This window comes from Caballeronia sp. LZ028 (assembly GCF_031451415.1).
Taxonomy (GTDB): domain Bacteria; phylum Pseudomonadota; class Gammaproteobacteria; order Burkholderiales; family Burkholderiaceae; genus Caballeronia; species Caballeronia zhejiangensis.
This window is the reverse complement of the sequence record NZ_JARUXN010000002.1, coordinates 473836-589178: the sequence shown is the minus strand read 5'-3', so window position 1 is coordinate 589178 and position 115343 is coordinate 473836. Positions and strand designations below refer to the sequence as shown.

Here is a 115343-nt window from a genome sequence, read left to right as displayed (position 1 = left end):
GCGTGCCGTACGGCGCGAAGACCGAACCGGTCGATGAATTCGACTTCGAGGAAGACACCGGTTCCGCGGATCACACGAAATACACGTGGGCGAATTCCGCTTATGCGATGGCGGTGAACATCAACCGGTCGTTCAAGTTGTATAGCTGGTGCTCGCGGATTCGCGGCGTGGAATCGGGCGGCGCGGTCGAAGGTTTGCCGGTGCACAGTTTTCCGACCGACGACGGCGGCGTCGATATGAAATGCCCGACCGAGATCGCCATTTCAGACCGGCGTGAGGCGGAACTGGCGAAGAACGGTTTCATGCCGCTGATTCATCGCAAGAACTCGGATTTCGCGGCGTTCATCGGCGCGCAGTCGCTGCAAAAGCCGTTCGAGTATGAAGATCCGGACGCGACCGCGAATGCCGCGCTTGCCGCGCGGTTGCCGTATCTCTTTGCTTGCAACCGCTTTGCGCATTATCTGAAGTGCATCGTGCGCGACAAGATCGGCACGTTCAAGGAACGCTCGGATATGGAGATCTGGCTCAACAAGTGGATCACGCAGTACGTCGATGGCGATCCGGCGAATTCGTCCGAGCACACGAAGGCGCAAAAGCCGCTCGCGGCCGCGGAGGTCAAAGTGCAGGAAGTGCCGGGCGCGCCGGGGTATTACACGTCGCAGTTCTTTTTGCGGCCGCATTATCAGTTGGAAGGGCTGACGGTGTCGCTCAGGCTGGTTTCGAGGTTGCCTTCGGCGAAGCAGGCGGCTTGATGCGTGGTTGGTTGGATGATGCCCGCGATGGTTACGTCGCGGGCATTTGCATCACCGTCACCTGCGAAGCATCCCCCACCCAAACCGCGCTGGCACTAAAGTTATCGTGCCCCGGCCGCGCGGTCCCACGCAGATGCGCCACCATCAGATCCAGCCACGCTTGAGGCGTCCGAGCGCGCCCGATCGCATCGATCATCACCGACTCGTCGAGATACTCCCAAAACCCATCGGTGCAAAGCAGAAAGGCGTCGCCCTCCGCGATGAGAAACGGCTCATCCGACGCCGCGATCGACAGATCATCCGCCGTTCCGAGCGCCGAAAACAGCACGTTACGGCGCGGATGCGTTCGCACGTCGCGGCTCTCCAGCAGATTCGCATCGATCATGCTCTGCACGAGACTGTGATCCTGCGTTTGCACAACCGTCGCGCCGCGCCGGAAGCAGTAAAGCCGCGTGTCGCCGCAATGCGCCCACGCCGCGATGCCCGTGCTTTCGTCGATGCCGAGCAGCACCGCCGTCGAACGCATCTGCGAAAGATCGCGGTCGTGCTCCTGCGCATCGATGATCGCGTCGTTCGCGCGCAGCAGCACACGCAACAGGTTCGGCCCGGTCAGCGCGACGCCCGCCGATGCCACGCGCGTCAATTCCGCGAGCACGGTATCGACCGCGATGCGCGATGCCGCATCGCCGCCGCCGTGACCGCCCGCGCCGTCCGCGACCACGCTCGCAAAGAGCGCCGCATGCCGCCACGTCGCCAGCGCGTCCTCGTTGCGCGACCGGCCGCCCACATCGCTCACGCTCGCGGTTTGCAATTGCATGTCGTGTCTCTCGTTACCGGCGTTGTTTAAGCTCGTCGATCTGCGCCTCGTAGGCGGCGACGAACGCTCGGCCGAACAGCGTATGGAAATCTTCGGTGGCTTCGCGCGAAAGCTGGCCGTACATCTCGATGAAAAGATCCCAGCAGCGCGCGCGGCGATTCAATCCCGGCAGCACGCCGTCGAGCAGCGAGCGCCCGGACAGCCGCGCCTCGATGCGCTGCGGCTCGAAGCGCTCGAACACGCCGTCGAGCGCCGCGCGCATCCCCGCGACCATGCCGACCTGATGCGCCCGCAGATCGGCGTACGCATCGTCGAGGGCGGCGGCGGGCGGCATGAAGCCGCGCATCTGCGGATTGAGCAGATGCATGAGCGCGGCCTCCACGTTCGGCGAAAACTTGAGCGGATTGTTGTCCGACGCTTCGATCATCGTCGCGCCCGTTCGCATCTCGCGCTTGAGCGCGGCGCGCGCGGCGAGCAGTTCGAGCGTGCCGCGCGCCGCTTCGCGCAGCAGCTCGCCGAGAAGCTGCATCAGCGCGGGCGTCAGCGCATCGATACGCACGCCGTGCGTGTTCAGCCCGCGCAGGAAGGCATCGACGAGCGCGCGATCGTCGGCGAGCTCCGCTTTCGATGCAACCGCTGACGGCGTCGGCGCCGATCGCGGACGCGGCGGCGTGAACGCGCTGTGCAGTTCCGATCCGGCGTCCGGCCGCGTCGCGGGCGTCCCGGCGGGGCGCGCCGCGGCCGTCAGGCTGGCGAACGGATCGGCATCGTGCGCGGTGTTGGGCTGCGCAAGCGGTTCGACGAGCGGATCGGTGATCGACGCTCCGTCGGACGACGCGCCCGGCGCGAGGTCGAACAACTCGTCGATCGAGCGTTTGCCCGCCGGATCGTCGAAGCCGAAGTCGAAGTGTTCGGCAGCTTTCGGCTTCGGCGTGTGGAGGTTGGCGTCGAAATCGCCAGGCGCCGACGAACCCGCGTCGAACAATCCCGCGAACGGATCGTCCGATGGCGCGTTGGCCGTGACCGTATCGTCATCGACGCCGATATCCGCGCGCAGCTGATAGCCGCCGATCTGCACTTCGTCGCCGTGCGCGAGCGCGACTTCCTGGCCCGGATCGAGCGGCGCGCCGTTGACGAGCGCCGGATTGCTGCCGCGGTCGATCAGCAGAAAGCGCCCGTCGCGCCACTCGATCTGCACATGCAGACGCGAGACCGTGCGCTCGGCGTCATCGAGCACGAGCCGGTTCGTGACCGCACGCCCGACCGTGCCGCCGTCGGCATCGAAGGTCGCCGAGAGCGGCACGCGCGGCGGCTGTCCGTTGTGAAGCGTCACCGTGAGCGTGAGCATGGTTCACTCGAACGCGTAGACGAAGTCGCCCGCGCTCGCCGAGAGCCGGATGTGCGCCAGCGCGCCGCCTTCGGTGAGACGCGTCAGATATTCCGTCGAGATGCGCGGCAGGACGGTGTTCGTGAGCAGCGCGTCGATCACGCGGCCGCCCGATTCGGCTTCCGTGCAGCGCGAAACGATGAGCCGCACGGCGTCCTCGTCGTACTCGAACGGAATGCCGTGATTGTCCGCGACGCGCCGCCGGATGCGTTCGAGCTGAAGCCGCACGATGTCGGCCATCATCGCGTCGGAAAGCGGGTAGTAGGGCACCGTGACGAGCCGGCCGAGCAGCGCGGCGGGAAACACGTCGAGCAGCGGGCCGCGCAACGCGCGCGCGAGTTCCTCCGGCGCGACCGCGCGCGCGGGATCGCGGCACATCGACATGATGACTTCCGAGCCGACGTTCGACGTCAGCAGGATGATCGTGTTCTTGAAGTCGATGTAACGCCCTTCGCCGTCTTCCATCCAGCCCTTGTCAAAAACCTGGAAGAAGATTTCGTGGACGTCGGGATGCGCCTTCTCCACTTCGTCGAGCAGCACGACGCTGTACGGACGGCGGCGCACCGCTTCGGTCAGGATGCCGCCCTCGCCGTAACCCACATAGCCGGGCGGCGCGCCCTTCAGCGTCGAAACCGTATGCGCTTCCTGAAACTCGCTCATGTTGATGACGATGACGTTCTGCTCGCCGCCGTAGAGCGTTTCGGCGAGCGCGAGCGCCGTTTCCGTCTTGCCGACGCCCGACGTGCCCGCGAGCAGGAACACGCCGATCGGCTTGTCGGGATTGTCGAGCCGCGCGCGCGAAGTCTGGATGCGCTTCGCGATCATCTCGAGCGCGTGGCGCTGGCCGATCACGCGGCGATCGAGCGCATCGGCGAGATTGAGCACGGCGGCCAGCTCGTTCTTCAGCATTTTGCCGACCGGAATGCCGGTCCAATCGGCGACGACGCCCGCGATCACGCCCGCGTCGACGCTCGGCAGAATCAGCGGCGCATCGGCCTGCAATTCGGCGAGACGCGATTTGAGCGACGCGAGGCGCGCGAGCTGGTCATCGCGTGAAGCGGCGTCGGCGGCTTCGCGCAACGTCGCGCGCAACGCAAGCAGTTCGTCGACGACGCGCTTTTCCTCGTTCCAGCGCGCTTCGAGCCCGCCGAGCGCATCGCGTTCGCGTGCGAGCATCGCGGCGACATCGGCTGCGCGCGTGCCGACATCGACGCCCGCATTCGCCTCCCGCGCGACGATCTGCGCCTCGACTTCGAGCGCCTCGATACGGCGTTGGCAGTCGTCGACGAGCGGCGGCGTCGCGTGCTGGCTGACGGCGACGCGCGCACACGCCGTGTCGATGAGCGACACGGCCTTGTCGGGCAACTGCCGCGCCGGAATATAGCGATGCGACAGCCGCACGGCCGCCTCGATCGCCTCGTCGAGCAACTGCACGCGATGATGCCCTTCGAGCACCGCCGCGACGCCGCGCAGCATCCGCACGGCCTTGTCCTCGTCCGGCTCCTGAACCTGCACGACCTGAAAGCGCCGCGTGAGCGCGGGATCTTTCTCGATGTGCCGCTTGTATTCGGCCCACGTCGTGGCCCCGATCGTGCGCAGATCGCCGCGCGCGAGCGCCGGTTTCAGCAGATTGGCGGCATCGCCGGTGCCGGCCGCGCCGCCCGCGCCGACGAGCGTATGCACTTCGTCGATGAAGAGAATCACCGGCTTCGGACTCGCCTGCACATCCTCGACGACCTGACGCAGACGCTGCTCGAACTCGCCCTTCATGCTCGCGCCCGCCTGCAAAAGCCCGAGATCGAGCGACAGCAGCGCGACCTCGCGCAAGGGCGGCGGCACGTCACCGCGCGCGAGCCGCTGCGCGAAGCCTTCGACCACGGCGGTCTTGCCGACGCCCGCTTCGCCCGTCAGCAGCGGATTGTTCTGCCGCCGCCGCATGAGAATATCGACGAGCTGGCGAATCTCGTCGTCGCGGCCCGTAACGGGGTCGAGCTGGCCGCGGCGCGCCTTGTCGGTGAGATCGGTCGCGTATTTGCGCAGCGCTTCCTGCTGGCCCATGGCGGCGGGCGCGGCTTGCGCATCGGCCGCGTCCGGCTGCGGCTCGGCTTCGCTTTCCTCGACCGAATCCGCGACGATGCGCGCGAAATTGTCCGACAGGTCTTCCGGCTTGATGCGCTCGAATTGCCGCGATATGCCGACGAGCACGCTGCGCAGCCGCTGCGTCTTCAGCATGCCGACGAGCACATGCCCGGTCCGCACTTTGTTCGCGCCGAACAGCAGCGTGCCGTAGACCCAGCCGCGCTCGATCGCATCGCCGATGTGCTCGGAGATGTCGGAGATCGACGTCGCGCCGCGCGGCAGGCGATCGAGCGACGCCGTCAGCTCGCGCGCAAGGGCGGCGGCGTCCACGCCGTAATGCGCGACGATGCGCTGCCAGTCGGAGTTCGGCGTCTCCAGAATCTGCATGATCCAGTGCGCCAGCTCGACATACGGATTGCCGCGCATCTTGCAGTAGACCGTCGCGCTTTCGACGGTCTTGTAGCCGAGCCTGTCGAGCTTGCCGAACAGCGCGACACGACTGATTTCCGCCATCGCCGGACTCCTTTTTTTACGATGCGCGCGGATCGAAGGCGCGCCTCCATCCGATAAGACGGCGCAGCGGCGGCTTTTTTTCAACGTGTCCGCCGTTCAGGCGAGATGCGCGTCGGCGTCGAGCGCGAGATCGGCGCAATCGGCGCGGCGCGCGGCGAGACCGAGCCACGCCGAATAGCCGAGCCGTCCGTAGCGGCCGAGCTGCGCGGTCGGCACGTCGTCGGCGGCGAGGACGAGTTGCGCGTCCCATGCAAGCTCGCCGTTCAGATGCCGGCGCACCACGGCGACGAGCGTCGGCAGCGCGGCGCCGCCCGGCAGCAGCGACTCGAACTGCGCGAGCGACAGCGGCCCGATCGCGAGGCGAAACGCGTGCTGCCGATCCCACACCGCGCGTCCCAGCACCGCGCCGCGTCCGAGTTGGGCGAAGCCCGCTGGATCGCCGGGACCGTGCATCGCCCGATGCCGCAACGCAGTGCGCTCGTCGCGTTGCAGCGTCATCCAGTGCCCGCGATACGGCTCCACGCGCACCGGCACGCGCAAGAGCGCGCTCGCGATCGCTTCGAGCACGTCGGCGGGACGCGTCTGCATGTTGGCGAGGCCCGCGAAATGCAGCTTCGCGTGATCGGAGACGGCGTCGCGATTGCGGCTGGCTTCATCCGCGAGTCCGATCAGCGCGCCCGCATAGAAGGCGAAGCGGTCGTGGCCGGGACGATCCAGCCACGCTACCGGCCGTCCCTGCGCCCACGCGCGATAGAACAGCAGCAGGAATCGATGCAGCAGCGTATCGAGCAGGTGCGCGAAAGCCGTGTCGCCGCGATGCAGCGCGCGCTCGCGGGCGAAGTCCGTCAGATGCAGCGGCAGCGGGCCGTTCGGTCCGAGATAACCGAAGAAGCGCTGTTCGAGGCGCGGCGCGCGGGCGTTCTCATCGCGTGTGAGCGCGGCGAGCGGCGCGGGCGCGAACGAAAGCGATACGTCCTGCGCGAGACGCAGCGGCTCGTCGGCGGGACGCGCGCCGCAGCCGAGACGCGGCAAGTGCGGCGTCAGTGCCTCGACGTGCCGCATCAGGCGATAGAAATCGTGCCGATGCGGCTCGGCGGCGACTGCATCGAAGAGATCGACGAGTGCGCGCGCAGGCTCGGGCAGCGCCGCCGCGCTCAGAAGATCGCTCTCGTCCCGCATCGCGGTGCCAGGCGCAGGATTTCGCCGCGCGCGCTCGTGCGCAAAGCGGTCTGCACGAACGCGTTGATCGACACGTAGCGCGCGAAAAAGCGGTCCAGCACGCAGCCGAAGAGCCACGCGCTGCCGCCCTGAAAGGCGAGATCGTCGACGAGCACGTCGATCATGAGGCCGCGACCGAACGCGATCGGACCGGGCATCGGCAGACGGCGCACGACGCCGCGCGCATCCACGGCGGCGACGCCCGCGACCTGGCTTCGCCCCGCCTGGTCGGCGTCCGCGACATGCAGCATCAACAGCGCGCGCAACGCGGCGGCGGCTTCGCGCGGCCCGTTCGACACCGACAGGTAATGCAGCGACAATTGATCGATGAGCCGCCAGCTCCGCGCCGCGTCGAGATTCGCGGGCGCGGGCCGCGACGGGCCGCTCACACAGCGCACGCGGCTCACGGGCGCGGCGATGTCGAGCGAGAAATCGTCGCCGGTGGCGCTGCGCGGCATCATCAAAGGCAGATCGCGATTGGTGCAGAGCGTCGCGAACGACAGTTGCCGCAGCGAGCCGCGATACGGCGCGGCGTTGGGGTCGACGATCGATACATACGTCTCGCTGCCCACGTATTCCGTGCGCGCGCCGCTCTTGCGCCGTCCGGCGGGCACGATGCGCGGCTCGCGCTCGGTCGTGAAGTACGCGGCGTCGCCGGGGCGGTCCGCGAGAAAGTCCGCGTAGAACGGATGGAATGTCTGCTCCGCATCGTCGTTCGCGCCGTAGCCCGAGACGGCAGTGACGGAATGCACTTCGAAGTCGAGCGGATGCGTGCGGTCCGGCACGACATGAAAGCGCGCGGCGGCTTCGGTCACGAGCGCGCGATCCGCGTGCTTCGCGAAGAGATTGATCGCGGGCACGCAATCGAGCAACACGTTGTCCTTGGTGACGATGCGTTCGAGCGACGCATCGCCGTTCGCGAGCAGAAACGTCAGTTCGATTTCGCGCGATGCGAACGACGGCAGCACATCGGCGAACCCGGCGAGGCGCGCGAATCGAAACCGCTCGGGCAGCGCGAAATACTCATGCAGCAGCCGATAACCCTGAAACGCGTTCGGCGTGACGGGCAGGAGCGCTTCGCGATCGCCGAAACCGGCGGGCGCGACGGCATCGGCGGGCAACGCGGCAAGCGCGCGGCTCGGGCGCTCGGGCGTCGATACGACGACGGCGAGCGTCCCCGACATCACGAGTTCGTACAGGCGATACGCGGTTTCGTCGCCGCCCGCGAAATGCAGGTTCAGCGCATCGAGACGCAATACGTCGAAGGACAGGCCTTCGGGCGTCGCGAGGCGGATGCGCAGCGCGCCCTTCACGCGCGGCGCGAGCGTCTGCGTCGCGGGAATCGCGGCGAGCGGCAGGTCCTGCATCTGCGCGACATAGCGCGCGTCCGTCAGCTCGATCGGCCAGAGCGTGAGATCGGCGCCGGTACGGAATTCGCACGGCGTCATGTGCGCGCTCGCGGCATGCCGGGCGATGAGCGCGGTGCCGCGCGGCACGGTGAAGCCATCGGCGAGATTCGGATTCGCGAGATCGGGCGCGAGACGGGCGATCAGCATCGAAGGCGTCGGGCAGGCGGCCTGCGGCAGCACGACATGCGCGAGTTGCTGCGTGAAGCGCGGAAACTCCTCTTCGATCTTCAGTTGCACGCGCGCCGCGAGAAACGCCGTGCCTTCGAGCAGACGCTCGACATAGGGATCGGCCACGTCGATGCCGCTCATGCCGAGGCGCGCGGCGATCTTCGGAAACTGCTGCGCGAACTCCGCGCCCATCTCCCGCAGATGCGCGAGCTCGGTGTTGTAGTGACGCAGAAGTCGCGGGTCCATGTGCGTGGTCGTCGTGGTCAGCGCGGGAGTTCCATCACCGTGATGCCGCCTTCTTCCAGATCGATCTGCGTGCGCAGCGCGAATTCCAGCGGCACGGGCTGCGCCCAGAGCAGGCCGCGAATCACGAGCGCGATCTGGTTGTGCATGTCGAGCACGGAACGGTCGAGCACCGGCTCGATTTCGAGCGTCGAGGGATCGATGCGCGGCTCGAAGCGCTCGATCGCCTGGCGAATCGCCTGTTCGAGCAATACCGTGTCGATGGTCGATGCGAATCGCCCCGACAAACACGGCAAGCCGTAATTGAGCACCGACGCGAACGCGTGCGGAAAGTCGTCCTCGACGATCGCGCCGCCCAGATTCGTCGTGTTGAAGAGCCACGACACGTCGCGCAGCACGGCCGCGCGCAGCCCGCGATGCGACATGAAGCGCTCGCCGGGCGGATCGGCGCGCGTGGCGGGATCGTCGTCGATCAGGCGGTCGAGCAGCGTGGGCTGCAGACGGTCGGCGGCGCTGGGCTCGTTCATCGCGCGGTCCTTGCGCTCAACTCACGCGCCGCGTCGATACATCGAGCGCGAAGGTCACTTCCGCGCCGCGGCTGCCGGTCGCGGTCTGCGGCGCGCAGGTCATCGTCAGTTGTTGCGCCGACAGTTCGAAGACCTCGCAGGGCCGCGCAAGGCGCACGCTCGTGTAGATCTGATAGTTGCGGATGTACGCCTGCTCCAGCTTCATCGACAGATATTCGATCTGCACGCCGTGGTCCGTGCCCGCCGCCTTGAAGCACTTCACATGCGCAACCGCGAGCAGTTCGGCCTGCGCGCACAGCTTCGCGAGGACGGGCGAGGCCGAGTCCACCGACTTGATGACGCAAAGCGCCGTGACGCGCATGTCGTTGGCATTGAGCGCGGCGGCGTGCGGCGCGGCGTCGTAGCCTTGCGCCCAGCGCCAGCCGTGGATCTGCATCGGCGTGTCCCAGTCGCCGCGCTTGGCCGCTTCGCCCTTGACGGGCGTGTTGCTGCGCTTGGGGACGACGTGCAGGAACATGTCGTCCGATTCCGTGAGCGCGAGCAGATCGAACTGGCGCAGGGCGTCGAGCGTGAGGTGGCTGTCGGGGCGCGTATCGCTGGGTTGCATCGTGCTCATCCGGTGGACGGCGGTCTGAACACAAGACGGCGCACATCGCGCGATTTTGAAGTTCAAAAATGCGCGGTGCGTTTCGTTTTACCAGTGGATTGCACGCGCGGCGCGCAACGAAAGCCGATCACGACGGAGGATCACATGGCTACGACCGACTGTTATCTCAAGATCGATGGAATCGACGGCGAGTCGAAGCACAAGGGGGCGGAAGGGCAGATCGAAGTGCTGAGTTTCAACTGGGGCGTGACGAACGCGAGCAACCCGATGACGGGCAGCGGCAGCGGCATCGGCAAGGCGTGCCCCGGCGTGTTCCAGTTCGTGCATCAGTACGACAAGTCCGCGCCCACGCTCAAGAAGAACTGCGCGAGCGGCAAGCACATGGCGAACGCGAAACTCACCGTCAGCAAGGCGGGCGAAGGGCAGAAGGAATTTCTCACCGTCACGATGAAACAGGTCACGGTGACGAAGGTCTCGCTGATCTGCGTGCCGAATGGCCATCCGGAGCAGACGGTCGATCTGAGCTACGCGGACATCGAGTTCGAATACAAGCCGCAGGACGACAAGGGCGCGCTCGGCGGCGCCGTGAAGTTCGGCTGGGACGTGCGCAGCACCGAAGTGCGTTGATCCGTCAGGCGCTTCCCGCGCGGTCGGCCCGCGAGCGTGCTCGCTGACGCGCCAGCGGTCCGAGCAGATGGCTGATTTCGGCGACCGACAGAACCTGATCGGGGCTATCGAAATTCAGGGCGTTCATCGGCATTTGCGGCGCTTCGGCCTGCGCGGGATGTTGCACGATGCTCATTCCGCCCGCCGCCTTGATCGCCTGCAAGCCCCGCGTTCCGTCGCCGCCGCCGCCCGTCAGTACGACGCCCACGACGCGTCCGTGAAAGCACGCCGCCGCCGATTCGAAGAGCGGATCGGCCGCCGGGCGCACGTGATGGACCTTGGGACCGTCGTCGAGCGCGAGATGGCCGTCAGCCGATACCACGAGATGACGGCCCGGCGGCGCGAGATAAATGCGTCCGGGCTCGATGCTTTGTCCGTGACGCCCGTATTCCACGGTGAGCGACGTATGCCGCTGGATGCACTCGCCCAAAAGACGCGGCCCTGTCATTCCCGAATGGAGCACGATCAGAAGCGAGCCTTCATAGTCGGGATCGAGCGCACTCACGAGCCGGCATAGCGCCTTGAACCCGCCCTGCGAAGCTGCAACGACTGCAATGTCGCGTCGCACCGTCATGCTTGTCCTTGATTGTCTCTGAAGTTTTCTCCGTGGACCTAGCAAAGAAGATGCCGCGCGCCCGGATGAACGGCGACGGGCGCGCCTGTTTCAACGAACGCCGGCTTCTTCCAGCAGCCATTCCTTGAACGCGATCACGGGCGCATGGGCCGCGCTTTCCGGCCGATGCACGAGGTAGTACGCCAACTCGCAACTCTGGACGATATCGAACGGCTTGACGAGGCGGCCTTCGGCCAGATCGCGTTCGACGAGCGTCGTGCGTCCGAGCGCCACGCCGTAACCGGAAATCGCGGTTTGCAGGCCCATCGCAGAATCGTTGAGCTGCAGTCCGCGGTCGGTATCGATGCGGTAGCGGCAGCCGGCATGCAGCAGCCACGAACGCCACGTCGGGAAGAGACCGGCGCCGGTCATCGACGTATCGTGGATGAGCGGATGATGTTGCAAATCGGACGGCGCTCTGAGCGCGTGCTCGCCTTCCATCAGCGCCGGGCTGCATACCGGAAAAAATTCGTCGCGCAGCAGGAACGTAGAGACGAGGCCCGCCCATGCTCCCGCGCCGTAGCGTATGCCGACGTCGATCCGTTCGGCGGTGAAGTCGGTGAGGCGGCCGCTCGTGTCGATCCGCAGGTCGTAGTAAGGATGTCTTCGCTGAAAGCGTTCGACGCGCCAGAGCAGCCAGCGATCCGCGAAAGCCGGCGGCACGGTCAGCGTAAAGACGATGCGCGACTTGCTGGCCTTCAGCCGTTCGACGGCACTCGACAGCAGATCGAAGCCGCCTTGCAGATCCGGCAGCGCAGCGCGGGCAGCGTCGGTCAATGTGAGACGCGACGGTCCCGATGCCGATCGATGGAACAACTCGATATCCAGATAGCTTTCGAGTCCGCGAATCAGTTGGCCGACCGCGGCCGGCGTGACGTTCAACTCGTCCGCCGCCGCAGCGTAGCTCAGATGCCGCGCGACCGCCTCGAAGGCTCGCAGTGCGTTCAGATTGCTGGGCGCTCGCATGTTTCGTCATTCAGCCGTGGGATCTCGTGAATGTACAGAATCATGGTGACGCGTGCATCCGCCATCGAAGGCGATGCGTCAGAGCTGCGTCAGTCCGCCATCCACGACGACTTCGGTGCCGGTCACGAACGATGCATCTTCGCTCGCGAGAAAAAGGGCGGCACGCGCGACTTCCTGTGCTTCGCCGAAACGCTTGAGCGGCACGGCGGCTTCGATGGCCGCGCCCGCATCGGCGAGTTCCTTGTCCGACAAGCCCAGTTTCGTGTGAAACGGCGTGGCGATCGGGCCGGGGCTCACCGCATTGATGCGAATGCCACGCGGCGCGAGTTCGGCGCCGGCGGTGCGAACGAGCGAACGCAGCGCGGCTTTCGTCGCGGAAAGAATGGACAGTCCCGGCGTGCCGGTTTCATTCAGGAACGAAGTCGTGACGACGATTGCGCCGCCCTTCGGCAGATGCGGCGCCGCCTTCTGGATCGTGAAGAACACGCCGTTGAAGTTGAGCGAGAATTGCGCTTCGATCTGTTCGGGCGTCACGGCTTCGAGCGGCGCGGCCTGGCCGGCTCCGGCGTTGGCGAACACGATGTCGATACGGCCGTGGCTCTCCACGATATCGACGATCGCGCGATCGATCTGCGCCGGATCGCGCGAATCGACTTTGAGCGCGATCGCCGAATCGCCGAGAATCCGCGCTGCTTCGTCGAGCCGGCTTTGCGTCGTGCCGGTGACGATGACCGTCGCGCCTTCCTCCTGAAACAGCTTGGCCGCTTCCAGTCCGATTCCCGACGTGCCGCCCGTGATGATCGCGACTTTGTTCTTCAGTTTCATGGCTTGCTCCTTCGATCGATGTTTGAGGTCAGGGGCGTTCGCTTGATTGCGCTGCCCGGTGACTCAACTATCGGCGAGAGGCCCGACACCGGCAAACGAGAAGATCTGCCAACGCGGAGAAGAAAAACTTTTCGGGTGTTGGAGAGGCGCAAGCGATCCTGATGCGCGCGGATCGCGTGGGGCGCAGCGGGCCGATAGGCCAGCCGAGTTCGATTCTCAGGCCGCGGCGTCCGAGCGCGCTCACGTATGCCAGCGCCCGTGAATGCGTCAACGAAAGCAGATTCGCGCGCTCATGCCTCGATGCCGAGCGGCGCGAGCACCTTGCGCATGCGCTCGATCGCGAGCGCCGGATCGCGCAGCAGACGCGCTTGATCCGCGAGCCGGAACACATCCGCCAGATAGGCGGGCGGGCGCATGCCGTGATGTCCGCCCGGCATGAAGAAGTGATCCTGAAAGCCGTTCAGATACGCGAGAAAGACCACGCCCGTCTTGTAGTACTGCGTCGGTGCGCGAAAAATGTGGCGCGACAGCGGGACCGTCGGCGACAGCAACGCATGAAAGGTGTCGAGATCGTCGTTTGCGAGTGCGGCGAGCGCCTGCGACGCCGCTGGCGCGATCGCATCGAAAATGCCGAGCAGCGCGTGCGAAAAGCCGTGCTCGTCGCCGGCGATGAGACTCGGATAGTTGAAGTCATCGCCCGTGTACATCTTCACCGATGACGGCAGGCTCCGGCGAAACGCGATTTCCTTCGCGTCGTCGAGCAGCGAGATCTTGATGCCGTCCACCTTCCCGACGTTCTCGCCGATCACGTCGAGGCACACGCGCGCCGCGCCTCGATGATCGTCCGCGCCCCAGTAGCCTTCGAGCTCGGGATCGAACATCTCGCCGAGCCAGTGAAGGATCACCGGCTGATCGCACATCGCGAGCACCTCCCGATAGACGCGCCGGTAATCGTCCGGCGTGCGCGCGACTTTTGCGAGCGCGCGGCTCGCCATCAGAATGACGCGGCCGCCCACGCGTTGCACGGCTTCGAGTTGCTGCCCGTAGGCGCGGATGACTGCATCGCACGTCGAGATATCGCGCGGCGCGACATGATCCGTGCCGCAACCGGACGCGATGCGCGCGCCGGGAATGTCGCGCGTGCCCGCGATCGTGCGCGTGATCAGTTCGAGCGCGCTCTGCCACGGCAAGCCCATGCCGCGTTGCGCGGTATCCATCGCTTCGGCGATACCCAAGCCTTGCTGCAACAGATAGCGCCGATAGTCGAGCGTGCGCGCCCAGTCGATGGCGGGCGTGCCGTTCAGTTCGCCCGCGCGCAACGGATCCGCGACGACGTGCGCCGCCGAATACGCGATGCGGTTGAAGGGCGCGGCGGGCGTGCGTACGTCGAGCGGCACGCCTTGCAGACGATATGTCTCGAGTGTGCCGGATGCGGTCGGGAGCGTGATGGTCGAGTTCATGTCGGATCAGTATTTGGTGACGAGCAGGCCGCCGTCGACACGGATGGCCTGGCCAACGCTGTAGGGCAATCCGCCGGTGGCGAGCGTGCGCACGGCGACGGCCACTTCCTGCGGCGTGCCCCAGCGATTGATGGCGGTGAGACCTTGCTCCATTTGCTGGTCGTAGCGTTCCTTCGACGGCGCGGTCATCTCGGTCGCGATGAGTCCCGGCTGCACTTCATACACGCCGATGCCGTGCGGCGCGAGCCGCAGCGCGAACAACGTGTTCGCCATCGAAAGCCCGGCCTTCGATACGCAGTATTCGCCGCGCAACGGCGACGCCGCGACTGCATTCGACGACGTGATCGTGATGACGCTCGGATGCGCCGCGACGCTCGCGCGCGTTCGAGCCAGCATGTGCTTCGCGAACGTCTGCATGAGAAAGAACGTGCCGCGCGTATTGACCGTCATGCAGCGGTCGAAACTTTCCGGCGTGACGTCGAGCAGATCGCCGCGCGACATGACCGAGACGCCCGCGTTGTTCACGAGGCAGTCGATCGTGCTTTCGAGCCGCGCTTCGATATCGAGCAGCATCGGGCGATGGCTGTCGATATCGGCGAGATCGTTGATGACGGCGATGGCGCGCGCGCCGCTTGCCTCGACATCGCGCACGGCCTGATCGAGTTCATCGGATGCGGCGATATCGGTGAGGGCGATATCGAAGCCCGCGCATCCGAGTTCGATGGCGATCGCGCGTCCGATGCCGCGCCGGCTGCCCGTCACGACCGCAATGGGCCGCGCGCTCACAGCGATGCTCCGTTCGCGACGAGATCGCGCGCGATGATCGTGCGCTGAATCTGATTGGTGCCTTCGTAGATCTGCGTGATCTTCGCGTCGCGATACAGCCGCTCCACTTCATAGCCGCGAATGTAGCCGCTGCCGCCGAATATCTGCACGGCGTTCGCGCTGTGCTTGACGGCGGTGTCGCCCGCGAAGCATTTCGCCATCGAACAGGCGATGCTGGCGCGGTCGCCCGTATCGAGACGCTCGGCCGCGTCGTGCACGAGCAGGCGCGCGGCCTGAATGTCTTTCGCCATGTCGGCGAGCATCCACTGCACGCCCTGAAATTCGGCGATATGGCTGCCGAACTGCTTGCGCGTCTGCGCATAGTCGAGCGCGGCTTCGAGCCCCGCCTGCGCGATGCCGACCGCCAGCGCCGCGATGCCGACACGGCCCTTGTCGAGCACGCTCATCATGATGTGAAAGCCGCGTCCTTCTTCGCCGAGCAATGCATCGTGACGCAGCTTCACGCGATCGAAATGCAGCTCGCCCACTTGCGACGCGCGCTGGCCCATCTTGTGTTCCTTCGGTCCCTTCGACACGCCTTCGAGATCGCAATCGACGATGAAGATGCTCATGCCGCGCTTGCCCGCGGCGGGATTCGTGCGCGCGAGCACGAACGCGACATCCGCGACGGGCGCGTTGTGAATCCACAGCTTCGCGCCGTTCAGCTCCCAGCCGTCGGCGGTGCGCGTGGCCGTGGTGCGAATGCCGGAGACGTCGGTGCCCGCATCGGATTCGGTGATGCAGTACGCGGGCCGCAGCGCCGCGCGCAACAACGGCTCCATGTACTGCGCGCGCTGCGCCTCGGTGCCGTGCACGCTCAGCAACGTGCCGACGAGTTCGAGCAGGCCGCATTGATCCGCCACCGACGAATAGCCGCGCGACAGTTCTTCCATGACGAGCGCGTACGCGGCGGCATCGAGACCCGCGCCGCCGAATGCTTCCGGCACCGTGATGCCGAAAAGCCCGAGCTCGCCCATCTGCCGATAAACCTCCGCCGGAAAGCGCTCTTCGCGGTCGAGTTCTTCCGCCAGCGGACGGATGACTTCCTGCGCGAAGCGGCGCGTCGTGTCGCGAATCTGTTGATGTGTTTCCGAGAGTTTCATGCCGTCTCCGATCGATATGAAAAGGCCCGCAATTTGCATTCGGCCGACCCGTTCAGATAAACCCGAGCGCCTCGCAGAAGACCTTGAATTACGTGGTTTTGTGTGCCGGCATTCGCAGCAAGTAACCATCTGGTGGGTTATTTAAGACCAACGAAACGCCGCTGTCAACGTGTTTCGCGGCCGATGAAAACGGAGGATGACTTGAGCAGGTGGATGCAGGCCGCCGACGCGGTGCTCGCGCAACTTGAGGCGCGTTTCCTTGGCGACCGGGCACTCGCGCGCTCTGACGATCGTTCGTGCGCTCGGCATCGGCGATGGCAAGGGCAGCGGGCTAGGCCGCCTGGCTCACGAGGGAAGGGTCAGGCGTGTGAGCGGCTTCTCGCGGCCGCATAAGCGGCGCGAACGTATTCGCTATTTGCGGATGGTCCGCAGCACCGTGTCGATGTTGAAGGCGAGGCGCGCATCGAGCGCTTCCTTGTCCATGAAGTCGAAGTCGAAGATCAGCCCGCTCGTAAAACGGTTGGTCAGATAGTAGTAGCTGATGCCGGCCATCGTGATGTGCAGTTGCCGCGGATCGATGCCGCTGCGAAATGCGCCCGATGCGACGCCGCGATCGAGGATGCGCTGCAGCATCGACGTGAAGTTCTGATGGAGTTCCATGAAGCGCGCGGACTTCTTCACGTGACGAGCCTTGTGAAGATTTTCGTTGCTGACGAGGTTCAGGAATTCCGGATGACGAAGGTAGTGGTTCCAGGTATGCGTGACGAGGGCGGCGATCGCATCCTCGGGTGACAGATGATCGAGATCGAGTTTTTGCTCGGCGGAACGGATGTCGGCGTAGACATCCTCCAGCACCTCGAGGAACAGGTTCTCCTTACTGCCGAAGTAGTGATAGATCATCCGCTTGTTGGACTTCGCGCGGGCCGCAATGGCTTCGACGCGAGCGCCATCGAGACCGAGTTTCGCGAACTCCTTCTTCGCCGCTTCGAGAATGCGGGCGCGTGTGACTTCGGGATCGCGCTGTCTGGGTTGGCGAGTGGCGGTAGCCTTCGTGGCTTTGGCGGATTTCGCGGCCGCTTTTTCTGGCGTGGTCGCAATGGTCATGGGGTTCTCATGCACAGAAGTCCGGGAGCCGGCCAATGCCGGCGGTCTGGCGACGACTATAAACCAAAACGTTCGTCTTAAGAGAGTAACCGGGTAGTGCATGGAATGAGGCAGACAGGGTGACGACGAGTGAATCGAAAGCAGCCCTGAAGCTCCCGCGCGAGGCGATATGCACCGCGATGTATATCGACGGCAGGCATCACGCGAACGCGGAGTGCGAATTCATCGCGCGCAAGCGTTCAGGCCATGGCGTGCCGGTGGCGGCGACGGCGCGCCCGCGGCCGCACGTCGATGGGCCATGCTCTCCAACGTCAAACTTCGCTGCGCTTCAGAAGATAATCGAGACCGCCTGCGCGAAACCATCGATAGCCATACGGCTCCAGCACGACCGTATGCTGTCCCTTCGCATCGCCCTGACTATGATCGTCGGATAACAGATTGACCGGCACGTCGTTCTCTCCAGCGCCGAGGCCGACCCGAAACTTCACGGTGCACGCCGCGGCGCTGAAGTTATGCAGGCAGACCACCGAGTTGTTTCGCCAGTCGTAACGCAGCGCAAGCACGTCGTCGCGCGATGCCTTCAGAATCGCGAAGTCGCCCCAGCTTATCTCGGGCACTTCCTTGCGCATCCGGATCATTCTCTCCATCCAGTTCAGCAGCGAGTCCGGATCGCGGCGCTGGCTCGCGACGTTCACACGTTCGTAGCCGTAGGGTCCGCCAGAAATCACCGGGCAAACGGGACGCGCGTGCTTCGTGAAACCGGCATGCGGCTCCGTCGACCATTGCATCGGCGTTCGCACGCTTTCGCGCTCGGGCAGGCGCAGGTCGTCGCCCATGCCGATCTCATCGCCGTAGCGCACGACGGGCGTGCCCGGCAGCGTCAGCATCAGGCTGTACGCAAGCTCGAGCCGATGACGATCTCCGTCGAGCATCGGTGCAAGACGACGGCGAATGCCGCGCTTGTACAGTTGCATGTCCGGCTCCGGGGCGAACGCCGCGAACACGGCTTCGCGCTGCGCGGGCGATAGACGGCCAAGATCGAGTTCATCGTGGTTTCGCAGGAATACGCCCCACTGCGCGGTTGCGGCGCGCGATTTCGTCGCGTCGAGCGCGTTCTTCAGAGGCGTGGCGTCGGCGCACGCGAGCGCATGAAACGCGTTCTGATTGACCTGGAAGTTGAACATCATCTGCAATCGCTCGCCCGCGTCGCCGAAGTATTTCATGTCGGTGTCGGGCAGCACGTTCGCCTCCGCGAGAATGATCGCGTCGCCCTGACGCCATTGCAGGAACTCGCGAAACATACGCAGCATGTCGTACTGTTCAACGGGCCGCCTCACCTGTGCGCCCTTGGCGGCGATGACGAACGGGACCGCATCCATGCGAAAGCCCGAAACGCCGAGCTGAATCCAGAAGCCCATGATCTTCAGCAACTCCGCCTGCACGAACGGATTGGATGTATCGAGGTCGGGCTGAAACTCGTAGAAGCGGTGGAAGTACCACATGGCCGCTTCCTTGTCGTAAGTCCACGTCGTCTTTTGCACGCCGGGGAAGACCACGCCGTCCTTCGCGTTGGCCGGCCGCTTCTTCGACCAGACGTACCAGTCGCGATATTTCGAATCGGGATCGCGCCGCGCCTCACGGAACCACGGATGCTGATCCGACGTGTGATTCACGACGAGATCGATCATCACGCGCAACCCGCGTTGACGGCACGCGTGCGTGAACTCCGCGAAGTCGCCGAGCGAGCCGTATCGCGGATCGACGGTGTAGTAATCGCTGATGTCATAGCCGTTGTCGCGGCCAGGCGACGGCTGGAACGGCATCAGCCAGATGGTGGTGATGCCGAGCCCCTGAAGATAGTCGAGCCGCCGCAGCAAGCCCTGAAAGTCGCCGACGCCATCGCCGTTCGCGTCCATGAACGTGCCGACGGACAGGCAATAGATGATCGCGTTCTTGTACCAGAGGTCGTTGACCATACCGATCGCGTGAAGTCGATGAAGGGCGAACCGGGACGGTGCGCCCCTGCATTGCTTATTGCATATGCTTATTGCTTCTTCGCGGCATCGACCTTCGCTTCGGCCGCTTTCTTGTTCGCGTCGTTCTGGGCTTCGACCTTGTTTTCATCGGCCTTGGCCTGCGCTACGTTCGCATCGTGGGCGGCGTCCTGCTTCTTCCTGTCGGCCTTGGCCTGGGCATCGTGCATCTTCTTGTTGGCCTTGCTCTGCGCGTTGGCCGCGTCGTTTCGCGCGCCCGATGCCTCCGCAGCCGTGGTCGCCTTCGCGCCCTTGGCGGCCTTCTTGTCGGCATCGGCCTGAGCGGAAGCCTTGTCTTCGTCCGCCGATGCCTGCGCCTTGGCCGCATCGCTCCGAGCTTCGGCCTTCTTCTTGTTCGCCGTCGCCTGCTCCTCCATCTTTTCGCTGTTTGCCTTCATTTGAGCCTTTTGCGCGTCCGAGGCATCTGCGGCGACTGCCGCGTGCTGAAACGCCGTCGTGGCGAGGAGTGTGGACGCGATAACAGCGATGAGCTTTTTCATGATCGATATCTCCTGTACATCTGTTTTTGAATGACTGCTCCCGACGCGGCGGGCTAACGGCATCGCCGATCAATGAAGTTCGCTTCAGAGTTCCGGGGGCACGTTGCGATACGTTGCGTCGTCCCGCTCGAAGCGTTGCCAATAGGGCGGCCGGCTGTAGTACCGGTGAATCGAGTCGGCCCACGAGCGATCTGCCATCGATGGCCACGCATCCTTGTCGAAGCCGGGCGCGCTCTTCACTTGTTCCGTGGTCGCTGAAATCCGAAAGCACTTGTTGTTGGTATCCAGCGTCAAGGCGCTCCATGGAATCGCGAGCAGCTTGTCGCCGATCCCAAGGAAGCCGCCGCTCGAAAGGACCGCATACGCGATGCGTCCGGATGTGACGTCTAGCATGATCTCCTTGATCCTGCCGACATCGTCTCCATCGGAACTCAGTACGTTGTTTCCATCCAGCGTGCTCGCGGCCATGACGTCGGGGCCAGGACCATCCGCGGTCTCGGCGCCTTTCCCGACAATGTTCATCTGGCTTGTATCGACTGACATGATTTGTCTCCCAATGAGCCGACGTTCGACATCGGCATGACGTTATCGACGCAAAGAACGTTCCGCATATTGGGAGATTACTTTTGTACGACCGTCGGATGTTTTGCGACTGGATGCTTCTCAGTTCGCCGCGGGACGGACCGTTGCAGTCAGTGTTCCAGTCAGCGTGCCGTCACGCGAATGAGCCTTGCTGCCGGACCTTGATTGATGGGCGCGTCTGCGCGATCAGCGGCGACGCGCCACTTCGGGAACGTGCCGGAGCTGTCGACTTGCCACGCATCACCCGCTTCATCGACGTAGATCGCGCTCGCGCGTCCCTTGGCAGCCGATGTCCTGCGCGCACGCGGCGCATCGCGTTCGAATGACCGGCTGCCCAGCTCGTTGAAGACCGTCGCAAGCGGGCGGTCTGCCTGACCCGACTCGCTGAGCGGAGCGGCGAGCGGTCCTGCGGGCGCGCGCAGCACTGCTTCGGCAGGCTTGCGACCAGCGAGGATCGCGGAGAGCAGCGCCGACGGACCAGTCCAGGCCGATGCTTCGGAAACCTTATCGTCTGCACGCTTCGCGGATGCCGCACCCGGTGAATCGAGCGTGAGCGGCTCGCTCGCGTTGTCGATCTGCACGACGAGGATGACGTGCCAGTCGTCCGGCGTGTTCCTGTAGCGCGGCGCGAGCGACACGAGACGCATGCGCGCGATGTCGAAGCCCGCGTCGCGCAGCAGCAGATATTTGGCGACGGCGAAATCCTTGCACACGCCGCTTTCGATGAAGAACCGCGCCGGCGCGTAGTAGCTGCCATCGGTTCCGTCGCGGTAGCGGATCTCGTTGACGAGCGCGTCGGCGAGCAGCGCGGCGGAGCGATCGCCGGTCTTTGCGCGCGCGGCCTTGACCTGCGCGACGAGCCGAGTCCATCCGGCGGGTTCGCGCATCTGATGGATGCGCAGCGCTTCGCGCAGGCGCTGCACGCGGCCGATCGCATCCGATGATGGCTCGAGCTTGCTGTCGGCAAGGGGCAAGAGAAAGATCAGGTCGCCGACCTGCGCGAGTTCCGGGCGCATCTTGCGGTTGGCTTCCCACCATGTGCCGGTGCGCAGGCGCTCGATGCCGGCTTTGAGCGCGTGAGGCGTGGCCGTATCGTCAGGAACCGCGACATGCGCGCCGGATGCGGCTACGTTCGCTGCGCCCGCGACGACGGGCAAAAGCAGCGCGGCTGCCAGCGAGCACTGGAGAAAGCAGACAAGCAGTCGGGCGAGTGGCATGGGCGGACTCCTGACAACCGTACCGCGCGCCAATGCGCCCGGTGACTGGAAGCCGCTCATGCTGTTCGTATCGATGGCAACGCGGGCTTTGAACCGACATTGCATGCGACGTGCCAATTTTCAGTGGCACGCCAGATCGTTGATTAGACGAGACATTGCGATCGTGAACGGGAATGCCGCAAGTCCGCGGTGATGGCCGCCGACCAACTGTCGCGCGATATCTGTTGCCGTCCCGCGGACATTCCGGCGCGCGCGCATAGACGTGGCGGCCAATCTGGCCCCGTCATCCATTCACGATAATTAATCCAAACCAAAATTTTTAATAACTTTCCCTTATATTTTTTCTCGCGCACGATGCTCACACTGTCCACTCTCGATACCACTTGGAGGAAAGCGCGGACGTAGCAGGAAACGACGGCACACCTCGATCGCGTGCCCGTCGAGCGAAATCGTTGCCTCAATACACGCGCCACTCGCGCGCGTCAATCGGCTTTCCCCCTGCACGCCCGTCTCGCAAACAAACCTGACGCATCGGCTTTTCAGCACGACATCAAGCGCCGAACGAGCGCAATGACACATAACGGAGACAGACATGGTGAGCGCAGATACGACGGTGGCCGGGCAGTCGCACGGGCGTCGTCAGAACAGGTGGGTGCAGTTGGTCATCGGCATCGTCTGCATGGGGCTGGTCGCCAATTTCCAGTATGCGTGGACGTTGTTCGTCATGCCGATGGACGCAAAGCACCATTGGGGGCAAGCGGCGATTCAAACCGCCTTCACGATCTTCATCGTGACCGAAACGTGGCTCGTGCCTGTCGAAGGCTGGCTCGTCGATAAATTCGGACCGCGCCCGGTGGTGATGGGCGGCGCGATCTTCGCTGCGATCGGCTGGATCATCGACGCCCATGCCACCACGCTCATGCATCTGTACATCGCCGCAGTCGTTGCGGGCATCGGTGCCGGCTGCGTGTACGGTACATGCGTCGGCACGGCGCTCAAGTGGTTCCCGGACAAACGCGGTCTCGCGGCCGGCCTGACCGCGGCGGGCTTCGGCGCGGGCGCGGCCGTCACGGTGATTCCGATCTCGAACATGATCCAGAGCTCAGGCTACGAGCATGCGTTCATGTTCTTCGGCATTCTGCAAGGCGCCGTCATATTCGTGCTTGCACTGTTGCTCGTGCGGCCGAATCCGCCGAAAGGCATCGTGCCGGCCAAGCGCATCGTGGCGACCAAGATCGACTACACGACCGGACAGATGGTGCGAGCGCCCATCTTCTGGGTGCTCTATGCGATGTTCGTCGCGGTGGCGGCGGGCGGTGTGATCGCCACTGCGCAATTCGGGCCGATCGCCAAGGAATACGGCTTCGCAAGTTTGCCAGTGAGTCTGTTCGGCGCGACCTTGCCGCTGCTCGCGATGACCTTGTCCATCGACAATCTGTGCAACGGCTTCACGCGCCCGCTATGCGGTTTCATCTCGGACAAGATCGGTCGCGAAAACACCATGTTCATCATCTTCCTGGGCGAAGGCGTCGCGCTGCTGGGGTTGATGCAGTTCGGGCAGAACCCCTACATGTTCATGCTGTTCGCGGCGCTGACCTTCCTGTGTTGGGGCGAGATATTCTCGATCTTCCCGGCGACCTGCGCGGACACCTTCGGCAGCAAGTACGCCGCCGCCAATGCAGGAACGCTATACACGGCCAAGGGCACGGCTTCGATGATGGTGCCGCTCGCGTCGGTGCTCGCGTCGCTCGGTTCCTGGAACGCCGTGTTCATCGCTACCGCGATCACGTCGATCGCGGCGGGCGTGTGCGCGAAGTTCGTACTCGCGCCAATGCGTCGCCGATGGATAGAGAACACGGTCACGCAGGCTTCGCCGCAGTCCTATATCGACTTGCCCTTCCAGACCGACTGGACGGACGCGCCGAGCAAGTCGTCGACGCGATGAATCCCGCCTGCTGATACCGAAGCGACGCGTTTCAAGCGCACGCTGTCGCGCGTCATCCGCAAGAGCTGCGCATTCGATTTGAAAAAAGAAAGGCCGCGTGACAGATGTCCGCGGCCTTTCTTTCTTTAGCGGTGCCGCGCCTGATCTGATGATCGTCAGCGCCTTGACACCGAAACATCTCATCTAAGGGTTCATCCCGATCCCGAACAGCAAACTAAGCTTTGACAAATTCTGTATCTAATATCTAGTATATCACCAACATAACCGGCCCTCTGGGGGAGACAAATGGCAGACGTACTCGAGGCAAGAACACAGGAAGCCGCCGAAGTTCAGGCGCCGCAATTGACCGACGGTTTCCATCTCGTCATCGACGCGTTGAAGCTGAACGACATCGATACGATCTTCGGCCTCGTCGGGATTCCCATCACCGACCTCGCGCGACTCGCTCAGGCCGAAGGCATGCGTTTCATCGGCTTTCGCCATGAGCAGCATGCGGGCAACGCAGCCGCGATCGCGGGCTACATGACGCAGAAGCCGGGCATCTGCCTGACGGTGTCGGCACCGGGCTTCCTGAACGGACTCACGGCGCTCGCCAACGCGACCACCAATTGCTTCCCGATGATCCTGATCAGCGGTTCGAGCGAGCGTGAAATCGTCGATCTGCAGCAGGGCGATTACGAAGAGATGGATCAGCTGAACGCGGCGAAGCCGTATGCGAAGGCCGCCTATCGCGTGCTGCATGCGGAGGACATCGGCATCGGCATCGCGCGTGCGATCCGCGCGGCCGTGTCGGGCCGTCCGGGCGGCGTGTATCTCGATCTGCCCGCCAAGCTGCTGTCGCAGACGATGGACGCGCTCAAGGGCCAGCAATCGCTCATCAAGGTGGTCGATGCCGCGCCGCGTCAGTTGCCGTCGCCGGATTCGGTGAAGCGCGCGCTCGACGTCATCAAGGGTGCGAAGCGTCCGCTGATTCTGCTGGGCAAGGGCGCAGCGTATGCGCAGGCCGACGCGCAGATTCGAGAACTGGTGGAGAAGAGCGGCATCCCGTATCTGCCGATGTCGATGGCCAAGGGCCTGCTGCCGGACACGCATGCGCAATCGGCGTCGGCTGCGCGGTCGTTCGTGCTGCAGGAAGCGGACTGCGTCGTGCTGATCGGCGCGCGTCTGAACTGGCTGCTCGCGCATGGCAAGGGCAAGACGTGGGGCTCGGCGCCGAAGAAGTTCGTGCAGATCGATATCTCGCCGACCGAAATCGACAGCAATGTCGCGATCGCCGCACCGCTGATCGGCGACATCGGCTCGTGCGTGGCGGCGCTCGTCGAGGGCATCGGCGCGGATTTCCCGAAGCCGTCCGTCGAATGGACGGGCGCGATCAACGAGCGCAAGAACAAGAACCTGGAGAAGATGGCCGCGACGCTCGCGAAGAATCCGTCGCCGATGAACTTCCACAGCGCGCTGCGCGCCATTCGCGACGTGTTGAAGACGCGCCCGGACATCAACGTCGTCAACGAAGGCGCGAATACGCTCGACTATGCGCGCAGCATCATCGACATGTACGAGCCGCGCAAGCGCTTCGATTCCGGAACGTGGGGAATCATGGGCATCGGCATGGGCTTCTCGATCGGCGCCGCGGTGACGAGCGGCAAGCAGGTCGTCGCGATCGAAGGCGATAGCGCGTTCGGCTTCAGCGGCATGGAACTCGAAACCATCTGCCGATACGACTTGCCCGTCTGCACCATCGTGTTCAACAACAACGGCGTGTATCGCGGCACCGATGTGAATCCGACCGGCGGCAAGGACGTCGCGCCGACCGTGTTCGTGAAGAACGCACGCTACGACAAGATGATCGAGGCATTCGGCGGCATCGGCTACAACGCGACGACGCCCGAAGAGCTCACGCATGCGCTCGAAGAAGCGATCAAGTCGGGCAAGCCGACGCTCATCAACGCAGTGATCGACGAAACGGCCGGCACGGAGAGCGGTCGCCTGACGAATCTGAACCCGCAAAGCGCGGCATCGAAAAAGTAACCAAGACTAGCCACCCAGGAGAAATTCGTGAGCAAGAAACCACTCGAAGGCATCAAGATCATCGACTTCACGCACGTTCAGGCGGGTCCCGCATGCACGCAGATGCTGGCCTGGTTCGGCGCCGATGTCATCAAGGTCGAGCGTCCCGGTTCCGGCGACGTCACGCGTAACCAGCTGCGCGACATTCCGGATGCGGATGCGCTGTACTTCACGATGCTCAACAGCAACAAGCGCTCGTTGACGCTCGATACGAAGCAGCCCGAAGGCAAGGAAGTGCTCACGAAGCTCATCAAGGAATCGGACGTGCTGGTCGAGAATTTCGGGCCGGGCGCGCTGGACCGGATGGGCTTCTCCTGGGAGAACATCAGCAAGCTGAATCCGAAGATGATCGTGGCGTCCGTCAAGGGCTTCAGCGACGGCCATCACTACGACGATCTGAAGGTCTACGAAAACGTCGCGCAATGCGCGGGCGGCGCGGCATCGACGACGGGCTTTTGGGACGGCCCGCCGACCATCAGCGCGGCGGCGCTCGGCGACAGCAACACCGGGATGCACCTCGCGATCGGCATTCTCACGGCGATCATCGGCCGCCAGCAAACGGGCAAGGGACAGAAAGTCGCCGTGTCGATGCAGGACAGCGTGCTCAATCTGTGCCGCGTGAAGCTGCGCGATCAGCAGCGTCTCGATCGCGTCGGCTATCTCGAGGAATATCCGCAGTATCCGCACGGCACGTTCAGCGACGTCGTGCCGCGCGGCGGCAATGCGGGCGGCGGCGGTCAGCCGGGCTGGGTGCTCAAGTGCAAGGGCTGGGAAACCGATCCGAACGCCTACATCTACTTCACGATTCAGGGGCACGCATGGGCGCCGATCTGCCGCGCAATCGGCAAGGAGCAATGGATCGAGGACCCGGACTACATGACGGCCGAAGCGCGCCAGCCGCATATTTTCGATATCTTCGGCAAGATCGAAGAATGGCTCGCCGACAAGACCAAGTTCGAAGCGGTCGATATCCTGCGCAAGTTCGATATTCCGTGCGCGCCGGTGCTGACGATGAAGGAACTCGCGAACGATCCGTCGTTGCGTGCGAGCGGTTCCATCGTCGAGGTCGATCACAAGGTGCGCGGCAAATATCTCACGGTCGGCAGCCCGATCAAGTTCTCGGACCTGAAGCCGGAGATCACGGGCTCGCCGCTGCTGGGCGAACATACCGAAGAAGTGCTGCTCGAACTCGGCTATAGCAAGGAGCAGGTAGCGCAAATGAAGGAAGCGCGAGCTGTCTGACGCGCTTGAAAAGGTAACCGCTGCCGTCCACGAAAGCCCAAGACGGCAGCGGCCCTTCAGAAATCAGTCTCGATCGATACCCAAGCATGGACGACACAATGACCCCCACGATCGACTACGAACAACTCGTCAATGCGATCGGCGATGCCGTGATCGTTTCGGATGCGAGCGGCGCGATTACGCTATGGAATCCGGCGGCGCAACGCATGTTCGGCTTCACCCAGAGCGAAGCTTTGGGGCAGTCGCTCGATCTGATCATTCCGGAGCGCCTGCGCGGTCGTCATTGGGACGGCTATCACAAGACGATGGCGACCGGCGAGACGCGCTATGGGCACGATCTGCTCAAGGTTCCCGCCGTCGATAAGGCCGGACGCGCGATGTCGATAGCGTTCACCGTCGCGCTGCTGCATTCGCCGCAAGGCGAGCTGACCGGTATCGTCGCGATCATCCGCGATGAAACGGCGCGGTTTCAGGAAGAGCGTGCGCTCCGCAAGCGTATCGCCGAACTGGAGGCGAAAGTCGACGCCTGATGATTCAGCGATTCAAAGTATAAAAAGCACCATAGAGATAACGGCTCGCGTCCGCGCAACAAAAGGCGCATGAACGCAGCTCAAGGACGAAGCGGCCACCCATCCCACCGGCCGCTTCGCTCGATGCCCGTATACGCGGCTGACCGACCAGACACTGACCATTATTCGTATCTCGCGCCAGCTTTCTCGCTGATGCGAGGTTCGGCATGCTCGCCAGCCGAATGCAGGCGCGCGCCACTGAAGAATTGAAACCGTCGATTGGGAATTTAGTCATGCCAATGATGATTGCTGTGCCACGGGAACGCTTTCCCGGGGAGCGTCGCGTCGCGTTGACGCCGGAAGTAGTCGGGCATCTGCTGAAGCTCGGATTTGAAGTGAGCGTCGAGGCCGGCGCGGGCGAGCTTGCCGCATTCTCCGACGATGCCTATCGCGCTGCGGGTGCGCGAATCGTGGAGAATGCGCCGTCGCTCTATGCGGACGCGGATATCGTCGTGAAAGTGCGTGCGCCTTCCATTGCGCCCGTGGGCGATGAAGTCGAGTTGCTGCGCGAAGGATCGACGCTCATCAGTTTCATCTGGCCGGCGCAGAACGAAGCGTTGTTGACGCGCCTCTCTGCGCGCAACGTCACCGTGCTCGCGATGGACTGCGTGCCGCGCATCTCGCGCGCTCAAAAGCTCGATGCTTTGAGTTCGATGGCCAACATGGCGGGCTATCGCGCGGTCATCGAAGCGGCGCACCAGTTCGGCCGCGGCTTCATGGGACAGATCACGGCGGCGGGCAAGATCGCGCCCGCGAAAGTGATGGTGATCGGCGCGGGCGTCGCGGGACTGGCGGCGATCGGCGCGGCGCGCAGTCTCGGCGCGATCGTCCGTGCTTTCGATACGCGGCCCGAAGTGCGGCAGCAGGTGGAAAGCATGGGCGCCGAGTTTCTCGAACTGGACTACGTCGAGGACGGCAGCGGCAGCGGCGGCTACGCGAAAGAGATGAGCGCCGAATTCATCGCGGCTGAAATGGCGCTGTTCGCCGCGCAGGCAAAAGACGTCGACGTCATCGTGACGACCGCGCTGATTCCGGGCAAGCCCGCGCCGAAACTGATCACCGCCGACATGGTGCGCAGCATGCGCCAAGGCAGCGTGATCGTCGACATGGCGGCGGAGCAGGGCGGCAACTGCGAGCTGACGCGGCCGGGCGAGGCGGCATCGATCGAAGGCGTCACGATCGTCGGCTATACGGATCTGCCATCGCGCATGGCAACGCAATCGAGCCAGTTGTACGGCACCAATCTGCGGCATCTTCTGACCGATCTGACGCCGCAGAAGAACGGCGAAATCACGCTCGATACCGATGACGAAGTGATGCGCGGCGTCACCGTCGTGCTGCGCGGCGAGGTGAAATGGCCGCCGCCCAAGAAGCCGGAGCCCGCGATTGCGCCGCCCGCTGCCGCAAAGCCCGCTGCAACGATTGCCGTGACCATCGAACAGAAGCGTCGCGCGGGATGGATCGGCGTGGCCGGGCTCGTCATCGCGGCTGCGTTGCTTGCCGCGCTCGGCGCCGTTGCGCCGCCTGCGTTCGTCGCGCACTTCACGGTGTTCGTGCTGGCGATCTTCGTCGGCTTTCAGGTCGTGTGGAACGTGACGCCCGCCTTGCACACGCCGCTGATGAGCGTGACCAACGCGGTCAGCGGAATCATCGTGACGGGGGCGCTGCTGCAGGTCGGCACGCCGGATCATCTGGTCGCGATTCTCGCGGGCCTCGCGATCCTCGTCGCGACAATCAATATCGCTGGCGGCTTTCTCGTCACTCAACGCATGTTGAACATGTTCCAGCGCTAAGGAGATCGACATGCAAACTGGAATCGGAAGCATCGCCTATCTGGCGGCGAGTGTGCTGTTCATCCTGAGCCTGCGCGGGCTCAGTCATCCATCGACGGCGCGGCGCGGCAATCTCTATGGCGTCGCCGGCATGGCCATCGCGATCGTCACCACGCTCCGGCTCAACGGCGGGGAAGCGTTGCCGGCCGTCGCCGCGCTGATGGCGATCGGCATCGCGGGCGGCGCGATCCTCGCGCGGCGCGTCGAGATGACGCAAATGCCGCAACTCGTCGCGGCATTGCATAGCTTCGTGGGTCTCGCGGCCGTGCTGGTCGCCATTGCGAGCTACCTGTCGCCGGCAGCCGGCGCGGAATCGGACAGCGCGGCGCAGTCGGTCCACAACGTGGAGATCTATCTCGGCGTGTTCATCGGCGCGGTAACGTTCACGGGGTCCATCGCCGCGTTTCTGAAGTTGCAGGGCGTGGTAGGCGGCAAGCCGTTGCTGCTGCCGATGCGGCACACGCTGAATCTCGTCGGCGTGTTCGCGTGCATCGCGCTCGGCTATGTGTTCCTGACAGCGCCCGACGCCGATGTGGGCATCAGCTCGCTATTGACGATGACCGTCATCGCCGCGCTGATCGGCGTGCATCTGGTGATGGCGATCGGCGGCGCGGACATGCCGGTGGTCGTGTCGATGCTGAACAGCTATTCGGGCTGGGCCGCCGCCGCGACGGGTTTCATGTTGAGCAACGATCTGCTGATCGTGACCGGCGCGCTGGTCGGGTCGAGCGGAGCGATTCTGAGCTACATCATGTGCCGCGCGATGAACCGCAAGTTCCTCTCCGTGATTCTCGGCGGATTCGGCACGGCGACCTCGACCGCTTCGAAGACGATCGAGGGTGAAGTCGCGCCGGTCACGGTCGATGAAGTCGGCTCGCTGCTGCGCGATGCGTCGGAAGTCGTCATCGTGCCCGGTTACGGCATGGCGGTCGCGCAGGCTCAGGCGACGATCAGCGAGATCACGAAGAAGCTGCGCAGCAAGGGCGTGAACGTGCGATTCGGCATTCATCCGGTGGCGGGCCGCTTGCCGGGGCACATGAACGTGCTGCTCGCGGAGGCGAAGGTGCCCTACGACATCGTCCTGGAGATGGACGAGATCAACGACGACTTTTCCAACACGGATGTCGTGCTGGTGATCGGCGCAAACGACATCGTGAATCCTGGCGCGCTGGAGGATCCGGGCAGTCCCATCGCCGGGATGCCCGTGCTCGAAGTGTGGAAGGCGCGCACCGTGGTCGTGTCCAAACGAAGCATGGCGGCAGGCTACGCCGGCGTCGACAATCCGCTCTTCTATAAGGAAAACACGCGGATGCTCTTCGGCGATGCGAAGGGCAGTGTCGATGCGTTGCTCAGTCATCTTGGCGCTTGAGATTGGGGGTTTAAACGATGAAGATCTGTGTGTATGGCGCCGGAGCGATCGGTGCATATATGGGCGCGCAACTGGCGTCGGCGGGCGCGGACGTGAGCTTCGTTGCGCGTGGTCCGCATCTCGCGGCGATGCAGGAAAACGGTGTACGGCTGCAAATCGATGGCGGGGAACGTGTCGTCAAGGTCAGATGCGCGTCGGATCCGCGCGAGCTGGGTCTGCAAGACTACGTGATCATCGCGTTGAAAGCGCATTCCGTGCCGGGCGTCGTCGGCCAGATCCAGACTTTGCTCGGACCAGAGACGGCTATCGTCACGGCCGTCAACGGCATTCCGTACTGGTACTTCTACAAGCATGGCGGCGAGTTGGAAGGCTCCACGCTCGACAGCATCGATCCCGGCGCGAAGCAATGGAACGCGCTCGGACCGGAGCGTGCGATCGGTTGTGTCGTGTATCCGGCGGCGGAAGTCGTCGCGCCGGGCGTGATCCGCCATGTGTACGGCAAGAAGTTCCCCATCGGCGAACCGAATGGAGCGCGCAGCGAGCGCGTTCAGAAGCTGCATGAAATCATGAGCGCGGCGGATCTGGATGCGCCCATTCGCGAGCGTATTCGCGATGAAATCTGGCTGAAGCTCTGGGGCAACCTCTGCTTCAATCCGATCAGCGCATTGACTCATGCAACGCTCGATGTCATTACGAGCAATCCGGCCACGCGCGCCGTGTCGAAAGCGATGATGCTGGAGGCGAAAGCGATCGCGGATCGCTTCGACGTGCATTTCCGTGTCGATGTCGAAAGACGTATCGATGGTGCGGGTGCGGTCGGCGCGCACAAGACGTCGATGCTCCAGGATCTCGAGGCCAACCGGCCGATGGAAATCGATCCGCTCCTTACCGTCGTCCAGGAAATGGGGCGTCTCGTCGGGCAGGCGACACCGACGATCGATACGGTGCTCGCGCTCATCAAGCTGCGAGGACAGATGGCGGAGCCTTCACTTCAATCGGCGGGACAATCGACGCCCGTGGCCGAGAAGTCTTCGCGGACGGGCTTGGCAGCAGTAGCCAGCGCGTAATTGCAGCATAGCGACACGTCGGGCAGGCCTGCCCGACGTTTCAAGGCGCGAGTGCGTTCGAGAATCGCGGGTCGCCGAGATACGCGACATTGAAGCGAAACCACGGCGAAACGATGTTCGCGTGCGCGGAAAAAATCGTCCCCGGCGCGAGGATCACGTGCTTGCCGAGCATCTCCTTCGCGAACGCTATCGAATCGTCGTGCGCGGGCAAACGCGCCCATAGATAAAGACTCTGATCGCTGACCTTGAAGATGGTCGCGCCAAGACGCGTCAACGCTTCGACGCCCGTCGCCGTCGCGCGTTTGAGGCGGTCCTGCAAGCGGTTCGTGTGACGCAGAAAGTGTCCGTCGCCGACGATCGCATCGAGCGTGCGCTCGCAGTATTCGCTGCTGCTTACGTGCGTGAGCATCTTCACGTCGGCGAGATCGCTGGCGAGATCGGCATCGCAGGCGAGAAAGCCCACGCGCAGCGCCGCCGACACCGACTTCGAAAAGCTGCCGATATAAATCGTGCGCCGCAATTGATCCAGCGCGCTAATGCGCGTCGCCGAGCGCGGCTTGAGATCGGCGAGGGCGTCGTTCTCGACGACGATCAGATCGTGCGCTTCCGCCAGTTGCAGAACGCGGTGCGCCTTCGCCGCGCTGATGTCCGTCGCGGTCGGATTATGTCCGACCGATTGCGTGAAGAAGAGCCGCGGCCGATGCGTCTTGAGCCGCTCCTCCAGCGCCGCGATATCCGGCCCGTCGACCGCGCGCGGCACGCCGACGATATTCGCGCCCGACAGCTTCAGCTTGCCGAACAGCGCGTAATAGCCGGGATCGTCGACGAGCACGGTGTCGCCCGGGCGCACGAAGTAACGCACGACCATGTCCATCGCCTGATTCGCGCCGTGCGTGAGGACGATCTGTTGCGGCGCGGCTTCGATCTCATAGCCGGCGAGCTTTTGCTGCAGATGCTGACGCAAGGGCAGATAGCCGAAGCGGCTGCCGTAACGAAACAGCGACGCGACACCGGTTCGCACCACGCGCTGGTGGAAGTGATCGAGCCGCGTCTCTTCGAGCCATGCGACGGGCGGAAATCCCTCACCGAGATTGAGAAAGTCCGGCTTGCTCTGCAACTGTTCGCGCATGAGCCAGACCGAATCCATCGCGCGATCGAGCGTCGGCGCATCTTCGTCATGCTGCTGCGGCTTCGCCACGCTCGCGACGTAAAAGCCCGCGCCGCGTCGCGGCTCGATGAGACCGTTCGCCGTCAGCATGTCGAACGCGCTGATGACGGTGTTTTTTGCGCAGCCGTTCGCCTCAGCGTATTCCCTGATCGACGGGAGTTTGTCGCCCGCGCGCAGCACACCTTCGGTGATCTGTCTGGCGAGATTGTCCGCGAGTGTCGCAGACAGGCTCGGCTTCTCATGCCGCATCGTATCGACCTGTTCTGGAAATGATCCTGCTGTCATGGGTACAGCAAGGTCACTGTTTGTCGGAATTGTACCTTTGAAATGGGTACAGTCAGCCTATTATTCGCTCACCCGGTGCGTTGCTGCAAGCATCGAAAGCGAACACTCACGACACACATCCAGACAGAAGAGGAAGACACATGATCGATTCGAAGTTGCCGAACTTCCGCGCGATGTCGCCCGCGCAACGCCTCTCGCACATCGCGCAGGCAGCGGACCTCGACGACGCCGAGCACGCGCTCCTCGCGAAACCCGGCGCGCTGCCGCTCGAAACCGCGAACGGCATGATCGAAAACGTCGTCGGCACGTTCGAATTGCCGATGGCGGTGGCGGGCTACTTCCAGATCAACGGCCGCGACGTGCTGGTGCCGATGGCGGTCGAAGAGCCGTCGATCGTCGCCGCGGCGTCGTTCATGGCGAAGCTCTCGCGCGAGGCGGGCGGCTTTCGCACCTCCAGCACCGGGCCGTTGATGCGCGCGCAAGTGCAGATCGTCGGCGTGTCGGACCCGTATGGCGCGCGGCTTGCGATTCTCAAGCATCGCGACGAGCTGATCGAAATGGCGAACGCGCGCGACAAGGTGCTGATCGGTCTCGGCGGCGGCTGCCGCGACATCGAAGTGCACGTGTTTCCGGACACGCCGCGCGGCGCGATGATCGTCGCGCATCTGATCGTCGACGTGCGCGACGCAATGGGCGCGAACACCGTCAACACGATGGCCGAAACCGTCGCGGGCCGCATGGAGGAAATCACGGGCGGCAAGGTGCGTCTGCGCATCCTGTCGAATCTCGCGGATCTGCGCCTCGCGCGCGCGCAGGTTCGCTACAGTGCGGCCACGCTGCAAACGAAGGAATACGCGGGCGAGGACGTGATCGCCGGCGTCGTCGATGCGTATCTGTTCGCGGCGATCGATCCGTACCGCGCCGCCACGCACAACAAGGGCATCATGAACGGGATCGATCCGGTGATCGTCGCGACGGGCAACGACTGGCGCGCGGTCGAGGCGGGCGCGCACGCGTACGCGAGCCGCGGCGGGCGCTATACGTCGCTGACGACGTGGGAAGTGGCGAACGACGGCGACCTCGTCGGCACGATCGAAATGCCGATGCCCGTCGGACTCGTCGGCGGCGCGACGAAGACGCATCCGCTCGCGCGTCTCGCGTTGAAGATCATGAACGTGGGCTCGGCGCAGGAACTCGGCGAGATCGCGGTCGCGGTCGGTCTCGCGCAGAACATGGGCGCGTTGCGTGCGCTCTCGACGGAGGGCATCCAGCGCGGCCACATGGCGCTGCACGCGCGCAACATCGCGCTGGCAGCGGGCGCGAGTGGCACGGATATCGACTGGGTCGTGAAGAAGATGGTCGCCGCGCGCAACGTGAGCGTCGATTACGGCATGAGTCTTCTGCAAGGGCCGCGCGATGAATGAGCTGCCAAAGCGCGTACGCATCGTCGAAGTCGGTCCGCGCGACGGCTTGCAGAACGAACCGTCGCACGTATCGGCCGATGTGAAGGCCGAACTCATCGAGCGCCTGATCGATGCGGGCGTGCGCTATGTCGAAGCGGCCTCGTTCGTATCGCCGAAATGGGTGCCGCAAATGGCCGATGGCGCGCACGTGCTCGAACGCGTGCGCGACAAGGCGCGCGCCACGCACACGACGCTCGCCGCGCTCGTGCCGAACATGAAGGGCCTCGACGCCGCGCTCGCATCGCATGTCGATGAAATCGCGGTCTTCGCGGCGGCATCCGAATCGTTCTCGCAGAAGAACATCAACTGTTCGATCGACGAAAGCATCGCGCGCTTCGAACCGGTGATCGCGGCGGCGCGCGAGGCGAACGTACGCATTCGCGGCTATGTATCCTGCGTGCTCGGATGCCCGTTCGAAGGCGAGATTGCGCCGCAAGCCGTCGCGCGCGTCGCAAGGAAGCTCTTCGACATGGGCTGCTACGAGATCAGTCTCGGCGATACCATCGGCGCGGGCACGCCGCTAAAAACCCAGGCGATGCTCGACGCGCGCATCGAACACATCCCCGTCGATGCGCTCGCCGGTCACTTCCACGATACGTGGGGCATGGCCGCCGCGAACGTGCACGCGGCGCTGCAACGCGGCGTCGCGGTGTTCGATGGCTCGGTATCGGGCATCGGCGGATGTCCGTATTCGCCGGGCGCGACGGGCAACGCCGCAACGGAGGACATCGTCTATTTGTGTGAGGGCATGGGCATCGAGACGGGCATCGATCTGAACGGACTTGTGCAAGCGGGCGCGTTCATTTCGACGGCATTGAAGCGCGAAACGTCATCGCGCGTGGCGCGCGCACTCGAGGCCAAGCGTCAGCGACAAGAAAAGCAGTGCATCTGATCACTCCATTCAAGGAGGAGACATGGAACAGCAACTCGCCGCGCACGAGCGCGGCCGGGCGCTCTCGCAAAGCGCCGAAACGACGGAGTATCAGCTCGTCGAAATATGGGGCGATACCGTCGATACGCGGCATCTCGCGTGGTCGGTCGTGCTCGGCATCGCGATCAGCTACGGCGCGTTCGCCATCGCGAATCGCGTGCTCGCCGCTTATGTGCCCGATGCCGCGATGGCCCGCGCTTACGCGATGCTCGTCGGCCTCGCCGGATGCCTGATCGCGGGCGCGGTCTGCGCGAAGCTCTTCAAGCCGAAGCGCGAAGTGGTCGAGGAAGCGCACGGCGCGGCGGGCCGCGAGGAAGTGCTGAAGCAGCTCGCGAACGAAGCGGGCGGACTCGGGCGCGTCGCGGACCTGCCGCCTTCGGTCGTCGCGGAAATGAAGGAGCTCGGTTTGTACGAGCTTTTCGCCGAATATGAACAACGCGATGAACAACGCGATGAACAACGCGAAGGAGCGCGCTGATGGAACCGTTCGTCACTCAACTGCTCGTCGCGCTCGGCATGGGACTCATCGGCGCGATCGTGTTCTCCGGCATCGGCCTCATTTCGGGCACCGATGAAACCACGACGCTCGCGCCGCTCACCTTGCTCGTCGTGCTGCTCGGCGTGCCGCCCGTCGGCGTGTTTTCGTTCTTCATGGCGGGCGCGGTGTCGAAGCACATGACGCACGCGATTCCGACCGCCTTGCTCGGCATTCCCGGCGACACGCTCGCCACGCCCCTGCTGCAACAGGCGACGATGCTGCGCAACCTCGGCGTGCCGCATATCGCCCTGCGCAAGATGATCTCGGGCGCGATCGTCGCGGCGTTCGTCGCCGTGCCGCTCGCGGTGCTGTTCGCCGTGCTGCTCGCGCCGTTCGGGCCGGTCATCACGAAGGCCGCGCCGTGGGTGTTTCTCGCGGCATCGGTCGCCATTGCGTTCTTTTCGTCGGGACGATGGGCTTCGGTGTTTCTGCTCGTGCCGTTCGTGCTGGTGATCGTCGGTCTTCAGGCGCTCACGGGCAAATACGGCGTGAAGCTCTCGGTGAGCTACTTCCTCGGCATCGCGATCGGGCCGCTCATCGCCGATCTGTTCTCGATACTCTCGCCCGCCGATCGCGCCCGCATGCGCCGCGAACGCGTCCGCACGTTCTCGCTCGCGCCCGACGTGAAGGGCTGGAGCGGCTACTTTCCCAATCCGATGAAAGTGCTCGACGGCCAGCAACGCGGCTGGGTCGCGGCCACCGCGGCGATATCGAGCGCGACATTCGTGTTCAGCCCGGTCGCGATGACGGTCGTGCTCGGCGAACTCGTCGGCTCGCGTGTGAGGCATGCGTATCATCGCCTGACGACGGTGATCTCCGCGCGCAACGGCGTGACCGAAGCGACTTACATCGCCGAAGCGCTGATTCCGCTGATCGCGTTCGGTCTGCCGCTGAGTCCTGTCGCGGCGGGACCGGCCGCGCCGCTATTCAACGCACCGCCGCGCTTTTTCGTCGATACGGCGACGGGCCACATCAACAATCTGCATACGTTGATGACGACGTGGCAGTTCCTCGGCTTCGGCTTGCTCGCGGTCGTGCTCGCGGCGCTCGTCGCGTATCCGCTGTCGATGAACTACGCGCATCGCGCGGCGTCGTTCGTCGCGAGGAAGCTGAGTCACGAGGCGATCATCGCGACGTTCGTCGGTCTGATCGTCGTAATCAGCGTGTGGGAAGGGCAACTGCTCGGTCTGCTCGTGATTCTGAGCGTGGGCTTGCTCGGCGGATTGCTGTCGCGCAACTTCGGCTTCAATACCGGCGTGCAGTTCATGGGCTATTACACGGCGGTGTTGAGCGTGCCGGCTTTGACGAAGGCCTTTGGCGCGTGACGCGGTGCGCGCTGCGTTTCGTTATCCGACCGGCGGCAACCGGTCGGACGCCGCCGATCGAGGGCGCAAAGGCGACCGCTCACTGCCGGCGCGGATGTTCGAGAAAGAATCGCAGCATTTCGGCACTGGCGTCGGGGCCGGACGGATCGGTATAGCTTCCGCTTGACGAGCCACCGGACCACGCATGCGGCGCGCCGTGGATGATCCAGAGTTCTGCATCCACCCCGGCTTGCGACGTCATGTGCCGGACCGTATGTTTGCGCGCGCGGCCGTCACCGCTCGACGCGCGGGCGGGTGCCGCTTCGCTCGCAGAAAACTCGCGTACCAGTTCGTTGGCGTTCGAAGGATGCACGGTGGCATCGGCATCGCCGTGAAAGACGATCAGCGGGCATTGCGACGCCTGCGCGTGATGAATGTCCGCCCGGCCGGCTTTGCGCGCCTTGGATCGGGCCTTGCCACCGCGCATGGCCGCCAGCGCCGATGGCAAGTCGTGCGCGCATCCCACGGGCAGGCCCGAGTGAATGCCTGCTGCCGCGTAAAGGTCGGGATAGGTTTGCGCCACGATCGCCGCCATTGCGCCGCCGGCCGAAAGCCCTGCAACGAAGACGCGTTTCGGATCGACGTCGTGATCGGCCATCACCTCTCGCGTGATGCCCGCGATCAGCGACGGCTCGCCGTGGTCGCGCTGCTGGTCGCCGTGCCTGAACCAGTTCCAGCATTTCGACGTATTCGCGTTCTGCGGCTGGATCGGATAAGCGACGATAAAGCCGTGCGTTTCGGCGAGCGCGTTCATCCGCGTGCCGGATGCGAAGTCGTCGGCGTCCTGGGTGCAGCCGTGCAGCATGACGATCAGCGGTAAAGGATCGCGACGTGAATGAGCGGGAACGTAGACCTTGTAATCGCGTTGACCGGCGGCGCCGACATAACGACGCGTGCTGAAGTGGCCGCGATCCTGCACGTCCGGATCGGTCCGCGTCTTGCCGGCGTGGCGCCGGGGTTGCAAGAGATCGGCGAATCGCGCGGTCGTCGTGTCGTCCTGCGGGTTAGGGTGCGCGGTTGCCGTGTCCGTCCGTTCGCCGCGCATGGCGCGTTTGACGATTTCCGCGGCCGCGGCGGGATCGTTGCTGCGAAAGAGCGCGAATGCCTCTTTCATCGAGTCCAAAAAACCTTCGTTGAGTTTCATGTTTATTCCGTTAGCGGGAAGGCGTCAGGCGCATCAGCGGATTCGATCCGCCAATGCGGCCTTGACTGCCGGTGACGCATGGAGCGCGCCTCGAACCAGAATCGAGTCGATCGCTGCCAGCGCGAGTTCGGGGGAGACGTCCATGGCAATGCTCGCCAAACCGAGCACCTGAATCCGCAGACGCTGATTGGCCGCGCATGCCGCCTCGAGATCCTGTTTCGAAAAATGCTGAAGGCCGAGCACGAGTTCGCGGCGCGTCACGGTGTCCTTCAGAGCCGGCGCATGAATCGACAACTGATTGCGGATGGCCGTGCGGATCAGATCCGTCCGGTTCGAGTAAAAGCCTTCCTCGACGAGCAGATCGATCTGGCCCAAGTCGACCGGACCGAGATTGATCGTGATTTTTTCGGTTTCGCTGCCTCGCGAGCGATCCGGCACTTCTTTTGCCATAGTGTGAAAAATCTCCCGTTACCATCCATGTGGATGGTTATAGGAGGATTTCAAGAGAGCGTCAACGATGATTTTTGCGATTTAGCGCAGACGCGATCGCGACTCAGACGCGCACCCAGCAACCCGATTCCGGGCACACGGCGGTTCGTGAGCCGTTCAGCCAGACTTGCGCTTCCTCGAGTTGCAGCGCGTTCGAGCGGTCGCTATCGAAGACGACGTTCAGCGCGTTTCCGGTATCGGCGTCTTCGATGGGAAGTTCCCACGTCAGGAAAATCTGGGTGAAGTCGTGGTCCGGGGGGAAGTCGGCGGCGCAGAAGCGGTCGCTGTCGCGCTGAATGACGCCGTGAGGCTGGACCGTATCGAAGATCACGGCCGTTCCCCTCGTCAGCGCAATGCGTTGTCCGATAGCGGGGAAGTGCAGGTCCAGACCTTTGTCTTCGCTCAGGAAGAGATTGCAAAAAGCGGCGCCGCCATACTGCTCGCCGTCATGGTGATACCTGGCGCCACGACAGGCCATCAACGCCATGTCGCTATCGTCGAGCACCGCGGGAAGCCCCAGCGCGCCGGTCCAGTCGGACATGGCCTGCACGCAGCGTTTGTAGTCCGGCCAGCGAAATTGCGTCCGCGCGAGATGCATCGGCTCGACATCACCGGGTTGCAGCGCGAGACGCGTCGTGGTTTCTCTCTGCCAATCCGCGAGCATCGACGCGGGAGGCGCAGGCAGATCGAGCGTGCCGGATAGAACGATGTCACTGACGCGACGACTGCGGATCGCGTCGCCGCTCCAGAAGAAAGAAGTCAGCATGTCTCGCATTGGGCAGGACTTTCGGAGCTAAAAAGAAATGTTCGCGGCGCATAATACGGCCTTGTCACATCTCAGCAGCATTCGACATGATAACTTTGACCGGGGAAGACGGCCCTGACGCACTGAAGGACGACATCGAGGCTATCGGCCGCGTGAGTGCCGTGGGCTCGATGCTCAAGGCGATTTGCGAAAGAACATCGATGGGCTACGCCGCGGTCGCGCGCGTGACAGACAATACATGGACAGCGTGCGCCGTTCACGACGACATTGGCTTCGGTCTGGAAGTCGGCGGTCAACTCGATCTGAAGACGACGCTATGCTTCGAATCGCGAGAAGCGCGCGAATCGATCGTCATCGATGACTTCGGGAACGATCCGCGTTACTGCGGTCATCACACGGCCAGAATCTATAACCTTCAAAGTTATATCTCCGTGCCGATCGTTCTATCCAACGGCCGGTACTTCGGCAATCTATGCGCGATCGATCCGCGTCCGCACTATCTGTCCGATGTCCGCACGGTCTGCATGTTCGAGGCGTACGCCAAGCTCATCGCGCTTGAGCTCGAACTGGAGGAAAACCGCTCTGCGTCGGCAACTGCGCTATCGCACGCGCGCGAGACCGCGGAATTGCGTGAGCAGTTCATCGCCGTTCTCGGACATGACCTGCGCAATCCGCTAACAGCGGTGCATTCGATTGCCGAATATCTTTCGATCAAAGGTGGAACCACCGAGATCACTCAACTCGGATTGCGATTGAAGGCGGTCGCCGGCCGAATGGCGGGTTTGATCGACGATGTAATGGACTTCGCGCGCGGACGCCTGGGCGCCGGACTCGGCGCCCACATCGCGCCGGTGCCCGATCTCGGCAAGCTTTTGCGCGATATCGTTTCCGAGGCAAAGGCGGGTCATCCCGGCTTGATGATAGAAGACAGCATCGCCATTGAAGGAACCGTCCACTGCGATTCGGTTCGTATGCAGCAGCTATTGTCCAATCTGTTAGGCAATGCAATCACGCATGGCGCGGCGGACTTGCCTATTACCGTAAATGGGAAAGTCGAGGCCGGTAACTTGATCATCGCCGTGAAGAACGGTGGCGATGCCATTGCGCCCGAGGACATCAGGAAAGTGTTCGAGCCATATTGGCGGCCCGCCGATCAACCGCGAGGCGGGGGTCTCGGTCTCGGTCTTTTCATCTGCAAGCAAATCGTGCAGGCTCACCATGGCGATCTGCAGGTATCGTCATCGCTCGCCGATGGCACATGTTTCACTGCAATCATCCCCGTTCGGCAAGTGTGACGTCGGGATCCGCTGATGCCGGCGTCGAGACGATAACCTCTCAACTGCCGTAAGGATCGAACTGGAAATACCTGGCTGCGAGTTGTTTATAGGTGCCGTCGGCGAGCATGTCGGCGATCGCCTTGTTCATCTTTTCCTTCAGTTCGATATCCGACTTGCGGATTCCAATGCCCGCGCCGTTGCTCGCATAGACATTGCCGCCGGTGAACTTGAAACCGGCGCCTTGCGGCGTTCTCAGGAATCCGTACTCGCCGACGGCTGCATCGGTGAAGCAGCTATCGAGACGGCCTGCGGCGAGATCCGCGAATACCTGATCGAAATTCGGATAAGAAACGACGCGCGCGCCGGCGGGCGCCCAATGTTCCTTCGCATAGGATTCGGGAACGGTGCCCTGCTGGACACCGATCGATTTTCCTTTCAGCGATTCCGCGGTGGGTTCGAGGTTCGTGTCTTTACGCACGATCAGTTTGTTCGGCGTCTTATATAACCTCGATGTGAAATCGATCACCTGTTTGCGTTTGTCGGTAATCGACATGGACGCGAGAATGGCATCGAATTTCTTGGCCTGAAGCGCGGGAATCATGCCATCGAAGTCGTTCTGAACCCATTCGCATTTTGCGTGCATGCGCTTGCAGATTTCGGTCCCGAGATCGATGTCGAATCCGACGAGCTTGCCGCTGGAGTCGCGCGATGAAAACGGCGGATGCGACGGATCCACGCCGTATCGAAGCGTCGACGCATCCTGAGCGCTTGCATACGATGAGGTGAAGGCGGCCGCGCAAAACAGCAGGGTCGACACGAATCGTTTCATTACAGAAGTCTCCGGCTGATGATCTTGTTGTCGATAAAGAGAAAGGAAAGCTATGCCGCGGACAGAAACCTTCGGAGCCGGCTGCTTGCGGAATTGGCGAACAGGTCCGCCGGTTTTCCTTGCTCTTCGATTCGTCCTTCATGCAGAAAAATGATCTCGCTGGAAACATTGCGGGCGAAGTTCATCTCATGCGTCACCACGATCATCGTCCGTCCTTCCGCCGCGAGTTTCTGCATGACCTTCAACACTTCGGACACGAGTTCGGGATCGAGAGCCGAAGTCGGCTCGTCGAAAAGCAGAACGTCGGGATCCATCGTCAGTGCGCGGGCGATTGCGACGCGCTGTTGCTGGCCACCCGAGAGATGCGCGGGGTAACGGCCGGCGATATCGACGCCCAAACCGACCTTGTCGAGATTGGCCCGGCCATATTCTTCGGCTTCGCGCCGACCGAGTCCGAGTACGTGAACCGGCGCATGAATCACGTTTTCGAGCACCGTCATATGCGGCCATAAGTTGAAGTGCTGAAACACCATCGCGAGCTTGGACCGTATGCGCCGCAACTGGTGTTTGTCGACCGGCTTAAGCGTGCCCGTTCTGTCCTGCTTCATGCGGATTTCCGTCTGATTGACGAAGATGCGGCCCGCCGACGGATGTTCGAGCAAGTTCATGCAGCGCAAGAGCGTGCTTTTGCCCGAGCCCGACGAGCCGAGAACGCTGATGACGTCGCCGGCGCGCGCGCTGAGCGACACGCCTTTCAGCACTTCGTGCGTACCGAAGCTCTTGTGAAGATCGGCGACCACGACTTTTTCAGGTGAACGCGACGATTCGATGCAGACATCGTTAGTCATTTTTGCGGTGTCAGGTAAGCGAGCCAACGGTTTTCCGCCTGGCGAAAGAGCCAGACCAGCGAAAAGGTGATCGCGGAATAGAGCAGAAACGCAATGCCGAATGCGGCGAACGATTGATAGGTCGCGGAATTCACGTCGCGCGCCACTTTCAGCAGATCCGGCACGGTTGCGGCGAATGCAACGGAAGTCGAATGGAAGACCAGAATGACTTCATTGCTATAACTCGGTAACGAGCGCCGCAGCGCGGAGGGGAGAATGACGTGCAGATAAAGCTGCAACGTCGACATTCCCGCGGCCACGCCGGCTTCGATCTCGCCCGCAGGCGTGGCCTTGATCGCGCCGGCGAAAATCTCGGTCGTGTAGGCGCATGTATTCAATGCGAACACGAGTAGCGAACAATGCATTCCGTCCCGAAAGAACGCGTTCGTGAGCTCGTGATTACGAATCACGTCGAGGCTGAACACGCCCGTATAGCAAAGCAGTAACTGAACGAATAGCGGTGTGCCACGAAACAGATAGGTGTAAAGCCAGACCGCGCGCGACACGAAACGGTTCGCGGAACTGCGCGCGATGGCCATCGGTACCGCCAGTGCGGATCCGAGCACGACGGAGAACAGCAGCAGCCAGATCGTGACGATCAATCCGGTGAACTGATAGCCGTCGGTATAAAGATAGTGCCGCCAGTATTCGCGAAAGACGTCGATCATACGTTCACCTTGCGCACGCCGACGTCATATCGATTTTCGAGGTGACGTAATACGAGATTGGATGCTGTCGTGATCAGCAAATAAACGAATGCGGCCACGCCGATAAAAAAGAAGTAGTGCGTGGTGGTCTTGCCTGCGTCTTGCGCGGCTTTGACGACATCCGAGAGTCCGATGATGGATACGAGCGCCGTCGATTTGACGATGACTTGCCAGTTGTTTCCGAGCGCCGGCAGCGCATAGCGCATCATTTGCGGAAACAGGATATGCGCAAGGACATGGCCGAACGACATGCCGAGCGAAGTGCCCGATTCGAGTTGCCCGCGCGGAATCGCCAGAAAAGCGCCACGGAGCGTCTCGGTAAAGTACGCGCCGTGGATCAGACCCAGCACGATCACACCGGCCGCGAAAGGCTTGATATCGATCTGCGTCCAATGCAAACGCTCGGTGATGCCGTTCAGCAGAATCTGGATGCTGTAGTAGAGCAGCAGCATCAGCACGAGATCCGGCGCGCCGCGCACGATCGTCGTGTAGAGACGGGCTAGTTTTGCGATCCATCGGCTGCCGAACAGCTTCGCGCAGGCGCCGAGCAAGCCGATCGCGAAGGCCAGCGCCAGCGAACAGACCGCCAGTTGCACGGTCTGCAGCGCGCCTTCGAGAACGAGCGCGCCATATCCGTGTAGAAGAGAACTCATGGACGATGTCCCTTGTGTGTCCGATGTGGCACATTTGAGCGCATGCCAAATTCGATGTCAATAAAGTTCCGATAAGTGGAACTACTTAGAACCGTAAAACGGCATTTTCAGATGCGCGAGTTTAGAATCTCGTTGCGCAGCCGGAACCTCGCGCGTCATCGTAGAAAGGAGACGAAAGGTGCTACTCAAGCGGACGCCGTTACTCGCAGCGACCATCGGTACGCAGCGCGATCTCGTAAGCCTGACGTTCGGGCCGCCGGACGCGGACATGAAGGTTTATCTGCAGGCATCGCTTCATGCCGACGAAACGCCCGCGATGCTCACGGCGCACGTCCTGCGCGACGAACTCCAGGCGCTCGAAGCCGCGGGCAAGCTCGACGCGACCGTCACGCTCGTCTCGATAGCGAATCCGATCGGCCTGAGTCAGCATGTCTTCGGCCAGTTCTTCGGCTGCTTCGAGCTGAATAGCGCCGCGAACTTCAATCGCGGCGTCGCGCGCCCCTCGGACATCTGCGCGCATCTGGAAGGCCGTCTCGGCAGCGACGAAGACGCGAACAGGCGCGCGATAAAGAACGCAATGCGCGCATCGCTCGATGCTTGCGCGCCGACGACGGAATTCGACGCGCTGCGTTCGACCCTGCTGAAGCTGTCTTGCGATGCCGACATCGTTCTCGACATTCATTGCTCGCTGGAAGCGGTCGTCCACGTCTATGCCGACACCGCCGCGTGGCCGCGCGTCGAACCGCTCGCGCGCCATCTGCAATCGCGGGCGCAGATGCTGTTCGACGGCGCGGATCTCGGGCTTTTCATCGACTGGACGCGCCTGGCGTGGGCCGACGTCGAAGCGCGCTTCGGCGACCGGTATCCGGTTGGCGAGGGCGCTGTCGCCGCCATCGTCGAGTGCGCCGGCGAGCGCGACGTCACGTATGAATCGGCGCGGCGTCATGCGCGAGCGATCGTTGCCTATCTCGTCGATCGGGGCGCTATCCGCGATACGCCGTCGCCATGCCCCGCCTTGATTCATCCGGCGACGCGACAAGCGGCGAGCGAGCATTTCTACGCCGCGACCAGCGGCATCGTGGTGTACGCGGCGAACATCGGCGACGTGGTGGAGGTCGGGGAGGCGATCTGCGACATCGTCGACCCGATCACCGGCGCAACGACGACGCTCAGAAGCCGCACGAAAGGCGTGTTCTACATGCGCCGCGCGATCCGCTTCGTCACCGCCGGCGCGGAGATCGGTCGCGTGACGGGCGGTTGATCAGGAGCGCTTGCGGCGCGTCGCCTTGCTATCGGTATCGGCATTGTCTTCGGCGGTCGTTCCGCCGTCGATCACGCCGAGAATCTTTGTGATTCGCAGCGCCGCTGCCTGCAAGGTCGGCACCAGCAAGGTAATGTCTTCCAGCGACTTGCGCGCTTTGGGCGCCGAGATGCTCAAGCACGCGATCAGGCGGCCGTGCGGCCCCGAGATCGGCACGGCGGCGCCGACCACGCCGATCGCGAACTCGGAATCGTTGGTCGCATAGCCATTCTTTCGCGCGAGGTCGATTTCGAGCCTGAGCCGTTCCGGATCGACGATGGTGTAGGGCGTGATCGGTTCCCACGGTCCGCTCAGCAGATAAGCGTCGAGCTGCTTCTTCTCCATGTTCGCCAGAAACACGCGCCCGCTGGACGTGCAGTGCACGGGCGCGCGATGCCCTTTCTGAAAATTGAGCGTCAACGGCGAATTGCCGATCGCGCTGTCGATATACACGACCTCGGAGCCGCGCATGACGCCGAGGCTCACCGTTTCATCCGTGCGTCGCGACAGTTCCATCAGCAGCGCGTGGATCGGCCCATGCGAGGTGGATGCCGCCAGGATGTTCGTCGCGAGTTCCAGCAGGCGCGGGCCGACCTGATACCGGCCGCGTTCCATGCCGTGTTCGAGAAAGCCGAACTCTTCGAGATTGCTGACGAGGCGATGCGCAGTGGTCTTCGGAATGCCGAGCGCGGTGATGATGTCGGCGGTCGTCACGCGACCGGTTTGCGCAGCCATTTCGATGATGTGAAACGCGCGCTCGGTGGGAGAGACCTCCGGCTCGGACGTCTCGACGATGGCTTGTTCTTCCTTGCGCATGTGTGCTGGGTTTTCTGGTTTTATGGGCCTGTGCCGCGCATCCTTCGCGGATCAGGCGAAAAGCGGTTCCCTAGGATACTCGATTCGAATTGCGGGCCCGGAGGGTGACAGGAAGGTTCGCGATGGTGGGAGACGTGCGGCCAGTTTAGCATCTCCGTCTAACGATTCCATAAATAGGAACTCGGTAGTTCCACTTATTGGAATGTATTTGACATCGCTTCTCGGCGATCGTCTAATGCCTCGACGGATTCGTGCCGTGCCGTGTATGCCCTCGCAAAGAAAACCTGAAATGAGACATCGCTCATGATCCCGACTGCAAAGCTCGCCGCTGTCCGCGAGCAGTTCCCCGTCACCACAAGGCAGCTTTATCTCGACTCCGCCCACCAGACGCCGCTTGCGCTAAGCGTGCGCGAAGCACTCGAAGCCTTCTTGTCGGAAGGCTTCGAGATGGCCGGTCCGAAGCCGGTCTGGTTGCGACGTGTCGAGGAAACACGCGAGAGCGTCGCGACGTTCTTCAACGCGGCGCCGACCGAAATCGCATTCACCAAGAACACGTCGGAAGGACTCAATATCGCGGCGAACGCGGTCCCGCTCCGGGCCGGCGACAACGTCGTGCTGATAGAAGGCGATCATCCCAACAACGCCTATGCGTGGTTGAACCTCAAGCGCAATGGCATCGAAGTGCGGTTCGCGCCGTTGCCGGACGACGAGATTGCCACCGCCAAGACGTTCGAGCCGTATATCGATGCGCGTACGAAAGTCGTTTCGCTTTCGCATGTGACGTTCCATGCGGGCCAGGTCCATGACCTGATGAGCATCGGACGGCTGTGCAAGGCGCGCGGCATTTACCTGATCGTCGATGCGATGCAGTCCGTCGGCGTCATTCCGCTCGACGTCAAGGCGCTGAACATTTCGGTGCTGGCAGCCGGCACGCACAAGGGCTTGCTCGTGCCGCAAGGACTCGGCGTGCTTTATATCGCCGACGGTCTCGACGAATTGCAGCCGGCTTACCTTGCGATGTCCAGCATGGCGAATCCGCCAGCCGACTATGTCGCCCGTCCCGACGACATGGCTTTACGCAAGGACGCGCGGCGCTTCGAATTCGGCAACGTCAATCTCCCGGACCTGCACGCACTTTCCGCGGCGATTTGCCTCATTCAGAGCGTAGGCGTCGCGGCGATCCAGAAGCATGTGCTGGCGCTCGGCGATCTGCTGCTCGAACGCCTCGATGCGCTGGGTGTAAGCGTCGTCGGTCCGCGAGCGCGTGGCAAGCGCAATCACATATACGTGCTGAAACTGCCGGTCGACAAGTGGACCGACTACTTCGCTCGAAACAACGTGCGCGTCTCGCCGGAGCGTGGCGGCATCCGCGTGTCGCTCGCGATGTTCAACACCGTAGGCGACATCGAACGGCTGATAGAAATGCTTCGTATCGGCCTTACGAGAGGCACGCTGGCCGCGACGGAGCAGATCGAGTGAAACGACGCGAACCCATCGCCCCACGCCTCACGCCGCGACCTCGCCGCGTGCGCAATATTCCGCGAGCGCCTTTCTGTCGATTTTGCCGTTCACCGTCAGCGGGAACGCATCGATGATGACGATCCGTTGCGGCATCGCATAGACCGGCAGACGCTGCCGGCACGCCCGCAAAACATGCGTGGTCTCGACTTCCGGATTCGTCACGAACGCGACGAGGCCGGTTGCTCGTCCGACTTCGTCGAGCGGCCACGGGACAACCGCGCACGACGCGGCGTGGCTGGCCGCTTGCACGACATGTTCGACTTCTTCCAGCTCGAGCCGGTGGCCGCGGATTTTCACCTGTGTATCGAGACGGCCCTGAAACACGATCCCGTGTGGCGTCGTTTCGCGCGCGGCGTCGGCGGATCGATACCAGCGATGCGCGGTCTTGCCCGGATAGTTCATCGCGATGAACCGGCTATTGCCGGGTTCGTCGGACGACAGATAGCCTTCGGCAAGCTGCGGTCCCGCGATCAGCAATTCGCCCGTCTGGCCCGGGGCGACCGGTTCGAGCTCGGCATCCACGATCATGAGTTCCACGCCGGGCAGGCCCTGGCCCAACGGTATGACCGTGTGCTGCGGATCGTCCAGGAATTCGGGCGTGACTTCGAAGCACGTACAGGCGACGGTCGCTTCCGTGGGCCCGTACATGTGCAGCAGCCGGCTGTTCGGCGCGGCACGCATCCACGCCTGCGCGAGCGAGCGAGGCAACGGCTCGCCGCCGAACATCGACACGCGAATGCTCGGAAATGCGCCCGCTGGCAGCTTGCGCATTTGCTGCATGATGCCGGCGACCGATGGCACGCTGCACCAATGCGTGATCCGGTGCGTCTGGACGAAGCTCGCGTTACCGACGGGATCGACGTTTTCGGGCACATATAGGCAGCCGCCGTTCGCCCAGCAGACGAACATGTCATGCACGGACGGATCGAAGCTCAGCTCGCATAGCTGCATGTAACGCGCATCGCGCACCTTGTCGACCAGTTGCAACTGGCCGTTCACGTACGCATCGGCGTTCGCATGCGTGATCGGCACGCCCTTCGGCGATCCCGTCGAACCGGACGTGAAAAGTATGTAGGCGATGTCGTGCGCGGCGCCTCGGCTCTGCATGAGCGAGAAAGCAGGGGATGGAAGTTGCGATTCTTCCGCGTCTGCGTCGAGCAGGACAATCTGCGGAGGTTCGTCGAGCAGGGACAGCACTTCATCGAGCGACTCGGCGCAACGCCGATCGACGAGCATCAACGGCGCGCCGGATTGCCGGATGATCGCCGCGATCCGCGCTGCCGGCATCTTCGGGTTGAGCGGCACATAGGCCATGCCGGCATCGAGAATGCCCAGGATGCCGACATACGCGCCGACGCTGCGATATGCAAACAGCAGGCATCGGCTCGTGCAAGCGCTTCGTGCGAACGCCGCCAGTCCCGCCGACAAGCGACGGACCCGGGTTTCAATCTCGCGGTAGCTGTAAAGACGCTCATCGACCCATAACGCAGGGCTGTCCGGCTGGTTCGCAGCAGAATCGAAGAAGTGAGAATGCAGCATCCGACGGTCCCCCTGGCACACGAGTGTTGATGTTTTTTTCGAGTCCGCGACTGCTCCATCCGGTCGATGCGATCGATCGCAATTCGACGGATTCAGATTTCGCACACTCCTCGGTTCAGCCTTCGCTCATTCGCCACTGCCGCGAAGTGAATGCATTGTTATATTTCTGTAAGGTTACGTATGTGCGCCGTCGAACCCATTTTTGTCTGAAGTAACGAATGAAAAGCCTGCGCGGCCGGCGTCACTCCTGCTCGCGAATTTCGGCGGGGCCTTTGCCGGTCCAGCGCTTCAGCGCCCGGCGAAAATTGGCGGTGTCGGTGAAGCCGACCAGCATGGCGACATCGTCCGTGCTCAGTTTCGTCGTCTTCAGATACTCGGTGGCGAGCGAGCACCGCACATCGTCGACGATGGCGACGAACGACGTGCCTTCCGACTCGAGCCGTCGACGCAGCGTGCGGCTCGTCATCTTCAACGCGCTAGCGACGGTCTCCATGCCGGGAAACTCGCCCGGCTTGCGCATGAGAACCTGATAGACCTCGCCGGAAACACCGGTCGATGTCTTCGCCTGTCCGATGAGCCTGTCGCACGTCTCCTGCAGAAGCGCGGCGGAGTGCCTGTCCGCGAGATGAGGCTTGAGTTCGAGTATCGCGCCGTCGTAGATGAGCTGACATTCGTCGGCGTCGAACTCGCATGGGCAGCCGAGATACTCCGGATAGATGGAGGCGTGCGGCGGCGCGGGATACGAGAAGCGCGCGAGCATCGGCGGACAGCTTCTGCCCGCGACATCCTGCAAGTGCGTCACATGCTGCGTGTACTGCTGTTCGAGCAGGAACTGCTGCACGTCATGCGAGAAGGGCGACGTGAACGCGTCGGGAAACGTCCATACCGACGTGTCCGGATGTTCGTGCCATTCGATGGTGATGGTCGGCGTCGCGAGCCGATGGTATTTGACGCCGAGCCTAAAGTAATCGCGCAGCGACAGGCACGACATCAGCGCGTAGCCGTACATGCCATACGCGGCCAGATGCAGCCGCGCGCCCGTCTTGAACGGCGTTCGCGGATCGGCGGAAAGCGCGACGGCGTTACTGCATACAGCGGCGTACTGCCGGACGGACGTCATCACCGAGGCATCGTAGATCTCCTCGGGCGCAACGCCGCTTCCCTTCAGGCTGTCCGCCGGCGCAATGCCTTGCTCAGCGAGCACGTCCACCAGCGCGGCGATCTTGTAGGGCGCATAGATGCGCTCATTCAACAGTGGCAGTCTCGAAGACACAGCGCCTCCTCGTGTGTCCTGCGGGGACACCATCTTGTCCGAATATGACCTTTCGCAGCGCATCGTATCCCACTACTATCACCGTAACAAGACGAGTCCGCATCGCGAATGCGCGACTCGCGAATCCATCGGAGACAGCCATGCAACGCCAACTTCACGTCAGTTCGTCGCCGCCGGCTTAAGCCGGCGCACGGTCGTTTCCCGTTCCGCCCTACGTTTTCCAACGGCGTCCTCCCGCGCTTGCCTCGTTCAGGCGCGCCGGGGCATTGCCGAAGCTCGCCCATCGAGCGCGTTTTCGAAGGACATTCAATGAGCAATCCGAGCAGCAAAGTCATCATCACCTGCGCCGTGACCGGTTCGGCGCATGTGCCGTCGATGTCGGAATATCTGCCTATCACGCCCGATGACATCAAGCATCAGGCGCTCGAAGCCGCCGAGGCCGGGGCCGCGATTCTTCATCTGCATGCGCGCAATCCGGAAGACGGCCGCCCGACGCCATCGCCCGAAATATTCCGGCGATTCGTGCCCGCGATCGCCGCGCAAACCGACGCCGTCATCAACATTTCGACGGGCGGCAGCACGCGCATGACGCTCGACGAGCGCCTCGCTTACGCACGCGTGGCGAAGCCGGAAATGTGCTCGCTGAACATGGGCTCGATGAATTTTTCGCTTCATCCCGTCGCGGCGAGGATGTCTTCGTGGCGCTTCGACTGGGAGAAGGATTATGTCGAAGGCATGGAGGACATGATCTTCCGCAACACGTTCCGCGACATCAAAAACATCCTCACCGAATTCCGCGACTATGGAACGCGCTTCGAATTCGAGTGCTATGACGTGGGGCATCTGTACAGCCTCGCGCATTTCATCGATATCGGGCTGATCAAGCCGCCGTTCTTCATCCAATCCGTGTTCGGCATTCTCGGCGGAATCGGCCACGATCCCGAGAATCTTTCGATGATGCGCGCGACCGCCGACCGTCTTTTCGGACGCGAGAACTACCATCTTTCGATTCTCGGCGCCGGGCGTCATCAGATGTCACTGGTGACGATGGGCGCGATCATGGGCGGCAACGTGCGAGTCGGCCTCGAAGACAGCGTCTACCTGTCGCGAGGCGTGAAGGCGAAATCGAATGCCGAACAGGTCCGCAAGATTCGCCGCATTCTCGAAGAGTTGTCTTTCGACATCGCGACACCCGCCGATGCGCGAGCCATGCTCGGGCTCAAAGGGCGCGACAACGTTTCGCTCTGACTCGAAGAAGTCAAATCTGGAGACATCATGACTGCCGCTACTGTTGACCACAGCCTCGGAGAAACGCATTGGCTTGCGACTCGCAAGGCCATGGCAAGACTGCTTCCGCTGATGTGCGGAATCTACTTCCTGTCGTTCATCGATCGCACGAACGTGGCGCTCGCCAAGAGCGCCCTGGCTGCCGACCTCGGCATCAGCGCCGCGGCGTATGGACTCGGCGCCGGCATCTTCTTCATCGGCTATGCGCTGCTCGAAGTGCCGAGCAATCTGATCGCGCATCGCGTCGGGCCGCGCGCGTGGATCGCTCGAATCGCGGTGACGTGGGGCGCGCTTTCGACCGCGATGATGTTCGTTCAGGGCGAGTGGTCCTTCTACATATTGCGCGTGTTGCTGGGCGTCGCCGAAGCGGGATTGTTTCCCGCGCTGATGTACATGGTGACGCTTTGGTTCGCGCCCAAAGACCGCGCCGTTGCCGTCGGATGGATCTACACCGCGCCGTCGATCGCGCTCATCATCGGCAATCCGCTGGGCGCGGGTCTGATGCAGCTCGGCGGCATCGGCGGTCTTCACGGCTGGCAGTGGATGTTCCTGCTCGAAGGCTTGCCGACCATCGTGTTGGGCATCGTGCTGTTCTTCAAGCTTCCGAATCGTCCGTCCGAAGTGAAGTGGCTGTCCGCGCAGGAAGCGCAGGCGCTCGAAACGCACGCGGTCATCGACACGCACGGACACGCGGACCTCACCACGGCAGACTGGCTCGCCGCGCTCAAGCGCCCGACGACCGTGCTGATCGCGCTCATCTACTTCCTGAATCAGGTGGCGTTCGTCGGCCTGTATTTCTTCACGCCGTCGATCGTCGCGCAGATGCATGTGAGCTCGCCGATTCTCGTCGGCGTTCTGTCGAGCAGTGTCGGCATCGGCTTTCTGCTCGGCGTGCTGACCCTTCCGCGCATTCATCGCCGTGTGAGCAACGAATGCGGCTTTCTCGGCGTGCTGACCGCGGGCGTCGTCGTCAGTGCGTGTGCGTTCCTCGCCAGCCGGAATCAGGCAGTGCAGATTACGCTGCTCGGCATCACGGGCTTCTTTGCAGGCGGCATTCTGCCGTCGTACTGGGCCGTCGCGATGAAGCGGCTGCAAGGCGTGCAAGCGGCGGCCGGCCTCGCGTTCATCAACACGATCGGCTTGCTGGGCGGCTTCGTCGGACCTTATCTTTTCGGGCTCGCCGAAACGATGACCGGCAGAAGCGATGCGGGCTTCAACGTCGTCGTGGCTGCCTCGGTGCTGGGCTTGCTGCTGGTGCCGCTGCTCGCGAAATCGATTCACGCCGCGCAGCGTCCCGTCGCCGATGCTTCTCCCGCTCGCTGATGAACCGAACGAATGTCGATATCGAACATGAATACTTTTGAGCTTCTCAAACCGGTCCCGGGCTTGCGCGTACTCATCTCGGGCGCGGCTGCCGGCATCGGCGCTGCAATCGCGAACGCATTCGTGCAAGCCGACGCGCAAGTCTATATCTGCGACGTGAACCAGCAGGCGGTCGATGGCGCCAAAGCGCGCAATCCGAAGCTGCATGCCGGTGTCGCCGATGTCGGCGCGCGCGAGCAAGTCGATAGCGTCATCGACGACGCGCGCTCGCGGCTCGGCGGGCTCGACCTGCTCATCAACAATGCGGGCATCGCGGGTCCGACTGCCGGGATTGAAGCCATCGATCCGGACGATTGGGAGCGAACCATCGCGACGAATCTCAACAGCCAATACTATTTTCTGCGCCGCGCGGTGCCGCTGCTCAAGGAGACGTCGGATCGCCCCGGCATCATCGCGATGTCGTCCGTCGCTGGCCGGCTGGGTTATGCGTACCGTACGCCGTATGCATCGACGAAATGGGCGATCGTCGGTCTCGTCAAGTCGTTGGCCGTCGAACTCGGGCCGAGCAATATCCGCGTCAACGCGATCCTGCCGGGCGTCGTCGAGGGCGAGCGCATGGACAAGGTGATCGCCGCGCGCGCCGAATCGGCGGGCGTCGGCTTCGATGAAATGAAAGCGCAGTACCTGAAGAAGATTTCGCTGCGCCGCATGGTCACGGTCGACGATATCGCAGCGATGACGCTGTTCCTGGCATCGCCGGCGGCGCGCAACATCTCGGGACAAGCCATCAGCGTCGACGGCAACGTCGAATATCTCTGACCATCCGAAAAGCGCAACCGAAGCGGGCGCCGGGCACGGCGGCGCCCGCCGTCACACTCACGCGTGCGCGCGTGCCAGCCATTCATCCAGACCGATGCCGCCGCGACGCGCTTCGCCGGTCGGCACGAGCGAGTCTTCGCTGATCGTGCCGCCGAAGTACGTCGCGTCCGGATCGACGACGATCTCGCGCACATCGCCCTTCGCCTTCAGATACCGGCCGATGATCCGATTGAGCGGCGCACGCTCCGGCCCCGCGATATCGACGATGCCGAGCAGCGGCGCGCCGAGCGCGACATCCGCGACGATTGCGGCGACATCGTCCGCGGCGATCGGCTGAAACTGTCCCGGCGACAGATGCACCTTGCCGTCCTGCATGCCGGCATCGGCGATGCCGCCGAGAAACTCGTAGAACTGCGTCGCGCGAACGATCGAATACGGCACGCCCGCTTCGGCGATCAGCTTCTCCTGCGCGGCCTTCGCGCGGAAATAGCCGTTGTCCGGCATGCGGTCCGTTCCGACGACCGACAACGCCACATGATGCTGCACGCCCGCCGCGGCCTCGGCCTTGCCGAGATTCGTCGCCGATGCGCGGAAGAAGGCCATGACGTCGTCCGGCGCCCACGAAGGCGCGAAGGGCTCGACGTCGATGCCGGCATCGCGCTCGCGGCCGATGCGCGTTTCGCGTTCGTCACGCCAGCGCATCAGAGTCCGCTCGGCGTCACACTGTCGCTCGCGCGGCGCATGAAGCTGCTCGACTGGGCGAGCCGCGCGCAGGGCTGGATCGTCGAGGACGATTACGACAGCGAGTTCCGCTACGCGGGCCGCCCGTTGCCGGCGCTGAAGAGCCTGGATCGCGACGATCGCGTGATCTATTGCGGCACCTTCAGCAAGGTGCTTTTTCCGGGCCTGCGGCTCTCGTATGTGGTCGCGCCCGGCCGGGCCGTGGAGCGCTTCGGCCAGGTCACGGCGAGCATGAACGCGGGCTCGCCGTATCTTTATCAGGCGGCCGTGGCGGACTTCATCGCGCAGGGGCATTTCGCGCGGCATCTGAAGCGCATGCGCGCGCTGTATGCGCAACGGCGCGAGTGGCTTGCGACGGCGATACAGAAGGCGTTCGGAGATCGTGTGAGCATCGGGTTGCCGACGGGCGGCATGCATCTCGTCGCGATCTTCCGTGCGGATCGCGACGGTCCCGTCGACGATCTGGCGATGGCCGGCCGCGCGCGGGAGGCGGGTCTCGCGGTGCTCGCGCTGTCCGCGTGGTATCTCAACGGGCGAAGCAAGGAAACGTTGCGCGGTATCGTCGTCGGCTTCGCGAATGTCGCCGATGCCGGCGAAGCGGCCCGTCTCGCGCGCATGCTTCGCCGGGCGTATGACGGTTAGGGCGTGACGGTGTAGCCGTCGGATGCGAAGAGCGCGTGCCTCGCGATGTCCTCGCGCGCGAGATCGAGCGCCTGTGCGACGGCTTCGCTGCCGCACACGAGGCCTTGGAGCGTCACGAAGCGCAGGTCCTGCAAGCCGATCGAACCGAGCGCGTAACGCAGGTACGGCGTAAGGAAGTCTCGCTGACGCGCAAGCTCACCGCCATGAAATCCGCCGGAACCGACGATCACGAACGTGGGCCGGTCGCGCATCAGACCGACCTTGCCTTCGGGCGTCGAAACGAACGTGCGGTGAATGCGCAGCACGTAGTCGATCCATAGCTTCAGCGCGGCGGGCACGGTGAAGTTGTGCATCGGCGTATTGATGATGAGCGTGTCGGTGGTTTCGATTTCGCGGATCAATTGTTCGGAGATGTCGAACTGCGCTTCGTCCGGATGGCGCGACGTGATGGCGCGCGCGTAGTCCTGCGTGAGCGGAGGCAGCGGCGTTGCGGCGAGATCGCGTTTCACGATATCCACGCGCGCACGCTTGCGCAACGTATCGATCATTTCGAGCGCGAGCCGGTAGCCGTGACTCGCGTCGCCATGCGGGCTCGCGTTGATGAAGAGCACTTTCATCGCGCGCGCTCCTCGCCGGGCACAGCCAGCGTCTGCACAAAATGCATGCCCTTGGCGAGCAGGCCGTTGCGGTAATAAAAGCGCTGTGCGAGCGCCATATGCAGGCCGGTGTCGAGCACGAAGTGGGCGCAGTGTTCGTCCCGTGCGATCCCGCGGACGGTGTCCAGCAAACGGGCACCGATGCCGCTGCCTTGCAGACGCGCCGTGACGACGAGATCGTCGACATAAACGAAGCGTCCGTACAGCGTGTTCGTCTGCGTTCGATACCCGGCGAGGCCGAGAATCGCGCCTTCGTCGTCACAGGCGGCCAGCAGCCGATAGCTTTCCTCGCGTTGACGGCGCAGTTGTGCGCAAAACGTATCGGGGTCCGTAAGGTGCGGCCGGAGTTCCTTCATTACGTCGAAGGCGCGCGTCCAGTCTTCGGGGGTATCGAGGTGTCGAAAAACGATCGATGTGTCCATGCGTGTTCTCCACAATGCATGACACATACATTACCGATGCGATGGCGCAGTCTGAAGGGCCAAGAAACGCGCTTCCGGGTAGGCCATGACGGCGTGCTCGATCGCGCGGGCGATGCTGCGCCGGATCGGAAACGTTCGCCGCTCGACAAGTGCTAGAACCTGCCCGCGCGATACGGAACTGGATCGGTGAAGCACGCTTCCCCGTTCATCAGCTCGCCGACAAGCCTGCCCGTCACCGGACCGAGCGTGAGGCCGTGATGCGCGTGCCCGAACGCGAACCAGAGCCCGCGATGGCGATCCGCCGGTCCGATCACCGGCCGCATGTCCGGCGTGCAGGGCCGAAGCCCGAGCCACGGCGACTCGTCGATGCGCGCCCCGAGGCCGAACACCGGTCGCGCGATCCGCTCCGCGCGTTCGAGTTGCACGGGGCTCGGCGGCCGGTCAGGGCTCGCGAGCTCGACGCCGGTAGTCAGACGCAAGCCGCGCCGCATCGGCGCGACCACGTAGCCGTTCTGGATATCGACCACCGGCCGCGATAGCGCGGCGCGTCCGTCGGGTGCGTAGTGCATGTGATAGCCGCGCTTGGCCATCAACGGGATGCGGTATCCGAACCGGCGCACGAGGTCGCCGGACCATACGCCGAGCGCCACCACCGCCGCCTGCGCTTCGACCGGTCCGCTCGACGTCATGATGCGCCAGCCGCTGCCCGATGGTTCGAGCGTCGCGGCGTCGCCGCTCAGAAAGCGTCCGCCCTCGCGCTCGAACAGCGCCGCATAGCCCTTCGTCAGCGCGCCCGGATCGATGACGCTGCGCGGATCGGTCCAGTGCATCGCGCCCGCGTATCCGCCATCGAGCGATGCCTCCAGCCGATGCAGCGCCTCGGCATCGAGCACCTTCAAGCCGAGCCCGTGCTCGCGCGCGATCCGTTCGGCGGCGCTTGCTTCGCGCTCGAACTGCTCGCGCGAGCGATACGCTTCGAGCCAGCCGGTGGGCCGCACGAGATCGGCGAGACCTGCCCGCGCGATCAGCGCCTCATGCTCGGCCACGCTTCGCTGAATGAGCGGCAGCATGTCGCGCGCGGCGGCGGCCAGACGCGCGGGCGCCGATTCCCACCAGAACCGCGTGAGCCACGGCGCATACGCGGGCAGCGAGCGCAGGTCGTAGCGCAGCGCGGTCGAGCGATTCATCGCGAACTTGAGCACGGTGCCCCAGTCGCGCGGAAACGCATAAGGCACGACCGACGACGCCTCGATCAGGCCCGCATTGCCGAAGCTCGTCGCCTCGCCGGGCGCGCGGCGATCGACGAGCGTCACTTGCCATCCGCGCTGCCGCAGATGCAGCGCCACGCTCACTCCCACGATGCCCGCGCCGAGCACGATCACGTCCTGAGCCATTTTTTCCGATGCCTGATGAAGTGCCTATTTCGCAATGATGTCGCGTTTGAAGTACTTTTGCGACAAAGCGCTCAGTGTGCCGTCTTTCTTCAGCGAATCGAGCGCGGCGACGACCTTCGCCTTCAACGCCGCATCGTCCTTGCGCAAGCCGATGCCGGTGCCTTCGCCGAGCGTGGACGGGTCGGTGAGGGCGGCGCCCGCGAAATCGAAGTTCTTGCCCTCGGGTTTCGCGAGGAAACCGTCGATGGCGGTCTGCACTTCCTGCACCGCGCCGTCGAGCCGTCCGGCGCTCAGGTCCGCGAAGATCTGGTCCTGGCTCTGGTACGTCACGACCTGCACGCCTTCGCTCGCCCAGTGCTTGCGCACGTAATCCTCTTGCGTCGAGCCTTGCAGCACGCCCACGGACTTGCCCTTGAGGCTCGCGGGTGTCGGCTGCAGCTTCGCGTCGCGGCGCGCGACCATCTGGATCGGCATGACATAGACGGGCGGCGTGAAGTCGATCACCTGCCTGCGTTTGTCGGTGATGTTCATCGCCGAATTGATCGCGTCGAACTTGCGCGCCTGCAGCGCCGGAATCAGCCCGTCGAAGCTGTTCTCCACCCATACGCACTTCATCTTGATGCGCTGGCACACAGCGTTGCCGATGTCGATGTCGAAGCCTTCGAGCTGGCCCGCCGGCGTCTTGCTCTCGAACGGCGGATAGGAGGCCTCGACGCCGAATCGCAAGGTCTGCGACTCCGCGTGCGCCAGTCCAATTGTGAACGCGAGGCTCGCCGCGCCCGCGAAGCAGATCATCTTCCAGTTCATTGTCGTCACCAAGGTCGTTTGTGAACCCGCACCGTCTCTGTCTTGCGCCAGGCGCGCGGAGATGCCCGCGCGCCCAATCGAAATATAGACGAAAAATAAAATAAAAGTCTAGAATGGACAAAATAGTCTACGTCGAAGCAGTCGCGAAGCAATCGCTCAACGGCCACGAACCGGAGGTTTTCGAATGATTTCCTTGCCCGAAGAAGCGCGCGAGGCCGCGCCCGGCGCGCAGATTCCTTTCATCGTTCACGAAGAGGAAGTGAGGCGGGCGCTGCCTTCGCTCGATATCCGCGGCGCGCTCGAAGACATGTTCGCCGCGCTCGGTGATGGCGAAGCCGTTCAGCCGCCGCAGACGCTCACGCTGTTTCCGCGCGATGCCGGCGATTTCATCACCTATCTCGGCGTTTTGGCGAAGCACGAGGTCTTCGGCGCGAAGCTCTCGCCCTACATCGCGCAGCCTGGCGCGCCGATCGTCACCGCCTGGACCGCGCTCATGTCGATGCGCACCGGCGCGCCGCTGATGTGGTGCGATTCCGCGCTCCTCACGACCGAGCGCACGGCGGGCACGACGGCGCTCGCGGTCGACCGGCTCGCGCGCGTATCGAGCGAGCGGCTCGCGGTCATCGGATCGCGAAGCGTCGCGCTCGCGCATCTGCGGCATGTCGCGCCGTTGCGCGGATGGTCGGAGATCCGCATCCATTCGCCGCGCCTCGCAAGCGATGGCGAGCGTGCGGACGCGCTGCGGGCGCTCGATGCGCGTGTGCGCGTCGCGGCGTCGGTTGACGAGTGCGTGCGCGATGCGGATGTCGTGATGCTGTGCACATCATCGGGCACGCCGGTGCTCGCGCTCGATGCGCTCACGAAGCCTGCGCTTATTACCTCCATCAGCACGAACGTCGCGCGCGCGCACGAGATCGACGCGGCCGCGCTGAACGCGCTCGATGTCTACTGCGACTATCGGCGGACGACGCCCGCGAGCGCCGGCGAAATGGTGATCGCGCGGGAGCGTCACGGCTGGTCGCCCGATGCGATTCGCGGCGATCTTGCAGAGCTTGCGCGCGGCGCGTGTCCCGCACCTTCGCATGAGCGCGCGGTGTTTTTCCGCTCGATCGGGCTCGGCCTCGAGGACATCGCGGTCGCGCACGCGCTGTATGTTCATCTCGCGAAGCAGCGCGCGGCGGCCTAGCGGTATCATCGCCATTCGCCGTTCCGAACTCATGCCGACTTCCATGCCCCGACGCAAGACGCCGAAGCCCGATGACGCCGCTCGCGAATCGCTGCTCGCGCGCTACGCGCACATCGCGGACAGCATCACGACGCTCTTCTTCCCCTATGCGGAAGTGGTGATCCACAATCTCTCCGACCAGACCATCGCGTACCTGTCGAACAATCTCTCGAAGCGCGAGATCGGCGACGACTCGGCGCTCGAAGATGTCGAGGAAACCGCGCGCGAGCGCCTCGTCGGTCCGTACGAAAAGCTCAACTGGGACGGACGCCGCATGCGCTGCGTGAGCACGGCGCTCTTCGACGACGCGGGCAATGCCGCGGGCGTGATGTGCATCAATTTCAACATCGCGGCGTTCGACGAGATGCGCTCGACGCTCGATCTCTTTTTGCGTGGCGCGGGCGTCGTCGCGCAGCCTGTCGAGCTTTTCAAGGACGACTGGCAGGAGCGCATCAACACCTTCCTGCATGGCTGGCTGCGCGAGCGGCAGATCGCGCTCAACTCGCTCACGCGCGATCATCGGCGTGAGCTCGTCGAGGCGCTGCACGCGCAGGGCGCATTCAAAGGCAAGAGCTCGGCGAACTATGTCGCCAAGGTGCTCGGAATGGGCCGCGCGACGGTCTACAAGCATCTGCGCGAGATGAAGGACGGCGGTTGAGGCGCTCTGCTGCCGCGCACGCAGCTAACCACGCGTATACGAAGTGCGCGTGACGGAGCTTTCGTCCGCGATGTCGCTCGAGTTTCCCGAACCGATGCGCGCCGATACGCCATGCGGCGATGGTCGCTACCTCCAGAGGTAGCGGGGAAGAATGGCGACGAAGCGCGGAACGTGGATGGATTCTGTCGATGGCAGAATACTTGCTTCCCAACGCGCTCACTTTGACTCGCCCGTAGACCGTCCATGCCGAGACCGTCGTTCTCAACTCAACTCTTCACGCTCTGGCTTCTGGTCGCCGTTCTGTGCGGGCTCTTGAGCGGTGCCGTATGGCTCACGCTTTCGTCGGCGCTTGGGGAACGCGTGGTCGTCGCGAAGGAGCAGGCTGCTGCAGCATGCGAGGCGGTGGCCTCGCGCTACGACATGTCCATGCAGCATCCCGACGAAACCAATGTCGATCTCATGCACGCGGTGCTCGATCTGGTTCTGATACGGACCGAGGGCATCGAAGGCGGGTTCTGGGCGAAAGAGCCGGCATCCGGCGCGCCGAACGGCTTCCTGGCCTATGCCTTTCCGACCTATGGCGGGAGCGGCATGAAACGAGACGTTCCCGAAGCGGAGACACCGCTTATCCTGCGCACGCTTCAGCACGCAGCCAGCATCGGGCAGATGCGCGCCGATGTCGTTTCGAGCGGAACGGACGCCGTCATCGCGATCGCTTGCCCCGTGCCGCGCCACGCGGGCCTGCTGGCCTGGACGCTCACGCGCGCGCGGCCGCCGCTCGGGCCATACGGACAGCGCGCAGCGGCCATCCTCGCCGGCGTGCTCTCGGTCATCGTCGTGCTCGCCGTGTTTCTGGCGCTGACGCTCAAGCGCTGGAAGCACAACCTGACCCGGCTTGAACGCGCGCTTGCGCCAGAGGGCGAGTTCGAGCGCGGCGAACGGCTGGAACGGTTGGGCGAGCGTGATCTGGATCAGATCGTCGAAGCCCTCAACCGCTACGTCGCGCGTGCGGAGCAGCTCAAGCGGGACGCAGACGCACTGAACGCCCAGCTCGCACAGGCCGAACGGTTCAGCACGCTCGGCAAAATGGCGGCGCAAATCGCGCATGAAATTCGCAATCCGGCTGGCGCCATGCGTCTGAAGGCCGAGAACGCGCTGGCAGGCGATGCTGCGCGCCGCGAAGCAGCGTTGAGGTCGATCATCGAGCAGGTGGGCCGTATCGAGTCGCAGGTGACGAGCCTGCTCGCGCTGACGCAGCCCGTTTCGCTGCAGACGCGTGAGGTCAGCCTGCACGCATGGCTCGACGACATTATTCATACGCATGAGCCGGGCGCCGAACGCCGTGGCATCGCGCTCGGCAAAGATGTGGACGTCGACCAAGACGCAGGCATGCCGATTTTCGATCCCGTGCAACTGGCGCGCGCGCTCGACAACCTCATCCTGAACGCGCTGAGGCACGCGCCGTCTGGCACGCAGGTAATGCTCCGCGCACGCGGCGTCGAGTCGGCGAACGGGAAGCGGCTTCGGCTCACGGTCATTGATAATGGTCCCGGCGTCGGCGCGGCCGAGCGCGAACGGATCTTCGAGCCATTCGTGACGGGGCGGCCCGACGGGTCCGGCCTGGGCCTTGCCGTCGTGCGGGAGATCGCGTCGGCGCACGGCGGACGTGCTTATCTCGACGACGACTCGAACATGACGTGCTTCGTGATCGACTTGCCATGGCGACCATATTAATCACCGACGATGACGATGCCTTCCGCGAAGGACTCGTGGAAACCGTGCAAGACCTGGGCCACCGGGCGATCGAGGCGCGCTCCGGCGAAGAGGCACTGCATTGGCTGCGCGCGAACCCGGCGCCCGAGTGCATCTTTCTCGACTTCCGCTTGCCGGGCGCGGACGGTCTTGCGGTGCTCGAGTCATTGCGTGCGATCGCGAAGCTGCAAGCCGTGCCCGTCGTCATGCTGACGGCCCATGCCACGAGCGACAACACCATCGGCGCGATGCGGCTCGGCGCGTTCGAACATCTGACCAAGCCGGTCGGACGCGATGAGATCGTCGCGCTGCTGGAGCGGATACTATCGGCGCAGCGAAGCTCCCCCCTCACGCCCGCATTCAGCGACGACGTGACTTCTCGCGAGCCGCGACTGCTCGGCGTAAGCGAAGCCATGCGCGACGTGCAGAAGCGCCTGGGCCGCGCGGCGGGAACGAACTCGACCGTGCTGATCACCGGCGAGACCGGGACCGGCAAGGAAGTGGCCGCTCGCGTGCTCCATCGCGCCTCGGCGCGCGCGAACGGTCCCTTCGTCGCGGTGAACTGCGCGGCCATTCCCGAAGACCTGCTCGAAAGCGAACTCTTCGGGCACGCGCGAGGCGCGTTCACCGGCGCTCAGGGCGAGCGCAAAGGCCGGATCGAAGAGGCGCACGGCGGCACGCTGTTTCTCGACGAGATCGGCGACATGCCGCGTTCCATGCAGGCGAAACTGCTGCGCGCGCTACAGGAACGGCAAGTCAGGCCGCTCGGAACGAACCGGACAATATCGGTCGATGTGCGCGTGATCGCGGCAACGCATCGCGATCTTGCCGCGATGGTCGAGGCGGGCACGTTTCGACAGGACCTGCTCTTTCGCCTCAACGTGATCCCGTTGCACATGCCGCCGCTACGGGAGCGTGTGGCCGACATCCTGCCGCTCGCCGAGCACTTTCTGGAAGCTGCATCGACCGAAGCGACGCGCAAGCATCTCTCCGCCGATGCCCAGCGCCTTCTGGCCACTTTCCTTTGGCCAGGGAACGTGCGCGAACTGGCCAACGCGATCGAGCGGGCGAGTGCGCTTGCGCCGGGGCAAGTGCTCACACGCGAAGATTTCGCGTTTCTCGTTGCGGCAAAAGACAAAGCCGGCGAGGCAATTCCGCCAGCGCTGCTCGAGCTTCCGCTTACGGAAGCCGTTGCGCGGCTCGAACGCGCGCTGATTACTCACGCGCTGGCTGCGTCGGGTGGCAATCGCGCGGAGGCGGCAAGGAGGCTCGGCATCAGCCGTCAGTCGCTCTATACGCGGATGACGAGTCTCGGAATGTCCGATGCGTCGTCGTAGGGAAACGAGTGTCAACGAATCGGACAGGCGATGTCCGTTTCGTTGACACATCGACGATCTTCGTTCGCGCAAGACGTCGAAGTCTTCAGCATTCTTCGAATGGCATAGCACTTGCAGAACACTCCGCGCCACGCGAAAGGAGTGAAACATGCAATCGACCCAGCCAGCCAATCGGCGAATCGCCGTTCGCCTGCTCGGCGCGACGAGCCTTGCCGCCGCCCTCGCGATGAGCGCGAGTTGCGCAGCGCAAACGAGCGCTGTGACGGCGCCGCCGCCCCCGCCGCCGGTCTCCGCAGACGCGCCGCCGCCTCGGCCTCCGGGCCTGGCCCCGAGACCGATCTCCAACGCGGCCTCGATGACCACGACGCAAGCGACCGTAGCGCGCTTTCTGACGAATCCCGATGGCGACGTCGACGGCTTTCTCGCCAGCGACGGGACGCTCGTACGGTTCCCGCCGCACATGAGCGCGCAACTGACTTCGACGGTTCGCCAAGGCGACAGCGTGCAGTTGAGCGGCTGGCGCGATGAAGGCGGCAACTTCATCGCGCAACGCATCGCCGACACGCGAAGTGGACAGCAACTGATCGATCAGCCGCCGATGCCCGGCGCGCTACCACTTCCGCGGGAACTGCGCGGCGCCGGTCTCTCGCGCCTCAGTGCGCAGGGGCAGGTGGCGCACGTAACGACCGCGCCGCGTGGCGAGCCCGACGGCGTGATTCTCTCCGATGGCACGGTCATCAAACTCACGCCTCCGGTCGCACAGCAGTTCGGAAGCCTGGTTCGAACGGGAGCCACGGTTTCGGCGCGCGGGTATGGCACGCGCAATCAATACGGCACGGCGCTTCAGGCGACGTCGTTCGGTTCGCCGGGCAATCTCACGCAGATTTACGACCGTCCGCCGACAGCGCCCTGATCGGCGCAAGCCTGACCTACCCACTCACGCTCATTCAGGAGTAGCGACATGCATTGGATCGATCCCGCCAGCCTTCCCGAGACCCGCGGAAAGGTGACACGTTTTCTGCTCAATTCACACGGAGAAATCGACGGCCTCGTGCTCGGCTCGCGTCAGGTTCATTTTCCACCGCATCTATCGAAGGAACTCGCGCGGCATGTCGCGCCGGGCGATCAGATCCGCGTGCGCGGGATAAAGCCGCGAGACGCGGACATCATCGCCGCTGTCTCGCTGACATCGAAAAGCGGTGTGCTCATTCGCGACGAAGGTCCGCACGCTAACGGCGAAACGCATGAGAGACCGCATGTCGAGCGCAAGGCGATGGAAGCGTCGGGCGAGGTCCTGCTGTCGCTCTTCGGACCGAAAGGCGAATTGCGCGGCGCCTTGCTCCACGATGGCACCTCGTTGCGCATGCCACCGCACGCCGCGGCCGAATTGGCCGATTACCTGAGTCCGGGCGCGCATGTCCACGCCTGGGGGCACGGCGTCAGGAACAGGCATGGTCGGACGATCGAGGTCGATGAAATCGCCCAGCTCGTCGACGCGCCCGAAAACGGTTGAGGGCGATCCCAAAGTCTCAAAGCGAAGCCCGCGCTCGGAACCGACCAAGGCCCAACGAAACGGACGTCATTGGTGAACCATGAATCCCTCATACGCGTTAGAAGGGCTGAACTTCTTCATGGCGGACGTGCAGGCGGGCATCGGGCCGTTTCTCGGCGTTTTCCTGCAGGCGCACGGCTGGCATGCGGATGCGATCGGAACCGTCATGACGTTGGGCGGCATCGCCGGCATGCTGGCCACGTCCCCGGCTGGCGCATTGGTCGATGCGACGCATCACAAGCGCGGCGTCATCGTCATCGCAGGCGTGATGACGACGCTTGCATCGCTCGTCCTATGGGTATCGCACAGCTACTGGATGGTCGCTGCATCGCAGATATTCACCGCGGTCACGGGCGCTGCGCTCGGTCCCGCCGTCGCCGGCATCACGCTGGGAATCGTGCGCGAGAAAGGATTCGACAGGCAGTTCGGCCGCAATCAGGTGGCCAATCACGCGGGAAACGTCGTAGGCGCCGCGCTGTCCGGCTGGCTCGGATGGCGCTATGGGTTCGGCGCGGTGTTCGTGCTCGCGGGCGTGTCCGGCGCGATGACGGTGATTTCGACGCTGCTCATCCGGCGCGATGCGATCGATCACGACAGCGCGCGCGGCTTGAGCAGTTCGTCCCCGACCGGGCATGAACAGGCGAGCGGATTTCGCGTGCTGCTGACGTGCCGGCCCATCTTGCTCCTCGCCGCCTCGCTGGCGATGTTCCATCTCGGCAACGCGGCGATGCTGCCGCTTTACGGGCTCGCGGTCGTGGCGGCGCATCAGGGCGATCCGAGTGCGTTCACTGCGCAGACCATCGTGATTGCGCAACTCGTGATGGTCGTCGCGGCGGTCTTCGCGAACCGCCTCATCCAGCGAATCGGCTACTGGGGTGTGATCCTGATCACGTTTCTCGCGCTGCCGGCGCGCGGACTCGTGGCGGGAATGTTTATCGCGGCATGGGGCGTGTGGCCCGTGCAGGCGCTCGACGGAATCGGCGCGGGTCTGCAAAGCGTCGCGGTCCCCGCGTTGGTCGTGCGCTTGCTGCGGGGAACCGGACGGGTGAACGTGGGGCAGGGCGTCGTGATGACCGTGCAGGGCATCGGCGCTGCGCTTAGCCCGGCACTGGGCGGCGTGCTCGCGCAGCATTTCGGTTATGCAACGGCGTTCTTCGTGCTGGGAGGCGTATCGACAGGCTCGCTCGCACTCTGGCTCATCTTCGGCGCTTCGCTCAAAAAGGCGTGCGGGATTCACCGCGACGTCGCGCAAGATTCCTCTCTGGCGACATGAATCCGCTTTTCCTTTGCCGGGCCTTGCGCTCGCTGCAGACTGCGCGTTGACAAATCCGATCGATCAACCAGGCGCGGCTTGAAGATGCCGACCGTCGAGCCACGCGCGCCATCCGCCGAACGCCGATATGTCTTCGGCGGATTGCACCGCGTACGGCTCGCAGATGAAACCGGCCGTCCACGAACCGTCCGACAGCTCGACCTTGCCCAGCCCGAGCGGAGAAGGAATCGTCGCGAGGAACGATCCGAATTCCGCGCTCGGCATCTCCCAGACCTCCACGGCGATGCCGACGCCATCGTCCGCGACGCGCCACATGCCTGGCCTGCGCGTGCCGTCGGCCGATGCGGGCAACGCGCATAGCCGATAGCAAGGCGCGGTGCGCGTCGCCCGCACGAGACGCGCGCCGCGCGCGACGAGATCGCGATTGAGCGGCAAGCCCTGCATGTGCGCGCCGCATACCGCGACCGTCATGCGATCGTTGGCCGCCGCGCCGTGCGGACTCGCATCGACTTCGCCTCCCCCGACGCAGCGCATGCCGCTTCTGCGCTGAAGCAGATCGGCGACGCCGAGCAGATATTGATCCGTGAACGCGCGGCCGAAGACGGTCACGCCCCACGGCAATCCGTTCTCCATGAAGCCGGCGGGCGCGGCCACCGCCGCATAGTCCAGCAGGTTCATGAAGTTCGTGTAGTAGCCGAGCAGCGAATTCGGGCCGATGGGATCGCGCTCCAGTTCAGCGAGCGTCACCGGTCGCGGATACGTCGGCGTGAGCACGAAGTCGAGCGTATCGAGCGATGCATCGCATAGCGCCTTCAGATCCTGAAGCCGATACTGCGCGCGAAACAGCTCCACGGCAGTCGCGCCCGGCGCTTTCGCCAGCACATCGCGAATGACGGGCAGCACGGCATCCGGCTGCGTCGTCATCAACTCGCCCGTCACGCTATAGCGCTCGGCAACCCACGGTCCCTGATACAGCAATTGCGCCGCCTCGACGAACGGCTGAAAGTCGATCTCGACCGCTTCGCCGCCCGCCGCTTCGAGTAGCGCACGCGTTTGCGCGAACAATGCGGGGCTTTCGCTGCAGCCCGCGAACTCCAGTTGCGCGGGCACGCCGAAACGGAACGCGTGCGGCGTGCCGAACGCACGCGCCGCGTTCCATTGCGGATTGCGTCGGCTGTATGCGTCGCGCGGATCGTGCCGCGCGGTCAGCGCGAGCAGTTCGCTGGCTTCGGCGGCGGTTGCCGTGAAGAACGTCACGCAGTCGAGCGTGCGGCATGCCGGCACGACGCCCGCGGTCGAGAGCAATCCTTTCGTCGGTTTGAGGCCGACGAGATTGTTCAGCGCGGCAGGCACGCGTCCCGATCCGGCCGTGTCGGTGCCGAGCGCGAAGCTCGCGACGCCGAGCGCGACCGCAAGCGACGACCCCGCGCTCGATCCGCCCGACGGATACCCGGGATGCACGCTGTTGCGGCACTTGCCATACGGCGAGCGCGTGCCGTTGAGACCGGTCGCGAACTGGTCGAGATTGGTCTTGCCGAGCGGAATCGCGCCGAGCGCGATCAACTGGCCGACGAGCGTCGCGGATTCATCGGGCGTGTAAGCGAACGCGGGACAGCCCGCCGTCGTTTCGATGCCCGCGAGGTCGATGTTGTCCTTGATCGCGAACGGAATGCCGTAGAGCGGCAAACTGTCCGGATCGTGGCCTTCGAGCCGATCGACGAAAGGCGCGATCTCTTCTTCCGTCAGCAGATGGATGAAGAGATTGAACTCGGGATTGAGCGCGGCGGCTTTGTCGCGCAACCGGGCGATGAGCTTGCGCGGCGTGAGCGAGCCTTCGCGATATTCGCGGCGCAGCGTGGAGAGACGCAGATCGAATGTCGACATGGTTTTCCGTTGGATAGATTCAGTGACGTTCGATGACCGCGATGCGCTGTCCCGCGCGCAGCGGAGAACCCGGCGCGACATGGATCGCGGCGACGGTGCCCGCGCACGGCGCGCAGACGGCAATCTCCATCTTCATCGACTCGATGACGAGCAGCACGTCGCCCGCCGCGACTTCATCGCCAGGGGCCGCTTTCACTTGCCACAGGCTGCCCGCGATCTCGCTGTCGATGGCGACTTCGCCAGCCTTGAGCGGTGCGAGTTCGGTGTCATCGACGAGTGGCGCATCCTGCGCGTCTTCCGATGCGCCCGCTTCGCGCCAGCGCTCGCGTTCGGCCTGAAACGCCGCTTGCTGACGCGTGCGGAACGCATCGATGCTCGACGCTTCGTCTGCGAGAAACGCCTGATAGTCCGGCAAGGACAGCTCCGTTTCCTCGATGCGCAGCGGATAGCGCCCGAGCGGAAAATCCGCGCGAATGCGCATGAGTTCGTCGGCGGACACTTCGTAGAAGCGGATCTGATCGAAGAAGCGCAGCAGATAGTGCTGGCCGCAGAAATCCGCGGTCTGCGCGTAGCGGTTCCACATCTGCAGCGTGCGTCCGACGAACTGATATCCGCCCGGACCTTCCATGCCGTACACGCACAGATACGCGCCGCCGATGCCGACCGAGTTCTCCGCCGTCCACGTTCGCGCCGGGTTGTACTTCGTCGTCACCAGACGATGACGCGGATCGAGCGGCGTCGCGACCGGCGCGCCGAGATACACGTCGCCGAGACCCATCACGAGATAGCTCGCATCGAAGACGATCTTTCTGACGGCATCGATGGAATCGAGATCGTTGATGCGCCGGATGAACTCCAGATTGCTCGGGCACCACGGCGCATCCTTGCGCACCGTCGTCATGTACTTGTCGATCGCGAGCCTGCACGCCGGGTCGTCCCACGAAAGCGGCAGATGCACGATGCGCGACGGCACGCGCAGATCGCCTTGCAGCAGCACTTGCGCCCACGCTTCTTCGACGATCGCAAGCAGACGCGCGAGCGGCAAGTCGTCGGGCCGATAATGAATCTGCAGCGAGCGGATGCCCGGCGTCAGATCGACCACGCCGGGAAGCGCCTGCGATTCGAGCGACTGCATCAGCGCATGACCGCGAAAGCGCGATACGAGATCGAGTTCCGCCGGGCCGATTTCGAGCAGCAGATGCGTATCGCCGGACACGCGCGCGACGAGTCTTTCGCGGCCCGATCCGCTATCGAGCACGATGGGCGAGGTCAGCGCCGCACGTCGTTCGGTCACTTCGCCGCGTTCGATATCGAGCGATTCGATTTCACGACGCCGCCGCCGCGCGGCCTCACGCGCTTCGCCGATCTCGACGGGAACGAAGCGCACCTTGTCGCCCGCCTTCAACTGGCCGATCTGCCACAAGTCCGCTTCGATGATCGTCACCGGACACACGAAACCGCCGAGGCTCGGGCCGTCGGGGCCGAGGATCACGGGCATGTCGCCGGTGAAGTCGATCGCGCCGACGGCATACGGATTGTCGTGAATATTCGACGGATGCAGGCCCGCCTCGCCGCCGTCCTCGCGCGCCCATTCGGGCTTCGGCCCGATCAGGCGCACGCCGGTACGGCTCGAATTGAAGTGCACTTCCCATTCGGTATCGAAGAAGCGTTCGATATACGCCGCGCTGAAATACTCGGGCGCGCCATGCGGGCCGTAGATGACGCGGATCGTGCGAACAGGTTCGAGGCGCAGCGCATCGCCGAGCGTCGCGCCTGCTTGCGCGTCGCCGAGCGGATAGACGTGCAGCACGTCGCCGGCGCGGATCGCGCGTCCGCCGTGTCCGCCGAACTGGCCGAGCGTGAACGTGCTGCGGCTGCCGAGATACGACGCGACATCGAAGCCGCCGCGCACGCAGAGATAGGCACGCGCGCCCGCGCCGCGAATGGTGCCGAGCGCGAGCGTCGAGCCCGCCGCGACATGGATGCTGGTGTGCATCGGCTGCGCGATATCGTCGAGCGTGACGGGAATGTCAGCGCCCGTGATCGCGATCACCGCATCGGTATTGAAGCGCAGCGTCGGGCCGCTCATCGTCACTTCGAGCGCGGCGGCGTCGGCGGCGTTGCCGATGAGACGATTGCCGAGGCGCATCGAGCGGTCGTCCATCGGTCCCGACGGCGGAATGCCGACCGCCCAATAGCCGAGCCGGCCCGGATAGTCCTGCACCGTCGTCTGTGTGCCGCCGCTCGCGACGTCGATCGTGCTCGCGCGATACTTCAGCGCTTCGAGGCAGCGCGTCCACGGCTCGCCCGACGCGAACGGCGCGTCGCCGATGATCTGCCGCAGATAGTCGCGATTCGTCTCCACGCCGTAAAGCCGCGTGTTCGCGAGCGCCTCGTCGAGCGCGTGGCGCGCTTGGTCGCGCGTCGGCGACCACGCGATGATTTTCGCGAGCATCGGATCGAAGTAGGGCGGCACTTCGCATCCGGCTTCGATCCACGTATCGATGCGCAGCGCGCGGCCATCGGCTACGGGGAAGGCGACATCGGTCACGAGGCCGGGGCTCGGCTTGAAGTCGCGGCCCGGATCTTCCGCGTACAGGCGCGCCTGGATCGCGTGGCCGCGCGGCTTCAGGCCCGCCATCAGCGAGGAAAGCGGCGCGAGCGTTCCAGCGGCGAGTTCGATCATCCAGCGGACGAGATCGACGCCCCAGACCTGCTCGGTGACGCCGTGCTCGACCTGCAAACGCGTGTTCACTTCGAGGAAATAGAACCGTTCCGCCGCGCTGTCGTAGACGAATTCGACCGTGCCGGCCGACCGGTAATCGACGGCCTTCGCGAGACGGATCGCGGCATCGCACAGCGCAGCCGATACGCCTTCGGGCAACGATGGCGCGGGCGTTTCTTCGAGCACTTTCTGATTGCGCCGCTGCACCGAGCAGTCGCGCACGCCCAATGCGATGGCGTCGCCTTGGCCGTCGCCGAAGACCTGCACTTCGAGATGCCGCGCCCGCTCGATGTACTTCTCGAGGAACACGCCCGCGTCGCTGAAGTTGTTCTCGCCGAGACGGCGCACGGCGTCGAAATGCGCGCCGAGTTCGCCCGCGTTCCAGCACACGCGCATGCCGATGCCGCCGCCGCCCGCCGTGCTCTTCAGCATCACCGGATAGCCGATGCGCCCTGCCGCAGCGAGCGCGGACGGCAAGTCGTCGAGGAGGCCCGTGCCTTCGAGCATCGGCACGCCTTCCTTCGCGGCGATTTCGCGGGCAGTGTGCTTGAGGCCGAACGCGCGCAATTGCGCGGGCGTCGGTCCGATGAACGCGATGCCCGCCGCTTCGCACGCTTCGCCGAACGCCGCGTTCTCCGACAAAAAGCCGTAGCCGGGATGAATCGCCTGCACGCCTTCGGCACGCGCGATGTCGAGGATCTTCGCCGTGTCGAGATAGGTCGTCGCGGCGGGACCGTCGCCGAGCGAATGCGCAATCGAGGCTTCGCTTACATGGCGGCTAGCGCGATCCGCTTCGGCATACACGGCGATGCCGGTGACATCGAGCGCGCGCAAGGTTCTGAGAATGCGGCAGGCGATCGCCCCGCGATTCGCAATCAGGATCTTCTCGAACATGGAAAGGGAAGGGTCGTTCGGAGGCGGGCCGTCCCGCCGTGAGCATGGCGAGCCGCGGTCGTCCGCGGCCGCGATCGCTTCAGCGATAGCTTCGGTTCAGTTGTTCGCGCGTGGTCGTGCAGCAGCGTCCCGAGCGAACGAGCATGACGTGATAGATCCAGCTGCGAATGCGCTTCAGTTCCATATGATCAGCTCCGCGGGTGTCGGGTTATAGGCGTTGCACGGATTGTTCAGTTGCGGACAGTTGGAGATCAGCACGATGACGTCCATCTCCGCGCGCAGCTCGACATACTTGCCCGGCGCCGAGATGCCGTCTTCGAAGGTCAGGCCGCCTTCGGCCGTCACCGGCACGTTCATGAAGAAGTTGACGTTCGCGCCGATATCGCGCTTCGCGAGCCGTCCGTCGTGCGCGCATGCACGCAGGAAGTTGTCGCGGCAGCTATGCATGTAGCGCTTTTCCAGCGCATAACGCACCGTGTTGCTCTCTTGCGCACATGCGCCGCCGAGCGTGTCGTGACGGCCGCAGGTATCGGCGACGATCGTCAGCATCGGATTGCCGAGATTCGAATACAGCACCGAGCCGGACGTCAGATAGAGGCTCTGCTGCCGACGCAACGTGCGTTGCGGATCGAAGCGTTCGCGCGGATCGTGAAGGCTGTAGAAGAGCGTATCGACGGCCTGATTGCCCTCCAGATCGACGATGCGCAGCGTCTGCCCCGCTTTCACTTCATGCAGCCACGGTTCGCCCGCGGCGAGCGTTTCGCGATACACCGCGCTTTCTGGATGTTTTTCACTGACGGTAAGCGCTTGGGTCATGTTGCTCATCTCTCAGGTTCGCTCAAAGGAAAAAGCGTTCGGTGTTGATGAAGCCGCGCACGTTCTCTTCGCATGCGGTACGGCAGATTTCCGCGACTTCCGGATGCGATTCCTTCAGTTCCAGCTTGACGGGCTTCGGCGAGTATTCGGGATGCGGGTCGAGCGGATGCTGGATCGCGGTCAGCACGACGAGCGTGTTCATCGGCGCATACAGTTCGACGTAATCGCCCGCTTTCGAATTGCCGGGCACGAAGGCGAGCGCGCCATCGCTCGTCACGTCGATGCGGCTGAAGAGATTGAGCGTCATCAGCAGGTCGGAAACGTCGAGGCCCCACTTGCTCATCTCGACGAGCAGGTTGTCGGTGCCATTGCGATAGAAGCCGTTGCGCAACTCCTGATAGCGGCCCGCGCCGTATCGTTCGAACACTTCCTGCGCATTCGATACCCCGCCGATGCTGTCGTGCCAGCCGCATGTATCCGCGACGATGGCGGCCAGGACGCGCCCCATGTCGGAATAGAGGCAATGGCCCGTGGTGAGCTTCGCGGTGTGCTGGCACTTCAGCGAATCCGGCAGATTGAGCCGCTCGCTCTTTTCGGCCGCGTTGACCATCATCACGCTGACGTTCGCGCCGCCGCGAATATCGGTGATGCAGAGCGACTGTCCGCGCTTGACGATCAGCGATGCATGACCGCCACCGGGGACCGTTTCTTCGAGTAACACTGTCATGGCGTAGAGCTTCCTTTAGTCGGAGACGAGTTCGATGCTGGATGCGCCCTGCACCGCGGCCTGCGCCATATGCACCGCCGATGCCGAGGCGCGCGTGCGGTCGAGCGGAATGTCGTAGGTGATGCGCGCGCCGTACGCGCCGGGCGCTTGCGGATCGACGCGCACCTTGTCGAAGACGAGCACGCGGCTGCCGAGCGTGAAGCCTTCCTTGAGGTCGTGCGTGACCATGAAAATCGTGAGCTTCGATTCGCGCCACAACTCCGACAACAGCACATGCATGTCCTTGCGGATGCCGGGATCGAGCGCGCCGAAGGGTTCGTCGAGCAGCAGCACGCGCGGCTTCATCATCAGCGCCTGCGCGATGGCGAGCCGTTGCTGCATGCCGCCCGAAAGTTGCTGCGGATACTTGTCGAGCGCCGCGCCAAGACCCACGCGTTCGAGCATCGCGGCGGCTTCGTCGCGTGCGGCGCGTCGTTGTGCGCCGAAGAGCCGTCCCGTGAATTTCGCGCGCGGCAGTTCGAGACCGAGCATCACGTTGCGCAGCACGCTCAGATGATCGAAGACCGAGTAGCGCTGAAACACGACGCCGCGATGCGCGTCCGGTTCGGCGGGAAGCGGTTCGCCGTCGAGCAGAATCTCGCCGCGCGTCGCCCGTTCCTGTCCGAGCAGCAGGCGCAGAAACGTGGACTTGCCGCAGCCGGACGCGCCGACCATCGAACAGAATTCGCCTTCCTTCACGGTGAGATTCAGCCGTTCCAGCACGACCTGATCGCCGTAGTTTTTCCATACGTTGCGAACGACGATCATCGCGCGCCTCCGCCGTACCACGGAAAGCACCACTGCGTGAGTCGACGCAGCAGTTCGTCGGTGAGCCACGCGAGCAGCGTGATCCACGCGACGTAGGGAAGAATGAGATCCATCGACAGATAGCGCCGCACGAGAAAGATGCGATAGCCAAGCCCGTCGGTCGATGCGATCGCTTCCGCTGCAATGAGAAAGAGCCATGCGGCGCCGAGCGAAAGCCGGATCGCGACGAGCAGACGCGGCAGAAGCTGCGGCAGCACGAGCCGCAGAACAAGCGTCCAACTGTTCGCGCCGAGCGTCTGCGCCTTGATCCACATCTCGGCCGGGATTTCGGCGGCGCGCGCGTGCAGATCGCGAATGATCATCGGCGTGATGCCGATGACGATCAGCACGACCTTCGACAGTTCGTCGAGACCGAAGACGATGAAGAGAATCGGCAGCACGGCGAGCGGCGGCACCATCGATATGACGGTGATGAACGGCGAAAGCGTCGCGCTTGCGAGCGGAAACGATCCCGTCGCGATGGCCGCAACGAGCGCGATGGCCGCGCTCACGACGAGCCCGATGCCGAGCCTTCGCAAGCTCGACGCGGTATCGGTCCAGAGCAGATACTCGCCGGTGCGTTTGTCTTCGGTGAAGGCGGCCGACTTCATCGCATCGCTCATCTGCGTCGCGCTCGGCAACAGCTTGTCGTCGGGATTGTCGGCGAGCCGCATCGAAGAGCCGGTGAAATACACCGCGAGCAGCACGACGAACGGCAGCAGTAACAGCATCAGCGCGCCGGTCCTGCTCGGATGTCGATTGATGAGTCGCATGTTGGCCGCCATGTAGTAGAACCTGAAGCGCTCAGAGCTTGCCGGCCGCCGCCATCTCGACGTAGGCCGGATCGAAGCGCAGCTTCACGTTGTTCTTGTTGCCGACGACGACGCCCTTGTCGAACGCCATGCCGACGGCATCCGCGCTCTTCGCGTCTTGCCCCAGCAGGCCGTGATCGAACGAGAACTTGGCGACGCGCGTCATGATCTTCGGCATGTCGGGGCTGGTCACGAATTCGAGCGCGGCCTTCGGCGTGTAGAAGAGGGCGGTGGTCGAGAGCTGGCCTTTGAAGTTGGCGAGATCGGTGCCGGACGCCTTGGCCATCGAAGTCAGCGCGCTCGTGGTTTCGGGGGAATCGCCGTGCATCAGCGCGACCATCTCGAACCATGCGCCGGTCAATGCCTTGCCGAGCGCCGGGTTGTCCTTCAGCGTCTTCGTATTGACGACCATCATGTCCATGATCTCGCCGGGAATCTTGCTGGAGTCGAAGACTTCGGTGACGTTCGGCTGCGCCTTCAGGTCGGCGAGCATCGGATTCCATGTGACCGTGTTATGCACGGTGGGCGTGGCGAATGCGCCGGAGATATCGGCGTCGGACGTGTTGACGACCTTGAGATCGCGCTCGCTCATGTGCGCGCTTTCGAGTGCGCGTGCGAGCAGATAATGCGAGACCGAGAACTGGACGAGGTTGATCTGCTGGCCTTTGAGATCGGCGATCTGCTTGCCCTTGCCCTTCATGAGCACGCCGTCGTTGCCGTTCGAGTAATCGCTGACGATCAGCGCCGTCGAGTCCACGCCGCCCGAAGCCGGGATCGTGAGCGCGTCCATGTTGGTCATCGCGCAGCCGTCGAACTTGCCGGCCGTGTATTGATTGATGGACTCGACGTAGTCGTTCAGCTGGACGACATCGATATTGATGCCGTACTTCTTCGCCCACTTGGAGACGATGCCCTGCGTCTTGGCCTGGCCCCACGGCATCCAGCCCGCGTAGATAGTCCAGCAGACCTTGAAGTCGTTGCGCGGCGCGGCGGATGCGGCGCTGGACGCGAAAGCGGCGACGGAGAGTGCGGCGATGCCAAGAAAGCGAGCGAGCTTGCGCATGAGGTTGACCTCGAAGGAGACGGTTGGCGACGGCAAGGGAGCAGCGCGACTCATCGCGTTCTCTCCCGGGCTTTTATCCCGCCGTGTAACCTCGCCTGAGGTCGACAGCTCTCGGACCAGCATCCGCGTGAAGCAGACCGGAACCCTAGCCGTCCATTTCCAGATTGTTCGATGAACCGGATGATGCGCCGGCTCCTTGCCATCCCCTCTAAGCGGGAATCGTGCCAATAGTTTTTATGGCTGCTGGCGGCGTTGCGCAGGTTCGGACGGAGCGCATTGCCCATCCGCGGTGAAAGCGGCGCACGTTTGATGTATCGGCTGCACCAACATCGGGCGTCGTCCCTGGTTGCCAGCAAACGTTTCCTTGGGTAGACGCGCGAAAACATCGGCGCAACGCTTTCAGCCGATGCGTCGTTGCTTGCGATTTTCTTGGCATGAATGTGGCGCGGACAACATAGCCATTACCGGTTATTACGGAGAATCCGTCTCGTCGTACAAATAAAAACGAAGCGTTTAAAACAGACCGTCTGAAGGCAGCACCATAGCGGCCAAAGACATACGGGGAAGTCATGCAGCGTGAGAAGAACAACGCGCCTGTCAAAGGGCGGGTCATCGCAGTGTGCATCGGGGTTTCGATCGGCGCGATCAATGCGAATGCGCAGGATGCGGAAACGCAGCCGGCCGCGCACGTGAACACGGCGTCTCAGGCTCAACCGCTCATCTCGCTGCCCAGCACGCCGACGCCCGGTCCGGTCGGCAACACCGGCGAATTGCCGGCCGCCAATGGCGCGCCTCTCACGCCGCGCGGCACGGTGAATGCCGCATCGTCGCTCGACAAGAGCGCCACCCTCGCCGGCACGGCACGCTCGCGCACCGTCGATATCGAAGGCAAGCAAGCGCTCGACGATACGCTCGGCGGCGTGGTCACGACCGACACGGTGACGCTCGCGGGGCAGGACTTCTACACCTGGTTCGCGCAGGCCTGGGGCGCCATCCCGCTGTCCGAGCGCTACATCGTTTCGGTGCACGAGCGGCCGTCGCCGCGCTACGGCAGTCTCGTGTGGGTGGAGTACGGCCAGCGTCGCGTTTTCCAGGCGTTCCTGCCGATTGCGCGCTCGAACGTGAAGCCGATTGCCGAAGGCGCGGCGCAGATCGCCTTTCAGAACGTGATGCAGGCGGACCTGACCCGTCTGCTGTTCCGCGACGCCGACATGGCGATGGACGAACTATAAAAAAATCGCATCATAAAAAAATCGATGCAGTAAGGCCAAAAAATACGGGGAAACCGCAATGAAAACGAATGCGCTCTTGAAACGCGCGTTGCTCGCTTGCGCGCTTGCGATGCCGGTTATCGCCGCGCAAGCCACTTCGCTTGTGTATGAACCGGTGAATCCGAACTTCGGCGGCAATCCGCTGAACGGGACGAATCTGCTCAACGAGGCGAACGCGCAGAACAAGTACAAGGATCCGTCGACGGAGAACCTCGGTACGAGCAGCCAGTCCACGCTCGACCAGTTCAACACGCAATTGCAGCAGGCGATTCTGTCGCGCGTCGCGTCGTCGATATCGAGCTCGATCGTCGGCACGGACGGCACGCTGCATCCCGGCACGATCAACACGGGCAACTTCTCGATTGCGATCACGCAAGTTACCGGCGGCAATCTGCAAGTGACGACGACCGACAAGACCACGGGTGCCTCGACGACCTTCGTCGTCGGCAACGGACAGTAACGCGAGCGCGCATACGACATGGACAAAGAAGCTATCACGACACTGGCGACGCGCGCGGCACTGGGCGCCACGCTCCTTGCAACGATGCTGTTGACCGGCTGCGTCACGACGCCGATGCCTTCGGCGGGCAACGCGACGCTCACGCCGCCGACGCGCGTGACGCGCGACCTCACGCACCTGCCGCCGCCGAAAGGGCGCATCGTCGCGGCCGTGTACGGTTTTCGCGATCTGACGGGCCAGTACAAGCCGTCGCCGGACAGCTCGTTCTCGTCGCAGGTGACGCAGGGCGGCGCTTCGTTTCTCGTGAAGGCGATGCGCGATTCCGGCTGGTTCACGCCCGTCGAGCGCGAAAACCTTCAGGACCTCCTGACCGAACGCAAGATCATGCGCGCGCTGGAAACGCCGGACGACAAAAAGAACGCGATACCGCAGATCGGCGCGCTCGCACCGGCGAGCATCGTGCTGGAAGGCGGCATCGTCGGTTACGACACGAACATTCGCACGGGCGGCGCGGGCATCGCGTATCTGGGTATTTCGGCATCCCAACAATATCGCGTGGATCAAGTGACGGTGAACCTGCGCGCCGTGGATATCCGCAACGGCACGATACTCAACAGCGTGTCGACGACCAAGACCATCTATTCGATTCAGGTCGATACCGGCGTGTATCGCTTCATCGGCTTCAAGGATCTGTTGCAGGCCGAAGCCGGCATGACGCGCAACGAGCCGCAGCAGCTGTGCGTGAACGAAGCGATCGAATCGGCGCTCGTGCATCTGATCGTGCAAGGCGTCGCGAACCAGTCGTGGGCGCTCAAGGACACGAAGGACTGGTACGACCCGACGATGCAGCGATATCTGCAGGAAAACCAGGGCTACGCGCAGACGATGGAAGACGTGAACCCGTCGTATAGCCCGGTGAGAATCGATCCGCCGAAGACCATCGGCAGTTAATCAGTCTCAGCGAAGGAGATCAGCATGAAAGCATCGCGTGCGCCAATGCGCGCATCGAAGGTCGCTGTGTGCGCGGCGCTCGGCGCGGTCGTCTCGCTCGCGGTGTATGCGGCGGACCTGTCGTCGGTCTCGGATTTCGGTCCGCCGGAACCGGGCTTCGGCGGCGCGACGCAAGTCGCTCGCGTGTCGCAACACGGCCAGGGTAATCGTCTCGACGCGATTCAGGCCGGACATAACGGCTTGATGGCCAACCAGATCGGCATCGCGAACGCGGCGGCGACGGCGCAGGCCGGCAACGACAACTGGACCGTGCTTCAGCAAAGCGGCGCCGCCAATCTTTACGCCGGATATCAGTCGGGTCAGTACAACCGGTCGATCGCGATGCAGAACGGCAGCGGTAACGAAGCAACGGTCACGCAGGTCGGGAATTCGATGTCGTCGTCGGTGACGCAGCTCGGCAACAAGAACGAGATTTCGATCTTGCAGAGCAGGAACGGTTCAGGATTATCGGTTACGCAGACGGGCGGCGCCCGGGCTGCGGTTCTGATGAAGTAGGCAGGCGAGGAGACCACGCAGTACAGGTAGGTGTGTGAGTGTGCAGGGCCGGGCGTCAGCGGGGGTTGACGTCCGTTAGGGTTACGAATCTACGTGCAAAAAACATCAAGTCAACGAGGCATAAAAATGAAAGTGAAGGCAATCATCATCGCTATGGGTCTGGCAGCATTGGCATCGACGTCGGCTTTTGCAGCGTCGGTCGGCGAAGGCGCGATCGTCGAGCAGTATGGCAACGGCAACACTGCTGGCGTGACGCAGACGGCGTCCAGCCATGACCGCGTGAAGGTCCAGCAGAACGGCGACGGTTCGAGCGCGACCGTTACTTCGAGCAACGGCGGCGCCAACGTGACCGACATCCAGCAAAACGCGGCACGCGTTTCGGGCGAATCGAAGCTGAGCGCGACGCTCACGCAGCAGCAGGCGATCGGTGAAAAGACCACCATCAAGCAAACGGGCAGCAACAGCACGGTGAACGTGACGCAGACGGCTTCGTCGTACGACAAGGACACGGTCACGCAATTCGGCAAGAACGACTCGGCGACCATCAATCGCACCGGCTCGAGCTGGAACACGGTCAACATCGATCAAGGCACCGGCAAGACGGCAGGCGTGAGCGACGGCGCAAAAGCGACGGTCACGCAGACGACCACGATCGGCAACCGCGTCGACATCCTGCAAGGCAACAAGAACGGCATCGCGACCGTGACGCAGACGAATGGCGGCTACAACTCGGCTCGCATCGATCAGATCGGCGATCATAACGACGGCAAGATCGAGCAGGTTTCGGAAATCGGCGACAACGTGTCGATCAGGCAGGCCGACTTCGCCCGCGCGCAAGTGCATTCGGAAAACGGCGGCGGCAACACGACCACCATCGACCAGAGCGGCGCAGGCGCACCGCACTATGCGCAGGTGACGCAAGGCAACGCGACCAACGAAACGACGACGATCCTGCAAACCGGCTCGGCCTACAACACGGCATACGTCGATCAGTATCGCGAAGCCAACGATCACACGTATGTCGTTCAGGCGGGCGATCGCAACACGGCGGCTGTTCATCAGACGGATGGCGGCAGCAACCTGGCAGCCGCGGTTCAGGTCGGTTCGAACAACAACATGGATCTGACGCAACAAGGCGCGTTTGAATCGACGCTGCTGGCCGGTCAGGGCGGCGGCTTCAACGAAGCGAAGGGCAAGCAGTCGGGCTCGCACGAAGACATGACGCTAACGCAAGTCGGCTACTTCAACTCCGCGGATGCTTCGCAAACCGGTGCGTATAACACGGCTTCGATCGTCCAGATCGGCAACGCCAACTACGGCTCCGTGACTCAGAGCGGTATCGGCAATGCGGCTGCGATCACGCAGGGCGGTTCGTTCAACAAGGCTGTCGTCGTTCAGAAGTAAGGAACGCGGCGCAACGAATGGCGGTATGGCGGGCGGCGAGCGGTTCGAAAGTACCGCTCGCCGCTGTTTCATTCACGCGATGTCGCGAATTGGCCGATCGGTGCCATCGGCCGTACACGAGCCCAAAATTCTAGCCCGGCAATTCACGAGGAAGCTGACTGTATTCCGCCTGTTTCGATCTCGGCACCACTGACTTTTTGTCGAGTAATCATGTCGCTCATCCGAGGCGACAATAGATGCGTCGGCACTTGTGCGCCACGCAGGCGCTCGCCCGTTTCGCAGTCGAGACGCATCAGCGTCACAGCACAATCGCAAGGGGTCAAACGATGCTCACCTGCTTCGCAGTAAGCCATACCGATGACGACCAGCTCGTTCAATCCGCCGAGCATGAGATTCTTCAGGCGATTGCCGACGAAGCCGAAGTAAGTTTCGAGCCGGGCTTTGCGGGCAAGAGCTACCTGGACGTTCCGACCAATGCCGACGCACGCGAGGCAATGACTGCACGCCTGGAACAGAACGATATGTCCTTCAGCGTGGTTACGCGCATCGCTTATTAGGCGTGGATCACGAAGCGGGATGCGATCGCGGACATGCCGTCGACGCGCTGAACGTTCGTCTTGCGATGTGGCCCAGCACGCGCTCACGTGCGCAACGACCTCAACCCCGCACGCACTTCCCCGGCGAACAGGTCCGGCTGTTCCCACGCCGCGAAGTGTCCGCCCTTGTCGAGCCGGTTGTACCAGATGAGGTTGTGATAAGCGCGCTCCGTCCAGCTTCGCGGCGCCTGATAGTTCTCGCGCGGGAACACGCTCACGGCCGCGGGAACCGATACGTCGGCGGCCGCAAGGAAGTTGAAGTGCGATTCCCAGTAGAAGCGCGCGGACGAGACACCCGTGTTCGTCAGCCAGTAGAGCGTGATGTCGTCGAGAATATCGTCTCGCGTCATCGCCCCTGATGATTCGCCGTTGACGTCGCGCGCGAACACCGCCGAAGTCAGCGCCGCCGCAGGCTGCACGTAGCCGTCGCCATGATCGAGCAGCCATGCGGCAAGACCTGTCGGCGAATCCGCGATGCCGTAGAGCGTTTGCGGGCGCGTGCCCATTTCCAGCGCGTACGCCCGGCGTTTTCTTGCGGCGCTGGCAAGCTGCTCGTACGCGTGCTTTTCTTCATCGTTGAGGCCCGCAGGTGGCGGATCGCCTGCCTGCAGCGCTTTGGCGATATCGGCGGGAACGGTCGCCGGGAAGTTGACGTGAATGCCGAGCAACTCGGGCGGCGCCTGCTTGCCCATCACGTTGGCGACCACGCCGCCGAGGTCGCCGCCTTGCGCCGCGAACTTGTCGTATCCGAGCCGCTTCATGAGCGTGACCCACGCGCGTGCGGTGCGCTCGGGTCCCCAGCCGGTCGCCGTCGGCTTGCCCGAGAAGCCATAGCCCGGCAGCGACGGGATCACGAGATGAAACGCATCCGACGCACTCGCGCCGTGTGCCGTGGGATTGGTCAGCGGATCGATGATCTTGAATTGCTCGATCACCGATCCGGGCCATCCGTGCGTGACGATGAGCGGCATCGCGTTCTCGTGCTTCGAGCGAACGTGGATGAAGTGGATGTCCAGCCCGTCGATCTCGGTGATGAAATTCGGATAGCCGTTCAGTTTCGCCTCGCACTTGCGCCAGTCGTAGTCCGTGGACCAGTGGCGCGCGAGTTCCTGCATCATCGCGAGCGGCACGCCTTGCGATTCGTCGGAAACGGTCTCGCGCTCGGGCCAGCGCGTTGCCTTGATGCGGCGGCGCAGATCGGTGAGTTGCGCTTCGGGAACATGCACGCGAAGCGGACGAATCGCTTCCTTGTCGATATTCGCGGTCTTCGCGACTGAGACGATCGATGAGTTCGGTTCAGCAAACGCAAGCTTGTTCAGCGATGCCGCTGCGATACCGGCCGCCGCAACCTCGACGAAGCGGCGGCGCGACGGCGACTTGGGAAGCGTCTTGTTATATGACATGAGAACTCCTGATGAAGGCGAAGCTATTTCGGCGGCCGACTCCGTCACGCGTACTGCGCTTCGAACACGATCGTTCGGCTCGGATCGCGTTGCATACGTAATACGGCGGATCCCGCACTGCTGCGCGATGGAAGTATTGAAGCGCGCCGACGTATCCCGTGCGTGTCGAAATCGAGGCGTTGTGTAATCGCGCGTATCCGCAGCCGCCGCCGATACGTTGCGATACAAGTTGCGGCAGTCGTCGCCTTGGTTGAGCGTGTCAGCTCTCCGGGTCGTACCCGAACTCGCGGAGTTCCTGCGCACAGCGGCAGGCTTTGGCGATGTCAGCGGCCCATTGGACGGACGCTTCGCGCGATGGAAGTTCCAGCACACAGAAGCCGCCGTCGAACTCTTTCGTCTGCGGATACGTCCCGTTCGTGACGGTGCCGTCGGCGGCGACCATCAGCGGCGTCACGTTCCCATTGATACCGCCGCCGAACACATAGACGCCCGCTTCCTTCGCCTCTCTGATGACCGCGCGTGCCGCTTCGCCGACCGCGTCGATGTCTTCATCGGAGACGTGCATCGCCGATGCAGGGAAGGAGATTAGGTACTTCGTCATCGTTCGATCCTCCGGGTGTGAGTCGGCCTCCCGCGTCGAAAGGCCACTGGAACGGCGCGAAAAAAGAATAAAAATCGCATCGAAAGATTACTAGGCTTTCAATCGGGCCGAGCGAACGCGTCTTACCTAAGGTGCCGATAAAAACGCGCGCTGCAAGGTAAGCGGACGATCTTCGCAATGCGGCCCTCAAAAAACCGTTGCGCCCATTCTGACGAAGAACGCGAATCATGGGCGCCGTATCGCGGCGCGTCCCTTCGATCGAGGCTGTATTTCTTCGGCATCCCGATCACTGCGAGCTGACCTGATGGCGCGCAGACGACGAGCGTGTTCAACACGCGCTTCCTGAAGACCCCTTACTCAATGGCCTTCCAGGAAATCCCTATCTCTTCAAAGGAGGTTGAAATGGCCGGTGATATCAACATTCGTGAACGTGTCGTGATCTTGCCCGAGACAGGCGCATTCGCCGAGGCGCGGCGTCATCCCGAATCCACATCGAGCCGCCGTGTCGTGCATGTCTACGGTTCGCGCGTGATCGTGATGGAGGAATCGGCGGAACCCGCCGCAAAGGCGCTGGCGTACGAATCGCTGCAGGCATCCGCGATGGTGGTCGACTCGCTGTCGGCGACGGAGCAGTTGGGCTACAACGCGTTCGCCTTGCGCGAATCGAGCGCGTATCGGACCGCGAAGTCATCGCGTCCGCGCGAGGGCGAATCGTGGGATTCCAGCGAGGAAATGCAGTATTCGTGTACTCCGCCCGAAGACTCCAGGGAGCGCGCCGAAAGGGCGATGGCGCAGGCGGGCGCGCCGACGAGCCAGCGTCTGACCGGCTCGGTCGCGGTGGGAATCGTGATCGTGGAAGGACCGAACGACAATCTCAAGTTTTCGCAGGACGAGCGTACGAAGGTCGTCGCCGAAGTGCAGAACGGACTGAGCTGGCTGGCGACGCAAAACCCGGAAGGCTTGACCTTCAAGTACGACATCAAGATCGTCGCGGTGGAGGTGCAGCCCGGCGCGGACACGCTGACTTTCGATGAAAAAGAGACGCTGTGGCGCGATCCCGCGATGACGCAGCTCGGCTACGGCACGGGCATGGGCGCGGTGACGGCGTACATCGAAAAGCTGCGCACCGATCTCGGCACCGACTGGACGTATTGCGGCTTCTTCACCAAGTATCCGCTCGGGCATTTTGCTTATGCGTCGATCGGCGGCCCGCGTCTCGTGATGAACTACGACAACGATGGATGGGGCCCCGACAACATCGACCGCGTATTCGCGCACGAAAGCGGGCACATTTTCGGCGCGCCGGACGAATACGCGGCGAGCGGCTGCAACTGCGGCGGATCGTGGGGCGTGTACTTCAAACCGAACGCCAACTGCGCGAATTGCGCGCCAGGGGGCGGCGTCGATTGTCTGATGAAGGGCAACACCTGGAACATGTGCGTGCACACGCCGTTCCATCTCGGCTTTCCGCTCGTTACACAGACCTACACCGGCGTATGGCGGCAGGGCAACGACGCGCACTATCTGTGGGTCAACGCATCGTGGAACAGTTTTGTCGCGAAATGGCAGCAACTCGCGGAGCAGAATCTGCGTCTCGCCGATCTCAAGATCACGCGCGAGAACGGTTCCGAGCGATTCCACGGCGTCTGGCGCGAGGGCACGGGCGGCTATTACCTTTGGGTCAACGCGAATCAGGCGGACTTCATCACCAAATGGCAGGAGCTGGGCGCCCAGGGGTTGAGGCTCGTCGATCTCGAAGTGCAGAACGTCAACGGCACGCTGCTGTATTCGGGCGTCTGGCTGCCCGGCGACGATGGCTACTATCTCTGGATCAACGCCGACTGGAACAGCTTTGTCGCGAAGTGGCAGCAGCTCGCGGATCAGAACCTTCGTCTCATCGATCTCAAGATCGTCGACGTGGGCAACGAGCAGCGCTTCTTCGGCGTGTGGCGGCAGGGCACGGGCGGTCATTATCTCTGGGTCAATGCGGACTGGAACAACTTCGTCGCGAAGTGGCAGGAGCTCGCCCAGCAGAATTTGCGTCTCGTCGATATCGAGATCACGCAGTCCGCGCAAGGTCAGCGCTTCTCGGGCGTCTGGCTGCCCGGCGCGGATGCGTACTACCTGTGGTCCGGCGCCGACTGGCAGCACTTCGTCGCGAAATGGGAAGAGGTCTCGGCGCAAGGCATGCGGCTCGTCGATCTCGACGTAGTGCCGGGCTCCGGCGCGCAGAGTCCGACGCCATCATCGGTCGCGGCTTCTTACGGCGGCATGGCGAGCGCATCGGCATCGGCGTTCGATTCTTACGAGGATGGCAAGGGCGGTCCCGGCGCAGCCACGCTGGCAGGGGAAGCGGGCTATGGAATGGGGAGCGTGAACGGCGAGGGCACGGCGGTATCGGCCCCGGATTCGGGCAGGCTCGCGGGCGTCGGCGGCGGTTCGTCGAACGGCGGCGGCCTCGCGTCGACTTCGACCGCGACCCGCACCCCTACCGCCGGCGGCGGCAACGCGTTCGGCGGCGGATACTTCGGCGGCAGTCCGCAACCCGGCGATGCGCCCGCGCCGCAACCGGAACTCACGATGGAAGCACTCGGAGGCGGATCGGTTTCCTGAGCGCGATGGGCTAGGGGTCCACGCGGCCGATGCGTCACCGCTTCGGATCGGGCGGTTGCATCGGCGGCGTGTCCCAGTCGAGCTGATCGCCACGGCGCGTCTTGACCTGGCCGAGCCGCGACATCCATGCATCGACGAAAAGCGCTTCGGTATCGTCGAGCCCGTTCGACTGCTTCACCGACGATTCCGCGTGCGTCAGCACGCTGGCGACGCCGTGCATCGACGCGATGCGTGGAACGGCCGAAGCATCCGCGGTGCTCACGTAGACGCGGTTCGAGATGGATTGCGTCGGCGGGGCGGCGCGCATGACGGCATCGCGCTCGGCGGCCGATATGGATAGCTGGAGAATGACGAGGACTTCGACCATGACACGTTGCTCCCGCGCGCGATGCGCGTAGCCAAGTGTAGGGCTGGCCGCATCCGGTCGCAACCCAGCGGCATGGATACTCGCGATGCTGCCCGACGAACTTATGGGCTCGTGATGGCGGATTTTGTCCGCAAAGATGACGCGTAATGCTCTTTCCTGCGCGGTTGACGGGGCATTATGATGATTGCACGTTCAATCATCGAGGCCAAAAATGACCGCTGACCAACGCCGCTCCGCTCTCGTCATCATCGACGTTCAGGAATCGTTTCGCCACATGCCCGACTGGTCCGACACGGATCTGCCGGCTTTCAAGGAAGCCGTACTGCGCCTCGACCGCGGCGCGCGCGAAGCCGGCGTTCCGGTGGTTCATATCTTCCATGTCGGCAAGGCCGGACCGTTCAAGAAAGAATCGGGCTTCGTGAAGCCGCTGGACTGGTTGCCCGCTTCGCCCGATGTCGTCTTCGAGAAACACACGCACAACGCGTTCACCGATACCGGCCTGGACCTGTGGCTGCGCCGGCGCCAGATCGATCATCTGGTGATCGCGGGCATCCGCACCGAACAGTGCTGCGAGACGACGACGCGAGTCGCCTCGGACATCGGCTATGCCGTCGACTACGTGACCGAGGCTAGCCTCACGTTTCCGATGACTCACGCCATCAGCGGCCGCGTCTACTCGACGTCCGAGATCAAGGCGCATACGGAACTCGTGCTGCAGGGACGCTTCGCGCGCATCGCCACAACCGACGACGCGCTCGCTGCGTGGCGCACGGCAAAAGCTGCATGATTCCGCCGATATCCGTATGGTTCGTGCTGACGCCGCCCGTGCTGATGCTCGACTATGCCGGCCCGGCCGAGGCGATGCGAATGGCGGCCGAAGCCGGCGGGCCTTTCGCGCTGCATCACTGCGGCCCGCTCGAGCGGGCGGCGACGTCGCTCGGCACCTTCATCGACGGTATCGAACCGTTGCCCGACAGGCTGCCGCGGAACAGTCTCGTCATGGTCGTCGGCAGCACGGAGTCGCCGGAGCCGGGCGCGAACGCGCCGTTCGATACGGTCGCGCAGTGGCTTCGATGCGCCCCGGCCGAAGACACGCGCATCGCCAGCATCTGTTCCGGCGCGCTCCTGCTTGCGCGCGCGGGGCTGCTTGCGGGACGGCGCTGCACCACGCACTTCGGACTCGTCGATGAACTCGCGCGCGCGGAACCGACGGCGCGCGTGCAATACGACTGCCTGTTCGTCGATGACGGCGATGTGCTGACGAGCGCCGGAATCACCGCGGGTATCGACCTGTCGCTGTATCTGATCGAGCACTATGCGGGAGCCGAGCGCGCCGCCGATATCGCACGCCGTCAGGTGGTCTATCAGCGCCGTGCAGGCGACGACGTGCAGCTTTCGCCGTGGCTTGCGCATCGGAATCACATGCATCCGGCGGTGCATCGCGCGCAGGATGCCATCGCGCAAAACCCTGCGCGCGACTGGAGCGTCGCCGAACTCGCGCGTGCCGCGCATGTGAGCCAGCGGCATCTGAGCCGCCTGTTTGCGGAGCACGCGGGCGTCACCGTACTGGAGTATCAGCAGAGTCTGCGGGTGGCGAGCGCGCAGCGCTTGCTCGCGCAGTCGGACTACAACATCGAGCGCGTGGCGGAGGAATCCGGTTTCGCATCCGTCCGGGATTTTCGGCGCGTGTGGCGGCGGTATCACGACGTGTCGCCCGCGCGGTTTCGCAGCGGTTCGGAGCTCGAATCTTCTGTCGACTGAACGCATCGGAACCCGCCGCCGGGCATATCTCGCCGCTTCCCGTCTGCCGTTTTGCCGCCGTCCACAGTCGGAATCTGGCAAGCATGGAGCCGGGGCTGCACCTCGACTATCGCGTCGTCTACCGCAGGGGCCGCCCCGGCATCGCATTTCACGATGGTGCCTTGCCGAAATAGCACGTACAACGCTGTGCGTCTGGCGCATGATGCTCTCACAACACCGACCCGCCGAGCGTACGCAAGCGTTCGCAAACGGCGCATTCACGGAGTGAGACGAAGCGATGCAACTCGAACAAGGAGCGGGTCGCCCGCGCACGCTTTACGACAAGATCTGGGACCGTCACCGGGTCATGTCGCGTGACGACGGACAGGATCTGTTGTTCATCGACCGCCATTTCATTCACGACGTCACCGCGCAGTCCTTCGATCTGTTGCGTCAGCGCGGCCTGACGCCACGCTCCCCCGAGCGCATCTTCGGCACGGCGGATCACTACGTTTCCAGCGTCGCAAACGACCTGTCCGCGGTGGCCGACCCGGAGCGGCGCGGCATGATTCAGGCGCTTCAGCGCGACGCCGCCGAGTCTCGGATCACGCTGTTCGACATGGACGATTCCCGTCGCGGCATCGTGCACGTGGTCGGGCCCGAGCAAGGGTTGAGCTTGCCCGGCATGACCGTCGTCTGCGCCGACAGCCACACATCGACACATGGGGCGATGGGCGCGCTTGCTTTCGGAATCGGCGCGACCGAGGTGGCTCACGTGCTCGCCACGCAATGCCTGTGGCAACGCAAGTCGGGCAACATGCGCGTCACACTCGATGGCAGGCCGGGCACGGGCGTCACCGCCAAGGACCTGATTCTCGCCGTGATCGCCCGGATCGGCGTGGCCGGCGCCGTGGGCCACGTCATCGAGTACGCGGGCTCCGCGATCTCCGGCCTGTCGATGGAAGGCCGGCTGACGCTCTGCAACATGACCATCGAAGCTGGCGGGCGAGCAGGCATGATCGCACCGGACGAAACCACGTTCGCGTACATCGCGGGGCGTCCCTACGCACCCGATGGCGATGCGTGGGACCGCGCGATGTCGCAATGGCGCGACTTGTTCACCGATCCGGGCGCGCCCTTCGATCGGGAAATACACATCGACGTCTCCGACATCGCCCCGATGGTCACGTGGGGCACGACGCCCGAATACGCCTGCGGCATCGACGGACGCGTTCCCGATCCCGCGCGACAAGCCGACCCGGATCGACGCGCGGCGATGTCGAAAGCGCTGAACTACATGGGGTTGCCTCCGAACGCGGCGCTGGAAGGCGTGGCGATCGACAGGGTGTTCATCGGATCGTGCACGAACGGGCGCATAGAGGATTTGCGCAGCGCGGCGGAGGTGGCGCGCGGCCGCCGCATCGCATCTCGCGTCGAGGCGTGGGTCGTGCCGGGCTCGCACGAGGTACGGGCTCAGGCCGAGGCGGAAGGACTGGACCGCGTGTTCAAGGAAGCCGGTTTTCAGTGGCGTTATCCCGGCTGCTCGATGTGCCTTGCAACCAACGGCGATATCGCCGCGCCCGGGCAGCGTTGCGCTTCCACTTCGAATCGCAATTTCGTGGGCCGTCAGGGACCTGGGGTGCGCACGCATCTGATGAGTCCGGCCATGGCTGCTGCCGCTGCCGTGACAGGGCGTCTGACCGATGTGCGCCGTCTCCTGGGAGCATGAAATGGAAAGCCTGATTCACCTCGATGCGGTCGCCGTCCCGATCGCCGGCATCGATTGCGATACGGACCAGATCCTGCCCGCGCGCTTCCTGCAAAAACCCCGCTCCGACGATTTCGGCCAGTTCCTCTTTCGTGCGCTGCGCTTCGGTCCGGATGGCGCCGAGAAGCCTGAGTTCGTGCTCAACCAGGCGTCGTTTCGCGAGGCGCGCATCGTGGTGGCGAACCACAACTTCGGTTGCGGCTCTTCGCGGGAGCACGCGGTCTGGGCGCTGTATGACTACGGAATCCGGGCGGTGATCGCCCCGAGCTTCGGCGATATCTTCTTCATCAACTGCCTGAAGAACGGGCTGCTTCCGATCGTGCTGCCGGAGAGCGTCGTGCTTCCGCTCCTGGAAAGCCTCGGCAGCAGGGCAGTCAGCCGGATCTCCATCGACGTGCCCGCGCAGACCGTGACGTTACCCGATGGCGCTTCGCATCCTTTCGATATGGAGCCCTTCGCGAAGGAATGCCTGCTGCGCGGCATGGACGAGATCGATTACACGCTTTCGCATCGAGACCGCATCGATGCATTCGAGCGCAATCGTGCCGATGCCTATTGAGGCGCGCGCTTTCCAAAACGACCTGGAGGAGTTCAGATGAAGATTGCAGTCATGCCCGGTGATGGCATCGGTCCGGAAGTAGTGGCGCAGGCGCTCAAGGTGCTGCAAGTCGTGGCACCCCATGCAGAGACCCAGGAGGCGCATATCGGCGAGGCCGGCATCCGGGCGCACGGCGTACCCCTTCCGCAGCCCACGCTCGACGTGGCGCGCAAGGCCGACGCCATCCTGTTCGGTGCGGTAGGCGTCGCGGACGAAGCAGGGATACCCCGCGAGCGTCGTCCCGGAACGGGTCTCCTGCAGTTGCGCGAAGCGCTCACGCTGTACGCGAACTTCCGTCCGGCGTATATGTTCCCGGAACTGATCGGCGCTTCGACCTTGCGGCCGGAAGTCGTCGATGGACTCGACATCGTGATCGTTCGCGAGCTGAACGGCGATGCCTATTTCGGTCAGCCGCGCGGCTTCGAGACCAACGAGGCAGGCGAGCGCGTCGGCTTCAACACGATGCGCTATTCGGAATCGGAAGTCGAACGCGTCGCGCACGCGGCTTTCCGCGCCGCTCGTCGACGTCACCACAAGCTGTGCTCGGTGGACAAGGCCAACGTGCTGGAGGCGAGTCAATTGTGGCGCGAAACTGTCACGCGCGTCGGGCGGGACTATCCGGACGTCGAACTGAGCCATCTCTTCGTCGACGCCGCCGCCATGATGCTGATGCGCCGGCCCAAGCAGTTCGATGTCATCGTCACGGGCAACTTGTTCGGCGATATTCTGTCGGACGCCGCGGCCATGCTGACCGGATCGATCGGCATGCTGCCGTCGGCTTCGCTGGGCTACGACCGCAAAGGGCTGTACGAGCCCGTGCATGGGTCGGCGCCGGACATTGCAGGCAAGGACATCGCCAATCCGCTTGCTGCCATCCTGTCGCTCGCGATGATGCTGCGCGAGAGCTTCGAGATGGAAGACGCCGCCGAGCGCGTCGAACAGGCCGTGCGGGCCGTGCTGTCCGCCGGCTACAGAACCGCCGATATCCATCAGGAAGGTGCGCAAAGCGTCGGCACCCGTGACATGGGCGATGCAGTGGTCGAAGCCTTGCAGAAAGAAGTCGTTTAGGGCGGATCGCGGCCTGGACCGGCTGGCAGCGCGGCGTCACGATCACGCAAGGCCAGCCTTGCAGGGCAGTTTTCGCACCCACATCCCTTGAAAGGGAGGAGACAACCATGAAGCTGAAACTCGCAGTTGCACTGTGCGCAGCCGTGGGACTCGTTTGCGCATCGGCCACGGCAGTGGCGAAGGACACGCCTGAGAAGCCCGAGCTGCACATCGCGGCGGCGTCGACGGGCATCACCTACCTGCCGATGCTCGTCGCCAAGCAGCGCGGCTATTTCAAGGACGAGGGGCTCGACGTAACCATCGCCGCATTCTCGGGCGGCTCGAAGACGCTGGAGGCCTTGTTGGGCGGCAGCTCCGATATGGTGGCGGGCGCGTACTCGAACACGATCACCATGGCGACGAAGGGTCAGCACCTCGTCGTGGTGGCCGCACAAGTGATTTGCCCGGGATGGATCTTCGGCGTATCGCAGAAACACGAGACCGACGTCAAGTCGCCCAAGGATTTGAAGGGCATGCGAATCGGCGTGAGCGCGCCAGGCTCCAGCACGCACATGGCGGTCAACTACATCCTGCACAAGGCGGGGCTGCAGCCTTCGGACGTATCGATCATCGGGGTGGGGCAGGCGGCCGGCGCCGTTGCGGCGGTGCGTGCGGGGCAAATCGATGCGCTTATCGTCAACGATCCCAGTGCCACGATCCTGACGAAAGACGGCAGCCTGAGACCGCTCGAGAACATGCGTACTGCGGACGGCAACGTGAAGGTGTTCGGGGCGGACTATCCCGAGTCGAGCGTATTCGCGACGCAGGACTTCATCGACAAGAATCCGAAGACGGTTCAGGCAGTCGCCAATGCGATCGTGCGCGCGGAAAAGTGGATCGCCACGGCGACGCCGCAACAGGTCGCCGACAACGTGCCGCCGCAGTTTCTGGGCGACAACAAGGCGCTCTACGCCGAGGCCTTCACGAACAGCCGACGCTGCATCGCGCAGAACGGGGAAATCACGGCCAAGGGCGCCCAAACGGTGCATGAAGTGCTTGCGGCCTTCGACCCGGCGGTGGCCTCGGCCAAGATCGACCTCGCCACGACCTACGACAATCGATTTGTCAGAAAGGCGGCAGAGGTCCAGCCATGAGCACCGCCGCGTATAGCGTCCCGCTCGACAGCGGACAGGCGGAAGCGCGCGAAGCGTTACGCTTCGACAACGTGACCTGCACTTTTGCCGGCAACGGCAAGAGAGCGCAGACCTACACCGCGGTTTCCGGCGGAAGCCTGACGATACGAGACGGCGAGTTCGTCTCGATCGTCGGTCCTACGGGTTGCGGCAAGTCGACACTGTTGAACGTTGCCGCCGGGCTTACCCGGCCTTCGTCGGGCAGCCTGAGCGTGTTCGGCAAGAAACTGACTCACGGTCTCAACACGCAGGCCGCCTACCTGTTCCAGGTCGATGCGCTCATGCCGTGGAAGACCGCCGAAGAGAACATTGCCATCGGCCTGATCTTTCGCGGGATGCCGCGCGAAGAAGCCTTGAGCGTCGCCCGCGGCTGGCTCGAGCGAGTAGGGCTGCAAGGTCATGGGAAGAAATATCCGCATCAGATGTCGGGCGGCATGCGCAAGCGGGCCGGTCTCGCGCAAGCCCTGGCGCTCAATCCCCGCATCATTCTGATGGACGAACCGTTCAGCGCGCTCGATATCCAGACCCGTCATCTGATGGAAAACGAGCTGTTACGGCTGTGGTCGAACGACCGCAAGTCCGTGATGTTCGTGACTCACGATCTCGAAGAGGCGATCTCGCTTTCCGACCGGGTCATCGTGCTATCGGCGGGACCGGGTACACGACCTATCGCTGAGTTCGAGATCGATCTCGAGCGGCCGCGCGAGATGTCGGAGATCCGGATGACGCAGCGTTTCCTTCAACTGCACACCCAGATATGGGACGTGCTTAGAGGCGAGGTTCTGAAAAGCTATGCGCGCAATCGAGTTTAGTCCAGGCAATCGCTTCACCGTTCTGGCGACGCGGCTCGCAATCCTGCTCGGCGTGCTGTTCATCTGGTGGCTCGGCACGTATCAGAAATGGCTGTCGCCGTTCTTCTTCGGCGATCCGGTAGGCGTGGCGCGTCGCATCGTCGAGTGGTTCGTCACGGGCTCGGTGTTTCGCCATCTGTACACGACGCTGCTCGAAACGATGCTTGCGTTCGCAATCGGCACGGTTCTGGGTTTGGGATGCGGTCTCTGGCTTGCCCTTAGCCCGTTTCTGGCGGTCGTGTTCGATCCGTTCATCAAAGCGATGAACTCCATGCCGCGCCTGATTTTCGCGCCGATTTTCGCGCTTTGGTTCGGGCTGGGCATCTGGTCGAAAGTCGCCTTGGGCGTGACGCTCGTCTTCTTCGTGGTCTTCTTCAACGTGTTCCAGGGTGTGCGCGAAGTGAGCCCGACCGTGCTCTCCAATACGCGGATGCTCGGGGCGAACTCGCGTCAACTGATGAGGCATGTGTATCTGCCATCGGCGACGAGCTGGGTGTTTTCGAGCCTGCACAACGCGATCGGCATCGCGTTCGTCGGCAGCGGGGTGGGCGAGTATCTGGGCTCGGAGAAAGGCGTTGGCTATCTGAATCTGCTGGCCGAAGGCGTGTTCGATATCAACTCGGTCATCGCGGGGATTCTGGTGCTGACCGTGTTCGCGCTAGTGCTCGATACGGCCGTATCGATGATCGAAGACTATCTGCTGCGCTGGCGCCCCGTGGCCGGACAGACCGTTGCCGCCAGCGCGTGAACGCGCGATCCAACCTGAAGGGACTAAATTGCAGACGAACACAATCAATCTGGCGGACCGCGTCGCTGTCGTGACGGGCGGCGCCCAAGGCATCGGTCTCGAAGTCGGCCGCCGGCTGCTCGAGTCCGGTGCGCGACTCGTGGTCTGGGACGTGAATCCTGCTGGCATCGAGCAGGCCCGTACTCAACTGCGCCGGCACGACGTTCGCTTCGAGCGCGTCGACATTGCCGATTACGCGAGCGTGCAAGCGGCTGTCGCGGCAACGCTGGAATCGATGGGACATATCGATATCCTCGTCAACAACGCGGCGATCGTCGGCCCGAATGCGCCTCTGATCGACTATCCGATCGATATCTGGAAACAGGTCATGGAGATCGACGTGAACGGCACGTTCCATTGCTGCCGTGCGGTGGTCCCGGAAATGGTCCGTCAGAACTACGGCCGTATCGTCAATCTCGCTTCGGTCGCCGGCAAGGAAGGCAATCCGAATGCGGCGGCCTACAGCTCGGCGAAGGCCGCGGTCATCGCAATGACGAAGTCGCTGGGAAAGGAGCTGGCACGTCACGACATCGCGGTCAATTGCGTGACACCGGCCGTTGCGCGCACGCCCGGCGCGATGGAGCAGGCGCCCGAGCATATCGAGTACATGCTGGGCAAGATTCCGCGGGGCCGTTTCCTCGAACTGAATGAAGCCGCGGCGATGATCGCGTGGCTCGTCAGCGAAGAAAATTCCTTCACCACCGGAGCGGTTTTCGATCTGTCCGGCGGTCGCGCCACCTACTGAAGCGAGCATACATATGAAGCTGTTGCGCTACGGTTCACCGGGCGAAGAGAAGCCGGGCCTTCTCGATGCCGATGGACATATCCGTGACCTGTCGAACCATGTTGCCGATATCGCCGGCGACGCTCTGCTGCCGGATAGCCTCGCACGCCTGAAAGCGCTGGACATTGCGTCGTTGCCGCGCGTGGAAGGCAATCCGCGTCTGGGCCCCTGCGTGGGCGGCACGCGCAAGTTCATCTGCATCGGCCTGAATTATTCCGACCACGCAGCGGAAACCGGCGCCACGGTGCCGCCGGAGCCGATCATCTTCATGAAGGCCACGAGTGCGATCGTCGGTCCGAACGACTCGATCGAGATTCCGCGCGACTCGCTCAAGACCGACTGGGAAGTCGAGTTGGGCGTGGTCATCGGCACGACGGCCAAGTATGTCGGCGAGGCCGATGCGATGAACCATGTCGCGGGCTATTGCGTCATCAACGATGTGTCCGAGCGCGCGTTTCAGGCGGAGCGTCAGGGCCAATGGACCAAGGGCAAGTCGGCGGATACGTTCGGTCCGACCGGGCCCTGGCTCGTCACCGCGGACGAAATTCCCGACCCGCAGACGCTGCCGATGTGGCTGGAAGTCAACGGACATCGCTATCAGAACGGCAGTACGGTCACCATGGTGTATGGCGTGCGATATCTGGTTTCATACCTGTCGCAGTTCATGTCATTGCAGCCGGGCGACATTATTTCCACGGGCACGCCGCCCGGAGTCGGCCTGGGGCAGAAGCCTCCGGTCTATCTAAAGGCGGGCGATATCGTGACGCTAGGCATCGAGGGCCTCGGGCAGCAGCGCCAGAACGTCGTGCAGGGTTGAACGCTTCGTGGCACGGTCGCGCGAGAAATATTCGACGGAGACAAACTATCGTGACAGCGCTTTGGCGTCAGGTTTCCATTGCATTGGCAATCTTCGCTGCCGTCTCGACTGCATCGGCCGCGAGCGGCGCGCCTGTGCCGGAGAAGCCGAAGCTGCATCTGGCGGCGGCGGGCGTCGGCTTTCCTTACCTGCCGTTCGTCATTGCGGACAGCCGGGGCTACTTCAAACAGGCCGGGCTGGATGTCGAGATCGGCGTGTTCAGCGGAGGCGCCAAGGCTCTGCAGGCGATGATGGGCGGAAGTGCCGACATCGTGGCAGGCGCCTACTCCAATACGATAACCATGGCCGCCAAGGGGCAGAAGCTGGTCTCGTTCGTGACGCTGGCCTCGTGCCCCGGATGGGTGTTCGGTGCGACGCGCGCGAGCCACGACAAGGTCAAGACTTATGCGGACCTGAAAGGCATGCGTATCGGCGTGAGTTCGCCCGGATCGAGCTTTCATATGGGCGTGAACTATCTGCTGAGCAAGTCCGGCTTGAAGCCCGGCGACGTGTCGATCATCGGCGTGGGTTCATCTGCCGGAGCGATCGCTGCGGCGCGCAGCGGTCAGATCGACGCGTTGATGAGCAACGACCCGGTCGCCACCGTTCTGCAGGGCAGCGGCGATCTGTTTCCGTTGGCCGTGATGCGAGACCCGGCCGGCACGCGCGCGACACTGGGCGGCGACTATCCGGAAGCGGCCATGTACACGACGAGAGATTTTCTCGTCAAGTATCCGAATACCGTGCAAGCGGTGACGAATGCGATCGTCGAGGCCGAGCGCTGGATGGCGCACGCAACGCCCGAACAGGTCGCCGCCGCCGTGCCGCAGCAATATGCGCTGGCCGAAAAGGATGTCTTCGCTCGTGCGTACACCAACATGCGAAGCTGCATTTCGCGCGACGGCCTGATGACGGACGCCGCCGCGCATACCGTACACGATGTCCTGACCGCATTCGATCCCGAAATCGGCAAAGCATCGATCGACCTGAAGGCCACATACGACAACCGTTTCGTCGAGAATGCGGACAAGCGTTGAACCGAGGAGACCAGACATGGAGAGCGACATCCGCATCCTGGCGGAGGGCCTGATGTTCCCCGAGGGCCCGGTGGCGATGGCCGATGGCTCGGTCGTGCTGGTCGAAATCGAGCGCGAGACGATCAGCCGCGTATCCGTCGACGGCTGCGTGAGCGTCGTTGCGGAAACAGGCGGAGGGCCGAACGGTCTCGCTGTGGGTCCGGACGGCGCTTTCTACATCTGCAACAACGGGGGATTCCTGTTCCGTACCGTTGCGGGGCTCAATCGCACTCGGCCGGGTATCCATCCAGGCTATACGAGTGGGCGGATCGAACGGTTCGACCCGCGCACGGGCACGCTGACGACGCTCTACGAGCGCTGCGGCGATCATCCGCTGTGCGGGCCGAACGACATCGTGTTCGACCACGAAGGCGGCTTTTACTTCACTGATTTCGGCAAGAACCGGCTGCGCGATCGCGATCACGCGGGTCTGTATTACGCGCGAGCCGACGGGTCGATGATCGTCGAAGTCGCGTATCCGCTTACTACCGCGAACGGCGTCGGTCTGTCGCCCGACGATCGCGTGGTCTACGTCGCCGAAACAGAAACGGCGCGCTTATGGGCGTTCGACCTCGAGGAACCCGGCCGGGCGCGCAAGCATCCGTATCCATCGCCGCACGGCGGACGTCTCGTGTGCGGGCTTCCGGGCTACCAGCGATTCGACAGCCTGGCCGTGGACGCGGCAGGAAACATTTGCGTAGCGACGCTCGTCACGGGTTGCATCACCGTGGTCGCGCCGACCGGCGAGGTGATGCGGCAAGTCATGGTCCCCGACGGCATGGTGACGAACATCTGCTTCGGAGGCGCCGACATGAAGACAGCGTATGTCACGATGTCCGGCACCGGGCGTCTGGGTGTGCTGTCGTGGCCGGAACCCGGATTGAGGCTAGCTTATTCGTGATTGCCGGGCTGCTGCTGCGCGCTTGCGAGCAGGTGTTTGAGGAAGAGCTGGACGGGTGCGGGAAGAGACTCCGCCTCACGCACGCAGATTTTCCAGTGCCGCTCGGCCCACGGTTCGTCCAGCAGGACAGCAACCAGCGGCGCCGAGCTGACGTAGCGCTCGGCGTGATGCTCGGGCACGAGTCCCACGCCAAGGCGCGCTTCGACCATGCTGCGCACCGGCTCGAAGCCATTGACCCGGATAGACAGCTTGAGCGGATGGTCGAGGTCTGCCGCCGCGCGCAACACCAGCGAATTCAGATAGCTTCCTTCCTGAGGCCCCACGAGCGGATATCGCGCCACCTCGCGAAACTTGAGACGGCCGGCACGGCCCAGCGGATGATCGGGCGGCATGATGACCACGAGGCGGTCGCTTCGGTACGGATAGACCTGCAGGCCGGCAGTTACCGTGGTGCCGCCGAACACGCCGATATCGGCAGTGTTTTCGGAAACGGCGCGCACGACAGCAGGGCTCAGGCTCTCCTGAAGGTCGATGCGCAAAGCTGGATGGAGATCCAGGAAATCGCGGATATCCTTGGCGATGTACTGGACGATGGTGGAGAGGCTGGCGTGTAGCCGGATCTGACCGCGAACGCCTTCCGCGTGGTCGAGCAATTCGCTTTCCATCTGCTGGATGTCGCGCAGAAGCGTCCGTGCGTGTTGCAGCAGTGCTGCCGCCGCGACGGTCAATTCCAGCCCCTTGTTGCTACGCACGAACAACGCCGTCTTGAGGATGTCTTCGAGCTGCGACATGCGCTTGCTGAGCGCCGAAGCCGCGATGTTCTCGAATTCCGCAGCCCGCGCGATGCTGCCGTGTTCGCAGACGGCGACGAAAAGCTTCAGCGATTGGAGGTCGAAGCGCAAGTGAATCTCCGGGGACGCGATCGCTCGCGCCGCGACGTTTTCATGACGCGAGAATAGCCATGGAGCCGGCAGGAAGTCAATCGAGCGCAGCCGTCAGGGTGTCTGCAACCCGCCGTCCATCAAGCGCGTCTGCGTCCATAGCGTGACGTTACGCTCGCACGGATACTTCGCCGCTTCACGCTCATCGAAATCGACGCCCAAGCCCGGCTTTTCGTTGGCATGAACGAAGCCGTTGCGAAACTGAGGAAGTCCCGGGAACACATCGAGCAGTGCCTCACGCGGACCTTTCAGTTCCTGAATCACGAAGTTCGGCGGCTCGGTGCCCGACCATTCCTGCACGCCGAAATTACGCGACGCAAGGTCGATATGAATGTTCGCTGCGTGCGCGAGCGGCGACATGTCGCCCGGACCATGCCAGGCTGTCCGCACGCCGAATTGCTCGGCGAAGATCTGCAGTTTTCGCGCCGCGGTGATGCCGCCGATCTGACTCAGATGCACGCGAATGAAGTCGATCAACCGCTCCGTAATCAGAAAGCGCCATTCATACGGATTGTTGAATAGCTCGCCTTGCGCCAGCGGCGTCGTGGTTTTCTCGCGCAACTGGCGCATCCATTCGCCTTCTTCGAGCGCGATCGCATCTTCGAGAAAGAACAACTCGAAAGGCTCGAGCTCGCGCGCGAAGCGAATCGCCTCCACCGGCTTCAGACGCTCATGCACGTCGTGGCACAGCGCGACATCGAAGCCGATCTTGCTGCGGATGCCATCGAACAGCTTGAGCGTGTCGCGAATGTACTTGCGGCTGTCGAGGTAAATGCCGTCCGCAGCGCCTTCCGGCGCATTCGATGGCGCGCGGCCGAATGCGCCGCCGCCGTATCCGCCGCTTTGACAGCGAACATGCGTGATGCCCTGCTCGCGATATCGCTGAATGTTGTCGCAGAGTTCGTTGAGATCGCGGCCATCCGCATGACGATAGATCGGCACGCCTTCGCGCACCTTGCCGCCGAACAACTGATACAGCGGCATGTTCGCCTGCTTGCCCTTGATGTCCCACAACGCCATATCGATGCCCGAGATCGCGTTGTTTTCGATCGGTCCATTGCGCCAGTACGCGTTCTGATGCATCAATTGCCAGAGCTCTTCGATCGCCTCGGCATCGCGCCCGATCAGCAAGGGCCGCAAGTAATCTTCGATCAGGCACTTGACCGCGAGATGCCGGTACGCGAAGGTCGCGCAGCCGAGCCCATACAAGCCGGGCTGATTCGTCTCGACCCTGACGACGATGAGATTGATGCCTTCAGGCGCGGTCAGGATGACCTTGACGTCGGTGATGGGCGTTGCCATGAGTTATTTCACGAGAAGAGAAGTCACGGAATCGGACTTGCTGCCCGTGCCTCCCTTGGGTGTCGAGCGCTGGCCGGTCTGCGCGGGCACCAGCATCATGAGGACGACCGACGCGAGCAGCGCCGCGGCCATGAACACATACGATGCGGAAGGACTGCCCGTCGCACCGTTCAGATAGCCGACGAGCCACGCGCCGAGGAAGGCGCCGAGCGCACCGCACGCGTTGATGAGACCGATCGCGCCGCCGAGCACATTGCTCGGAATCAGCTCGGGGACGAGCGCGAAGAACGGTCCGTAAGGCGCGTACATCGTGGCGCCCGCGATCACGAGCAACGTGAACGACAGCCAGAAATTCGACGTGCCGACGAGATACGAACCCACGAACGCGACCGTGCCGATCAACAATAACGGCCACACGAAGAGCTTTCGATTGCGCGTTTTATCGGACAGATACGATGCGAGCAGCATCAAAACGATGGCCGCGAGATACGGCACGGCGGAGAGCCAGCCGACCGAGACGATATCGATCGTTTTCGACGCCGACTTCAGAATCGACGGCAGCCACATGATGAAGCCGTATACGCCGATACTCCACAACGCGTGAATGGCGCAGCACTTGAGCACGATGGACGAACGGAACGCCGCCTTGTAGTCCCGCACCGGCGCGATATGCGCCTGCTCGGACTTGAGGATGGCATCGAAATCGGCTTTCTCCTTGTCGCTCATCCAAGGGGCATCGGCGGGACGATCCTTTACCGTGAACCACCACACGATGGCCCACAGAATCGCGGGCACGCCTTCGATCACGAACATTTCGCGCCAGCCGAAGTTGCGAATGAGATAGCCCGACACGATCGACATCCACAACACCGTGACCGGATTGCCGAGAATGAGGAACGTATTCGCGCGTGAGCGTTCCGTGCGCGTGAACCATCGGCTGATGTACATGAGCATGGACGGCATCACCGCCGCTTCGACGATGCCGAGGATGAAGCGCAGCGCCATCAACGTCGGAATGTTGCTCACCATGCCGGTCGCGGCGGCGCATAGGCCCCACAAGATGAGGCTCGCGAAGATCAGCTTCTTGACGCTGTTCTTCTGTGCGTAGATCGCGCCGGGCACTTGAAACAGGCAGTATCCGAGGAAGAACAGCGAGCCGATCAGCGACGAGGTCGCCGACGTGATGCCCAGATCCTTGTCGATGCCCGCGGCCGCCGCAAAGCCGTAGTTCGCGCGATCCAGATAAGCGAGGCTGTACGTGATGAAGATGATCGGCATGAGATGCCACCATCTTTGCGGTGCGACCGTTTTGATGTTGTCCATGATGTCTCCGATGTCAGAGTACGGCGAGCCAGCCGCCATCGACGTAAATGATTTGCCCGTTCACATAGCTCGATGCAGCCGACGCGAGGTACACCGCCGTACCGACGAGCTCTTCCGGCTTGCCCCAGCGTTGCGACGGATTGCTGTTCTTGACCCACTTGTCGAAGTCCGCGTTATCCACGAGCGCCTGGTTCATGTCCGTCAGGATGTAGCCGGGGCCGATCGCGTTCGCCTGAATATCGAATGACGCCCATTCGGCGCTCATGGCGCGCGTGAGCATCTTGATGCCGCCTTTTGCGGCCGTGTAAGGCGCAACGGTCGCGCGCGCGCCTTCGCTCGTAAGCGAACCGATGTTGATGATCTTGCCGCCGCGCTTGCGCTCGATCATGCGACGCGCGGCTTCCTTCGCGACGATGAATGCGCTCGTCAGATTGGTATCGATCACGCGTTGCCAGTCGGCGAGCGCGAGCTCGATCATCGGCTTGCGGAACTGAATGCCCGCGTTATTCACGACGATATCCACTTCGATGCCCTCCGCATCCCACGCGGCGAACGCAGCGGCAACCGACGCTTCATCGGTGACGTCGAATGCGCGGCCGCGTGCGTCGAAGCCTTGTGCCTGCAGACGGCCGACAGCGGCATCGACGGTTTCGGCTTTCGTGCCGTTGACGATAACGCGCGCACCCGCCCTCGCCAGTCCTTCCACGAGCGCGTAGCCAATGCCGCGTGCCGAACCCGTGACGAGGGCCGTTCGGCCATTGAGATCGAACAACTTGTTCATGCGTGTTCCTTATGTGATGCGGTCGAAACGTCGACGCGAGCGCGTCCGCGCAGCCTCTTTGGCGAGGCTGCGTTCCTGGTTGCCAAACGATGATGTATTGCTATGAAGGCGTGTCGTTCACGGTGCGGGCAAGCGCCGCGCGATCGTCGAAGTCCTTTTCCGCGCGTTCGATCAGCGTGAGCACGGCTTGCTCCGCCGCATGTGCATCGCCTTGTTCGATCGCGATGCACAACGCTTCGTGCATCGGCAGCGAGCGGGCGGGGCCGCCCTCGATCTCCGAGCTCAACTCAAAGCTCGTGCGCAGAATTGCGGAGAGCGCGTTTTGCATCTGCTGAACAAACTGGTTGTGGCATGCCGTGAGAATCGCACCGTGGAACGCGAGGTCCGCCGGCACGTATTCGCCTTGTCCTGCAACGGCGCGCTCCATCGCCTCGAATGCGCGACGCAACGCGATGCGGTCCTCGGGCGTCGCGCGCTTCGCCGCGAGCTTCGCGGCATTCGGCTCGATGATCGTGCGCAGTTCCATCAGGTCGCGGATGAGGTCGTCATCGACCACGCCCGAACGTGCGCGCCATGTGATGACGTCGGGATCGAACAACTGCCAGTGCGAGCGCGGCAACACGATCGTGCCGTGACGGCGCCGCACCTGCAGCATGCCTTTCGCGGACAGCGACTTCATCGTCTCGCGAATCGTGATGCGGCTCACCTGCATGAGTTCGGCGAGTTCGCCTTCGGCCGGCAGGATGTCGCCGGGCGCGAATTTGCCCGCGCAGATCTGTTCGCCCATTTGATTGAGGACTTGCCTGTGCAAGGTCGGCATTCAGCTCGCTCTAGATCATACGTATGATTTGGAAGGTAGCAGACGATCTTTCATTGGAACAATCGGGGTTGACCCGGTGCAAGTGCATTGCCGGACGCGCGCATCAAACCTTGATATAGGTCGGCTCAACCATTCGGCGGGGCAGTCAACCTTTTGTACGGCTAGGCGGGCCGGTTCCGTTTCTTTAACGTTGAGTCATCGCTGTGCCGGTCCTCGGCACGCCGTCAGATCCAAGCAAGAGAAGGAAACATCATGACGCTCGACCTGCTTTCGCAAGCCGGGACGCCGCGCGCGCCCCTGATCGAACTCGAAGACCGATGGCGCAGCCCAAGCCCGCGCGTGCTGCAGCCCGCAGCGGATGCGCAGTCCGAGCGAATGGCAATGTCTCGCTGGCTGCATCACGGCGAAGCGCCGCTCGAAGCCGTCAACGAAGGCAGCGGCACGCATCATTGCGTCAGCCTGAATCTCCGGTGCGCGCAACTGATCTTTCGTCATGCGGGCCGCAAGCTGCTGCACGGGCGCGTGCCGGCCGGCGTGGTGCAAGTGACCGCGCCCGCGACGCGCGTCTCGGCCGTGTTCGAATCCGCGATGGATGTGCTGCATCTCTTCGTGCCGCAGCGGGCATTGGCGGAATGCTACGAGGATCTGTTCCAGCGGCCGCATGCGGGCGACATCGTGCTCGGCGATCCGAAGCTGATACGCGATCCCGCGCTCGAACGTCTGGGACAAGCGCTCGCCGTCTGCAAGACGGAAGGCGCGGCGCCTGGCAGAGTGTTCATCGACAGCGTCGCTTGTGCAATCGTGTCGCGGCTCGTCGCGCGTCATTTCTCGGCGCCGGCCGTGCGCGGACGCGAGCCTTCGGCGCTGCCGCAATGGCGCATCAACCGCGTATCGGAGTTCGTCGAATCGCATCTGGCCGACAACATCAGCCTGGCCGACATCGCCGCGAGCACCGGACTCACACGGATGCATTTCGCTGCGCAATTTCGGCGCGCCACCGGCATGCGCCCGCACGAATACCTGCTGCAAAAGCGCATCGATCACGCGCAGGCGCTTTTGCGCACCTCGAAGCACAGCATTCTCGATGTCGCGCTTTCCTGCGGATTCCGCTCGCAGGCGCACTTCACGACGGTCTTCAAGCGTCTCGTCGGCGCGACGCCGAAGCACTGGCAGACGACGCTCGACGCGGCATGAGCGCTTTCCGATCGAATGGCGCGACTTCAATGAAACGCCGCCCCAGGGCGGCGTTTTCGTGTCCATCAACGAAGATCGTTCACTCTCCCGCGTGCGCGCCGCCCGCGAGCTTGCCGCGGAAGATGTGATACTGATAAAGGTTGTAGCCGATCATCACCGGAAAGACGAGTCCGATGCCGATGAGCATGAACGCGAGCGTCGGCGAGTCGGAAGCGGCTTCGAGAACGCCCAGCTTGCCCGGAATGAAATCGGGGAACACGCTGATCGCCAGTCCCGCGAAAGACAGCACGAAGAGCGCTACCGATGCGCGGAACGGCCCGCGCGAACTGCCGAGATAGAGCGATGCCATGATGAACGCCAACGCGGCCACGGCGCCGAGTGCGAGCACGATCAGCAGATGCATGACGCCCGGTTGCGACCACCGCGCATGACCGATATCGCTCCTGAACCACGTCGCCAGCGTGAGCGGCGCGGCGGCGGCCACCGTGAACATCGCGCTCAGCAGGGACATCCTGCGCGCCCATTGCTCGACCATGCCCGAGGTCTTCCCGACGAGCCAGGTCGCGCCGAGCAGGCAGTAGCCCGCGACGACGCCCATCGCCGTGACGACGACGAACGCGAGCGCCACCTTGCCGGGCGCGAGCCCCGTGATGACCTTGCCGAGCACGACGCCCTGCGAGAGCGCCGCGATCAGGCTGCCGATGCCGAACACCTTGTCCCAGAGCGGACCCTGATCCACGCTATGACGAAACTCGATTGCGGCGCCACGCATGATCAATCCCGCGATCAGCGCCATGACGGGCAAATAGAGATGCTCCATCAGCAGCGCATAGGCGGCGGGAAACGCGCCGAACAGTGCGCCGCCCAGCACGACGAGCCACGTTTCGTTGGCGTCCCATACATGACCGATCGACTGGACCATGACATCGCGGTCGGCGGACTGCCTGCGCAGCAGCGTGAGGATGCCGACGCCGAGATCGAAACCATCGGTGACGACATAGAAGACGAGCATCAGCCCGATCAGGCCGAACCATGTATCGGCGAGCATCGTATGAACGGCACTATCCATTTGCAGACTCCTGAGTTCAGTAACCGGTGACGGCGTTCGCTTTCGATCGAGCCGTCTCGCCGGCCATCGCGGCGGGCGGCATGATGTCCAGATCGGGGCCGGCGCGCAGCCAGCGTCTTGCGAGCACGAAGAACGTGAACAGCAGCACGGCGTAGAAGGCGAGGAACATCGCGATGCTGAGCGAGACCGAAGAGGCCGGAACTGACGAGACGGCATCGCGCGTGCGCTGCAAGCCGTACACGACCCACGGTTGCCGGCCGACTTCGCGCACGATCCAGCCCGCTTCCACCGCCACGTAGGGCAACGGGATGCAGAGCACCCACGCGAGCAACAGCTTGCGCCGGGCGAGCAGCGCATCGAGCTTTCCGCGCGTCTTGCGCAGCGCATACGCGGTCCAGAACGCAAGCAGCATGAACGCGAAGCCGATGCCCGCCATGACGCGGAACGCGTAGTAGAGCAGCGGCAGTGCGGGCGGCTGATCGTCGCGAGCGAAGTCGGTCAGTCCTTTCACCTGTCCGTGCAGCGAGTGCGTGCCGAGCACGCTCAGCATGCCGGGCACCTCGATGGACCAGTCGTTGCGTTGCGCCTCCCGGTCCGGCCAGGCGAGCAGGGACCAGGACGCGCCTGTGCCCGGCGCATTCGTCTTCCAGTGCCCTTCGATGGCCGCGCCCTTCGCAGGTTGTGTCTCGAACACACTCACGCCGCTCGAATCGCCCAGCCAGATCTGCAAGGGCGCGACGAACACCAGCACCAGCAGCGCGAGACGAAACGAGCGCACGAAGAACTCCGGATGACGCCGCCGGTAGAGATTCCACGCTGATATGCCGGCGATGACGAACATGCCCGTCTCGATGGCCGCGACCCACATGTGCCCCACGCCCCAGACCATGTCGGGGTTGAAGATCGCCGCGAGAAAATCCGTCACGACGATCTTTCCGTCGACGATGGAATAGCCCGCCGGAGTCTGCATCCACGAGTTGGCGACCATGATCCAGAACGCCGAGGTGCTGGAGCCGAGCGCGACCATCGACGTGGCGAACAGGTGCACGCCGCGCGACACCCGTCCCCAGCCGAGCAGCATCACGCCGATGAAACCTGCTTCGAGCATGAAGGCCATCGCGCCTTCGAAGCCCAAGATATTGCCGATGAACTGGCCGCTGAACTGCGAGAAGCCGGCCCAGTTGGTGCCGAACTGGAACTCCATCGGAATGCCGCTCACGACGCCGACCGCGAAGTTCAGCACGAGCAGCTTGCTCCAGAAACGCGCGTGCCGGTAATACGCAACGTCGCCGGTGCGGATCCACAGCACTTCGACGAGCACGAGAAACGCGGAAAGGCTGATGGTGAGAATCGGCCAGAGTATGTGGAAGATCGCGGTCATCGCGAACTGCGCGCGCGACAGGTCGAGTAGGTGATCAAGCATGATGTCCGGTTCCGTGTCGTTGATCGGTGGGGCTCGAGGCGTAATCGTCGACAGCGCCGCTACGCACGACCTTGACAGGCACCGACTTGTAGGCAGGCGTGCGGCTTTGCGGGTCGAACGCATGAAGCGGCACGAGCGGATTGACTTCCGGGTAGTACGCACCGCAGCACCCGTCGGGAAGCGCGTACTCGACGATCTTGAAGTTGCGGATGACGCGCTCGATACCGTCTTGCGCAATGGCCCGGATATCGACGCGATCGCCCGCACGCAGCTTGCGTTTCGCCAGCTCGCGCGCGTTCATGAACACCACGTCGCGCTGACCGAACACGCCGCGATAGCGATCCGAATGCGAATAGAGCGTCGTGTTGTACTGATCGTGGCTGCGCATCGTCGTGAGCGAGAGCGCTTCGGGATCGTCCTGCGCGGGATCTTCATCGAGACCGTCGAACACGAGGAAATTCGCGCGGCCGGTGTTCGTGTCCCACACGCGCTCGCGCGCCGGCGAGCTCAGATGGAAGCCGCCCGGCACGCGAATGCGCGCGTTGTACGCCTGAAAGATCGGAAAGACGATCTCGATCGCGTCGCGGATGCGGTCATAGCTCGCGACGAGATGCTCCCAGGGCACGCGTGACTTCTCGCCGAGCGTGGCGCGCGCCATGCCCGCCACGATGGCCGGCTCGCTCATCAAATACGGCGATGCGGGATCGTTGCGCCCGGCGGACGCATGCACCATCGACATCGAATCCTCGACGGTGATCGACTGCGGCCCGTCCGCCTGAATGTCGATCTCGGTTCGGCCGAGGCAGGGCAGTATCAGCGCGTCCTTGCCATGTACGAGATGACTGCGATTGAGCTTGGTCGCGATATGCACCGTCAGATTCAGCTTGCGAATCGCGCTTTGCATGCGTTCCCAGTCGGGAATCGCCGCCGCGAAATTGCCGCCCAGCGCGATGAAGACCTTCGCTTCGCCGCGCATCATCGATTCGAGCGTGGCGACTACATCGTTGCCATGCGTGGGCGGCGGCGTGAAGCCGAACGCGCGCTCGATGCCCGCGATCAGTTGCGCGCTCGGCTTCTCCGTGATGCCGACCGTGCGATTGCCTTGCACGTTCGAGTGTCCGCGCACCGGACAGATGCCCGCCCCCGGCCGCCCGACATTGCCGCGCAACAGCGCGAGGTTCGCGATCTGCTGCACTGCCTCCGTGCCGCGGCGATGCTGCGTGATGCCCATGCCGTAAACAAGGATCGCATTGTTCGCGCGCATGTAGATGTTCGCCGCGTTCGTGATCTCGTCGCGCGTGAGTCCTGCGTGACGTTCGATCGCGTCCCACGGCGTCGCGCGCAGATCGGCGAGCAGCGCTTCGATGCCGTGCGTATGGCCTTCGATGAACTCGATATCGAGCACGCGCGGCTGATCGCAGGCGAGGGCGGCATCGTCGGCTTCGACGATCGCCTTCATCATGCCCTTGAGCGCGGCCACGTCGCCACCCACGCGCACCTGATAGAGAAACGAGCTGATGTTCGTGTAACCGAGCGTCGCCATCTCGACCGGATTTTGCGGCGATGCGAAGCGTTCCAGTGCGCGCTCGCGAAACGGATTGAACGACACGATCTTCGCACCGCGGCGGGCTGCGGCGTGCAGGTCGCTCATCATGCGCGGGCTGTTGGTGCCGGGATTCTGACCGAAGATGAAGATCGCGTCCGCATGCTCGAAGTCTTCGAGCAGCACAGTGCCTTTACCGACGCCGATGGATTGCGGCAGGCCCACGCTGGTCGCCTCGTGACACATGTTCGAGCAGTCGGGGAAGTTGTTGGTGCCGAATTCGCGCACGAAGAGCTGATACAGGAACGCTGCTTCGTTCGACGCGCGGCCGGACGTGTAGAAGTCCGCCTGATCCGGATGTTCGAGCGCGTTGAGTTGACGGCCGACGAGGGCGAACGCATCGTTCCATTCGATCGGCACGTAGCGGTCCGATTCCGGGTCATAGGCCATCGGGTGCGTGAGACGGCCCGCCATCTCGAGGTCGTAATCGTTCCATGCCGCAAGCTCGGAGACGCTGTGCTGCGCGAAGAACTCGGGCGTGCAGCGCATCGCGGTGGCCTCCCATGCAACCGCCTTGGCGCCGTTTTCGCAGAACTCGAACGACGAAGTATGTTTCGGATCGGGCCATGCGCAGCCGGGGCAGTCGAAGCCTTGCGGCTGGTTCATGCGCAGCAGCGTCTGCGCGCCCGACACGGCAATGCCCTGGATCTTCAGCGCCTCGCCGGTGGCCTTCAATGCACCCCAGCCGCCCGCAGGCTCGCTATAGATGCGTATCGCTTTCTTCTCGCTCATTTCCTTCGCCTCGCAAACAATGCCATTCGTTGGTTTGGTAAACGTGATGATCGTCGTTCGCATACGAGGGGTTTTGCATAAAAGCCGGGCCGTTTGCGATCCGCACGAATTGCGAAAGCGGGCGTTGCCGCTTCGCCATCGCCGTGCATACGCTAAAACACCGGTTGCATCGAAAAGACCGGGTTTCGATGGCCGTGAATACTCCTTCCCTACGCGACGGACCCGCCGCGTTACGCGCCGTGCCGAACATCGACTGCATGAGCGGCGCGCCTGATCGAGCATTCAAGGAGCTATTGCAATGGCCACATTCACACTGAAAGACGGAACCGAACTGTTTTACAAGGACTGGGGCTCGGGCCAGCCGGTCGTCCTGTCGCACGGCTGGCCGCTCAACGCGGACGCGTGGGACGCGCAAATGATGTATCTCGCCGAGCGTGGCTATCGAGTGATCGCGCACGATCGACGCGGCCACGGGCGCTCGGGCCAGACGTGGGCCGGCAACGACATGAGCCGCTATGCGGACGACCTCGCGGAGCTGATCGATCACCTCGATGTGCAAGACGCCGTGTTCATCGGCCATTCGACGGGCGGTGGGGAAGTCGCCCGTTATATCGGCCGTCACGGCACGAAGCGCGTGAAGAAGGCCGTGCTGATCTCGGCGGTGCCGCCCTTGATGCTCAAGACGGAGGCCAATCCCGGCGGCCTGCCGCTTTCCGTTTTCGACGATATCCGCAAGGGCGTTATCGGGAACCGCTCGCAGTTCTTCAAGGATCTGGCGACGCCCTTCTTCGGCTTCAATCGCGAAGGCGCGCACGCTTCGCAAGGCACGATCGACTGGTTCTGGCTCGCGGGCATGCAGTGCTCGATCAAGAGCGCCTACGACTGCATCGAGGCATTCTCGGAAACGGACTTCACCGAAGACCTCAGGAAGATGACGATGCCGACTCTGGTGCTGCAAGGCGACGCCGATCAGATCGTGCCGCTCGACGACTCCGGCAAGCTCTCCGCGAAGATCGTCCCCGACGGCACGCTCGTCGTCGTTCCCGGCGCGCCGCACGGCATCTGCACAACGCATGCCGATATCGTGAACGAGCAACTGCTCGCGTTCATTCGCAAGTGATGGTGAGAGCCATGAAAGACATTCCGGAATCTCACCCTCCATTTCCACCGTTCTCGCGCGAGACGGCTCTCGAGAAAGTGCGTCAGGCCGAAGACGGATGGAACTCGCGCGACCCCGATCGCGTATCGCACGTCTATTCGCTCGACACGCAATGGCGCAATCGGGCGGAGTTCGTTCACGGCCGCGAGGACGTGCGCGCGTTTCTCGACAGAAAGCGGCGCAAGGAAATGGACTACCGCCTCATCAAGGAGCTGTGGGCGTTCGGCGGCAATCGCATCGCCGTGCGCTTCGCTTATGAATGGCGCGACGATGCGGGCAACTGGTTCCGTTCTTATGGCAACGAGAACTGGGCGTTCGGCTTCGATGGTCTGATGAGACATCGTCATGCGAGCATCAACGACGTGCCGATCGCTGAAAGCGAACGCAAGTTTCATTGGCCGCTTGGCCGAAGACCGGACGATCATCCGGGGCTCAGCGAGTTGGGGCTCTGAGCAGAAGAGGCCGCGCGCCGGGCAACGCGGTGCGGGGTCGCATTCCCTATGCGATCGACGAGAGAGCGCAATGAAAATCGAGCGAGTCTGGAGCGTACTTGCCACAATGGCGCTCTTCCTGATAGCCGCGTTCATCGGCAAGACCTTGTGGGATCACTACATGGATGCGCCGTGGACGCGCGACGGCCGCGTGCATGCCGATGTCGTCACGATCGCGCCCGATGTATCGGGCATGATCGTCGGCGTGCCGGTGCACGACAATCAGTTCGTCAGAAGAGGGGATCTTCTGATGCAGATCGATCCGTCGCATTACCGCATCGCGGTCGCCGAGGCCGAGGCGAAGGTCGCCGCGAGCAGGGCGGAACTGGCACTGCGTCGCGACGATGCGAAGCGCCGCGCGGCTCTCGACAATGAAGTCGTCTCCGACGAAGTCAAGCAGAACTCCGGCCTTCAGGCCGATGCCGCGAAGGCTGCCTACGACCAGGCGCTAGCCGCGCTCGATGCTGCGAAGCTGAATCTTTCGCGAACGCGCGTCGTTTCTCCGGTCGACGGCTACGTGACGAACCTGAACACATGGCAGGGTGACTACGCGAGCATTTCGACGCCGAAGCTCGCGGTGGTCGATCGAAACTCGTTCTGGGTCTATGGTTACTTCGAGGAAACGAAGCTGCCGGAAGTGAAGGTCGGTCGGGCGGCGGAGATCCGCCTGATGAGTGGAACGCTGCTGCGAGGTCATGTGCAAAGCATCGCACGGGGCATCTATGACCGCGACAATCCGCAAAGCATGGACCTCACCGCGAACGTCGATCCCGTCTTCAATTGGGTGCGGCTCGCGCAGCGCGTGCCGGTGCGGATCGGCATCGACAGCGTGCCGGAGGGCGTCGAGCTGACGGCGGGGACGACATGCACGGTCGTCGTCGACAGTGGGCTATCACAAGGGCATATCGTTCGATATGCGAATGAAGTCATCGCGCATGTGCAGAGTGCGTTGTAATGCGAAACGCGGCGATCGAATCCCGTCGTACGCAACGCAGCACGCTGCGCCTCGGGCTTGCTCACTGGGCGGCGACCGATGGTCTCGTCTGGCTGCATCTGGCAAAGACACTCACTGCCGCGTTCATCGCCATGGGCATCGCGATGAAGCTCGACATCCCCACGCCGCGCACGGCGATGACAACGGTTTTCGTGCTGATGCAGCCGCAGAGCGGCATGGTGCTGTCGAAGAGCTTTTACCGGATGGTCGGCACGATCATCGGAACCATCGTCGCGGTCATGCTCGGTGCGCTGTTCCCGCAGCAACCGCCGCTTTATATCGGTGCGCTGACGCTGTGGGTGTCGCTCTGCACCGCCGCCGCGCTGCGCTATCGCACCTTCCGCTGGTATGCGTTCGTGTTGGCGGGCTATACGAGCGCGCTTATCGGCATTCCCAGCGTGACCGATCCGAACGGGCTCTTCATCGCCGCGCTGAACCGTTCGGCGGCCGTGTTGCTCGCCATCGTCTGTAGCGGGGTGGTCAGCGCGATCGTGTTGCCGCAATGGTCGTCCGCGCGGCTGAAACATATCCGTCGCGAGCGCTTCGTATCGTTCTCGAAGTTCGCGGCGCAAGCGTTGCGCGGCGAGATCGACAACGAACGCTTCCTGACGAAGTACGGCGAGTTTATCGACAGCGTCATTGGCTTCGAAGCCACGCGCGCATTCGCTTCTTTCGAAGACCCCGAAGTGCGATCGCGCTCTCGTCGTCTCGCGCGCCTCAATGCTGCGTTCATGGATCTGTGCACGAGGCTGCATGCGCTGCATCGTTTCCTGGCGACGCGTCGTGGCCATGCGGTCGACGTGGTAGCCGCCTATTGCGCGGAACTCGCGACTTTGCTGGACGTCGCGCGCGATGCCGGAATGATCGATGAGGATACGATCAGCCGCAGAGCCGCGCTCGTCTCGGCTTTTGGCGTGCGTCTGAACGCGCGGGCGGAAGCGGATCGCGAGGAACTCGCGCGCACCGTGAGCGCGCAAGCACTGATGGATTTCGATGCTGCCGTTCAATTGCTGTCTGACTACGTGTCGTCTTGGACGTACTATGCCGACGCGTATGTATCGCTCGTCTACGAGAAGCACGTCTTCGAAGAGTCGGACATCAAGCGCGTCTTTGTCACGAACACGAGCGTGATCGCAGTGACGTTCCTGATGACGTGTGCGGTGCTCGGAACGATCGGCGCCTGGTGGTTGTCGAGCGACTGGCCCGCCGGCGGCTACGCGATCATCGGCGCGGCGGCCGTGTCGGCGTTGGGATCGAATTCGCCGACACCCATCCGGTTCTCGTTGCAGATGGCATCGGGCGCGGCTGTATCGACGCTCGCGGCGTATCTGGTGCTGGACTACGTGTATCCGGCGATCGACGGCTTTCCACTGCTGTGCTTCGTCCTCACTCCCTTGCTCGGGCTCAGCGCATTCCTCGCGACAAGACCGAAGTTCACCGGCTTCGGCCTCAGTTTCTGCATCTTCTTCTGTATCCTCGGCGGACCGGATCGCGTCATCCGTTACGCACCCGAGCCGCTGTTGAATAGCGGCATCGCGCTTACGCTCGCGATGCTTGCATGTGCGGTCGCATGGACGTTCGTGTTTCCTGTCGAGAAGCCGTGGCGCGTCGCTGCGTTGACTCGCGACCTGCGACGTCAGATGAACGTCGCATGCACCGCGCCGCTCGACGACGCGAGGCAGCTCTTCCAGTCGGGCACGTTCGATCTCATCGCTCAGATACGCGCGCTGCTTCCGCAGCCAACGGCACAGTATCGTCAAGCGCTTTCGTGGATTCTGGTCGTGCTGGAACTGGGGCACGCATCCATCGAATTTCGCACCGATAGTCGCGATGTCGATGCGGTTCGCATGGTGGCTGCGGACTGGCGCGCATCGACGGAAGAGACGATGCGGCGTTTGATGCAACTTCTCGATACGCCGTCGCACAACACGCGCGACGCGAGCCTTCGCGCGATCGACAGCCAGATTGAAGTCGCGATGCACGGCATCGAAGCGATGCGTGGCGCGGACCACGAGATCCTGCGCATGCGCAGCTTGCTCGCGCGGCTGCATTTCATGCGTAGCGCGCTGATGGATGTCGATTCGCCCTTTTTACGTAGTTATACGCAAGCCTAAGCAATAGCAAAGCGATCGACGGTCGAGGCGAGACCCGCTGCGGAATGCGGCGCTGCGTCGAAGCGGTTCTGAAATGAGGATGCGAGCAACTCGACGAAGGTTCTGGTCTTCGCATCGATATGCTGTCGCGACGGATAGACCGCAAATACGCACGCCGTTCGCAGCGCGTGATCGGGAAAGACCCGCACGAGTCGCCCGGACGCGATGTCGTCGGCGACGACGTAGTGCGGCATCGCACCGACGCCGGCGCCCGCGAGCAGGGCGGCGCGCATTGCTTGTGCATCGTTCACCATGATCTGACCGTCGTTTTCGGCTCTGCTGCCTGAGTCCGTGGCGAATTCCGAGTGCCAGTCTCACGGGTGTCCGAAAGGCGCGCTGATGCGCGTGCGCGCGTGCGTCGGCAAATCGCCGAGGGATTCCACCGCGTGACGCCTGAGATAGCCGGGCGCGGCGACGAGCACACGCTCGAAGCGCCCGACGATCCTGTACGCGTTGCCCGAATCGGGGAGCGCCGCCGCCGCCAGCACCGAGACGTCGAACTGTTGGTGCACGAGATCCGGCATGCCCGGCAGCAACTTCAGATCGACACTCACTTGCGGATGCGCGCGCCGGTATTCCACCACGGCCGACATCAACTGCGCGAGACCCAGGTCCGGCGAAGCATGCACGCGCAGGCGTCCACGCGGGACGGTGGCGGCGTCGCTTGCCTCGGCTTCGGCGCTGTCGATCTGAGCGAGGATCTCCTTGCACTTCTGGTAGTAACGTTCGCCGCTATCGGTGAGGGACACGCGGCGAGTGGTGCGCTGCAAGAGCCGCGTGCGCAAGCTGTCTTCGAGCGAAACGACCGCGCGTGAGACGATTCCGACGCTGCAATCCATGCTTTTCGCGACGCCGCTGAAACTGCCGGTCTCGGCGACGCGCGAGAACACACGCATGCTGAAGAGCTTGTCCATGTCGGCTTTGTCTCCGGGCTGAAGATTCAGGCGCGCTCCTGCCGCGCGATGGACTCACGATACGTTCGCAACGCGCTCGACGCCATCAGTCGTGGATACAGTCAGGTCATCCTTGCGTATAGGGTGAAGACAGATCAACTTGAACTCGAAACGCTGCAGGTGTGGCATATGTACTTTGCAGAAACACGACATTTGAACTTGGGACCTACAAACAATGTCAAAGCAAAATTGAAATGTCGTACCACCGGCTAAATACAGATGTCGTGTTTTTGATGTGTGATTGGCTCTGTTTTCAACGGTTTGAATCCACGT

General features: G+C 63.4%; 102 protein-coding genes, 2 pseudogenes and 1 riboswitch (1 of these 105 running past the window's edge). Of the genes and pseudogenes, 51 read left to right on the top strand and 53 right to left on the bottom strand.

Features of this window, described 5'->3' with window-relative positions:
- A protein-coding gene (tssC, locus tag QCE58_RS16890; protein WP_008346451.1) for a type VI secretion system contractile sheath large subunit crosses the window boundary here: on the top strand, window positions 1-752 show its 3' portion. The gene continues 766 nt to the left of window position 1, outside the view; the window shows 752 of its 1518 coding nt (coding positions 767-1518); its start codon lies beyond the left edge, outside the window; the stop codon is at window positions 750-752.
- A 31-nt stretch (window positions 753-783) separates the two neighbouring features.
- Here the strand turns inward: tssC and QCE58_RS16885 are convergent, their stop codons facing one another.
- The 7 genes from QCE58_RS16885 to QCE58_RS16855 all read right to left on the bottom strand — a co-directional run bounded on the left by QCE58_RS16885 (window position 784) and on the right by QCE58_RS16855 (window position 9720).
- Window positions 784-1569 carry a PP2C family serine/threonine-protein phosphatase gene (locus tag QCE58_RS16885; RefSeq protein WP_250522471.1) on the bottom strand — a complete coding sequence of 262 codons (786 nt, stop codon included), beginning with the start codon at window positions 1567-1569 and terminating at the stop codon, window positions 784-786.
- 13 nt (window positions 1570-1582) lie between these two features.
- Window positions 1583-2917, bottom strand: coding sequence for a type VI secretion system-associated FHA domain protein TagH (tagH, locus tag QCE58_RS16880; protein WP_250457043.1), 1335 nt, complete (start codon window positions 2915-2917; stop codon window positions 1583-1585).
- A 3-nt stretch (window positions 2918-2920) separates the two neighbouring features.
- On the bottom strand, window positions 2921-5548 hold the full coding sequence (gene tssH, locus QCE58_RS16875; protein WP_250522472.1) for a type VI secretion system ATPase TssH: 2628 nt from the start codon (window positions 5546-5548) through the stop codon (window positions 2921-2923).
- 96 nt (window positions 5549-5644) lie between these two features.
- Window positions 5645-6727: a type VI secretion system baseplate subunit TssG gene (tssG, locus tag QCE58_RS16870; RefSeq protein ID WP_250457041.1), complete on the bottom strand. Its 1083-nt coding sequence runs from the start codon at window positions 6725-6727 to the stop codon at window positions 5645-5647.
- The gene (gene tssF, locus QCE58_RS16865; protein WP_250522473.1) at window positions 6703-8589 is read right to left on the bottom strand and encodes a type VI secretion system baseplate subunit TssF; all 1887 of its coding nucleotides are present in this window, start codon (window positions 8587-8589) and stop codon (window positions 6703-6705) included. Before tssF ends, tssG begins: the two co-directional genes overlap by 25 nt.
- A gap of 17 nt (window positions 8590-8606) precedes the next feature.
- The gene (gene tssE, locus QCE58_RS16860) at window positions 8607-9113 is read right to left on the bottom strand and encodes a type VI secretion system baseplate subunit TssE (RefSeq protein ID WP_250522474.1); all 507 of its coding nucleotides are present in this window, start codon (window positions 9111-9113) and stop codon (window positions 8607-8609) included.
- A gap of 16 nt (window positions 9114-9129) precedes the next feature.
- Window positions 9130-9720 (bottom strand): type VI secretion system tube protein Hcp, encoded by a 591-nt coding sequence (locus tag QCE58_RS16855; protein ID WP_008346463.1) that lies wholly within the window; start codon window positions 9718-9720, stop codon window positions 9130-9132.
- A 144-nt stretch (window positions 9721-9864) separates the two neighbouring features.
- Between QCE58_RS16855 and QCE58_RS16850 the strand changes: the two genes are divergently transcribed.
- Window positions 9865-10347 carry a type VI secretion system tube protein Hcp gene (locus tag QCE58_RS16850; protein WP_008346465.1) on the top strand — a complete coding sequence of 161 codons (483 nt, stop codon included), beginning with the start codon at window positions 9865-9867 and terminating at the stop codon, window positions 10345-10347.
- Window positions 10348-10351: 4 nt separating this feature from the next.
- On the opposite strand, the gene QCE58_RS16845 is transcribed toward QCE58_RS16850, so the two are convergent.
- From QCE58_RS16845 to QCE58_RS16795, 11 genes are all read right to left on the bottom strand, one after another.
- Window positions 10352-10960 carry a chemotaxis protein CheB gene (locus QCE58_RS16845; RefSeq protein WP_008346467.1) on the bottom strand — a complete coding sequence of 203 codons (609 nt, stop codon included), beginning with the start codon at window positions 10958-10960 and terminating at the stop codon, window positions 10352-10354.
- Window positions 10961-11050: 90 nt separating this feature from the next.
- Window positions 11051-11965, bottom strand: a complete 915-nt coding sequence (gene gcvA, locus QCE58_RS16840) for a transcriptional regulator GcvA (RefSeq protein ID WP_250522475.1) — start codon at window positions 11963-11965, stop codon at window positions 11051-11053.
- Between the two features lie 78 nt (window positions 11966-12043).
- Window positions 12044-12790 (bottom strand): SDR family oxidoreductase, encoded by a 747-nt coding sequence (locus QCE58_RS16835; protein ID WP_250522476.1) that lies wholly within the window; start codon window positions 12788-12790, stop codon window positions 12044-12046.
- Between the two features lie 290 nt (window positions 12791-13080).
- Window positions 13081-14250, bottom strand: a complete 1170-nt coding sequence (locus QCE58_RS16830; RefSeq protein WP_250522477.1) for a dihydrodipicolinate synthase family protein — start codon at window positions 14248-14250, stop codon at window positions 13081-13083.
- 6 nt (window positions 14251-14256) lie between these two features.
- Window positions 14257-15036, bottom strand: a complete 780-nt coding sequence (locus QCE58_RS16825) for a 3-ketoacyl-ACP reductase (protein WP_250479520.1) — start codon at window positions 15034-15036, stop codon at window positions 14257-14259.
- Window positions 15033-16178, bottom strand: coding sequence for an acyl-CoA dehydrogenase family protein (locus QCE58_RS16820; protein WP_250437632.1), 1146 nt, complete (start codon window positions 16176-16178; stop codon window positions 15033-15035). The genes QCE58_RS16825 and QCE58_RS16820 overlap by 4 nt, the downstream gene beginning before the upstream one ends.
- Before the next feature lie 411 nt (window positions 16179-16589).
- On the bottom strand, window positions 16590-17384 hold the full coding sequence (locus QCE58_RS16815) for a TetR/AcrR family transcriptional regulator (protein ID WP_372492609.1): 795 nt from the start codon (window positions 17382-17384) through the stop codon (window positions 16590-16592).
- 209 nt (window positions 17385-17593) lie between these two features.
- On the bottom strand, window positions 17594-19258 hold the full coding sequence (locus QCE58_RS16810) for an alpha-amylase family protein (RefSeq protein WP_250522478.1): 1665 nt from the start codon (window positions 19256-19258) through the stop codon (window positions 17594-17596).
- Between the two features lie 68 nt (window positions 19259-19326).
- Complete coding sequence (locus tag QCE58_RS16805; RefSeq protein ID WP_008346481.1) at window positions 19327-19815, bottom strand: hypothetical protein; 489 nt, start codon at window positions 19813-19815, stop codon at window positions 19327-19329.
- Between the two features lie 84 nt (window positions 19816-19899).
- A complete protein-coding gene (locus tag QCE58_RS16800) occupies window positions 19900-20358 on the bottom strand; it encodes a PRC-barrel domain-containing protein (protein ID WP_250522479.1) in 459 nt (152 codons plus the stop codon).
- Between the two features lie 161 nt (window positions 20359-20519).
- Window positions 20520-21614 carry a transglutaminase-like domain-containing protein gene (locus QCE58_RS16795; protein WP_250522480.1) on the bottom strand — a complete coding sequence of 365 codons (1095 nt, stop codon included), beginning with the start codon at window positions 21612-21614 and terminating at the stop codon, window positions 20520-20522.
- Between the two features lie 592 nt (window positions 21615-22206).
- Here QCE58_RS16795 and oxlT point away from each other — a divergent pair.
- From oxlT to QCE58_RS16760, 7 genes are all read left to right on the top strand, one after another.
- The gene (gene oxlT / locus QCE58_RS16790; protein WP_175980184.1) at window positions 22207-23559 is read left to right on the top strand and encodes an oxalate/formate MFS antiporter; all 1353 of its coding nucleotides are present in this window, start codon (window positions 22207-22209) and stop codon (window positions 23557-23559) included.
- 285 nt (window positions 23560-23844) lie between these two features.
- Entirely contained in the window at window positions 23845-25587 is a 1743-nt protein-coding gene (gene oxc / locus QCE58_RS16785) for an oxalyl-CoA decarboxylase (protein WP_175980183.1), read from the top strand.
- A gap of 27 nt (window positions 25588-25614) precedes the next feature.
- Complete coding sequence (gene frc / locus QCE58_RS16780; protein ID WP_008346490.1) at window positions 25615-26868, top strand: formyl-CoA transferase; 1254 nt, start codon at window positions 25615-25617, stop codon at window positions 26866-26868.
- A gap of 98 nt (window positions 26869-26966) precedes the next feature.
- Entirely contained in the window at window positions 26967-27398 is a 432-nt protein-coding gene (locus tag QCE58_RS16775) for a PAS domain-containing protein (RefSeq protein WP_008346492.1), read from the top strand.
- Between the two features lie 272 nt (window positions 27399-27670).
- Complete coding sequence (locus QCE58_RS16770; RefSeq protein WP_250437636.1) at window positions 27671-29230, top strand: Re/Si-specific NAD(P)(+) transhydrogenase subunit alpha; 1560 nt, start codon at window positions 27671-27673, stop codon at window positions 29228-29230.
- Between the two features lie 10 nt (window positions 29231-29240).
- Window positions 29241-30638 (top strand): Re/Si-specific NAD(P)(+) transhydrogenase subunit beta, encoded by a 1398-nt coding sequence (gene pntB, locus QCE58_RS16765; RefSeq protein ID WP_250522481.1) that lies wholly within the window; start codon window positions 29241-29243, stop codon window positions 30636-30638.
- Window positions 30639-30655: 17 nt separating this feature from the next.
- Complete coding sequence (locus tag QCE58_RS16760; protein ID WP_250520286.1) at window positions 30656-31705, top strand: 2-dehydropantoate 2-reductase; 1050 nt, start codon at window positions 30656-30658, stop codon at window positions 31703-31705.
- A gap of 40 nt (window positions 31706-31745) precedes the next feature.
- Here QCE58_RS16760 and QCE58_RS16755 read toward each other — a convergent pair whose 3' ends face one another.
- Window positions 31746-33122, bottom strand: a complete 1377-nt coding sequence (locus QCE58_RS16755) for a PLP-dependent aminotransferase family protein (protein ID WP_175980356.1) — start codon at window positions 33120-33122, stop codon at window positions 31746-31748.
- 176 nt (window positions 33123-33298) lie between these two features.
- On the opposite strand from QCE58_RS16755, the gene QCE58_RS16750 reads away from it, so the two are divergent.
- From QCE58_RS16750 to QCE58_RS16735, 4 genes are read left to right on the top strand one after another with little or no spacing between them, the layout of a single operon-like run.
- Complete coding sequence (locus QCE58_RS16750; RefSeq protein WP_008346501.1) at window positions 33299-34582, top strand: hydroxymethylglutaryl-CoA reductase, degradative; 1284 nt, start codon at window positions 33299-33301, stop codon at window positions 34580-34582.
- Window positions 34575-35513, top strand: a complete 939-nt coding sequence (locus tag QCE58_RS16745; RefSeq protein ID WP_309779899.1) for a hydroxymethylglutaryl-CoA lyase — start codon at window positions 34575-34577, stop codon at window positions 35511-35513. The genes QCE58_RS16750 and QCE58_RS16745 overlap by 8 nt, the downstream gene beginning before the upstream one ends.
- 22 nt (window positions 35514-35535) lie before the next feature.
- Entirely contained in the window at window positions 35536-36030 is a 495-nt protein-coding gene (locus tag QCE58_RS16740) for a hypothetical protein (RefSeq protein WP_250522483.1), read from the top strand.
- On the top strand, window positions 36030-37415 hold the full coding sequence (locus QCE58_RS16735) for a tripartite tricarboxylate transporter permease (RefSeq protein WP_175980177.1): 1386 nt from the start codon (window positions 36030-36032) through the stop codon (window positions 37413-37415). The genes QCE58_RS16740 and QCE58_RS16735 overlap by 1 nt, the downstream gene beginning before the upstream one ends.
- Window positions 37416-37494: 79 nt before the next feature.
- Here QCE58_RS16735 and QCE58_RS16730 read toward each other — a convergent pair whose 3' ends face one another.
- From QCE58_RS16730 to QCE58_RS16720, 3 genes are all read right to left on the bottom strand, one after another.
- Window positions 37495-38598, bottom strand: a complete 1104-nt coding sequence (locus QCE58_RS16730) for a PHB depolymerase family esterase (protein WP_250522484.1) — start codon at window positions 38596-38598, stop codon at window positions 37495-37497.
- Between the two features lie 33 nt (window positions 38599-38631).
- The gene (locus QCE58_RS16725; protein WP_008346513.1) at window positions 38632-39048 is read right to left on the bottom strand and encodes a CopG family transcriptional regulator; all 417 of its coding nucleotides are present in this window, start codon (window positions 39046-39048) and stop codon (window positions 38632-38634) included.
- Between the two features lie 103 nt (window positions 39049-39151).
- On the bottom strand, window positions 39152-39853 hold the full coding sequence (locus tag QCE58_RS16720) for a hypothetical protein (protein WP_250522485.1): 702 nt from the start codon (window positions 39851-39853) through the stop codon (window positions 39152-39154).
- Window positions 39854-39939: 86 nt separating this feature from the next.
- On the opposite strand from QCE58_RS16720, the gene QCE58_RS34115 reads away from it, so the two are divergent.
- Window positions 39940-41148: an ATP-binding protein gene (locus QCE58_RS34115; protein WP_409014128.1), complete on the top strand. Its 1209-nt coding sequence runs from the start codon at window positions 39940-39942 to the stop codon at window positions 41146-41148.
- A 40-nt stretch (window positions 41149-41188) separates the two neighbouring features.
- Here the strand turns inward: QCE58_RS34115 and QCE58_RS16705 are convergent, their stop codons facing one another.
- From QCE58_RS16705 to QCE58_RS16690, 4 genes are read right to left on the bottom strand one after another with little or no spacing between them, the layout of a single operon-like run.
- Window positions 41189-41959, bottom strand: coding sequence for an ABC transporter substrate-binding protein (locus tag QCE58_RS16705; RefSeq protein ID WP_175980174.1), 771 nt, complete (start codon window positions 41957-41959; stop codon window positions 41189-41191).
- Between the two features lie 50 nt (window positions 41960-42009).
- The gene (locus QCE58_RS16700; protein ID WP_250522486.1) at window positions 42010-42807 is read right to left on the bottom strand and encodes an ABC transporter ATP-binding protein; all 798 of its coding nucleotides are present in this window, start codon (window positions 42805-42807) and stop codon (window positions 42010-42012) included.
- On the bottom strand, window positions 42804-43514 hold the full coding sequence (locus QCE58_RS16695; protein WP_250479529.1) for an ABC transporter permease: 711 nt from the start codon (window positions 43512-43514) through the stop codon (window positions 42804-42806). The genes QCE58_RS16700 and QCE58_RS16695 overlap by 4 nt, the downstream gene beginning before the upstream one ends.
- Complete coding sequence (locus tag QCE58_RS16690; protein WP_008346526.1) at window positions 43511-44206, bottom strand: ABC transporter permease; 696 nt, start codon at window positions 44204-44206, stop codon at window positions 43511-43513. The genes QCE58_RS16695 and QCE58_RS16690 overlap by 4 nt, the downstream gene beginning before the upstream one ends.
- 178 nt (window positions 44207-44384) lie before the next feature.
- On the opposite strand from QCE58_RS16690, the gene QCE58_RS16685 reads away from it, so the two are divergent.
- Complete coding sequence (locus tag QCE58_RS16685) at window positions 44385-45467, top strand: succinylglutamate desuccinylase/aspartoacylase family protein (protein WP_250522487.1); 1083 nt, start codon at window positions 44385-44387, stop codon at window positions 45465-45467.
- Here QCE58_RS16685 and QCE58_RS16680 read toward each other — a convergent pair whose 3' ends face one another.
- Window positions 45468-46322, bottom strand: coding sequence for an IclR family transcriptional regulator (locus QCE58_RS16680; RefSeq protein WP_008346531.1), 855 nt, complete (start codon window positions 46320-46322; stop codon window positions 45468-45470). It abuts the gene before it with no gap.
- 303 nt (window positions 46323-46625) lie between these two features.
- On the opposite strand from QCE58_RS16680, the gene QCE58_RS16675 reads away from it, so the two are divergent.
- The gene (locus QCE58_RS16675; RefSeq protein WP_250522488.1) at window positions 46626-47801 is read left to right on the top strand and encodes an aminotransferase class V-fold PLP-dependent enzyme; all 1176 of its coding nucleotides are present in this window, start codon (window positions 46626-46628) and stop codon (window positions 47799-47801) included.
- Between the two features lie 27 nt (window positions 47802-47828).
- Here the strand turns inward: QCE58_RS16675 and QCE58_RS16670 are convergent, their stop codons facing one another.
- Window positions 47829-49382, bottom strand: coding sequence for an amino acid adenylation domain-containing protein (locus QCE58_RS16670; protein ID WP_250522489.1), 1554 nt, complete (start codon window positions 49380-49382; stop codon window positions 47829-47831).
- Window positions 49383-49623: 241 nt separating this feature from the next.
- On the bottom strand, window positions 49624-50655 hold the full coding sequence (locus tag QCE58_RS16665; RefSeq protein WP_250522490.1) for an AraC family transcriptional regulator: 1032 nt from the start codon (window positions 50653-50655) through the stop codon (window positions 49624-49626).
- 309 nt (window positions 50656-50964) lie between these two features.
- On the opposite strand from QCE58_RS16665, the gene QCE58_RS16660 reads away from it, so the two are divergent.
- Genes QCE58_RS16660 through QCE58_RS16650 form a run of 3 tightly spaced genes read left to right on the top strand, consistent with a single transcriptional unit; the run spans window position 50965 to window position 54084 of the window.
- Window positions 50965-51903 (top strand): 3-keto-5-aminohexanoate cleavage protein, encoded by a 939-nt coding sequence (locus QCE58_RS16660; protein ID WP_008346539.1) that lies wholly within the window; start codon window positions 50965-50967, stop codon window positions 51901-51903.
- Window positions 51904-51930: 27 nt separating this feature from the next.
- Window positions 51931-53265 carry an MFS transporter gene (locus QCE58_RS16655; protein WP_033536003.1) on the top strand — a complete coding sequence of 445 codons (1335 nt, stop codon included), beginning with the start codon at window positions 51931-51933 and terminating at the stop codon, window positions 53263-53265.
- A gap of 27 nt (window positions 53266-53292) precedes the next feature.
- Complete coding sequence (locus tag QCE58_RS16650; RefSeq protein WP_175980167.1) at window positions 53293-54084, top strand: SDR family oxidoreductase; 792 nt, start codon at window positions 53293-53295, stop codon at window positions 54082-54084.
- A 57-nt stretch (window positions 54085-54141) separates the two neighbouring features.
- On the opposite strand, the gene QCE58_RS16645 is transcribed toward QCE58_RS16650, so the two are convergent.
- Complete coding sequence (locus QCE58_RS16645; protein WP_250522491.1) at window positions 54142-54786, bottom strand: SDR family oxidoreductase; 645 nt, start codon at window positions 54784-54786, stop codon at window positions 54142-54144.
- Between QCE58_RS16645 and QCE58_RS16640 the strand changes: the two are divergent.
- Window positions 54709-55467, top strand: a pseudogene (locus QCE58_RS16640) (PLP-dependent aminotransferase family protein); the annotation flags it as partial. The gene QCE58_RS16645 and the pseudogene QCE58_RS16640 overlap by 78 nt on opposite strands.
- On the opposite strand, the gene QCE58_RS16635 reads toward QCE58_RS16640, so the two are convergent.
- From QCE58_RS16635 to QCE58_RS16620, 4 genes are all read right to left on the bottom strand, one after another.
- The gene (locus QCE58_RS16635) at window positions 55464-56084 is read right to left on the bottom strand and encodes an FMN-dependent NADH-azoreductase (protein WP_250522492.1); all 621 of its coding nucleotides are present in this window, start codon (window positions 56082-56084) and stop codon (window positions 55464-55466) included. The pseudogene QCE58_RS16640 and the gene QCE58_RS16635 overlap by 4 nt on opposite strands.
- The gene (locus QCE58_RS16630; RefSeq protein ID WP_175980164.1) at window positions 56081-56545 is read right to left on the bottom strand and encodes a GNAT family N-acetyltransferase; all 465 of its coding nucleotides are present in this window, start codon (window positions 56543-56545) and stop codon (window positions 56081-56083) included. Before QCE58_RS16630 ends, QCE58_RS16635 begins: the two co-directional genes overlap by 4 nt.
- Before the next feature lie 152 nt (window positions 56546-56697).
- Window positions 56698-57939 carry an FAD-binding oxidoreductase gene (locus QCE58_RS16625; RefSeq protein WP_250522493.1) on the bottom strand — a complete coding sequence of 414 codons (1242 nt, stop codon included), beginning with the start codon at window positions 57937-57939 and terminating at the stop codon, window positions 56698-56700.
- 24 nt (window positions 57940-57963) lie between these two features.
- Window positions 57964-58746, bottom strand: a complete 783-nt coding sequence (locus tag QCE58_RS16620) for an ABC transporter substrate-binding protein (protein WP_008346553.1) — start codon at window positions 58744-58746, stop codon at window positions 57964-57966.
- 184 nt (window positions 58747-58930) lie between these two features.
- Between QCE58_RS16620 and QCE58_RS16615 the strand changes: the two genes are divergently transcribed.
- The 7 genes from QCE58_RS16615 to QCE58_RS16585 all read left to right on the top strand — a co-directional run bounded on the left by QCE58_RS16615 (window position 58931) and on the right by QCE58_RS16585 (window position 66543).
- Window positions 58931-59932 carry an ornithine cyclodeaminase family protein gene (locus tag QCE58_RS16615; RefSeq protein ID WP_250522494.1) on the top strand — a complete coding sequence of 334 codons (1002 nt, stop codon included), beginning with the start codon at window positions 58931-58933 and terminating at the stop codon, window positions 59930-59932.
- Between the two features lie 43 nt (window positions 59933-59975).
- Window positions 59976-60629 (top strand): transcriptional regulator, encoded by a 654-nt coding sequence (locus tag QCE58_RS16610; protein WP_284502658.1) that lies wholly within the window; start codon window positions 59976-59978, stop codon window positions 60627-60629.
- A gap of 243 nt (window positions 60630-60872) precedes the next feature.
- Window positions 60873-62363 (top strand): HAMP domain-containing sensor histidine kinase, encoded by a 1491-nt coding sequence (locus tag QCE58_RS16605; protein ID WP_250522496.1) that lies wholly within the window; start codon window positions 60873-60875, stop codon window positions 62361-62363.
- Complete coding sequence (locus QCE58_RS16600; protein WP_250522497.1) at window positions 62348-63718, top strand: sigma-54 dependent transcriptional regulator; 1371 nt, start codon at window positions 62348-62350, stop codon at window positions 63716-63718. The genes QCE58_RS16605 and QCE58_RS16600 overlap by 16 nt, the downstream gene beginning before the upstream one ends.
- A 148-nt stretch (window positions 63719-63866) precedes the next feature.
- The gene (locus QCE58_RS16595) at window positions 63867-64631 is read left to right on the top strand and encodes a hypothetical protein (RefSeq protein ID WP_250520298.1); all 765 of its coding nucleotides are present in this window, start codon (window positions 63867-63869) and stop codon (window positions 64629-64631) included.
- Between the two features lie 48 nt (window positions 64632-64679).
- Entirely contained in the window at window positions 64680-65231 is a 552-nt protein-coding gene (locus QCE58_RS16590; protein ID WP_250522498.1) for a hypothetical protein, read from the top strand.
- Between the two features lie 79 nt (window positions 65232-65310).
- Complete coding sequence (locus tag QCE58_RS16585; RefSeq protein WP_250522499.1) at window positions 65311-66543, top strand: MFS transporter; 1233 nt, start codon at window positions 65311-65313, stop codon at window positions 66541-66543.
- Window positions 66544-66606: 63 nt separating this feature from the next.
- Here QCE58_RS16585 and atzF read toward each other — a convergent pair whose 3' ends face one another.
- From atzF to QCE58_RS16550, 7 genes are all read right to left on the bottom strand, one after another.
- Window positions 66607-68427, bottom strand: coding sequence for an allophanate hydrolase (gene atzF, locus QCE58_RS16580; RefSeq protein ID WP_175980158.1), 1821 nt, complete (start codon window positions 68425-68427; stop codon window positions 66607-66609).
- A gap of 19 nt (window positions 68428-68446) precedes the next feature.
- Window positions 68447-72046: an urea carboxylase gene (gene uca, locus QCE58_RS16575; RefSeq protein ID WP_250522500.1), complete on the bottom strand. Its 3600-nt coding sequence runs from the start codon at window positions 72044-72046 to the stop codon at window positions 68447-68449.
- A gap of 174 nt (window positions 72047-72220) precedes the next feature.
- Window positions 72221-72862 (bottom strand): urea amidolyase associated protein UAAP2, encoded by a 642-nt coding sequence (locus tag QCE58_RS16570; RefSeq protein WP_008346571.1) that lies wholly within the window; start codon window positions 72860-72862, stop codon window positions 72221-72223.
- 22 nt (window positions 72863-72884) lie between these two features.
- Window positions 72885-73589: an urea amidolyase associated protein UAAP1 gene (locus QCE58_RS16565; RefSeq protein ID WP_033536001.1), complete on the bottom strand. Its 705-nt coding sequence runs from the start codon at window positions 73587-73589 to the stop codon at window positions 72885-72887.
- Window positions 73590-73604: 15 nt separating this feature from the next.
- Window positions 73605-74396 carry an ABC transporter ATP-binding protein gene (locus QCE58_RS16560; protein ID WP_008346574.1) on the bottom strand — a complete coding sequence of 264 codons (792 nt, stop codon included), beginning with the start codon at window positions 74394-74396 and terminating at the stop codon, window positions 73605-73607.
- Complete coding sequence (locus QCE58_RS16555; RefSeq protein ID WP_175980156.1) at window positions 74393-75208, bottom strand: ABC transporter permease; 816 nt, start codon at window positions 75206-75208, stop codon at window positions 74393-74395. The genes QCE58_RS16560 and QCE58_RS16555 overlap by 4 nt, the downstream gene beginning before the upstream one ends.
- Before the next feature lie 31 nt (window positions 75209-75239).
- Window positions 75240-76310 (bottom strand): putative urea ABC transporter substrate-binding protein, encoded by a 1071-nt coding sequence (locus QCE58_RS16550; protein ID WP_008346580.1) that lies wholly within the window; start codon window positions 76308-76310, stop codon window positions 75240-75242.
- Between the two features lie 60 nt (window positions 76311-76370).
- A riboswitch (guanidine-I (ykkC/yxkD leader) is annotated at window positions 76371-76470 on the bottom strand.
- A gap of 409 nt (window positions 76471-76879) precedes the next feature.
- Here QCE58_RS16550 and QCE58_RS16545 point away from each other — a divergent pair.
- From QCE58_RS16545 to QCE58_RS16520, 6 genes are all read left to right on the top strand, one after another.
- Window positions 76880-77542 (top strand): curli production assembly/transport protein CsgE, encoded by a 663-nt coding sequence (locus tag QCE58_RS16545; RefSeq protein WP_250520302.1) that lies wholly within the window; start codon window positions 76880-76882, stop codon window positions 77540-77542.
- 58 nt (window positions 77543-77600) lie between these two features.
- Window positions 77601-78041 (top strand): curli assembly protein CsgF, encoded by a 441-nt coding sequence (locus tag QCE58_RS16540; protein ID WP_008346584.1) that lies wholly within the window; start codon window positions 77601-77603, stop codon window positions 78039-78041.
- An 18-nt stretch (window positions 78042-78059) separates the two neighbouring features.
- Window positions 78060-78992 carry a CsgG/HfaB family protein gene (locus QCE58_RS16535; protein ID WP_175980154.1) on the top strand — a complete coding sequence of 311 codons (933 nt, stop codon included), beginning with the start codon at window positions 78060-78062 and terminating at the stop codon, window positions 78990-78992.
- A gap of 24 nt (window positions 78993-79016) precedes the next feature.
- On the top strand, window positions 79017-79547 hold the full coding sequence (locus QCE58_RS16530) for a hypothetical protein (RefSeq protein ID WP_250522501.1): 531 nt from the start codon (window positions 79017-79019) through the stop codon (window positions 79545-79547).
- A gap of 126 nt (window positions 79548-79673) precedes the next feature.
- Window positions 79674-80951 (top strand): curlin associated protein, encoded by a 1278-nt coding sequence (locus QCE58_RS16525; RefSeq protein ID WP_008346592.1) that lies wholly within the window; start codon window positions 79674-79676, stop codon window positions 80949-80951.
- Between the two features lie 326 nt (window positions 80952-81277).
- Window positions 81278-81508, top strand: coding sequence for a hypothetical protein (locus QCE58_RS16520; RefSeq protein ID WP_144403629.1), 231 nt, complete (start codon window positions 81278-81280; stop codon window positions 81506-81508).
- A gap of 83 nt (window positions 81509-81591) precedes the next feature.
- Here the strand turns inward: QCE58_RS16520 and QCE58_RS16515 are convergent, their stop codons facing one another.
- Window positions 81592-82950 carry an epoxide hydrolase family protein gene (locus QCE58_RS16515; protein WP_250522502.1) on the bottom strand — a complete coding sequence of 453 codons (1359 nt, stop codon included), beginning with the start codon at window positions 82948-82950 and terminating at the stop codon, window positions 81592-81594.
- A gap of 259 nt (window positions 82951-83209) precedes the next feature.
- On the bottom strand, window positions 83210-83551 hold the full coding sequence (locus QCE58_RS16510; protein ID WP_250522503.1) for a YciI family protein: 342 nt from the start codon (window positions 83549-83551) through the stop codon (window positions 83210-83212).
- 402 nt (window positions 83552-83953) lie between these two features.
- On the opposite strand from QCE58_RS16510, the gene QCE58_RS16505 reads away from it, so the two are divergent.
- The gene (locus QCE58_RS16505) at window positions 83954-86164 is read left to right on the top strand and encodes a hypothetical protein (protein WP_241814120.1); all 2211 of its coding nucleotides are present in this window, start codon (window positions 83954-83956) and stop codon (window positions 86162-86164) included.
- Between the two features lie 34 nt (window positions 86165-86198).
- On the opposite strand, the gene QCE58_RS16500 is transcribed toward QCE58_RS16505, so the two are convergent.
- Complete coding sequence (locus tag QCE58_RS16500; RefSeq protein ID WP_008346602.1) at window positions 86199-86531, bottom strand: hypothetical protein; 333 nt, start codon at window positions 86529-86531, stop codon at window positions 86199-86201.
- Between the two features lie 211 nt (window positions 86532-86742).
- Between QCE58_RS16500 and QCE58_RS16495 the strand changes: the two genes are divergently transcribed.
- From QCE58_RS16495 to QCE58_RS16440, 12 genes are all read left to right on the top strand, one after another.
- On the top strand, window positions 86743-87318 hold the full coding sequence (locus tag QCE58_RS16495; RefSeq protein WP_250522504.1) for an isochorismatase family protein: 576 nt from the start codon (window positions 86743-86745) through the stop codon (window positions 87316-87318).
- Entirely contained in the window at window positions 87315-88292 is a 978-nt protein-coding gene (locus QCE58_RS16490) for a GlxA family transcriptional regulator (protein WP_250441430.1), read from the top strand. The genes QCE58_RS16495 and QCE58_RS16490 overlap by 4 nt, the downstream gene beginning before the upstream one ends.
- A 277-nt stretch (window positions 88293-88569) precedes the next feature.
- On the top strand, window positions 88570-90000 hold the full coding sequence (leuC, locus tag QCE58_RS16485; RefSeq protein WP_250503911.1) for a 3-isopropylmalate dehydratase large subunit: 1431 nt from the start codon (window positions 88570-88572) through the stop codon (window positions 89998-90000).
- Window position 90001: 1 nt separating this feature from the next.
- Entirely contained in the window at window positions 90002-90598 is a 597-nt protein-coding gene (leuD, locus tag QCE58_RS16480; RefSeq protein ID WP_250503912.1) for a 3-isopropylmalate dehydratase small subunit, read from the top strand.
- 36 nt (window positions 90599-90634) lie between these two features.
- The gene (gene leuB, locus QCE58_RS16475) at window positions 90635-91705 is read left to right on the top strand and encodes a 3-isopropylmalate dehydrogenase (RefSeq protein ID WP_250441432.1); all 1071 of its coding nucleotides are present in this window, start codon (window positions 90635-90637) and stop codon (window positions 91703-91705) included.
- Window positions 91706-91812: 107 nt separating this feature from the next.
- Entirely contained in the window at window positions 91813-92838 is a 1026-nt protein-coding gene (locus QCE58_RS16470) for an ABC transporter substrate-binding protein (RefSeq protein ID WP_008346612.1), read from the top strand.
- Window positions 92835-93689, top strand: coding sequence for an ABC transporter ATP-binding protein (locus tag QCE58_RS16465; protein ID WP_175980146.1), 855 nt, complete (start codon window positions 92835-92837; stop codon window positions 93687-93689). Before QCE58_RS16470 ends, QCE58_RS16465 begins: the two co-directional genes overlap by 4 nt.
- Window positions 93670-94476: an ABC transporter permease gene (locus QCE58_RS16460; protein WP_309779884.1), complete on the top strand. Its 807-nt coding sequence runs from the start codon at window positions 93670-93672 to the stop codon at window positions 94474-94476. Before QCE58_RS16465 ends, QCE58_RS16460 begins: the two co-directional genes overlap by 20 nt.
- A 28-nt stretch (window positions 94477-94504) precedes the next feature.
- Entirely contained in the window at window positions 94505-95260 is a 756-nt protein-coding gene (locus QCE58_RS16455) for an SDR family NAD(P)-dependent oxidoreductase (protein WP_250522506.1), read from the top strand.
- Between the two features lie 13 nt (window positions 95261-95273).
- The gene (locus QCE58_RS16450) at window positions 95274-96116 is read left to right on the top strand and encodes a fumarylacetoacetate hydrolase family protein (RefSeq protein WP_008346620.1); all 843 of its coding nucleotides are present in this window, start codon (window positions 95274-95276) and stop codon (window positions 96114-96116) included.
- A gap of 50 nt (window positions 96117-96166) precedes the next feature.
- Window positions 96167-97192 (top strand): ABC transporter substrate-binding protein, encoded by a 1026-nt coding sequence (locus QCE58_RS16445; RefSeq protein ID WP_409014127.1) that lies wholly within the window; start codon window positions 96167-96169, stop codon window positions 97190-97192.
- Between the two features lie 16 nt (window positions 97193-97208).
- Entirely contained in the window at window positions 97209-98132 is a 924-nt protein-coding gene (locus QCE58_RS16440; RefSeq protein WP_309779883.1) for an SMP-30/gluconolactonase/LRE family protein, read from the top strand.
- Here the strand turns inward: QCE58_RS16440 and QCE58_RS16435 are convergent.
- The 5 genes from QCE58_RS16435 to QCE58_RS16415 all read right to left on the bottom strand — a co-directional run bounded on the left by QCE58_RS16435 (window position 98123) and on the right by QCE58_RS16415 (window position 103299).
- Complete coding sequence (locus tag QCE58_RS16435; protein WP_008346626.1) at window positions 98123-99034, bottom strand: LysR family transcriptional regulator; 912 nt, start codon at window positions 99032-99034, stop codon at window positions 98123-98125. The two genes, QCE58_RS16440 and QCE58_RS16435, sit on opposite strands and share 10 nt — an antisense overlap.
- Before the next feature lie 93 nt (window positions 99035-99127).
- Window positions 99128-100375: an enolase C-terminal domain-like protein gene (locus tag QCE58_RS16430; protein WP_250522507.1), complete on the bottom strand. Its 1248-nt coding sequence runs from the start codon at window positions 100373-100375 to the stop codon at window positions 99128-99130.
- A gap of 3 nt (window positions 100376-100378) precedes the next feature.
- Window positions 100379-101698: an MFS transporter gene (locus tag QCE58_RS16425; RefSeq protein WP_008346630.1), complete on the bottom strand. Its 1320-nt coding sequence runs from the start codon at window positions 101696-101698 to the stop codon at window positions 100379-100381.
- 13 nt (window positions 101699-101711) lie between these two features.
- Window positions 101712-102479, bottom strand: a complete 768-nt coding sequence (locus QCE58_RS16420; protein WP_008346633.1) for an SDR family oxidoreductase — start codon at window positions 102477-102479, stop codon at window positions 101712-101714.
- 100 nt (window positions 102480-102579) lie between these two features.
- The gene (locus QCE58_RS16415) at window positions 102580-103299 is read right to left on the bottom strand and encodes a FadR/GntR family transcriptional regulator (protein WP_250503917.1); all 720 of its coding nucleotides are present in this window, start codon (window positions 103297-103299) and stop codon (window positions 102580-102582) included.
- A gap of 252 nt (window positions 103300-103551) precedes the next feature.
- Between QCE58_RS16415 and QCE58_RS16410 the strand changes: the two genes are divergently transcribed.
- Complete coding sequence (locus QCE58_RS16410; RefSeq protein ID WP_250437670.1) at window positions 103552-104493, top strand: AraC family transcriptional regulator; 942 nt, start codon at window positions 103552-103554, stop codon at window positions 104491-104493.
- Window positions 104494-104572: 79 nt separating this feature from the next.
- Here the strand turns inward: QCE58_RS16410 and QCE58_RS16405 are convergent, their stop codons facing one another.
- Genes QCE58_RS16405 through QCE58_RS16395 form a run of 3 tightly spaced genes read right to left on the bottom strand, consistent with a single transcriptional unit; the run spans window position 104573 to window position 109320 of the window.
- The gene (locus tag QCE58_RS16405) at window positions 104573-105562 is read right to left on the bottom strand and encodes a cytochrome d ubiquinol oxidase subunit II (RefSeq protein WP_250456998.1); all 990 of its coding nucleotides are present in this window, start codon (window positions 105560-105562) and stop codon (window positions 104573-104575) included.
- A gap of 16 nt (window positions 105563-105578) precedes the next feature.
- Window positions 105579-106985, bottom strand: a complete 1407-nt coding sequence (locus QCE58_RS16400) for a cytochrome ubiquinol oxidase subunit I (protein ID WP_250522508.1) — start codon at window positions 106983-106985, stop codon at window positions 105579-105581.
- Complete coding sequence (locus QCE58_RS16395) at window positions 106978-109320, bottom strand: FdhF/YdeP family oxidoreductase (RefSeq protein ID WP_250522509.1); 2343 nt, start codon at window positions 109318-109320, stop codon at window positions 106978-106980. The genes QCE58_RS16400 and QCE58_RS16395 overlap by 8 nt, the downstream gene beginning before the upstream one ends.
- A gap of 298 nt (window positions 109321-109618) precedes the next feature.
- Between QCE58_RS16395 and QCE58_RS16390 the strand changes: the two genes are divergently transcribed.
- From QCE58_RS16390 to QCE58_RS16375, 4 genes are all read left to right on the top strand, one after another.
- A complete protein-coding gene (locus QCE58_RS16390) occupies window positions 109619-110440 on the top strand; it encodes an alpha/beta fold hydrolase (RefSeq protein ID WP_250437248.1) in 822 nt (273 codons plus the stop codon).
- 11 nt (window positions 110441-110451) lie between these two features.
- Window positions 110452-110931, top strand: coding sequence for a nuclear transport factor 2 family protein (locus QCE58_RS16385; protein ID WP_250522510.1), 480 nt, complete (start codon window positions 110452-110454; stop codon window positions 110929-110931).
- A 70-nt stretch (window positions 110932-111001) separates the two neighbouring features.
- Window positions 111002-111925 carry an HlyD family secretion protein gene (locus QCE58_RS16380; RefSeq protein ID WP_250522511.1) on the top strand — a complete coding sequence of 308 codons (924 nt, stop codon included), beginning with the start codon at window positions 111002-111004 and terminating at the stop codon, window positions 111923-111925.
- A complete protein-coding gene (locus tag QCE58_RS16375) occupies window positions 111925-114078 on the top strand; it encodes an FUSC family protein (protein ID WP_250522512.1) in 2154 nt (717 codons plus the stop codon). Before QCE58_RS16380 ends, QCE58_RS16375 begins: the two co-directional genes overlap by 1 nt.
- Here QCE58_RS16375 and QCE58_RS16370 read toward each other — a convergent pair.
- A pseudogene (locus QCE58_RS16370) lies at window positions 114075-115013 on the bottom strand (LysR family transcriptional regulator). The gene QCE58_RS16375 and the pseudogene QCE58_RS16370 overlap by 4 nt on opposite strands.
- Window positions 115014-115343: the final 330 nt, after the last annotated feature.

Bases quoted from the DNA above. Each gene is read 5' to 3' on its own strand.
- QCE58_RS16885 (WP_250522471.1), bottom strand. From the start codon at position 1,569: ATGCAATTGCAAACCGCGAGCGTGAGCGATGTGGGCGGCCGGTCGCGC.
- tagH (WP_250457043.1), bottom strand. From the start codon at position 2,917: ATGCTCACGCTCACGGTGACGCTTCACAACGGACAGCCGCCGCGCGTG.
- tssH (WP_250522472.1), bottom strand. From the start codon at position 5,548: ATGGCGGAAATCAGTCGTGTCGCGCTGTTCGGCAAGCTCGACAGGCTC.
- tssG (WP_250457041.1), bottom strand. From the start codon at position 6,727: ATGCGGGACGAGAGCGATCTTCTGAGCGCGGCGGCGCTGCCCGAGCCT.
- tssF (WP_250522473.1), bottom strand. From the start codon at position 8,589: ATGGACCCGCGACTTCTGCGTCACTACAACACCGAGCTCGCGCATCTG.
- tssE (WP_250522474.1), bottom strand. From the start codon at position 9,113: ATGAACGAGCCCAGCGCCGCCGACCGTCTGCAGCCCACGCTGCTCGAC.
- QCE58_RS16855 (WP_008346463.1), bottom strand. From the start codon at position 9,720: ATGCAACCCAGCGATACGCGCCCCGACAGCCACCTCACGCTCGACGCC.
- QCE58_RS16850 (WP_008346465.1), top strand. From the start codon at position 9,865: ATGGCTACGACCGACTGTTATCTCAAGATCGATGGAATCGACGGCGAG.
- QCE58_RS16845 (WP_008346467.1), bottom strand. From the start codon at position 10,960: ATGACGGTGCGACGCGACATTGCAGTCGTTGCAGCTTCGCAGGGCGGG.
- gcvA (WP_250522475.1), bottom strand. From the start codon at position 11,965: ATGCGAGCGCCCAGCAATCTGAACGCACTGCGAGCCTTCGAGGCGGTC.
- QCE58_RS16835 (WP_250522476.1), bottom strand. From the start codon at position 12,790: ATGAAACTGAAGAACAAAGTCGCGATCATCACGGGCGGCACGTCGGGA.
- QCE58_RS16830 (WP_250522477.1), bottom strand. From the start codon at position 14,250: ATGAACTCGACCATCACGCTCCCGACCGCATCCGGCACACTCGAGACA.
- QCE58_RS16820 (WP_250437632.1), bottom strand. From the start codon at position 16,178: ATGAAACTCTCGGAAACACATCAACAGATTCGCGACACGACGCGCCGC.
- QCE58_RS16815 (WP_372492609.1), bottom strand. From the start codon at position 17,384: ATGCACTACCCGGTTACTCTCTTAAGACGAACGTTTTGGTTTATAGTC.
- QCE58_RS16810 (WP_250522478.1), bottom strand. From the start codon at position 19,258: ATGGTCAACGACCTCTGGTACAAGAACGCGATCATCTATTGCCTGTCC.
- QCE58_RS16805 (WP_008346481.1), bottom strand. From the start codon at position 19,815: ATGAAAAAGCTCATCGCTGTTATCGCGTCCACACTCCTCGCCACGACG.
- QCE58_RS16800 (WP_250522479.1), bottom strand. From the start codon at position 20,358: ATGTCAGTCGATACAAGCCAGATGAACATTGTCGGGAAAGGCGCCGAG.
- QCE58_RS16795 (WP_250522480.1), bottom strand. From the start codon at position 21,614: ATGCCACTCGCCCGACTGCTTGTCTGCTTTCTCCAGTGCTCGCTGGCA.
- oxlT (WP_175980184.1), top strand. From the start codon at position 22,207: ATGGTGAGCGCAGATACGACGGTGGCCGGGCAGTCGCACGGGCGTCGT.
- oxc (WP_175980183.1), top strand. From the start codon at position 23,845: ATGGCAGACGTACTCGAGGCAAGAACACAGGAAGCCGCCGAAGTTCAG.
- QCE58_RS16775 (WP_008346492.1), top strand. From the start codon at position 26,967: ATGACCCCCACGATCGACTACGAACAACTCGTCAATGCGATCGGCGAT.
- QCE58_RS16770 (WP_250437636.1), top strand. From the start codon at position 27,671: ATGCCAATGATGATTGCTGTGCCACGGGAACGCTTTCCCGGGGAGCGT.
- pntB (WP_250522481.1), top strand. From the start codon at position 29,241: ATGCAAACTGGAATCGGAAGCATCGCCTATCTGGCGGCGAGTGTGCTG.
- QCE58_RS16760 (WP_250520286.1), top strand. From the start codon at position 30,656: ATGAAGATCTGTGTGTATGGCGCCGGAGCGATCGGTGCATATATGGGC.
- QCE58_RS16755 (WP_175980356.1), bottom strand. From the start codon at position 33,122: ATGCGGCATGAGAAGCCGAGCCTGTCTGCGACACTCGCGGACAATCTC.
- QCE58_RS16750 (WP_008346501.1), top strand. From the start codon at position 33,299: ATGATCGATTCGAAGTTGCCGAACTTCCGCGCGATGTCGCCCGCGCAA.
- QCE58_RS16745 (WP_309779899.1), top strand. From the start codon at position 34,575: ATGAATGAGCTGCCAAAGCGCGTACGCATCGTCGAAGTCGGTCCGCGC.
- QCE58_RS16740 (WP_250522483.1), top strand. From the start codon at position 35,536: ATGGAACAGCAACTCGCCGCGCACGAGCGCGGCCGGGCGCTCTCGCAA.
- QCE58_RS16735 (WP_175980177.1), top strand. From the start codon at position 36,030: ATGGAACCGTTCGTCACTCAACTGCTCGTCGCGCTCGGCATGGGACTC.
- QCE58_RS16730 (WP_250522484.1), bottom strand. From the start codon at position 38,598: ATGAAACTCAACGAAGGTTTTTTGGACTCGATGAAAGAGGCATTCGCG.
- QCE58_RS16725 (WP_008346513.1), bottom strand. From the start codon at position 39,048: ATGGCAAAAGAAGTGCCGGATCGCTCGCGAGGCAGCGAAACCGAAAAA.
- QCE58_RS16720 (WP_250522485.1), bottom strand. From the start codon at position 39,853: ATGCTGACTTCTTTCTTCTGGAGCGGCGACGCGATCCGCAGTCGTCGC.
- QCE58_RS34115 (WP_409014128.1), top strand. From the start codon at position 39,940: ATGATAACTTTGACCGGGGAAGACGGCCCTGACGCACTGAAGGACGAC.
- QCE58_RS16705 (WP_175980174.1), bottom strand. From the start codon at position 41,959: ATGAAACGATTCGTGTCGACCCTGCTGTTTTGCGCGGCCGCCTTCACC.
- QCE58_RS16700 (WP_250522486.1), bottom strand. From the start codon at position 42,807: ATGACTAACGATGTCTGCATCGAATCGTCGCGTTCACCTGAAAAAGTC.
- QCE58_RS16695 (WP_250479529.1), bottom strand. From the start codon at position 43,514: ATGATCGACGTCTTTCGCGAATACTGGCGGCACTATCTTTATACCGAC.
- QCE58_RS16690 (WP_008346526.1), bottom strand. From the start codon at position 44,206: ATGAGTTCTCTTCTACACGGATATGGCGCGCTCGTTCTCGAAGGCGCG.
- QCE58_RS16680 (WP_008346531.1), bottom strand. From the start codon at position 46,322: ATGCGCAAGGAAGAACAAGCCATCGTCGAGACGTCCGAGCCGGAGGTC.
- QCE58_RS16675 (WP_250522488.1), top strand. From the start codon at position 46,626: ATGATCCCGACTGCAAAGCTCGCCGCTGTCCGCGAGCAGTTCCCCGTC.
- QCE58_RS16670 (WP_250522489.1), bottom strand. From the start codon at position 49,382: ATGCTGCATTCTCACTTCTTCGATTCTGCTGCGAACCAGCCGGACAGC.
- QCE58_RS16660 (WP_008346539.1), top strand. From the start codon at position 50,965: ATGAGCAATCCGAGCAGCAAAGTCATCATCACCTGCGCCGTGACCGGT.
- QCE58_RS16655 (WP_033536003.1), top strand. From the start codon at position 51,931: ATGACTGCCGCTACTGTTGACCACAGCCTCGGAGAAACGCATTGGCTT.
- QCE58_RS16650 (WP_175980167.1), top strand. From the start codon at position 53,293: ATGAATACTTTTGAGCTTCTCAAACCGGTCCCGGGCTTGCGCGTACTC.
- QCE58_RS16645 (WP_250522491.1), bottom strand. From the start codon at position 54,786: ATGCGCTGGCGTGACGAACGCGAAACGCGCATCGGCCGCGAGCGCGAT.
- QCE58_RS16635 (WP_250522492.1), bottom strand. From the start codon at position 56,084: ATGAAAGTGCTCTTCATCAACGCGAGCCCGCATGGCGACGCGAGTCAC.
- QCE58_RS16630 (WP_175980164.1), bottom strand. From the start codon at position 56,545: ATGGACACATCGATCGTTTTTCGACACCTCGATACCCCCGAAGACTGG.
- QCE58_RS16625 (WP_250522493.1), bottom strand. From the start codon at position 57,939: ATGGCTCAGGACGTGATCGTGCTCGGCGCGGGCATCGTGGGAGTGAGC.
- QCE58_RS16620 (WP_008346553.1), bottom strand. From the start codon at position 58,746: ATGAACTGGAAGATGATCTGCTTCGCGGGCGCGGCGAGCCTCGCGTTC.
- QCE58_RS16615 (WP_250522494.1), top strand. From the start codon at position 58,931: ATGATTTCCTTGCCCGAAGAAGCGCGCGAGGCCGCGCCCGGCGCGCAG.
- QCE58_RS16610 (WP_284502658.1), top strand. From the start codon at position 59,976: ATGCCCCGACGCAAGACGCCGAAGCCCGATGACGCCGCTCGCGAATCG.
- QCE58_RS16605 (WP_250522496.1), top strand. From the start codon at position 60,873: ATGCCGAGACCGTCGTTCTCAACTCAACTCTTCACGCTCTGGCTTCTG.
- QCE58_RS16600 (WP_250522497.1), top strand. From the start codon at position 62,348: ATGGCGACCATATTAATCACCGACGATGACGATGCCTTCCGCGAAGGA.
- QCE58_RS16595 (WP_250520298.1), top strand. From the start codon at position 63,867: ATGCAATCGACCCAGCCAGCCAATCGGCGAATCGCCGTTCGCCTGCTC.
- QCE58_RS16590 (WP_250522498.1), top strand. From the start codon at position 64,680: ATGCATTGGATCGATCCCGCCAGCCTTCCCGAGACCCGCGGAAAGGTG.
- QCE58_RS16585 (WP_250522499.1), top strand. From the start codon at position 65,311: ATGAATCCCTCATACGCGTTAGAAGGGCTGAACTTCTTCATGGCGGAC.
- atzF (WP_175980158.1), bottom strand. From the start codon at position 68,427: ATGTCGACATTCGATCTGCGTCTCTCCACGCTGCGCCGCGAATATCGC.
- uca (WP_250522500.1), bottom strand. From the start codon at position 72,046: ATGTTCGAGAAGATCCTGATTGCGAATCGCGGGGCGATCGCCTGCCGC.
- QCE58_RS16570 (WP_008346571.1), bottom strand. From the start codon at position 72,862: ATGACCCAAGCGCTTACCGTCAGTGAAAAACATCCAGAAAGCGCGGTG.
- QCE58_RS16565 (WP_033536001.1), bottom strand. From the start codon at position 73,589: ATGACAGTGTTACTCGAAGAAACGGTCCCCGGTGGCGGTCATGCATCG.
- QCE58_RS16560 (WP_008346574.1), bottom strand. From the start codon at position 74,396: ATGATCGTCGTTCGCAACGTATGGAAAAACTACGGCGATCAGGTCGTG.
- QCE58_RS16555 (WP_175980156.1), bottom strand. From the start codon at position 75,208: ATGCGACTCATCAATCGACATCCGAGCAGGACCGGCGCGCTGATGCTG.
- QCE58_RS16550 (WP_008346580.1), bottom strand. From the start codon at position 76,310: ATGCGCAAGCTCGCTCGCTTTCTTGGCATCGCCGCACTCTCCGTCGCC.
- QCE58_RS16545 (WP_250520302.1), top strand. From the start codon at position 76,880: ATGCAGCGTGAGAAGAACAACGCGCCTGTCAAAGGGCGGGTCATCGCA.
- QCE58_RS16540 (WP_008346584.1), top strand. From the start codon at position 77,601: ATGAAAACGAATGCGCTCTTGAAACGCGCGTTGCTCGCTTGCGCGCTT.
- QCE58_RS16535 (WP_175980154.1), top strand. From the start codon at position 78,060: ATGGACAAAGAAGCTATCACGACACTGGCGACGCGCGCGGCACTGGGC.
- QCE58_RS16530 (WP_250522501.1), top strand. From the start codon at position 79,017: ATGAAAGCATCGCGTGCGCCAATGCGCGCATCGAAGGTCGCTGTGTGC.
- QCE58_RS16525 (WP_008346592.1), top strand. From the start codon at position 79,674: ATGAAAGTGAAGGCAATCATCATCGCTATGGGTCTGGCAGCATTGGCA.
- QCE58_RS16520 (WP_144403629.1), top strand. From the start codon at position 81,278: ATGCTCACCTGCTTCGCAGTAAGCCATACCGATGACGACCAGCTCGTT.
- QCE58_RS16515 (WP_250522502.1), bottom strand. From the start codon at position 82,950: ATGTCATATAACAAGACGCTTCCCAAGTCGCCGTCGCGCCGCCGCTTC.
- QCE58_RS16510 (WP_250522503.1), bottom strand. From the start codon at position 83,551: ATGACGAAGTACCTAATCTCCTTCCCTGCATCGGCGATGCACGTCTCC.
- QCE58_RS16505 (WP_241814120.1), top strand. From the start codon at position 83,954: ATGGCCGGTGATATCAACATTCGTGAACGTGTCGTGATCTTGCCCGAG.
- QCE58_RS16500 (WP_008346602.1), bottom strand. From the start codon at position 86,531: ATGGTCGAAGTCCTCGTCATTCTCCAGCTATCCATATCGGCCGCCGAG.
- QCE58_RS16495 (WP_250522504.1), top strand. From the start codon at position 86,743: ATGACCGCTGACCAACGCCGCTCCGCTCTCGTCATCATCGACGTTCAG.
- QCE58_RS16490 (WP_250441430.1), top strand. From the start codon at position 87,315: ATGATTCCGCCGATATCCGTATGGTTCGTGCTGACGCCGCCCGTGCTG.
- leuC (WP_250503911.1), top strand. From the start codon at position 88,570: ATGCAACTCGAACAAGGAGCGGGTCGCCCGCGCACGCTTTACGACAAG.
- leuD (WP_250503912.1), top strand. From the start codon at position 90,002: ATGGAAAGCCTGATTCACCTCGATGCGGTCGCCGTCCCGATCGCCGGC.
- leuB (WP_250441432.1), top strand. From the start codon at position 90,635: ATGAAGATTGCAGTCATGCCCGGTGATGGCATCGGTCCGGAAGTAGTG.
- QCE58_RS16470 (WP_008346612.1), top strand. From the start codon at position 91,813: ATGAAGCTGAAACTCGCAGTTGCACTGTGCGCAGCCGTGGGACTCGTT.
- QCE58_RS16465 (WP_175980146.1), top strand. From the start codon at position 92,835: ATGAGCACCGCCGCGTATAGCGTCCCGCTCGACAGCGGACAGGCGGAA.
- QCE58_RS16460 (WP_309779884.1), top strand. From the start codon at position 93,670: ATGCGCGCAATCGAGTTTAGTCCAGGCAATCGCTTCACCGTTCTGGCG.
- QCE58_RS16450 (WP_008346620.1), top strand. From the start codon at position 95,274: ATGAAGCTGTTGCGCTACGGTTCACCGGGCGAAGAGAAGCCGGGCCTT.
- QCE58_RS16440 (WP_309779883.1), top strand. From the start codon at position 97,209: ATGGAGAGCGACATCCGCATCCTGGCGGAGGGCCTGATGTTCCCCGAG.
- QCE58_RS16430 (WP_250522507.1), bottom strand. From the start codon at position 100,375: ATGGCAACGCCCATCACCGACGTCAAGGTCATCCTGACCGCGCCTGAA.
- QCE58_RS16425 (WP_008346630.1), bottom strand. From the start codon at position 101,698: ATGGACAACATCAAAACGGTCGCACCGCAAAGATGGTGGCATCTCATG.
- QCE58_RS16420 (WP_008346633.1), bottom strand. From the start codon at position 102,479: ATGAACAAGTTGTTCGATCTCAATGGCCGAACGGCCCTCGTCACGGGT.
- QCE58_RS16415 (WP_250503917.1), bottom strand. From the start codon at position 103,299: ATGCCGACCTTGCACAGGCAAGTCCTCAATCAAATGGGCGAACAGATC.
- QCE58_RS16410 (WP_250437670.1), top strand. From the start codon at position 103,552: ATGACGCTCGACCTGCTTTCGCAAGCCGGGACGCCGCGCGCGCCCCTG.
- QCE58_RS16405 (WP_250456998.1), bottom strand. From the start codon at position 105,562: ATGGATAGTGCCGTTCATACGATGCTCGCCGATACATGGTTCGGCCTG.
- QCE58_RS16400 (WP_250522508.1), bottom strand. From the start codon at position 106,985: ATGCTTGATCACCTACTCGACCTGTCGCGCGCGCAGTTCGCGATGACC.
- QCE58_RS16395 (WP_250522509.1), bottom strand. From the start codon at position 109,320: ATGAGCGAGAAGAAAGCGATACGCATCTATAGCGAGCCTGCGGGCGGC.
- QCE58_RS16390 (WP_250437248.1), top strand. From the start codon at position 109,619: ATGGCCACATTCACACTGAAAGACGGAACCGAACTGTTTTACAAGGAC.
- QCE58_RS16385 (WP_250522510.1), top strand. From the start codon at position 110,452: ATGAAAGACATTCCGGAATCTCACCCTCCATTTCCACCGTTCTCGCGC.
- QCE58_RS16380 (WP_250522511.1), top strand. From the start codon at position 111,002: ATGAAAATCGAGCGAGTCTGGAGCGTACTTGCCACAATGGCGCTCTTC.
- QCE58_RS16375 (WP_250522512.1), top strand. From the start codon at position 111,925: ATGCGAAACGCGGCGATCGAATCCCGTCGTACGCAACGCAGCACGCTG.